General features: G+C 64.2%; 100 protein-coding genes and 5 pseudogenes (2 of these 105 running past the window's edge). 64 read left to right on the top strand and 41 right to left on the bottom strand.

Translation table 11 applies throughout. The annotated features are described in order from the left end of the window. From pstA to BMY68_RS15500, 4 genes are all read right to left on the bottom strand, one after another. A protein-coding gene (gene pstA, locus BMY68_RS15515; RefSeq protein WP_085532805.1) for a phosphate ABC transporter permease PstA crosses the window boundary here: on the bottom strand, positions 1–870 show its 5' portion. 801 nt of this gene lie to the left of the window's left edge; only the first 870 of its 1,671 coding nucleotides appear in the window; it begins with the start codon at positions 868–870; its stop codon lies off the left edge, out of view. 15 nt (positions 871–885) lie between these two features. Then, positions 886–3,171, bottom strand: coding sequence for an ABC transporter permease subunit (locus BMY68_RS15510; protein ID WP_009041368.1), 2,286 nt, complete (start codon positions 3,169–3,171; stop codon positions 886–888). 219 nt (positions 3,172–3,390) lie between these two features. Further along, on the bottom strand, positions 3,391–4,389 hold the full coding sequence (locus BMY68_RS15505; RefSeq protein ID WP_085532803.1) for a phosphate ABC transporter substrate-binding protein PstS family protein: 999 nt from the start codon (positions 4,387–4,389) through the stop codon (positions 3,391–3,393). Positions 4,390–4,641: 252 nt separating this feature from the next. Further along, positions 4,642–5,931 carry an MFS transporter gene (locus tag BMY68_RS15500; RefSeq protein WP_175534850.1) on the bottom strand — a complete coding sequence of 430 codons (1,290 nt, stop codon included), beginning with the start codon at positions 5,929–5,931 and terminating at the stop codon, positions 4,642–4,644. A gap of 397 nt (positions 5,932–6,328) precedes the next feature. Between BMY68_RS15500 and BMY68_RS15495 the strand changes: the two genes are divergently transcribed. Both BMY68_RS15495 and BMY68_RS15490 read left to right on the top strand, forming a co-directional pair. Next, on the top strand, positions 6,329–6,733 hold the full coding sequence (locus tag BMY68_RS15495) for an acyl-CoA thioesterase (RefSeq protein WP_003229628.1): 405 nt from the start codon (positions 6,329–6,331) through the stop codon (positions 6,731–6,733). A 72-nt stretch (positions 6,734–6,805) separates the two neighbouring features. Beyond that, positions 6,806–7,705 carry a D-hexose-6-phosphate mutarotase gene (locus BMY68_RS15490; RefSeq protein ID WP_085532799.1) on the top strand — a complete coding sequence of 300 codons (900 nt, stop codon included), beginning with the start codon at positions 6,806–6,808 and terminating at the stop codon, positions 7,703–7,705. Between the two features lie 7 nt (positions 7,706–7,712). Here BMY68_RS15490 and BMY68_RS15485 read toward each other — a convergent pair whose 3' ends face one another. The 5 genes from BMY68_RS15485 to BMY68_RS15465 form a co-directional block, all read right to left on the bottom strand. Beyond that, on the bottom strand, positions 7,713–8,249 hold the full coding sequence (locus BMY68_RS15485; RefSeq protein ID WP_085532797.1) for a DUF3299 domain-containing protein: 537 nt from the start codon (positions 8,247–8,249) through the stop codon (positions 7,713–7,715). A gap of 86 nt (positions 8,250–8,335) precedes the next feature. Further along, positions 8,336–8,581: a GlsB/YeaQ/YmgE family stress response membrane protein gene (locus BMY68_RS15480; RefSeq protein ID WP_007928514.1), complete on the bottom strand. Its 246-nt coding sequence runs from the start codon at positions 8,579–8,581 to the stop codon at positions 8,336–8,338. A gap of 107 nt (positions 8,582–8,688) precedes the next feature. After that, a complete protein-coding gene (locus BMY68_RS15475; protein WP_085532795.1) occupies positions 8,689–9,771 on the bottom strand; it encodes a 5-(carboxyamino)imidazole ribonucleotide synthase in 1,083 nt (360 codons plus the stop codon). Positions 9,772–9,782: 11 nt separating this feature from the next. Further along, entirely contained in the window at positions 9,783–10,274 is a 492-nt protein-coding gene (gene purE / locus BMY68_RS15470) for a 5-(carboxyamino)imidazole ribonucleotide mutase (RefSeq protein WP_007928512.1), read from the bottom strand. Between the two features lie 392 nt (positions 10,275–10,666). Continuing rightward, positions 10,667–11,584 carry a LysR substrate-binding domain-containing protein gene (locus tag BMY68_RS15465; protein ID WP_009041373.1) on the bottom strand — a complete coding sequence of 306 codons (918 nt, stop codon included), beginning with the start codon at positions 11,582–11,584 and terminating at the stop codon, positions 10,667–10,669. 181 nt (positions 11,585–11,765) lie between these two features. Here BMY68_RS15465 and aspA point away from each other — a divergent pair, with 181 nt between their 5' ends. The 28 genes from aspA to BMY68_RS15325 all read left to right on the top strand — a co-directional run bounded on the left by aspA (position 11,766) and on the right by BMY68_RS15325 (position 41,691). Continuing rightward, positions 11,766–13,190 carry an aspartate ammonia-lyase gene (gene aspA / locus BMY68_RS15460; RefSeq protein WP_007928510.1) on the top strand — a complete coding sequence of 475 codons (1,425 nt, stop codon included), beginning with the start codon at positions 11,766–11,768 and terminating at the stop codon, positions 13,188–13,190. A 402-nt stretch (positions 13,191–13,592) separates the two neighbouring features. Continuing rightward, positions 13,593–14,318, top strand: coding sequence for a hypothetical protein (locus BMY68_RS15455; protein ID WP_085532793.1), 726 nt, complete (start codon positions 13,593–13,595; stop codon positions 14,316–14,318). A gap of 76 nt (positions 14,319–14,394) precedes the next feature. After that, positions 14,395–15,054, top strand: coding sequence for a YcxB family protein (locus tag BMY68_RS15450; protein WP_085532791.1), 660 nt, complete (start codon positions 14,395–14,397; stop codon positions 15,052–15,054). Positions 15,055–15,435: 381 nt separating this feature from the next. Beyond that, entirely contained in the window at positions 15,436–16,272 is an 837-nt protein-coding gene (locus BMY68_RS15445) for an ABC transporter ATP-binding protein (RefSeq protein WP_239694102.1), read from the top strand. Between the two features lie 39 nt (positions 16,273–16,311). Continuing rightward, positions 16,312–17,301, top strand: a complete 990-nt coding sequence (locus BMY68_RS15440; RefSeq protein ID WP_085532787.1) for an ABC transporter substrate-binding protein — start codon at positions 16,312–16,314, stop codon at positions 17,299–17,301. Positions 17,302–17,329: 28 nt separating this feature from the next. Continuing rightward, positions 17,330–18,106 carry an ABC transporter permease gene (locus BMY68_RS15435; protein WP_007928506.1) on the top strand — a complete coding sequence of 259 codons (777 nt, stop codon included), beginning with the start codon at positions 17,330–17,332 and terminating at the stop codon, positions 18,104–18,106. Beyond that, positions 18,106–18,870 (top strand): SDR family oxidoreductase, encoded by a 765-nt coding sequence (locus tag BMY68_RS15430; RefSeq protein WP_085532785.1) that lies wholly within the window; start codon positions 18,106–18,108, stop codon positions 18,868–18,870. Before BMY68_RS15435 ends, BMY68_RS15430 begins: the two co-directional genes overlap by 1 nt. 13 nt (positions 18,871–18,883) lie before the next feature. Next, positions 18,884–19,423: a cupin domain-containing protein gene (locus tag BMY68_RS15425; protein WP_085532783.1), complete on the top strand. Its 540-nt coding sequence runs from the start codon at positions 18,884–18,886 to the stop codon at positions 19,421–19,423. Positions 19,424–19,427: 4 nt separating this feature from the next. After that, positions 19,428–20,306, top strand: coding sequence for an alpha/beta fold hydrolase (locus tag BMY68_RS15420; protein WP_085532781.1), 879 nt, complete (start codon positions 19,428–19,430; stop codon positions 20,304–20,306). Next, positions 20,303–21,136 carry an IclR family transcriptional regulator gene (locus BMY68_RS15415; protein WP_085532779.1) on the top strand — a complete coding sequence of 278 codons (834 nt, stop codon included), beginning with the start codon at positions 20,303–20,305 and terminating at the stop codon, positions 21,134–21,136. Before BMY68_RS15420 ends, BMY68_RS15415 begins: the two co-directional genes overlap by 4 nt. A 1-nt stretch (position 21,137) precedes the next feature. Beyond that, complete coding sequence (locus BMY68_RS15410) at positions 21,138–21,935, top strand: SDR family oxidoreductase (RefSeq protein WP_085532777.1); 798 nt, start codon at positions 21,138–21,140, stop codon at positions 21,933–21,935. Then, positions 21,928–23,610, top strand: a complete 1,683-nt coding sequence (locus tag BMY68_RS15405) for a thiamine pyrophosphate-binding protein (RefSeq protein WP_085533178.1) — start codon at positions 21,928–21,930, stop codon at positions 23,608–23,610. Before BMY68_RS15410 ends, BMY68_RS15405 begins: the two co-directional genes overlap by 8 nt. Before the next feature lie 10 nt (positions 23,611–23,620). Next, positions 23,621–24,424: an aspartate dehydrogenase gene (locus tag BMY68_RS15400; RefSeq protein ID WP_085532775.1), complete on the top strand. Its 804-nt coding sequence runs from the start codon at positions 23,621–23,623 to the stop codon at positions 24,422–24,424. 11 nt (positions 24,425–24,435) lie between these two features. Continuing rightward, positions 24,436–25,932: an aldehyde dehydrogenase gene (locus BMY68_RS15395; RefSeq protein WP_085532773.1), complete on the top strand. Its 1,497-nt coding sequence runs from the start codon at positions 24,436–24,438 to the stop codon at positions 25,930–25,932. Beyond that, entirely contained in the window at positions 25,929–26,894 is a 966-nt protein-coding gene (locus tag BMY68_RS15390; protein WP_085532771.1) for a VOC family protein, read from the top strand. The genes BMY68_RS15395 and BMY68_RS15390 overlap by 4 nt, the downstream gene beginning before the upstream one ends. Positions 26,895–26,907: 13 nt before the next feature. Beyond that, positions 26,908–28,050: an FAD-dependent monooxygenase gene (locus tag BMY68_RS15385; RefSeq protein ID WP_085532769.1), complete on the top strand. Its 1,143-nt coding sequence runs from the start codon at positions 26,908–26,910 to the stop codon at positions 28,048–28,050. Between the two features lie 2 nt (positions 28,051–28,052). After that, entirely contained in the window at positions 28,053–28,370 is a 318-nt protein-coding gene (locus BMY68_RS15380; RefSeq protein ID WP_085532767.1) for a hypothetical protein, read from the top strand. Between the two features lies 1 nt (position 28,371). Beyond that, positions 28,372–28,599, top strand: a complete 228-nt coding sequence (locus tag BMY68_RS15375) for a recombinase-like helix-turn-helix domain-containing protein (RefSeq protein ID WP_007928486.1) — start codon at positions 28,372–28,374, stop codon at positions 28,597–28,599. A 21-nt stretch (positions 28,600–28,620) separates the two neighbouring features. Continuing rightward, positions 28,621–29,655 (top strand): aromatic ring-hydroxylating oxygenase subunit alpha, encoded by a 1,035-nt coding sequence (locus tag BMY68_RS15370; RefSeq protein WP_085532765.1) that lies wholly within the window; start codon positions 28,621–28,623, stop codon positions 29,653–29,655. Beyond that, a complete protein-coding gene (locus BMY68_RS15365) occupies positions 29,652–30,098 on the top strand; it encodes a RidA family protein (protein ID WP_085532763.1) in 447 nt (148 codons plus the stop codon). The genes BMY68_RS15370 and BMY68_RS15365 overlap by 4 nt, the downstream gene beginning before the upstream one ends. Beyond that, positions 30,091–31,050, top strand: coding sequence for a PDR/VanB family oxidoreductase (locus BMY68_RS15360; protein ID WP_085532761.1), 960 nt, complete (start codon positions 30,091–30,093; stop codon positions 31,048–31,050). Before BMY68_RS15365 ends, BMY68_RS15360 begins: the two co-directional genes overlap by 8 nt. 895 nt (positions 31,051–31,945) lie before the next feature. Then, entirely contained in the window at positions 31,946–33,175 is a 1,230-nt protein-coding gene (locus BMY68_RS15355; protein ID WP_085532759.1) for a hypothetical protein, read from the top strand. Positions 33,176–33,652: 477 nt separating this feature from the next. Continuing rightward, positions 33,653–35,098 carry an alanine/glycine:cation symporter family protein gene (locus tag BMY68_RS15350; RefSeq protein WP_085532757.1) on the top strand — a complete coding sequence of 482 codons (1,446 nt, stop codon included), beginning with the start codon at positions 33,653–33,655 and terminating at the stop codon, positions 35,096–35,098. A 100-nt stretch (positions 35,099–35,198) separates the two neighbouring features. Beyond that, complete coding sequence (locus tag BMY68_RS15345) at positions 35,199–36,203, top strand: asparaginase (RefSeq protein ID WP_085532755.1); 1,005 nt, start codon at positions 35,199–35,201, stop codon at positions 36,201–36,203. A 196-nt stretch (positions 36,204–36,399) separates the two neighbouring features. After that, a complete protein-coding gene (locus tag BMY68_RS15340) occupies positions 36,400–37,392 on the top strand; it encodes an AraC family transcriptional regulator (RefSeq protein ID WP_085532753.1) in 993 nt (330 codons plus the stop codon). A 71-nt stretch (positions 37,393–37,463) separates the two neighbouring features. Further along, entirely contained in the window at positions 37,464–39,383 is a 1,920-nt protein-coding gene (locus BMY68_RS15335) for an ankyrin repeat domain-containing protein (protein ID WP_085532751.1), read from the top strand. 161 nt (positions 39,384–39,544) lie between these two features. Then, complete coding sequence (locus BMY68_RS15330) at positions 39,545–40,576, top strand: histone deacetylase family protein (RefSeq protein WP_085532749.1); 1,032 nt, start codon at positions 39,545–39,547, stop codon at positions 40,574–40,576. Positions 40,577–40,590: 14 nt separating this feature from the next. Then, complete coding sequence (locus tag BMY68_RS15325; protein ID WP_085532747.1) at positions 40,591–41,691, top strand: polyamine ABC transporter substrate-binding protein; 1,101 nt, start codon at positions 40,591–40,593, stop codon at positions 41,689–41,691. Positions 41,692–41,918: 227 nt separating this feature from the next. Here the strand turns inward: BMY68_RS15325 and BMY68_RS15320 are convergent, their stop codons facing one another. Together BMY68_RS15320 and BMY68_RS15315 are read right to left on the bottom strand one after the other, a co-directional pair. Further along, the gene (locus BMY68_RS15320) at positions 41,919–43,130 is read right to left on the bottom strand and encodes a YeeE/YedE family protein (RefSeq protein WP_085532745.1); all 1,212 of its coding nucleotides are present in this window, start codon (positions 43,128–43,130) and stop codon (positions 41,919–41,921) included. A 39-nt stretch (positions 43,131–43,169) separates the two neighbouring features. After that, positions 43,170–44,732: a MocR-like pyridoxine biosynthesis transcription factor PdxR gene (locus BMY68_RS15315; protein ID WP_085532743.1), complete on the bottom strand. Its 1,563-nt coding sequence runs from the start codon at positions 44,730–44,732 to the stop codon at positions 43,170–43,172. 120 nt (positions 44,733–44,852) lie between these two features. On the opposite strand from BMY68_RS15315, the gene BMY68_RS15310 reads away from it, so the two are divergent. Genes BMY68_RS15310 through BMY68_RS15300 form a run of 3 tightly spaced genes read left to right on the top strand, consistent with a single transcriptional unit; the run spans position 44,853 to position 46,621 of the window. Beyond that, positions 44,853–45,488 (top strand): FMN-binding negative transcriptional regulator, encoded by a 636-nt coding sequence (locus tag BMY68_RS15310; RefSeq protein ID WP_085532741.1) that lies wholly within the window; start codon positions 44,853–44,855, stop codon positions 45,486–45,488. Beyond that, positions 45,485–45,931 carry a GNAT family N-acetyltransferase gene (locus BMY68_RS15305; RefSeq protein WP_085532739.1) on the top strand — a complete coding sequence of 149 codons (447 nt, stop codon included), beginning with the start codon at positions 45,485–45,487 and terminating at the stop codon, positions 45,929–45,931. The genes BMY68_RS15310 and BMY68_RS15305 overlap by 4 nt, the downstream gene beginning before the upstream one ends. A gap of 18 nt (positions 45,932–45,949) precedes the next feature. Continuing rightward, complete coding sequence (locus BMY68_RS15300) at positions 45,950–46,621, top strand: GNAT family N-acetyltransferase (protein ID WP_085532737.1); 672 nt, start codon at positions 45,950–45,952, stop codon at positions 46,619–46,621. Positions 46,622–46,757: 136 nt separating this feature from the next. On the opposite strand, the gene BMY68_RS15295 is transcribed toward BMY68_RS15300, so the two are convergent. After that, positions 46,758–47,657 carry a homocysteine S-methyltransferase family protein gene (locus BMY68_RS15295; protein ID WP_085532735.1) on the bottom strand — a complete coding sequence of 300 codons (900 nt, stop codon included), beginning with the start codon at positions 47,655–47,657 and terminating at the stop codon, positions 46,758–46,760. A gap of 111 nt (positions 47,658–47,768) precedes the next feature. Between BMY68_RS15295 and BMY68_RS15290 the strand changes: the two genes are divergently transcribed. Then, positions 47,769–48,590 (top strand): ABC transporter substrate-binding protein, encoded by an 822-nt coding sequence (locus BMY68_RS15290; RefSeq protein WP_009041390.1) that lies wholly within the window; start codon positions 47,769–47,771, stop codon positions 48,588–48,590. Beyond that, a complete protein-coding gene (locus BMY68_RS15285; RefSeq protein ID WP_085532733.1) occupies positions 48,587–49,423 on the top strand; it encodes an amino acid ABC transporter permease in 837 nt (278 codons plus the stop codon). Before BMY68_RS15290 ends, BMY68_RS15285 begins: the two co-directional genes overlap by 4 nt. Before the next feature lie 90 nt (positions 49,424–49,513). Here BMY68_RS15285 and BMY68_RS15280 read toward each other — a convergent pair. From BMY68_RS15280 to BMY68_RS15265, 4 genes and pseudogenes are all read right to left on the bottom strand, one after another. Beyond that, a pseudogene (locus BMY68_RS15280) lies at positions 49,514–49,777 on the bottom strand (helix-turn-helix transcriptional regulator); the annotation flags it as partial. Further along, entirely contained in the window at positions 49,774–51,048 is a 1,275-nt protein-coding gene (locus tag BMY68_RS15275) for a type II toxin-antitoxin system HipA family toxin (protein ID WP_085532729.1), read from the bottom strand. The pseudogene BMY68_RS15280 and the gene BMY68_RS15275, both read right to left, overlap by 4 nt. 304 nt (positions 51,049–51,352) lie before the next feature. Continuing rightward, positions 51,353–53,161, bottom strand: a complete 1,809-nt coding sequence (gene oadA / locus BMY68_RS15270; RefSeq protein WP_009041393.1) for a sodium-extruding oxaloacetate decarboxylase subunit alpha — start codon at positions 53,159–53,161, stop codon at positions 51,353–51,355. Positions 53,162–53,172: 11 nt separating this feature from the next. Further along, the gene (locus tag BMY68_RS15265) at positions 53,173–54,588 is read right to left on the bottom strand and encodes an acetyl-CoA carboxylase biotin carboxylase subunit (protein WP_007927582.1); all 1,416 of its coding nucleotides are present in this window, start codon (positions 54,586–54,588) and stop codon (positions 53,173–53,175) included. Between the two features lie 190 nt (positions 54,589–54,778). Here BMY68_RS15265 and BMY68_RS15260 point away from each other — a divergent pair, with 190 nt between their 5' ends. Continuing rightward, positions 54,779–55,741: a LysR family transcriptional regulator gene (locus tag BMY68_RS15260; protein WP_028683627.1), complete on the top strand. Its 963-nt coding sequence runs from the start codon at positions 54,779–54,781 to the stop codon at positions 55,739–55,741. On the opposite strand, the gene BMY68_RS15255 is transcribed toward BMY68_RS15260, so the two are convergent. Both BMY68_RS15255 and BMY68_RS15250 read right to left on the bottom strand, forming a co-directional pair. After that, entirely contained in the window at positions 55,683–55,895 is a 213-nt protein-coding gene (locus tag BMY68_RS15255) for a PA3496 family putative envelope integrity protein (protein WP_007927592.1), read from the bottom strand. The genes BMY68_RS15260 and BMY68_RS15255 overlap by 59 nt on opposite strands. Before the next feature lie 122 nt (positions 55,896–56,017). After that, positions 56,018–57,751 (bottom strand): hypothetical protein, encoded by a 1,734-nt coding sequence (locus BMY68_RS15250; protein WP_085532728.1) that lies wholly within the window; start codon positions 57,749–57,751, stop codon positions 56,018–56,020. 135 nt (positions 57,752–57,886) lie between these two features. Between BMY68_RS15250 and BMY68_RS15245 the strand changes: the two genes are divergently transcribed. Then, positions 57,887–58,354 carry a hypothetical protein gene (locus BMY68_RS15245; protein ID WP_085532726.1) on the top strand — a complete coding sequence of 156 codons (468 nt, stop codon included), beginning with the start codon at positions 57,887–57,889 and terminating at the stop codon, positions 58,352–58,354. A gap of 31 nt (positions 58,355–58,385) precedes the next feature. Here BMY68_RS15245 and hexR read toward each other — a convergent pair whose 3' ends face one another. Beyond that, positions 58,386–59,252 carry a transcriptional regulator HexR gene (gene hexR / locus BMY68_RS15240; protein WP_007927594.1) on the bottom strand — a complete coding sequence of 289 codons (867 nt, stop codon included), beginning with the start codon at positions 59,250–59,252 and terminating at the stop codon, positions 58,386–58,388. Positions 59,253–59,490: 238 nt separating this feature from the next. Continuing rightward, the gene (locus tag BMY68_RS15235; RefSeq protein WP_085532724.1) at positions 59,491–62,355 is read right to left on the bottom strand and encodes a putative bifunctional diguanylate cyclase/phosphodiesterase; all 2,865 of its coding nucleotides are present in this window, start codon (positions 62,353–62,355) and stop codon (positions 59,491–59,493) included. Positions 62,356–62,601: 246 nt separating this feature from the next. On the opposite strand from BMY68_RS15235, the gene uvrD reads away from it, so the two are divergent. The 4 genes and pseudogenes from uvrD (at position 62,602) to BMY68_RS29905 (ending at position 67,343) form a co-directional block, all read left to right on the top strand. Then, on the top strand, positions 62,602–64,785 hold the full coding sequence (uvrD, locus tag BMY68_RS15230) for a DNA helicase II (RefSeq protein WP_009041397.1): 2,184 nt from the start codon (positions 62,602–62,604) through the stop codon (positions 64,783–64,785). Positions 64,786–65,006: 221 nt separating this feature from the next. Continuing rightward, entirely contained in the window at positions 65,007–65,885 is an 879-nt protein-coding gene (locus BMY68_RS15225) for a Tim44 domain-containing protein (RefSeq protein WP_085532722.1), read from the top strand. Between the two features lie 138 nt (positions 65,886–66,023). Then, positions 66,024–66,431 (top strand): SMI1/KNR4 family protein, encoded by a 408-nt coding sequence (locus BMY68_RS15220; protein ID WP_009041398.1) that lies wholly within the window; start codon positions 66,024–66,026, stop codon positions 66,429–66,431. 60 nt (positions 66,432–66,491) lie between these two features. Then, a pseudogene (locus BMY68_RS29905) lies at positions 66,492–67,343 on the top strand (alpha/beta hydrolase). On the opposite strand, the gene BMY68_RS15210 reads toward BMY68_RS29905, so the two are convergent. After that, entirely contained in the window at positions 67,340–69,103 is a 1,764-nt protein-coding gene (locus BMY68_RS15210; RefSeq protein WP_009041400.1) for a cation:proton antiporter, read from the bottom strand. The pseudogene BMY68_RS29905 and the gene BMY68_RS15210 overlap by 4 nt on opposite strands. 267 nt (positions 69,104–69,370) lie before the next feature. Here BMY68_RS15210 and BMY68_RS15205 point away from each other — a divergent pair, with 267 nt between their 5' ends. Further along, entirely contained in the window at positions 69,371–69,853 is a 483-nt protein-coding gene (locus BMY68_RS15205) for an acyl-CoA thioesterase (protein ID WP_007927601.1), read from the top strand. Positions 69,854–69,916: 63 nt separating this feature from the next. Here the strand turns inward: BMY68_RS15205 and pdxY are convergent, their stop codons facing one another. Beyond that, complete coding sequence (gene pdxY, locus BMY68_RS15200; protein WP_007927602.1) at positions 69,917–70,789, bottom strand: pyridoxal kinase PdxY; 873 nt, start codon at positions 70,787–70,789, stop codon at positions 69,917–69,919. A 116-nt stretch (positions 70,790–70,905) separates the two neighbouring features. Here pdxY and BMY68_RS15195 point away from each other — a divergent pair, with 116 nt between their 5' ends. Beyond that, a complete protein-coding gene (locus tag BMY68_RS15195) occupies positions 70,906–71,301 on the top strand; it encodes a DUF3301 domain-containing protein (RefSeq protein ID WP_007927603.1) in 396 nt (131 codons plus the stop codon). A 131-nt stretch (positions 71,302–71,432) separates the two neighbouring features. Here the strand turns inward: BMY68_RS15195 and BMY68_RS15190 are convergent, their stop codons facing one another. The 4 genes from BMY68_RS15190 to dksA all read right to left on the bottom strand — a co-directional run bounded on the left by BMY68_RS15190 (position 71,433) and on the right by dksA (position 74,906). Next, the gene (locus tag BMY68_RS15190; RefSeq protein WP_085532721.1) at positions 71,433–72,395 is read right to left on the bottom strand and encodes a CobW family GTP-binding protein; all 963 of its coding nucleotides are present in this window, start codon (positions 72,393–72,395) and stop codon (positions 71,433–71,435) included. A gap of 166 nt (positions 72,396–72,561) precedes the next feature. Continuing rightward, on the bottom strand, positions 72,562–73,260 hold the full coding sequence (locus BMY68_RS15185) for a DUF1826 domain-containing protein (protein ID WP_085532719.1): 699 nt from the start codon (positions 73,258–73,260) through the stop codon (positions 72,562–72,564). Continuing rightward, the gene (gene zigA / locus BMY68_RS15180; RefSeq protein WP_009041404.1) at positions 73,260–74,468 is read right to left on the bottom strand and encodes a zinc metallochaperone GTPase ZigA; all 1,209 of its coding nucleotides are present in this window, start codon (positions 74,466–74,468) and stop codon (positions 73,260–73,262) included. The genes BMY68_RS15185 and zigA overlap by 1 nt, the downstream gene beginning before the upstream one ends. A gap of 33 nt (positions 74,469–74,501) precedes the next feature. Further along, positions 74,502–74,906 carry an RNA polymerase-binding protein DksA gene (dksA, locus tag BMY68_RS15175; protein ID WP_009041405.1) on the bottom strand — a complete coding sequence of 135 codons (405 nt, stop codon included), beginning with the start codon at positions 74,904–74,906 and terminating at the stop codon, positions 74,502–74,504. A gap of 134 nt (positions 74,907–75,040) precedes the next feature. Between dksA and BMY68_RS15170 the strand changes: the two genes are divergently transcribed. Beyond that, positions 75,041–75,421: a glutamine synthetase gene (locus tag BMY68_RS15170; protein WP_085532717.1), complete on the top strand. Its 381-nt coding sequence runs from the start codon at positions 75,041–75,043 to the stop codon at positions 75,419–75,421. A 119-nt stretch (positions 75,422–75,540) separates the two neighbouring features. Here the strand turns inward: BMY68_RS15170 and BMY68_RS15165 are convergent, their stop codons facing one another. Next, positions 75,541–76,761: an N-acetylmuramoyl-L-alanine amidase gene (locus BMY68_RS15165; RefSeq protein WP_085532715.1), complete on the bottom strand. Its 1,221-nt coding sequence runs from the start codon at positions 76,759–76,761 to the stop codon at positions 75,541–75,543. A 129-nt stretch (positions 76,762–76,890) separates the two neighbouring features. Between BMY68_RS15165 and folE2 the strand changes: the two genes are divergently transcribed. From folE2 to thrS, 8 genes are read left to right on the top strand one after another with little or no spacing between them, the layout of a single operon-like run. Continuing rightward, positions 76,891–77,787, top strand: coding sequence for a GTP cyclohydrolase FolE2 (gene folE2, locus BMY68_RS15160; protein ID WP_085533176.1), 897 nt, complete (start codon positions 76,891–76,893; stop codon positions 77,785–77,787). Next, positions 77,784–78,452 carry a metal ABC transporter ATP-binding protein gene (locus tag BMY68_RS15155; RefSeq protein ID WP_085532713.1) on the top strand — a complete coding sequence of 223 codons (669 nt, stop codon included), beginning with the start codon at positions 77,784–77,786 and terminating at the stop codon, positions 78,450–78,452. The genes folE2 and BMY68_RS15155 overlap by 4 nt, the downstream gene beginning before the upstream one ends. Further along, positions 78,452–79,318 carry a metal ABC transporter permease gene (locus BMY68_RS15150; RefSeq protein WP_085532710.1) on the top strand — a complete coding sequence of 289 codons (867 nt, stop codon included), beginning with the start codon at positions 78,452–78,454 and terminating at the stop codon, positions 79,316–79,318. The genes BMY68_RS15155 and BMY68_RS15150 overlap by 1 nt, the downstream gene beginning before the upstream one ends. A gap of 11 nt (positions 79,319–79,329) precedes the next feature. Continuing rightward, positions 79,330–80,214 carry a metal ABC transporter substrate-binding protein gene (locus BMY68_RS15145; protein ID WP_085532708.1) on the top strand — a complete coding sequence of 295 codons (885 nt, stop codon included), beginning with the start codon at positions 79,330–79,332 and terminating at the stop codon, positions 80,212–80,214. Next, positions 80,211–80,648: a phosphoribosyl-AMP cyclohydrolase gene (gene hisI / locus BMY68_RS15140; protein ID WP_009041411.1), complete on the top strand. Its 438-nt coding sequence runs from the start codon at positions 80,211–80,213 to the stop codon at positions 80,646–80,648. Before BMY68_RS15145 ends, hisI begins: the two co-directional genes overlap by 4 nt. Then, positions 80,645–81,205, top strand: a complete 561-nt coding sequence (locus BMY68_RS15135; RefSeq protein WP_053263163.1) for a gamma carbonic anhydrase family protein — start codon at positions 80,645–80,647, stop codon at positions 81,203–81,205. Before hisI ends, BMY68_RS15135 begins: the two co-directional genes overlap by 4 nt. Before the next feature lie 2 nt (positions 81,206–81,207). Next, a complete protein-coding gene (locus BMY68_RS15130; RefSeq protein ID WP_085532707.1) occupies positions 81,208–82,545 on the top strand; it encodes a dihydroorotase in 1,338 nt (445 codons plus the stop codon). Positions 82,546–82,588: 43 nt separating this feature from the next. Next, positions 82,589–84,487 (top strand): threonine--tRNA ligase, encoded by a 1,899-nt coding sequence (thrS, locus tag BMY68_RS15125; RefSeq protein ID WP_085532705.1) that lies wholly within the window; start codon positions 82,589–82,591, stop codon positions 84,485–84,487. An 80-nt stretch (positions 84,488–84,567) separates the two neighbouring features. Here thrS and BMY68_RS15120 read toward each other — a convergent pair whose 3' ends face one another. Next, positions 84,568–85,089, bottom strand: coding sequence for a DUF3617 domain-containing protein (locus BMY68_RS15120; protein ID WP_007927620.1), 522 nt, complete (start codon positions 85,087–85,089; stop codon positions 84,568–84,570). Positions 85,090–85,311: 222 nt separating this feature from the next. Here BMY68_RS15120 and cls point away from each other — a divergent pair, with 222 nt between their 5' ends. Next, on the top strand, positions 85,312–86,751 hold the full coding sequence (gene cls / locus BMY68_RS15115; protein ID WP_085532703.1) for a cardiolipin synthase: 1,440 nt from the start codon (positions 85,312–85,314) through the stop codon (positions 86,749–86,751). 10 nt (positions 86,752–86,761) lie between these two features. Here the strand turns inward: cls and cfaB are convergent, their stop codons facing one another. From cfaB to BMY68_RS15090, 5 genes are all read right to left on the bottom strand, one after another. Next, on the bottom strand, positions 86,762–87,949 hold the full coding sequence (gene cfaB / locus BMY68_RS15110) for a C17 cyclopropane fatty acid synthase CfaB (protein ID WP_009041416.1): 1,188 nt from the start codon (positions 87,947–87,949) through the stop codon (positions 86,762–86,764). Positions 87,950–88,200: 251 nt separating this feature from the next. Beyond that, positions 88,201–90,105 (bottom strand): cation-translocating P-type ATPase, encoded by a 1,905-nt coding sequence (locus BMY68_RS15105; protein WP_085532701.1) that lies wholly within the window; start codon positions 90,103–90,105, stop codon positions 88,201–88,203. Next, on the bottom strand, positions 90,102–91,160 hold the full coding sequence (locus tag BMY68_RS15100; protein ID WP_085532699.1) for a protease modulator HflK: 1,059 nt from the start codon (positions 91,158–91,160) through the stop codon (positions 90,102–90,104). Before BMY68_RS15100 ends, BMY68_RS15105 begins: the two co-directional genes overlap by 4 nt. After that, on the bottom strand, positions 91,157–92,200 hold the full coding sequence (locus tag BMY68_RS15095; protein ID WP_007927627.1) for a protease modulator HflC: 1,044 nt from the start codon (positions 92,198–92,200) through the stop codon (positions 91,157–91,159). Before BMY68_RS15095 ends, BMY68_RS15100 begins: the two co-directional genes overlap by 4 nt. Then, complete coding sequence (locus BMY68_RS15090) at positions 92,197–94,164, bottom strand: protease modulator HflK (protein WP_085532697.1); 1,968 nt, start codon at positions 94,162–94,164, stop codon at positions 92,197–92,199. The genes BMY68_RS15095 and BMY68_RS15090 overlap by 4 nt, the downstream gene beginning before the upstream one ends. Positions 94,165–94,404: 240 nt before the next feature. Between BMY68_RS15090 and BMY68_RS15085 the strand changes: the two genes are divergently transcribed. The 6 genes and pseudogenes from BMY68_RS15085 (at position 94,405) to lpdA (ending at position 101,722) form a co-directional block, all read left to right on the top strand. Continuing rightward, the gene (locus tag BMY68_RS15085; protein WP_053263172.1) at positions 94,405–95,058 is read left to right on the top strand and encodes a CDP-alcohol phosphatidyltransferase family protein; all 654 of its coding nucleotides are present in this window, start codon (positions 94,405–94,407) and stop codon (positions 95,056–95,058) included. A gap of 10 nt (positions 95,059–95,068) precedes the next feature. Then, positions 95,069–96,826 (top strand): bifunctional alpha/beta hydrolase/class I SAM-dependent methyltransferase, encoded by a 1,758-nt coding sequence (locus BMY68_RS15080; RefSeq protein WP_085532695.1) that lies wholly within the window; start codon positions 95,069–95,071, stop codon positions 96,824–96,826. Next, a pseudogene (locus BMY68_RS15075) lies at positions 96,826–98,166 on the top strand (phosphatase PAP2/dual specificity phosphatase family protein); the annotation flags it as partial. The gene BMY68_RS15080 and the pseudogene BMY68_RS15075, both read left to right, overlap by 1 nt. A 459-nt stretch (positions 98,167–98,625) precedes the next feature. Next, positions 98,626–99,249: a lysophospholipid acyltransferase family protein gene (locus BMY68_RS15070; protein ID WP_062824171.1), complete on the top strand. Its 624-nt coding sequence runs from the start codon at positions 98,626–98,628 to the stop codon at positions 99,247–99,249. Between the two features lies 1 nt (position 99,250). Continuing rightward, positions 99,251–100,183, top strand: a complete 933-nt coding sequence (locus BMY68_RS15065) for a phosphatidate cytidylyltransferase (RefSeq protein ID WP_009041426.1) — start codon at positions 99,251–99,253, stop codon at positions 100,181–100,183. Positions 100,184–100,321: 138 nt separating this feature from the next. Further along, positions 100,322–101,722 (top strand): dihydrolipoyl dehydrogenase, encoded by a 1,401-nt coding sequence (lpdA, locus tag BMY68_RS15060; protein ID WP_085532693.1) that lies wholly within the window; start codon positions 100,322–100,324, stop codon positions 101,720–101,722. A gap of 141 nt (positions 101,723–101,863) precedes the next feature. Here the strand turns inward: lpdA and BMY68_RS15055 are convergent, their stop codons facing one another. Beyond that, a complete protein-coding gene (locus tag BMY68_RS15055; RefSeq protein WP_009041428.1) occupies positions 101,864–102,337 on the bottom strand; it encodes an Lrp/AsnC family transcriptional regulator in 474 nt (157 codons plus the stop codon). 145 nt (positions 102,338–102,482) lie between these two features. On the opposite strand from BMY68_RS15055, the gene BMY68_RS15050 reads away from it, so the two are divergent. Then, positions 102,483–103,109 (top strand): LysE family translocator, encoded by a 627-nt coding sequence (locus BMY68_RS15050; RefSeq protein ID WP_085532691.1) that lies wholly within the window; start codon positions 102,483–102,485, stop codon positions 103,107–103,109. 167 nt (positions 103,110–103,276) lie between these two features. Here the strand turns inward: BMY68_RS15050 and BMY68_RS15045 are convergent, their stop codons facing one another. The 5 genes and pseudogenes from BMY68_RS15045 to BMY68_RS15030 form a co-directional block, all read right to left on the bottom strand. Next, entirely contained in the window at positions 103,277–104,101 is an 825-nt protein-coding gene (locus BMY68_RS15045; protein WP_085533174.1) for a class I SAM-dependent methyltransferase, read from the bottom strand. Between the two features lie 60 nt (positions 104,102–104,161). After that, a pseudogene (locus tag BMY68_RS30125) lies at positions 104,162–104,251 on the bottom strand (hypothetical protein); the annotation flags it as partial. Continuing rightward, positions 104,248–105,135 (bottom strand): class I SAM-dependent methyltransferase, encoded by an 888-nt coding sequence (locus tag BMY68_RS15040; RefSeq protein WP_085532689.1) that lies wholly within the window; start codon positions 105,133–105,135, stop codon positions 104,248–104,250. The pseudogene BMY68_RS30125 and the gene BMY68_RS15040, both read right to left, overlap by 4 nt. Further along, a complete protein-coding gene (locus BMY68_RS15035) occupies positions 105,135–106,439 on the bottom strand; it encodes a glycosyltransferase (protein WP_085532687.1) in 1,305 nt (434 codons plus the stop codon). The genes BMY68_RS15040 and BMY68_RS15035 overlap by 1 nt, the downstream gene beginning before the upstream one ends. Next, positions 106,439–108,010: a glycosyltransferase gene (locus tag BMY68_RS15030; RefSeq protein WP_085532685.1), complete on the bottom strand. Its 1,572-nt coding sequence runs from the start codon at positions 108,008–108,010 to the stop codon at positions 106,439–106,441. Before BMY68_RS15030 ends, BMY68_RS15035 begins: the two co-directional genes overlap by 1 nt. Positions 108,011–108,438: 428 nt before the next feature. Here BMY68_RS15030 and BMY68_RS15025 point away from each other — a divergent pair, with 428 nt between their 5' ends. From BMY68_RS15025 to BMY68_RS15010, 4 genes are all read left to right on the top strand, one after another. After that, entirely contained in the window at positions 108,439–109,353 is a 915-nt protein-coding gene (locus BMY68_RS15025; protein ID WP_085532683.1) for a GDP-mannose 4,6-dehydratase, read from the top strand. Positions 109,354–109,532: 179 nt separating this feature from the next. Continuing rightward, complete coding sequence (locus BMY68_RS15020) at positions 109,533–110,330, top strand: ABC transporter permease (protein WP_085532681.1); 798 nt, start codon at positions 109,533–109,535, stop codon at positions 110,328–110,330. Next, positions 110,330–111,595, top strand: a complete 1,266-nt coding sequence (locus BMY68_RS15015; protein WP_085532679.1) for an ABC transporter ATP-binding protein — start codon at positions 110,330–110,332, stop codon at positions 111,593–111,595. The genes BMY68_RS15020 and BMY68_RS15015 overlap by 1 nt, the downstream gene beginning before the upstream one ends. Continuing rightward, the gene (locus BMY68_RS15010; protein ID WP_085532677.1) at positions 111,592–112,968 is read left to right on the top strand and encodes a glycosyltransferase family 4 protein; all 1,377 of its coding nucleotides are present in this window, start codon (positions 111,592–111,594) and stop codon (positions 112,966–112,968) included. Before BMY68_RS15015 ends, BMY68_RS15010 begins: the two co-directional genes overlap by 4 nt. A 187-nt stretch (positions 112,969–113,155) precedes the next feature. Here BMY68_RS15010 and BMY68_RS15005 read toward each other — a convergent pair. Together BMY68_RS15005 and BMY68_RS15000 are read right to left on the bottom strand one after the other, a co-directional pair. Continuing rightward, positions 113,156–114,028, bottom strand: a pseudogene (locus BMY68_RS15005) (pyridoxamine 5'-phosphate oxidase family protein); the annotation flags it as partial. Positions 114,029–114,093: 65 nt separating this feature from the next. After that, positions 114,094–114,522 carry the 3' portion of a glutathione S-transferase family protein gene (locus BMY68_RS15000; protein ID WP_085532674.1) on the bottom strand. 195 nt of this gene lie beyond the right edge of the window, so only the last 429 of its 624 coding nucleotides appear in the window; its start codon lies beyond the right edge, outside the window; its stop codon occupies positions 114,094–114,096.

Raw genomic sequence — 114,522 nt, 5'->3', positions numbered from 1 at the left:
GAACTCCCAGACCTTGCTGAAGTAGAAGCCCATCTTGGTCAGGGTGCCCATGGCGTTCGGCTGGTAGGCGTGCACCACCTTGCCCAGGCTGATCTCGATCTCTTTGCCGTTGGCGTCGCGGGCGGTGAGGCTGTCACGGTTGAACTGCGCGTGCAGGTCGCTCAGGCGGGCCTCGACGTCCTGGTAACGGGCGTTCAGCTCGGCGCGTTCGCTTTCCATGTCGGCCTGGGCGGCGGCATCGAGCTTGCCGTCCAATTCCAGCTTGCGACCGTGCAGGCGGATGCGCTCGAGACCGGCGTTGATCGCGCCGATGTCGACTTTCTCCAGGGTCTTGAGCTGGGCCGCCAGCTTGTTCACTCGCTCGATGCGCGCCTGCAGTTCCGGCCAGGCCGCTTCGCCTTCGGCGATGACCTTGCCATCCTGCTTGACGTTGACCAGATAGCCGTAGAAGTTGCCCCACTCGCGCCGCTCGATGGCCATCAGCTCCGGCGGCGTGGTCTGGTTGGTCAGCCAGTCGCCGACGATCCAGGTGAAGTCGTTGCCGTTCAGGTCACGGTTGCCGACCTTGATCAGCTCGCGGGTCATGAACTCGGGGCCTTCGTCCGGCACCGGCAGGCCGGCGCTCTTGAGGCGTGCCCGCGGCACTTCTTCTTTCTGCACCACTTCGCCAATGACCAGGTGGTTGGCCTGGCCCGGCACGTCGTAGTGGGCATGCACCAGGTCCGCCGGCCAGAAGTGGCCCAGACCGCGCACGGCGATCACCGCCAACAGGCCGATAGTCATGATGACCGCGATGGACACCGCGCCACCGCTGATCCAGACGCCCGGGGCGCCGCTCTTGAACCATCCATTCAGGGAGTTCTGTTTCACAGACTTCTACCTTTCTTAAAGCGACGAGTATTTCTTGCGCAGACGCTGACGGATCAGCTCGGCGAGGGTGTTCATGACGAAGGTGAACAGCAGCAGCACCAGCGCCGAGAGGAACAGCACGCGGTAGTGGCTGCCGCCGACTTCCGACTCCGGCATTTCCACCGCGACGTTGGCCGCCAGGGTGCGCAGGCCTTCGAACAGGTTCATTTCCATGACCGGGGTGTTGCCGGTGGCCATCAGCACGATCATGGTTTCGCCGACCGCGCGGCCCATGCCGATCATCAGCGCCGAGAAGATGCCCGGGCTGGCGGTGAGGATCACCACGCGGGTCATGGTCTGCCACGGGGTCGCGCCCAGAGCCAGGGAACCCAGGGTCAGGCCGCGCGGCACGCTGAACACGGCGTCTTCGGCAATCGAGTAGATGTTCGGGATCACCGCAAACCCCATGGCCAGGCCGACCACCAGGGCGTTGCGCTGGTCGTAGGTGATGCCCAGGTCATGGGAGATCCACATGCGCATGTCGCCGCCGAAGAACCAGTTCTCCATGAACGGGCTCATGTACAGCGAGAACCAGCCCACCAGAATGATCACCGGGATCAGGATCGCGCTTTCCCAGCCATCCGGCACCTTGAGGCGCACCGACTCAGGCAGGCGGCTGAAGACGAAACCGGCCACCAGGATGCCGATCGGCAGCAGCATCAGCAGGCTGAAGATGCCCGGCAGATGACCTTCGACGTAAGGCGCGAGGAACAGGCCGGCGAAGAAGCCGAGGATCACCGTCGGCATCGCTTCCATCAGCTCGATCACCGGCTTGACCTTGCGGCGCATGCCCGGAGCCATGAAGTAAGCGGTGTAGATCGCCGCGGCCACCGCCAGCGGGGCTGCCAGCAACATCGCGTAGAACGCTGCCTTCAACGTACCGAAGGTCAGCGGCGAAAGGCTCAGCTTGGGTTCGAAGTCGGTGTTGGCCGCGGTCGATTGCCAGACGTATTTAGGCTCGTCGTAGTTCTCGTACCAGACCTTGCTCCACAGCGCGCTCCAGGACACTTCCGGGTGCGGGTTGTCGAGCACCAGCGGTTGCAGCTTGCCGCCGGCTTCGACGATCACCCGGTTGGCCCGTGGCGACAGGCCGAACAGGCCTTCGCCCTCGACCACCTGGTCCACCAGCAGGGTGCGGTGCGCGGTGCTGTGGAACACGCCGAGCTTGCCCGAGGCGTCCAGGGCGACGAAGCCCTTGCGGCGCTCTTCGGCGGTGATTTCGATGATCGGCGTGGTGCCCATCTGGAAGGTACGGATCTGCTTCAGGCGCAGTTCGCCGTCCGGGTCGCGGGCCATGAACCACTGGGCCAGGCCGCCCTTGGAAGTGCCGATGATCAGCGAGATACCGCCCACCAGCTGGGTGCTGGCCGTCACTTCGGCATCGGCATCCTCCAGCAGTTTGTAGCGACCGTTGAGGCTCTTGTCGCGCAGGCTGAACACGTCGGCCTGGGCACGCCCGTTGATCACGTACAGCCACTGCTGGCGCGGGTCGATGTACATGGCCTTGACCGGTTCGGTCATCTGCGGCAGCTCGATGCGGTTCTGCTCGCTGGTGACCTCGCCGGTCATCATGTTTTCTTCGCGGGTCAGTTGCAGCACGTGCAGTTGCGCGCCGCTGGAACCGGCCACCACCAGCGCCGAATCGGTGGCGTTGAGGTTGACGTGCTCCAGCGCACCGCCCTGCTCGTTCAGCACGATCGGGGTTTCGCCATAAGGGTATTCGATGGCCGGCGAGATGGTTTTCTTGCCTTCCGGGTAGCTGACCTTATAGGTGTGACGGAACACCAGCGCCTGGCCGTTGGACAGGCCAACCACCACCAGCGGGCTGCCCGGCTGATCCTTGCCGATGGCGGTCACGGTGGTGCCGGCCGGAATCGGCAGGTCGACGCGGCGCAGCTCGGCACCGTTGTCGATGTCGAAGAACAGCGCCTGGCCCTTGTCGGAAACCCGCATACCGACCTGGTTCTGCTCTTCCAGGGAGAACATCAGCGGCTTGCCGGCGTCCTGCATCCAGGCTGGCGTCAGCGGGTCCTTGGCGGTCAGGTCGGCGCCCTGGAACAGGGGCAGCACGACATAGGCGAGGAAGAAGAAGATCAAGGTGATCGCGGCCAGCACGGCCAGACCGCCAACGAGGACGTACCAGCGGGTCAGGCGATCTTTCAGCGCGCGAATGCGGCGCTTGCGTTGCAGCTCAGGCGTATTGAAGTCAATGCGCTTGGGGGGAGAAGTCGGAGTCATGGTGGAGTTGGCCAGATCATTCATGCGCACACCCTAGCGATCCTGTATGACAGAAAGATGACAATGCAGTGACGCAACAAATCCGCCGCGGAGCAGAGCTGGCAGCGGATCGAAAATTGGGGGGTGTAGGAGCGAGTTTGCTCGCGATGGGAGCCGCCAGACACAGATGCTGCGTTGGCCTCGCCATCATGTCGCGAGCAAGCTCGCTCCTACAAGGTCCGGGACAGGCCCGGACCTAGGGTGTTACTTTTTTACGACTGCAGCGCCTTCCTGCAGGCCCAGGTCAGCCAGTGCCTTGGCGGCGACTTTGGCTGGCAGTGGGATGTAGCCGTCTTTCACTACCACTTCCTGGCCCTGTTTCGACAGAACCAGTTTCACGAACTCGGCTTCCAGCGGGGCCAGAGGCTTGTTCGGGGCCTTGTTGATGTACACGTACAGGAAGCGCGACAGCGGATACTTGCCGTTCAGGGCGTTTTCTTCGGTGTCTTCGATGAATTCGCTGCTGCCTTTCTTGGCCAGGGCCACGGTCTTCACGCTGGCGGTCTTGTAGCCGATGCCCGAGTAGCCGATGCCGTTCAGCGAGGAGCTGATGGACTGGACCACCGAAGCCGAACCAGGCTGTTCGTTGACGTTAGGCTTGTAGTCGCCTTTGCACAGGGCTTCTTCCTTGAAGTAGCCGTAGGTGCCGGATACCGAGTTACGACCGAACAGCTGGACCGGCTTGTTGGCCAGGTCGCCGGTCACGCCCAGGTCGCCCCAGGTCTTGACGTCGGCCTTGGCGCCGCACAGGCGGGTCGACGAGAAGATCGCGTCAACCTGTTCCATGGTCAGGTGCTGGATCGGGTTGTCCTTGTGCACGAACACGGCCAGGGCGTCCACGGCAACTGGGATAGCGGTTGGCTTGTAGCCGTACTTCTGCTCGAAGGCCGCCAGTTCGGTGTCCTTCATCTTGCGGCTCATCGGGCCCAGGTTGGAGGTGCCTTCGGTCAGCGCAGGTGGCGCGGTGGCGGAGCCAGCGGCCTGAATCTGGATGTTTACGTTCGGGTATTCTTTTTTGTAGTGCTCGGCCCACAAGGTCATGAGGTTGGCCAGGGTATCGGAGCCGACGCTGGACAGGTTGCCCGACACACCAGTGGTCTTGGTGTAGCTCGGGATAGCAGGGTCAACAGCGGCAACCGCGTGGGCAGTCGCAACGCCAGCAGCGACAAAAGTCATTGCCGCCATCAAACGCTTCAGTTTCATGCCTTACTCCTAGCAGATAGGGTGTGTTAAGTCGGGCCAAGTATCTGTAGGCCGTGTGAACACTCTATGGCTGAAATATGACAATTAGATGAAAGGCCAGCATTCGCGATGGAAGGCTGGCCTTTCTTTATAGAGCGTTTTGTAGCCGCTGCCGAAGGCTGCGATAGGGCCGCAGGCCCTTCTGCGCGCTGAAGATCGCCGCGCCCCTTCGGGTCGTTCGCAGCCTTCGGCAGCGGCTACAGGGTCACAGGATCAGCGATCCTTTTTCCACAGGTACAGGCCGACCAGGATCCCGATGCTGCAAATAATTGCAACATAATAGGCCGGGCCCATCGGGCTCTCCTTGAGCAGCGCGGTCACCACCATCGGCGTCAGGCCACCGAAGATCGCGTAGGCCAGGTTGTAGGAGAACGACAGGCCGCTGAAGCGCACCACCGCCGGGAAGGCCTTGACCATCACATAAGGCACCGCGCCGATGGTGCCCACCAGCAGGCCGGTCAGCGCGTACAGCGGGAACAGCCAGTCCGGGTGATCCAGCAGGCTGTGGTAGAAGGTCCAGGAAGTCGCCAACAGCAGCGCGCTGCCGAACACGAATACCCGGCCGGCGCCAAAACGGTCGGCCAGCGCGCCGGACGCCACGCAGCCCAGGCTCAGGAACACGATCGCCAGGCTGTTGGCCTGCAACGCGGTGGTCGGGGAGAAGTGATAGACCGTCTGCAGCACGGTCGGGGTCATCAGGATCACCACGATGATCCCGGCAGACAGCAGCCAGGTCAGCAGCATCGAGAGAATGATCGCGCTGCGGTGGTCGCGCAGCACTGCGCGCAGCGGCACTTCCTCGGCCAGGGCCTTGCGCAGCTGCAGCTCGGCGAACACCGGGGTTTCGTGCAGCCAGCGGCGCAGGTACACCGAGAACAGGCCGAACACGCCGCCGAGCAGGAACGGAATCCGCCAGGCGTAATCGGCGACTTCGGCCGGGGTATAGATGCTGTTGATCGCGGTGGCCACCAGCGAACCCAGGAGAATGCCGGCCGTCAGGCCCGAGGTCAGGGTGCCGCAGGCGTAGCCGATATGCCGCTGCGGCACATGCTCGGAAACGAACACCCAGGCGCCCGGTACTTCACCGCCGATGGCCGCGCCCTGGATCACCCGCATCAGCAGCAACAGGATCGGCGCCCACATGCCGATCTGCGCGTAGGTCGGCAGCAGGCCCATGATCAGGGTCGGCACCGCCATCATGAAAATGCTCAGGGTGAACATCTTCTTGCGCCCGAGCAGGTCGCCGAAGTGCGCCATGACGATCCCGCCCAGGGGCCGGGCCAGGTAGCCGGCGGCGAAGATGCCGAAGGTCTGCATCAGGCGCAGCCACTCGGGCATGTCCGCGGGGAAGAACAACTTGCCGACCACCGTGGCGAAGAACACGAAAATGATGAAGTCGTAGAACTCCAGCGCGCCGCCCAGGGCGGACAGCGACAGGGTCTTGTAGTCATTGCGGGTCAACGGACGAGCAGGTTGCGCGGGCTGCGCGACGCTCGAAGGCACAGTGGTCATGGCAAGGGCTTCTCTTATAGTCGGTTCTGGAAGCCGCAACAGCGCTGGTTGTGGCCTGGCAGGTTCGGCACGATAGCAAATTGTTCGAAAAAGCACATAGACGGGCACAATTGACAATCAAAATCAGAACCGGATGGTCGTCGCCGAGCCTGTCGACCGATATACTCGCAGGCATTGGAGCAACGCCGCCCCGGCAAGGGTTGCTGTGCGAAAACGCCGCTGGGCGCCCCAGGCGCCGACTGGGCCAGCCGGTTTCGCAGAGTTTCCCTTTAGTACGCCTTACGAAGAACGTGACGAACGTAGTATGTTCGGGCTGAATCGTTTTTCCTCAAGACGGCTATTCACCTGAAGTACCAATGAAGAGTCACGGGTCAGAGGCACCCCCGGCATGATAGAGCTCGAACAAGAAGATCCGATCCCGCAAGGCGACCTGGCCTTGCAAATCACCGCGCTTCCCCGCGAAACCAACGGCTTTGGCGATATTTTCGGTGGCTGGCTGGTGGCCCAGATGGACCTGGCGGGTACCGCCATGGCCAGTCGCGTGGCCGGCGGGCGTGTCGCCACGGTCGCCATCGACCGCATGGCATTCCTGGTTCCGGTCGCGGTCGGCGCGCAGCTTTCCTTTTATACCCAGACCCTGGAAATCGGTCGCAGCTCGATCCAGATGATGGTCGAGGTCTGGAGCGACGATCCGCTGTCCAGCGAATGGCGCAAGGTCACCGAGGCGGTGTTCGTGTTCGTTGCCATCGACGGCAGTGGCCGCACCCGCTCGGTTCCACCCAGGGCCCGTTAAATTCGGCGTGGGTTAAACCCGGCGGCTGTTACGTGGTCCATAGCAGCCCTGCTTTTGAACGAGAACAGCACCATGCCTACCCCTCACGTTGAAACGGTGAAACTGGATGAACTGAACTGCTGGCGCATCCGCCACGGTCAGGCCGAACTGCTGGTGGCCCAGCAAGGCGCGCACATCCTCAGCTATCAATTGGCCGGGCAACCGCCGCTGATCTGGCTCAACGACGAGGCCGTGTTCAAGACCGGCAAAAGCATCCGCGCCGGCGTTCCGGTGTGCTGGCCGTGGTTCGGCAATTTCGCGCGCAACCCGCAAAGCGTCCAGGCCATGCGCCAGGGCAGCGAGCCGGCCGGGGCCCACGGCCTGGTCCGCGCCACCGACTGGGAACTGCTGGGCATCCAGAGCGAAGGCGAAAGCCTGCTGGTGGAACTGCAACTGCCGATCCCCGAAGGCGGGCTGCCAGGCTGGCCGCACCAGGTCGAGCTGAAGCTGAGCATCCGCCTCGACGACCAACTGCACATCAACCTCACCAGCCACAACCTGGGCGACGACACGGTCACCATCAGCCAGGCGCTGCACAGCTACTTCGCGGTCAGCGATGTGCGCAAGGTGCATGTCGAAGGGTTGGACGGCCTGAATTACATCGAGACCCTGGATGACTGGAAGACTGCGCAACAGTCCGGCGACCTGCATTTCACCGGCGAGACCGACCGTATCTACCTCGACCCTCCGCCACAGCTGAGCATCGTCGACCCGACCTGGGAGCGACGCATCCAGCTGACCAGCAGCGGCTCGCGCTCGGCGGTGATCTGGAACCCGTGGATCGCCCGCGCCGAGCAGTTCAGCGACATGGCCGACGATGGCTGGCAACGCATGCTGTGCATCGAGACCGCCAACGTGATGGATGACGTGGTGACCCTGGCGCCGGGCGCCAGTCACACCCTGGGCGTGAGCGTTACCAGCGTAGCGCTGTAACGCCGTCTTACAGATCCGACTCCTGCACCACCCGCACTTTCTGCGCATCCAGCGCATAGGCCGCGTCGGCCAGGTCGTTGCTGACCGTCTCGATCTTCAGGTGGCCGGTCACCCACAGCGGCGTGTAGATATCGTCCAGCTTCACGCCCTTGGGGAAACGCACCAGCACCAGTTGATTGGGCGGCGGTGGCGGCACATGGATGCAGGCGCCCGGATAAGGCACGAGGAAAAACAGCGTGCTGCGCCCCTTGGCATCGGACTCCAGCGGCACCGGATAACCGCCGATGCGAATGTCCTTGCCGTTCATGGCCGGCACGGTCTTGGTCGAATACATCACCGCCGGCAACCCCTTGCTCTGCTTCAGGCCGCCCTTTGCGGTAAAGGTGCCATTGGCTTCGGGGGAGTTGTGATCGATTTCCGGCATTTGCTCGAGGGCTTTCTGGTCCGACTTGGGCATCAGTTCAAGCCAGTCGGTTTCCGGCAGTTCGCCGGCATGAGCCAGGCCCGGGCCCAGCAGAACAAGAGTCAACAGAAGACGGCGCATGGAGGAGCTCGGCAAGAAAGGGACAAGACAACGCCGGGCATTCTAGCCCTCTCTACCTGCGCAGCAGAGAGGGCTTTGTCGCTAAATCAGTTCTTTTTGACCAGGCCGTAGATCACCAGCAGCACGACCGCGCCAACCAGCGCGCCGATGAAGCCCGCGCCCTGACCCGCCTGGTAGATGCCCAGGGCCTGGCCGCCGTAGGTGGCTGCCAGCGAACCGCCGATACCGAGCAGGATGGTCATGATCCAGCCCATGCTGTCATCGCCCGGTTTCAGGAAGCGAGCCAGCAGGCCAACGATCAAGCCGATAAAGATGGTTCCAATAATTCCCATGGCATTTCCCTCTGTATGAGTTAGGTATGCCAAAGCCTAGCCAGCGCCTTGGCATCCTGCCATCAGAGAACGGCGGCCCCAATTGGTTCCACCGCGGCCTCAGGAAGTTATTCGGCGAGCAGCGCTTCGACCTTGAGGATCTGCGCCTCGAGGGTCGCCCTGTCCTTGCAGCGCAGGTTGGCGTGACCGACCTTGCGCCCGACCTTGAAGGCCTTGCCGTAGTGATGCAGGTGGCAATCGTCGATGGCGATGACTTTCTCCACCGCCGGCACTTCGCCGATGAAGTTGATCATCGCGCTCTCGCCGACCTTGGCGGTCGAACCCAGCGGCAGGCCGGCGACAGCCCGCAGGTGGTTTTCGAACTGGCTGCACTCGGCGCCTTCGGTGGTCCAGTGCCCGGAGTTGTGCACCCGTGGCGCGATCTCGTTGGCCTTGAGGCCACCGTCGACTTCAAAGAACTCGAACGCCATCACGCCGACGTAGTCCAGCTGCTTGAGCACGCGGCTGGAATAGTCTTCGGCCAGGGCCTGCAGCGGGTGATCGCTGCTGGCCACGGACAGCTTGAGGATCCCGCTGTGGTGAGTGTTGTGCACCAGCGGGTAGAAGCGGGTTTCGCCATCTCGGGCGCGCACGGCGATCAGCGAGACTTCGCCAGTGAACGGCACGAAGCCCTCCAGCAGGCACCCCACGCTGCCCAGCTCGGCGAAAGTGCCGACCACGTCTTCAGGGCTGCGCAAGACTTTCTGGCCCTTGCCGTCGTAACCCAGGGTGCGGGTTTTCAGCACGGCCGGCAGGCCGATGCTGGCCACGGCGGCCTCCAGGTCGGCTTGCGACTGGATGTCGGCGAACGCCGGCGTCGGAATCCCCAGGTCCTTGAACATGCTCTTCTCGAACCAGCGATCGCGGGCGATGCGCAGGGCTTCGGCGCTCGGATAGACCGGGACGAACTGCGACAGGAAGGCCACGGTTTCCGCCGGCACGCTTTCGAACTCGAAGGTCACCAGGTCCACTTCGTCAGCCAGCTGGCGCAGGTGATCCTGATCGCCATAATCGGCTCGCAGGTGTTCGCCCAGGGCAGCGGCACAGGCGTCCGGAGCCGGGTCGAGGAAAGCGAAGTTCATCCCCAGCGGAGTGCCCGCCAGAGCCAACATGCGACCCAGCTGGCCGCCACCGATTACACCGATCTTCATCGTCAAAAACCTCAGGCGATGCGTGGGTCTGGATTGTCCAGGACGCTGTCTGTCTGCTCAGCGCGGAATTTTTTCAGCACAGTATGAAATTGCGGATGCTTGGCGCCAAGGATGCTCGCCGACAGCAATGCGGCGTTGATCGCGCCGGCCTTACCGATGGCCAGGGTGGCGACCGGAATGCCCGCTGGCATCTGCACGATGGAGAGCAGCGAGTCGACGCCCGAGAGCATCGACGACTGCACCGGAACGCCCAGCACCGGCAGGTGGGTCTTGGCCGCGCACATGCCTGGCAGGTGGGCCGCGCCACCGGCACCGGCGATGATCACCTCGATGCCACGCGCTTCGGCATCGGTGGCGTACTGGAACAGCAGGTCCGGGGTGCGGTGGGCAGAGACCACTTTCACCTCGTAAGGGATGCCGAGCTTTTCCAGCATATCGGCGGTGTGGCTAAGGGTGGACCAATCGGACTTGGAGCCCATGATCACGCCAACCAATGCACTCATCGTCGTGCCTCTTCTCTCTGGGCGCCCGCGGGCGCGTCAAAAACAACAAGCCACGCAGAATGCGTGGCTTGAATGTACGAATTATGGCCGGACGAACCGGCCGAAGGCCGCGCAGTATACCGAAAAAGGTGAGTTAAACGCACTTTTGCCGACCATCTGTCATACACCATGTTTCAAGCGCAAAGCGGCGGTTTTATTGACTTCGGGGTCAGTCAGCATGGGCCAGGATCCTTGCCAGATTCCTGTAGCCGCTGCCGCAGGCTGCGATCGACGGCGAAGCCGACGCAAAGGGGGTATTCCCAATCCTTCAGACAGACCGCGTCGCCAGGTTTTTCGGCCCCTGCGACGGAGTGCCACCCAGAGCGAGCGCAGCCTTCGGCAGCGGCTACAGCTCAGGTGTTGCCTGTGCCCTGCGCCGCGCCGCCTTCGAGCTTGCGCCACAGCAGCCGGACGTTGGCCTTGCGCACCAGGGCGCAGCGGTACAGGCGGATCTCCAGCGGCACATGCCATTGCGCGCCGCCGCAGACCACCAGTTCGCCGCGGGCCAGTTCGGCACGCACGCTCAGGTGCGGCACCCAGGCAATCCCCAGGCCTTCCAGGGCCATGCTCTTGAGGCTGTCGGCCATGGCGGTTTCATAGACCGTGGTGAACCGCAGGTTGCGCTGGCGCAGCAGCTGGTTCACCGAACGCCCGAGAAACGCCCCGGCGCTGTACGCCAGCAGCGGCACGCTGGCCTCGCCTTCCAGGTCGAACAACGGCTTGCCGGCGGCATCCGCCGCGCACACCGGCAGCATCTCGGTCTGCCCCAGGTGCAGCGAAGGAAAGATTTCCGGGTCCATCTGCATGGCCGAGTCCGGGTCATAGAAGGCCAGCATCAGGTCGCAGCCGCCTTCGCGCAGGGCATGCACGGCGTCGCCGACGTTGGTCGCCACCAGCCGCGTCGCGATATTCAAGCCTTCGTTGCGCAGCTGGGCGATCCAGCGCGGGAAGAAACCCAGGGCCAGGGAGTGCGCCGCGGCGACCTGCATCACTTCGCCCTGCCCGCCTTCGAGGTGATGCAAGTGCCGCAACACTTCGCCCAGTTGCTCGACCACCGTGCGCGCGGTGACCAGGAACAGCTGCCCCGCCGCCGTCAGTTCGATCGGCGTGCGCGAGCGGTTGACCAGGGTCAGCCCCAGCGCCGCTTCCAGGCTGCGGATCCGCCGGCTGAAGGCCGGCTGGGTCACGAAGCGCCGTTCGGCGGCCTGCGAGAAGCTGCGGGTGGCGGCCAGGGCACTGAAGTCCTCGAGCCATTTGCTTTCCAGATTCATCACGTCCTCCCGGGGAACGCACCATTTTAGGTCACACGCTTGCCGCGCAAGCGGCGTCACACGGACATTATGCCGTTTATGCATAGGCCAGTGTTTAACAGCATTGGCCCAAATTTTCCCGCAGGCCTAGGATTCGCAGCGTTCCGGCACCGACCGGGTCCATATCGAGATGATTTCTATCATGTCCTCCGCTGCATCTTTCCGCACAGAAAAAGACCTGCTTGGCGTACTCGAAGTACCTGCTCAAGCGTATTACGGCATCCAGACCCTGCGAGCGGTGAACAACTTCCGCCTCTCCGGCGTTCCGATTTCGCACTACCCAAAACTGGTCGTGGCCCTGGCAATGGTCAAGCAGGCAGCTGCTGACGCCAACCGCGAGCTGGGTCACCTGAGCGAAGCCAAGCACGCTGCCATCAGCGAAGCCTGTGCCCGTCTGATCCGCGGCGACTTCCACGAAGAATTCGTGGTGGACATGATTCAAGGCGGCGCTGGCACTTCGACCAACATGAATGCCAACGAAGTCATCGCCAACATCGCGCTGGAGGCCATGGGCCACAGCAAGGGCGAATACCAGTACCTGCACCCGAACAACGACGTGAACATGGCGCAGTCGACCAACGACGCCTACCCGACCGCGATCCGCCTGGGTCTGCTGCTGGGCCACGACGCGCTGCTGGCCAGCCTCGACAGCCTGATCCAGTCGTTCGCCGCCAAGGGTGAAGAATTCAGCCACGTCCTGAAGATGGGCCGTACCCAACTGCAAGACGCCGTGCCGATGACCCTGGGCCAGGAGTTCCGCGCCTTCGCCACCACCCTGAGCGAAGACCTGGCCCGCCTGAAGACCCTGGCGCCGGAAGTGCTGACCGAAGTGAACCTGGGCGGTACCGCCATCGGGACCGGCATCAACGCCGACCCGCGTTACCAGGCCCTGGCCGTCCAGCGCCTGGCCACCATCAGCGGCCAGCCGCTGGTACCGGCCGCCGACCTGATCGAAGCCACCTCCGACATGGGCGCCTTCGTGCTGTTCTCCGGCATGCTCAAGCGCACCGCGGTCAAGCTGTCGAAGATCTGCAACGACCTGCGCCTGCTGTCCAGCGGCCCGCGTACCGGGATCAACGAGATCAACCTGCCAGCGCGCCAGCCAGGCAGCTCGATCATGCCCGGCAAGGTCAACCCGGTGATCCCGGAAGCGGTCAACCAGGTGGCGTTCCAGATCATCGGCAACGACCTGGCCCTGACCATCGCGGCCGAAGGCGGCCAACTGCAACTGAACGTGATGGAGCCGCTGATCGCCTTCAAGATCTTCGACTCGATCCGCCTGCTGCAACGCGCCATGGACATGCTGCGCGAGCACTGCATCACCGGCATCACCGCCAACGAGCAGCGCTGCCGCGAACTGGTCGAGCACTCGATCGGCCTGGTCACCGCGCTGAACCCGTACATCGGCTATGAAAACGCCACCCGTATCGCCCGCATCGCCCTGGAAAGCGGCCGCGGCGTACTGGAACTGGTGCGCGAAGAAGGCTTGCTCGACGACGCCATGCTCGCCGACATCCTGCGCCCGGAAAACATGATTGCCCCGCGTCTGGTCCCGCTCAAAGCCTGACCAACGCCCGCCCTGGCCACAGGGCACCGCTCACCAGGTCGAGGGACTAGACACCTCTCACCTTTTGAGGGCTTGGAGATTCTTCTCCAAGCCCTTTTTTTTGCCTGCCGTTCTCCCTCCCGACCTCCCGCCGACGCTCGTCCTTAAGATCGCCACGCCCGCTTCGCGGCCGATCGCAGCCTTCGGCAGCGGCTACACCATCGGTCCTGATCGAACATTGGCTCCGTAGCCGCTGCCGAGCCCGCGAGGCTGCGATCGCTCTGGGCGGCACTCCGTCGCAGAGGCCGCAAAAACCTGACAGCACAATCTGCCTGGCAAACCACTCGCTTTAAACAAGCACACTCCCGCGGCGCGGAGGATAATCGGCCCTCCGCCCAATCAGACACCGAGGCACCACCGTCGATGGACCCGACGCAAATCCAGGCGATACAACAACTGCGCAGCTTGATCCCCGTGGGCCTGCGCCATGCCCAAACCCTGCTGGCCCGCTGCGCGGGCAATCCCCAGCAAGCCGCCGAGCTCTACAAGTCCGAGCTGTTGCCGCTACTGATGGACAAGTCCGGCCTGCCTCCCGAGCAAGCCCGGGAATACCTGCACAACGCCGGCTACGACCTGAACCGTGCCCTGCACGCTATAGAAGAAGCACGCTTCACCCTGACCCAGCGCATCTTGCGCAAACATCACCGAGACAAGGGCCGGGCCCTGGACCTGATCGCCCAGGCCATCGAAACCGAGGAGCGGCTGCCGCGCCAGTACTGGCTGGCCTTCGAGCCGCTGGAACAACTGGCACCGGCACCGCGCTGCTTCATGGTGCTCCACGAGTGGCTGGCCTTTGAGGACTGGGAAGGCTTTGACAGTGCCCTGCACTTTCACCTGCCCCAGGTCATCGCCCAATTCAGGCACCTGCAACTGGACGCCCTGGCGGACACCCTGGAACAGGCCGATCAGCGACAGAAATACCTGAGGGCGAGCCATGCCGGGAGCGACAGCCCCACCGCGCTGGCCGCGCGGGTCAATCAGGACCCGCTCTTCAACAGCCACCAGGACGCCTACGACCGCTACCGAGCGCCGCTCGACGAGCGCCTGTTCGAGTGGGTGGAACAGCATGTACGGCAGTTTCCAGCCTGAACGGCGAGCCGCCGCGCGTTGCCCAAACCGCTAGACTGCCGCCCTCAACCGAACATGGACCTCGGAATCAGCCCCCATGGAACTGCAGTTCAGCATCACCCCCGCACACACCGAAACCAGGCTCGCCGAAAAGCTGCGGCAGGCAATGCTCAAGCATGATCAGCAGCAAGCGCGGTTCATGGGCAGCGTCGCCCATTGGCAGAGCCGCCTGCTCGGGCCCCTGCTGCTCGTCCTGTGCCTGGCCGGCGGCGCCCTGGCGATCTATTTCCCCGAGCGGCGCTTCACGCCAGAGAAGGTCGTCGCCCTGGCGCTGTTCGCGCTGGTCTTCATCCCGCTCTGGTGGCGCTATTGCGGGCGCTGGCTCCAGCATCTGCAAGCCCGTATCGCCGCCAAGCCTGCCAAGCCCCACCCACCGTTGCGCGGGCTGAACCAACGCTTGATCGAATCCAGGTTGCGCGCGCCCCTGAAGGCCGCCGAAGGCATTTATTGCCTGGCGTTCGACGACCGGGGCTTTACGTTGAGCAACGCCAAGGGCGGCAAGAGCACGCTGGCCTGGGAGCAGATCGCGCACCTGCGGGAAACGCCCGACTTCTACGCCGTGGCCTGCGCCGAGCTGGAACATAAGGGCCTGGCCTATCACATCGCCAAACACAGTGACCTCATGCAGCCCCAGGCATATCAACAAGGACTGCAACAGTTCTTGAGCAAATGCCCGGTCCTCCCCAAGCCGGCCTGATCCCGCCTGCCGATACTTTCCTTGAGGACTACCAATGTCCTCAAGGTCTCTTTCTTCCCTGATAAACCAATACCGCTTATTGGCTCTGTTTCATATACAAAACAAATAAGCGATTTATTGCGCTTTTTGCGTTACCTGAACAAGCACCGACTTCTTGCAACTTCCCAGGCTTTGCCCGGGCAGTGTGCAATTTCGTGCCAAATAAGAAACCATGTTTCATATATGGAACGTTTCATTTGCAACTAATTAACTACAACTCATTAATAAACAAGGACTTTTAAACTAAAACACCGCGTTATAAAGCACTGGCATTGTTCATGCACTAAACGGCGTATCACCTATAAAACAGACCAGAGTACCTTCCCAATGGCTGTAAAAGAGATGTACGCCGTCGCCCCTCAATGGAATAAGCCCGCTCCCAAGGAAGATCTGGAGCCGACTGAAATTGAATTTCGCAATGTCGGCAAATGTTTCCCGGCCAAGGGCCAATCCGTAGCGCCATTCGCTATTCGCGAGGTGAACTTCAAGATTCGCCGGGGTGAAGTGGTATCGATCATCGGCCCTTCCGGTTGTGGCAAGAGCACCATCCTCAATATGGGTTCCGGCCTGTATCGCCCCAGCGAAGGCGAAGTGTTCGTCAGCGGCGAGCCGGTGACCGGCCCGGTACGCCAGGTCGCCTTCATGTTGCAGAAAGACCTGCTGATGCCCTGGCGCAGCATCCGCCGCAACGTCGAGCTGGGGCTGGAGATCCAGGGCGTGCCCGCCGCGACCCGGCAGACCGTGGCCAACGACCTGCTCGAACGCTGCCACCTCAAGGGCTTCGCCGATCACTACCCGTTCCAGCTGTCCGGCGGCATGCGCCAGCGCGCGGCCCTGGCCCGGACCCTGGCCATCGACCCGCAGGTGCTATTCCTCGACGAGCCGTTTTCCGCCCTCGATGCCCAGACCAAGATGATCCTGCAACAGGACATGGCGCGGATGCTCTACGACGAAAAGAAGACCGCCCTGTTCATCACCCACGACCTGATCGAAGGCATCGCCATGTCCGACCGGTTGCTGGTCATGAGCGCCCGCCCCGGCACCATCATCGAAGAAATCAGCATCGACCTGCCGTTTCGCGACAACCCGCTGGAGCGCCGCAAGCTGCCGGAAATCGGCCCGCTGGTGGGCCGCCTGATGGAGTTGCTGCAAGTCGGCGCGGACACCGAACTGCATTGATCACCGCCCTCGCGGCCCCCAACCGATTCAGGAGTCCCCATGCTCAAGTCTCTGTTTCAACGTCTTTGCGCATTCAGCCTGGGCCTCGGCCTGGCCTGCACGGCCCAGGCCCGGACCGACGTCACCTACCTGCTGCCGGCACCGCCCAACTCACCGGCGTTCGCGCCCTGGATCATCGCCAAGGAGAAGGGTTACTACGCCGCCCAGGACCTCAACCTGACCTTTATCGCCGCCAAGGGCGGGGTCGACGTGGCCAAGCAGATCGGTGCCGGTAACGCCTTGCTCGGCGGCGCCATCGGCGACACGCCGATCGTGGTCCGGGCCAATGGTATTCCGGTGCGCGCCGTGGCGGTGCTGGGCTCCGGCGGGGTGACCATGATCGCCACCAACGCCAAGGAAAACATCGACTCCATCACCGACCTCAAGGGCAAGACCATGACGGTGATGTCCTATTCCGACACCACTTACTACGCCCTGCTCGCCTCGCTGCGCAAAGCCGGCCTGAGCAAGACCGACGTGAATATCCAGGCCGCCGGGCCGGCCGGGGTCTGGCAGCTGTTCTCGGCCGACAAGGCCCAGGCCATGGCCGGGGTGCCGGACTGGGTGGTCAACGCCGAAGAGGCCGGGGTGCGGATCAAGCTGATTCCCCAGGCGCAGATTTTCGAAAGCATGGCCCAGGCGATCCTCGCCTCCGACGACGCCATCAAGAACCAGCCCAAGGTCGTGCGCGGCGTGGTCCAGGCCACCCTGCAGGGCATGCGCGACATCATCCAGGACCCGCGCGCCGCCGCCGTGACCTTCGCCAAGGCCGTGCCGGCCTACGCCAGCAAGGAAGACTCGCTGGAGAAGGTCTTCAAGCTCTACGTCGAGCATGTCTACGCCAACCAGCGCGTGCTCGGGCACATCGATCCGCAGCGCCTGGACAAGGTCCGCCAGTTCTACGTCAGCGAAGGCATCGTCAGCCAGGAGCCCAAGCTCGAGGACCTGTTCACCAACCAATTCGTCGACAGCCCGGTCGCCGCGCAATGAGCCACCGGGCCAACAAGGTACGCACACGATGAAAAGCCTGAATAACTCCATGCTCGGCAGCGCCGCGCTGCTGGTCCTGTTCCTGGTGCTCTGGCAATGGGGCCCGGGCCTGCTCGGCATGCCCGAATTCGTCATGCCGCAACTGAGCCGCGTGGCCCAGGAAAGCCTGGTGATGTGGCACAGCGGCGGCCTGTTGCAACACACCCTGATCACCGCGCTGGAGATCATCGTCGGCTTCGGCCTCGGCGCCCTGCTGGGGGTGGTGATCGGCGTGTCCCTGGGCCTGTCGCCCGCCGCCGAAGCCATGTTGTCGCCCTACATCCTGGCCCTGCAGATCGCCCCGAAAGTGGCCTTCGCGCCGCTGTTTGTGATGTGGCTGGGCTACACCATCTACCCGAAGATCCTGATCGCCATCCTGATCGTGTTCTTCCCGGTAATGATCAACGTGCTCTCGGCGATCCGCACCGTCGATCCGGACATGATCAACCTGGTGCGCACCATGAACGCCAGCCGCTGGCAGATCTTCCGCCTGGTGGAGTTCCCCTCGGCCATGGCCGCGCTGTTCTCCGGCCTGCGCATCGCCTCGACCCTGGCGGTGATCGGCGTCACCGTCGGCGAGCTGGTCGGCGGCAACCAGGGCCTGGGCTTCCTGCTGGTGGATGCCGAGGGCCAGGGCAACACCGCCGGGGTGTTCGTCGCCATCGTCATGCTCACCCTGATCGGGGTGATCGCCTACGGCGCCGTGGTCTGGGCGGAAAAACGCGTCCTGCACTACATGCCCAAAGCCATGCTGAGCACCCAATAATGAACAGTCAGAATCTTCTGCTTGAAGGGCGCCGGGTGCTGGTCACCGGCGGCGCCCGTGGCCTGGGCTACGCCTTCGCCCAGGCCATCGGCCGGGCCGGTGCCCGGGTGGTGATCGCCGACGTGCTGCAAGAGCGCGTGCAGCAAACCGCCAGCGAACTGCGGGCCCAGGGCCTGGACGTCCAGGCCGTGACCCTCGACCTGGCCCAGCCGGCCTCCATCGACGCCTGCATCGCCGCCACCCTGGACCTGCTCGGCGGCCTCGACGGCCTGGTGAACAATGCCTCGATCACCAACTCCGGCGGCAAAGGCTGCGAAGAGCTGAGCATCGACACCTGGGACCAGGTGATGCAAGTCAATGTGCGCGGCACCTGGCTGATGACCACCGCCTGCCTGCCGGCCCTGCGCGCCAGCGGCCACGGCGCCATCGTCAACCTGGCCTCCGACACTCCGCTGTGGGGCGCGCCGAACCTGCTGGCCTACGTCGCCAGTAAGGGCGCGATCATTGCCATGACCCGCAGCCTGGCCCGCGAGCTAGGCGCCGACAACATCACGGTCAACGCCATCGCCCCCGGCCTGGTGCTGGTGGAGGCCACCGCCTACGTGCCCGAGGCACGCCACCGTTTGTACAACGACCAGCGGGCCATCCAGCGCCCGCAACTGCCCGAAGACGTCAGCGGCGCCGTGCTGTTCGCGCTGTCCGACCTTGCCCGCTTCATCACTGGACAAACCCTGCCGGTCAACGGCGGGTTCGTCATGCCTTGATCTGGAGACCGTCATGACCGATCTATCTGCCCAAAACGCCACCCCGAAAAGCTGGGACCGCCCTGCCGGCGCCAGCCTGGAAAGCTGGATGAACACGCGGATCGCCCGCTACCAGACACGCAAGTACGACTGGGACGCGCTGAAGTTCCAGGCCGACTACGACCCGAAATTCCGCCGCGCGCAAATGCGCTACATCGGCACCGGCGGCACCGGCGTCAGCAGTGACATGAACACCATTCCGTCGGAGCACTTCACGTTCTCCACCATGGTCATCCCGGCCGGCCACGAAGGCCCGCCGCACCTGCACATCGACGTCGAGGAAGTGTTCTTCGTCCTGCGCGGCAAGCTCAAGGTGGTGCTGGAAAAGGACGGCGAGCGCTTCGAGACCATCCTCACCGACCGCGACGTGATTTCCGTGCCGCCGGGCGTGTACCGCGAAGAAATCAATATCGGCGACGAAGACGCGCTGATGTGCGTGATGCTCGGCGCGAAAAAACCGATCACCCCGACCTATCCGCCAGAGCACCCTCTGGCCTCGATCAAGCGCGGATAAGTCCATGTTGCCAGGCCTCTCTCAACCCGTATCGACGGCGGACCTCCAGGCCCGACTGACCCGGGACTTTGCCCAGCGCCAGGTGACCGTGGCCGGCGGCCGGCAGGCCCTGCGCGAGTGCGGCGCGGGCCCGGCGATCGTGCTGCTGCACGGCATCGGTTCCGGGGCGGCGTCCTGGCTAGAGGTGGCCCGACAGCTGGCGCCCCAGGCCCGGGTCATCGCCTGGGACGCGCCCGGCTACGGCGATTCCAGCCCCCTGGAATCCCCCGCGCCCAAGGCCGAGCACTACGCCGCCCGCCTGGTGCAGATGCTCGATGCCCTGGACGTCGAGGAATGCGTGCTGGTGGGGCATTCCCTCGGCGCGCTGCCGGCCCTGGCCTTCGCTCGCAGTTCACAGGCGAGCCGGGTGAGTCGCCTGGTACTGATCAGCCCGGCCCGGGGTTATGGCGCGCCGGAACGCGGCGAGCAGCGCCAGCAGGTGCGCCGCCAGCGCCTGGAGAACCTGGAGCATCTGGGGATCGCCGGCCTGGCCGAGCAACGCAGCGCCCACATGCTCTCGCCCAACGCCGCGCCACAGGCCCTGGCCTGGGTGCGCTGGAACATGGCGCGGCTCAACTCCGCGGGTTATCGCCAGGCCATCGAGCTGCTGTGCGGCGACGACCTGCTGCGCCACGGCCAGCCCGGCATGCCCTGCGAAGTGCATTGCGGCGAGGCCGACCGCATCACCCCGGCCGAGACCTGCCTGACCCTGGCCAAGGCGCTGGGCGCCAGCTTCAACCTGATCGCCGACGCGGGCCATGCCAGCCCCATCGAACAACCGCTGGTGGTCGCGGGCCGCCTGGCCTTTGCCATCAAAGAATCCCTGACAGGTAGAACCCTATGAACGACTCCGATCCGCTGAAGGACGCTCAGGACAAATACATAGTGCCGGGCCTGGAGCGTGGCCTGTTGCTGCTCTGCGAGTTCAGCCGGCGCAACCGCACCCTGACCGCGCCGGAACTGGCCCGCCGCCTGGCCCTGCCGCGCTCGACCATCTTCCGCCTGCTCACCACCCTGGAAACCATGGGTTTCGTCACCCGCAGCGGCAACGAATACCGCCTCGGCATGTCGGTGCTGCGCCTGGGCTTCGAATACCTGGCGTCGCTGGAGCTGACCGAGCTCGGCCAGCCGCTGCTGGCGCACCTGTGCGACCGCCTCAACTACCCGAGCAACCTGGTGGTGCGCGACGGCCGCTCGATCGTCTACGTGGCCAAGGTCTCGCCGCCCTCGGTGTTCTCCAACGCGGTCAACGTCGGCACCCGCCTGCCGGCCCACGCCACGGTGCTGGGGCGCATCCTCCTGGAAGACCTGTCCCTGGCCGAACTGCGCGAGCTGTACCCCGAAGAGCATCTGGAGCAGTACTCCCACAGCACGCCGAAAACCGTGCTGGAGCTGTTCGACATGGTCCAGGCCGACCGTCAGCGCGGCTTTATCAGCGGCGAAGGTTTCTTCGAATCGGCGATCTCCACGGTGGCCGCGCCAGTGCGCGACCAGAGCGGGCGCATCGCCGCGGCCCTGGGCGTGACCATCCCCACCACGCAGATCGGCCACGTCAATTTCGAGGAACTGCTGTCGCAGGTACGCCGCAGCGCCGACGAGCTGTCGCGCCTGCTCAACTACAACGGCGTGGCCCACGACGGGCAACAGCGCGTGACCGCCTTGATGAGGGATTGAGATGAGCCTTTATCAACTGCAAGGTCGCACCGCGATCGTCACCGGCGGCTCCTCGGGCATCGGCCTGGCCTGCGTCGAACTGCTGCTGGAAGCCGGCGCCGCCGTGGCCTTCTGCGGACGCGACGGCGAGCGCCTGCGCAGCGCCGAAGCCGGCCTGCGCCAGCGCTTCCCCCAGGCCCGGATGCTGGCCCAGGTGTGCAACGTGCTCGACGCCGAATCGGTCAGCGCCTTCGCCCATGCCAGCCAGGCCGCGCTCGGCGAGGCCAGCGTGCTGATCAACAACGCCGGGCAAGGCCGGGTCTCGACCTTCGCCGACACCAGCGACGCCGCCTGGAGCGAAGAGCTGAACCTGAAATTCTTCTCGGTGATCCACCCGGTCCGTGCCTTCAAGGCCCAGCTGGAAAGCCAGCGCGAGGCCGCCATCGTCTGCGTCAACTCGCTGCTGGCCTGCCAGCCGGAACCGCACATGGTCGCCACCTCGGCCGCCCGCGCCGGGGTGATGAACCTGGTGCGCTCAATGGCCACCGAATTCGCCCCGCAGGGCATCCGGGTCAACGGCATCCTCATTGGCCTGGTGGAGTCCGGGCAATGGCGCCGGCGCTTCGAGGCCCGCGAAGAACGCGACCTCGACTGGGCGCAATGGACCGCCCGCCTGGCCCAACAAAAACACATTCCCTTGGGGCGCCTGGGCCTGCCGCTGGAAGCGGCCCGCGCGATCCTGTTCCTGGCCTCGCCTCTGTCGGCTTACACCACAGGCAGCCATATCGATGTATCCGGAGGCCTGTCCCGCCATGCGTAACGAAAACACTGTCACCGTGGGCGCTGCCATCACCGCCTTTCTCGAACAATGCGAGGTCAAGGCCGCGTTCGGCGTGATCTCGATCCACAACATGCCGATCCTCGATGCCTTCGCCGTGCGCGGCAATATCCGCTTCGTCATGGCCCGCGGCGAAGCCGGCGCCGCCAACATGGCCGACGCCTATGCCCGCACCACCGGCGGCCTCGGCGTGTGCCTGACCTCCACCGGCACCGCGGCCGGCAACGCCGCCGGCGCCATGGTCGAAGCACAGACCGCCGGCACGCCGCTGCTGCACATCACCGGGCAGATCGAAACGCCGTACCTGGACCAGGAACTGGCCTACATCCACGAAGCCCGCGACCAGCTGAACATGCTCAAGGCGGTGTCCAAGGCGGCGTTCCGCGTGCGCAGCGTCGAGACCGCCATCAGCACCCTGAAGCTGGCGGTGCAGACCGCCCTGACCGCGCCGACCGGCCCGGTGAGCGTGGAAATCCCGATCGACATCCAGTCGACCTTTATCCCGATGCCCACCGACCTGTCGCCGTTGCCGATCCCGGTCGCGGTGCCGGCGCCGGAAGCCCTCGACCTGGTCGCCGAACGCCTGGCCGGGGCCAAGCGTCCGCTGCTCTGGCTCGGCGGTGGCGCCCGGCATGCCGGGGCGCAGGTCAAGCGCCTGCTGGCCATGGGCGTGGGCGTCATCACCTCGACCCAGGGCCGCGGCGTGGTCAACGAAGACGACGAGCGTTGCCTCGGGGCCTTCTCGCAGAACAAGCGGGTCGAGCAGTTCCTGCAAACCTGCGACGCGCTGCTGATCGCCGGCTCGCGGCTGCGCAGCAACGAGACCTTCAAGTACGCCCTGAAGCTGCCGCAGAACACCCTGCGCATCGACGCCAACCCGGCCATCGAAGGCCGCAGCTACGCCAGCGAACTGTTTATCTGCGGCGACGCCGCGCTAGCCCTGGAAGGCCTGGCCGACCGCCTCGAGGGCCGCTTGCAGACCGACCCGAATTTCCTCGTCGAACTCAAGGCGGTCCGCGAGCAATCGCGCAGCCAGCTGGTGGCCGACCTGGGGCCGTACTCGGCGATGGTCGAACAGCTGCAGGCCAGCACCGGCCGCAACTTCTCCTGGGTGCGCGACGTGACCCTGTCCAACAGCATCTGGGGCAACCGCCTGCTGACCCTCTACCATCCGCGCGCCGGGGTCCACGCCCTCGGTGGCGGCATCGGCCAGGGCCTGGCGATGGGCATCGGCGCGGCCGTGGCCGCCGCCGAAACCGCGCCCGAGCGCAAGGTCTTCGCCCTGGCCGGCGACGGCGGTTTCATCCTCAACCTCGGTGAGCTGGCGACCCTGGTCCAGGAGCGCGCCAACCTGGTGATCCTGCTGATGAACGACCAGCGCTACGGGGTGATCCGCAATATCCAGGACGCGGTCTACGGCAGCCGCCATTGCTACGTCGACCTGCACACCCCGGACTACACCAAGCTCGCCGAGTCCCTGGGGCTGCGCCACGGCCTGGTCACCGACCTCAAGGACTTCGGCAAGGTGGTGGACAGCGCCCTGAGCCAGCCCGGCCCGTTCCTGCTGGAAGTCGACATGCTCAGCGTCGGCAACTTCGCCACCCAGTTCGCCGGCCCGCCCAACAGCGAAACCAAAGCCCAGAAGGCCACCGCCTGAGGATCGCGCCATGTTGCATATCACCATGATCGGCTGCGGCGCCATTGGCGTCGGCGTGCTCGAACTGCTGGAGCAGGACCCGCAGTTGTGCGTGGACTACGTTATCGCCTCCCAGGGTTCCGAAGCCCTGGTGCGCCAGCGCCTGGCCAGTTTCAAGCAGCCGCCGCAGGTACTCACCGCGCTGCCGGCCGACGCCCGTCCGGACCTGCTGGTGGAATGCGCCGGCCACCGCGCCATTGAAGAACACGTGCTGCCGGCCCTGGAGCGCGGCATCGCCTGCCTGATCGTCTCGGTCGGCGCACTGTCCGAAGTCGGCCTGGTGGAGCGCCTGGAAGCCGCCGCCGAACGCGGCCAGACCCGCATCGAACTGCTGCCCGGCGCCATCGGCGGCATCGATGCGCTGTCGGCGGCCAAGGTCGGCGGGCTGGACTCGGTCAATTACACCGGGCGCAAGCCGGCCCGTGCCTGGAAGAACACCCCCGGCGAGCAGGCCTGCGACCTCGACAGCATCAGCGAGGCCACGGTGATCTTCCAGGGCAGCGCCCGCGAAGCGGCGCGGCTGTACCCGAAGAACGCCAATGTCGCCGCCACCCTGTCGCTGGCCGGCATCGGCCTGGATCGCACCCAGGTGACGCTGATCGCCGACCCCCACAGCGACGAGAACGTCCACCACTTCGAAGCCCGTGGCGCCTTCGGCGGTTTCGAGTTGAGCCTGCGCGGCAAGCCGCTGCTGGCCAACCCCAAGACCTCGGCGCTGACCGTGTACAGCGTGGTCCGTGCCCTGGGCAACCACGCCCACGCGATATCCATTTAAGGAGCCGGTCGATGACCCTCGAACAGACTTTACCGATCTGCATCGCCGGCGAGTGGCGCCTGGGCCGCGGCGAGCGTTACGCCAGCCGCTACCCGGCCACCGGCGAAGCCGTGGCCTGGCTCAACGCCGCCGATTTGCAGGATGTCGAAGACGCCATCCAGGGCGCGCACCAGGCGTTCCTGCACAGCGGCTGGGCCCAGCGCAAACCCCACGAGCGGGCCGGCGTGCTGTACCGCATCGCCGAACTGATCCGTGAGCACGGCGAAGAGCTTGCGCAATTGCAGCGCCAGGACAACGGCAAGCCGATCAACGAGACCCGCGCCCTGGTGGCCAGCGCCGCCGGCACCTTCCAGTTCTTCGCCGCGGCCTGCGAAACCCTGGAAGAAACCATCACCCCGTCGCGCGGCGATTTCGTCAGCATGAGCGTGTATGAGCCGATGGGCGTGGTCGCTGCGATCACTCCGTGGAACTCGCCGATCGCCAGCGAGGCGCAGAAGGTCGCGCCGGCCCTGGCGGCGGGCAACGCGGTGGTGATCAAGCCAGCGGAAATCACCCCGCTGCTGGCCCTGCGCCTGGCGCGCCTGTGCGAAGAAGCCGGCCTGCCCAAGGGCCTGGTCAGCGTGCTGCCCGGCAAGGGTTCGCTGCTCGGCGACGCCCTGACCCGCCACCCGCTGGTCAAGCGCGTGTCGTTCACCGGTGGCACCCGCACCGGCAAGCACATCGCCCATATCGCCGCCGACAAGATGATGCCGGTGTCCCTGGAACTGGGCGGCAAGTCGCCGACCATCGTCCTCGACGACGCCGACCTCGACCACGCCGTGGCCGGGGTGCTGTACGGCATCTTCAGCTCCTCGGGCGAAGCCTGCATCGCCGGCTCCCGGCTGTTCGTCGCCCGCGCCTTGTACGAGACGTTCATGCAGCGCCTGGTGGCGGCCGCGGCCAACCTGCGGGTCGGCGACCCGGCGGACGAAAGCAGCCAGATGGGCCCGCTGATCAGCGCCAGCCATCGCGAATCGGTGGAGCGCTACGTGGCCCTCGGGCTGGCCGAGGGCGGGCGCCTGCGCCTCGGCGGGCAACGGCCGAGCGGTGCGCTCTACGACCAGGGTTACTACTACCCGCCGACCATCCTCGAAGGCCTGCACAACGGCCAGCAGGTGTGCCAGGAAGAAATCTTCGGCCCGGTGCTGGTGGCCATGCCCTTCGATGACGAAGCGCAACTGCTAGAGCAGGCCAACGACAGCCTGTACGCCCTCGCGGCCGGGATCTGGAGCCGCGACTACAAGCGCGCCTGGGCCCTGGGCCGGCGCCTGCAGGCCGGCACGGTGTGGATCAACACCTACAAGCAGTTCTCGATCTCCACGCCCTTCGGCGGCTGGCGCGACAGCGGCCTGGGCCGCGAAAAAGGCCGCCTGGGCATCCTGCAGTACATGGAACAGAAGAGCCTCTATTGGGGCATGAACGAACAGCCACTGGCCTGGGCCGGTGTGCCACGAGAGGTAGCGCTATGAGCGTGTTAGGCATCGATGAAGTCACCTATGGCGTCGAGGATCTGGACACCTGCGTGCGGTTTTTCAGCGACTGGGGCCTCAAGCAAGTCAGCGCGCAGCCCGATGAGGTGATCTTCGAAACCCTCAACGGCTGCCGCGTGGTACTCGCCGACCTGAACAAGCCGGGCCTGTCGCCCGCCATCGAGGCCGGCTCCACCGTGCGCGAAGTGGTCTGGGGCGTGGCCAGTACGGCGGACCTGGCGCTGTACCGCCAGCGCATCGCCCATGACCCGGGGTTCGTCGAGGCCGACGGGCGCATCGGTTGCACCGATCCCAACGGCCTGGCGATCCGCCTGCAAGTGACCCGCAAGCGCGAGATCGACATCGAGTGCAGCGGCCACAACACCTGGCAGACCAAGGGCCGGATCAACAAGGCGGCGCCGGTCTATGAACGCGCGACGCCGATCGAAGTCGGCCACGTGGTGTTTTTCGTCAAGGACGTGAACGCCTGCGAAGCCTTCTACCACGAGCGTTTCGGCTTCCAGGCCTCGGACCGTTACCCGGACCGCGGGGCGTTCTTGCGCACCGCCGAGGAAGGCGGCCACCACGACCTGTTCATGCTGCAACTGCCGGCGCCGCGGGCCGGGCTCAACCATGTGGCGTTCACCGTGCGCGACGTGCACGAAGTGTTCGGCGGCGGCATGCACATCTCCCGCAGCGGCTGGACCACCGAGATCGGCCCGGGGCGGCACCCGGTGTCTTCGGCGTTCTTCTGGTACTTCAAGAACCCCGCCGGGGCGCTGGTGGAGTACTACGCCGACGAAGACCAGCTGACCGGTGAATGGCAGCCACGCACCTTCGAACCGGGGCCCACGGTGTTCGCCGAATGGGCCATCGCCGGCGGCATCGACGGCCACACCCGGCGCCAGCAGAACGTCGAGGCGCCGCAAGGCAAATTCCTCACCGACAAACCGAAACCCTGAGCAGGAGTCGTCCATGTCTTCCCTGAACATTGCCATCGCCGGCGCCGGTATCGGCGGCCTGACTGCCGCCATCGCCCTGCACCGCGCCGGCCACCGGGTCACCGTGTTCGAACAGTCGAAAGCCTTCCTGCGGGTCGGCGCCGACATCAACCTCACGCCCAATGCGGTGCGCGCGCTGGATGGCCTGGGCATAGGCGCCGCGGTGCGCCTGCCGGCCGCCCGGCCGACCCATCGCATCAGCCGGATGTGGGACAGCGGCGAAGAAACCTCGCGCCTGGAAATGGCCGACGCCGCCGAGCGCAAATACGGCGCGCCGCAACTGACCATCCACCGCGCCGACCTGCTGGCGGCCCTGGCCGAAGTGTTCCCGCCGGAGCAGGTGCAATTCGCCAAGCGCGCCGAGCGGGTTGAGCAAGACGCCGACGGCATCGCGCTGCACTTCAGGGACGGCAGCCAGCATCGCTGCGATGTACTGATCGGCGCCGACGGTATCCACTCGGTGGTGCGCAACGCGCTGTTCGGCGAAGAACATCCGCGCTTCACCGGGGTGGTGGCCTACCGCGCGGTGGTGCCGGCCGAGCTTGTGGCCCAGGTGCCGAACATCCAGGCCTTCACCAAATGGTGGGGCCCCAACCCGCAGAGCCAGATCGTCACCTTCCCGCTGAACCAGGGTAAGGACATCTTCATCTTCGCCACCACCGCCCAGGACAGCTGGCACGAGGAGTCCTGGACCAGCGCCGGCGACGCCGAGGAGCTGCGCAGCCACTACCGGGCGTTCCACCCGGACGCACGCGCCCTGCTCGACGCCTGCACCGATGTGCTCAAGACCGCGCTGTACGAGCGCGATCCGCTGCCGTTCTGGTCCAGGGGCGCGATCACCCTGCTGGGCGACGCCTGCCACCCGATGATGCCGTTCATGGCCCAGGGCGCCGGCCAGGCCATCGAGGACGCGGTGGTGCTCGCCCGCTACCTGCACGACCTCGACAGCCCGGCGTCGGTCGCCGCGGCCTTGCAGGCCTACCAGCAGGCGCGCCTGGCGCGCACCAGCCAGATCCAGATCGGCTCGCGGGGCAACCAGTGGCTCAAGGACGGCGGCAACGCCGACTGGGTCTACGGCTATGACGCCTGGGCCGTGCCCACCGACAGCGCGGCCTGAACATGAGCGAGACATTGCTGGTGACCGTGCTGCTCAAGCACGACCAATCGAAGAACCTGGAAGACATCCAGCGCCACATGAAGCAGCAGGACTGGTGGGAACGCTTCCCCCCGCAAGGCGTCGAGCTGGTGTCGTGGACCGTGGCCATGGGCCTGGGCCAGATCGTCACCCTGCGCTTGCCGCCGAGCCTGCTGCCGGCCCTCAACGTCGAGCTCGAACGCTCGGCCTGGGGCGTGTTCGGCACTGAGGTTTTCCCGACATACGACTTTATCCCGGTGCGCGAAACGATCCGCGAACGGGTACGCAACGGAGGTCAATGACATGAACACCCACGAACGATTCCTCGAACCCCATCAGGCGCGCAAGCGGCCCAACACCCAGTTCGAAGAGCTGCTGGGCGATTCCATCGAGCGCGCTTTCGGCAATGGCGTGAGCGAGCTGCCGGCGCTGCTCGCCCACCTCAACCTGGCCGGGCCGCCCTGCCCGCTGACCAGCGGCGAGTGGACCGAGGATGCCTATAAAACCCTGATGGCCCGGCTGGGCGAATGACCCGGCGCAAGGAATAACAAGATGAATACGCAACTGACCGTCGACCCTGTTGAAAATCACCTGGCCAATGGCCTCAAGGACCTCTGGTTCCCGGTATTGCCGTCGGACCTGCTGGGCGAGAAACCGGTATCGGTGCGTCGCCTGGGCTACAAGATCGCCCTGTGGCGCGACAACGATGGCAGCGTCCACGCCCTGGAAGACCATTGCCCCCATCGCGGCGCGCCACTGTCCCAGGGGCCGGTGCTGGGCGATCGCTTGCAATGCCCTTACCACGGCGTCGAAGTGCGCTGCGACGGCACCGTGACCAAGGTGCCCGGCAGCCCTGGCTGCAAGCTCGAAGGCAGCCGGCCGACGCGGATGTTCCACACCCGCGAAGCCGCCGGCGCGATCTTCCTGTTCAACGCCACCGACCCGCACTTGGAAACCCCGCCGGAACTGGTGCTGCCGGAGCAGCTGACTTCCCCCGAGTGGAGCAGCTTCGTCTGCTACACCGAGTGGAAAGGCGATTACCGCTACGTGCTCGACAACGTCATGGACCCGATGCACGGCACCTACCTGCACAAGATGTCGCACTCGATGAGCGAAGGTGAAGCCACCGCCAGGTTCATCACCCGCGACACCGACAACGGCTTCTTCTTCGAGAAGGAAGGCCAGCGCGGGGTGAACTTCGACTGGACCGAGTTTATGGACAACGGCTGTCACTGGTTGCGCCTGGAAATTCCCTACCCGAAAACCGGCGGCCCGGGCGGCAACTTCACCATCATCGGCAGCTACACCCCGAGCAGCCGCTCGCTGGCGGCGGTGTTCCACTGGCGTTGCCGACCGCTGACCGGCTGGCAGCGCGACACCTGGCGCTTCCTCTACAAGAACCGCCTGGAAGCACGGCACTGGGCGGTGCTGGAGCAGGACCGGGTGCTGCTGGAGTTCATGGAGCCGGACGCCAACCAGCGCGAAAACCTCTACCAGCACGACCTGGGCGTGGTGCGGCTGCGGCGCTACCTGAAGAACGCCGCCAAGGCCCAGCTCGAACTGATCGAAGCGAAGCAGCTGCCATGAACCAGGCCGTGCACCGGGTTCGCAGCGCAGCCGTGGCCGAGCCGGCCGGCGCCAGTTGGTCCAATGCCCTGGTGATCGGCCGCGAGGTGCTGCTGTCCGGCATGACCGCGCACCCCGCCAGCCGCGAGGCCGCGCAAGCCGGCGCGGCGCTGGATGGCTACGCCCAGACCCTGCTGGTGCTGGGCAAGATCCAGGCATTGGTGGAAGCCGCCGGCGGCCATATCGGCAATATCTGTCGGCTGACGGTGTACCTCACCGACATCGCCGACAAGGAGCAGGTGGGCCGCGCCCGGCGCGATTTCTTTGCCGGGCAGGCGCTGTTCCCGACCTCCACCCTGGTGGCGGTCAGCGCACTGGTGTTTCCCGAACTACGGGTCGAGATCGAGGCCGGCGCCCGGCTCGATGTCGATCTGCGTACCGTCATAGAGGTGAACGATGTCTAAACCCTCCCTCCTCACCGCGCGCGTCCACACCCTGCGCTACGAAGCCGAAGGCATCATCAGTGTCGAGCTGCGGCCCCTGGGCGATACGGTGTTCCCGCCGTTCGACGCCGGCTCGCACATCGACCTGCACCTGGCCAACGGCCTGGTGCGCAGTTACTCGCTGCTCAACTCGCCCAGCGACCAGGGCCGTTACGTGGTCGGCATCCTGCGCGACCGCAACAGCCGCGGCGGCTCGGAGTACGTGCACAGCCAGCTGCGGGTCGGCATGCACCTGTCGATCGCCGCGCCGCGCAACAACTTCGAACTGGAGCCGAGCGCCAGCCACAGTGTGCTGGTGGCCGGCGGCATCGGCATCACCCCGATCTACTGCATGTTCCGCCAGCTGCTGGCCCTGGGAAAATCCGCCGAGCTGATCTACTGCGCCCGCTCGCGCCAGGAGGCCGCGCTGGTGGAAGAGCTGAGCGGGCTCAAGGCCCGGGTGATCTACCACTTCAACGACGAGAAAGGCGCGCCGCCGGACCTCGCCGCCTACCTCGCCGGCCAGCCGGCGGACACACATTTCTACTGCTGCGGCCCAACGCCGATGCTCGATGCCTTCGAAGCCACCTGCGAACGCCTGGGTTATCCCCATGCCCACATCGAGCGCTTCGCCGCCGCCGAGTTGCCACCCAGCGCAGACGCCCAGAGCAGTTACAGCGTCGAGCTGAAAAAGTCCGGCAAGACCCTGTCCGTGGAGCCCGGCCTGAGCCTGCTGGATGTGCTGCTCGAAGCCGGCTGCGACATCGACCACAGCTGTCGCGAAGGGGTCTGCGGCTCCTGTGAAACGCGGGTGGTGGAAGGCGAGATCGACCACCGCGACGGCGTGCTGACCAAGGCCGAACGGGCAGCCAACCGATCGATGATGGTCTGCGTTTCCGGCTGCAAGAGCCGGCGCCTGGTGCTGGATCTCTAGCGCGCTATGTAATTGCTACGTAACGGTTACGTAATTACTACGTAATCGTTGCGAGGCAAAGGCTGTACGGCTGTTACATACCGCCAAAACCGCTGAAAGGCTGCAAAACGACCGCTGTAGCCGCTGCCGAGCTGGCGAGGCTGCGATCGGGTGCGCAGCAGCCGCAAAACCTGCCAACCGCAATTCAATTGATACCCCGCAGCGCCCGGCTTGTGGCCCCTGCGGTGCCGTTCGCAGCCTCGCGGGGCTCGGCAGCGGCTACAGAATCCAGGTGCCCGCCGAAGGCCCACAATGGCAGCCCCAACCGCTGAAAAGCTGCAAACGGGGTTGTTGTTCGATCGGGTGCGCAGCAGCCGCAAAACCTGCCAACCGCAATTCAATTGATACCCCGCAGCGCCCGGCTTGCGGCCCCTGCGGTGCCGTTCGCAGCCTCGCGGGCTCGGCAGCGGCTACAGGCAATGATTTCGGCCTTTTTTAGGCTCGCGGTTTATGGCGAAAAATGAACTTTCGCTGCAACCGACAGGCATCTGATTGTTCACCAGTAAAACAAACTTCCTGCCCGCTTATTTAACAGCGTGCAATAAAGACGCACCTATAACGCGCAACTTTGTTACCCACTTTCCCTGCTGTTCCACCGGCTGCACAAGAGCCTGTGTTTCCCATATAAACAATTGTTTTCAATCAACTTTTCATAAAAATCCAAGATGCCGGTCGCCTGGCACAGTTCCTGCTCTACCCCTGTAAATCCACGGGCCAAACGGCGTTCCGCCGATAAAACAACAATAGCCAGCACTTAATCCGGCAAGACCCACTCCCTCCACAGTTGCCTTATCAGGCAAGCGGGTAAGTGTTGCCGATCGTCAAGTAGCGCCGAGCATTAAAGGTGAGGTCAAAAATGAAACGTCATGTCTTATGTGCAGGATTGATGGTAGTCAGTTGCGCAAGTTTCGCCGTCGAACCCATTCCTTCCGCCGCCGTGCGGGCCAACGCCGCCAACAAGCCTTTTCCGCATATCTCCTGGCGCAGTGACGACGGCGACAGCAGCCTGGATATCGGCGGCGCACTGCGCACCAATTACCGCGACGAACATTGGGACACCACCGAGAATAACGGCCGGTTCCTGTTCGACACCTTCCGCCTGGATGTGCAGGCCACCTACAAGAACCTCTACAGCGATATCGGCTACTGGTTCCAGGACGACGGCAAGCGCTCCATCGACCGTGGCTTCGTCGGCTACCGGCTCAACGCCAACTCCAGCCTGCAACTGGGGGCGCCGTTCAAGCCCTTCGGCCTGGAGCCCTATCCGCAGTTCGGCTGGAGTTATCACATCCCGTTTTTCATGGGGTATGGGGTGAGCGCCGGCTCGGGCCTCAAATACACCTACAAAGATCAGGACTGGGACGTGCAGCTCGGCTACTTCCCGCGCATGCTGCCCACGGATATTCGCTACTCGCCGGAAGTCGGGCGTTACGCCGACCTCGATAACAACGCCATCGCCTTTACCCAGTCGCGCCAGGACAACGAGAAGCGCAACCAATTCAACGCCCGTGTGGCGCGGACCTTCAACAGCGATGGCTGGAAGACCGAGATCGGCGCCTCGCTGGCCACCGCCCAGCTCTACAACGCCACCACCAGGGACGATGGCGACTACTGGGCCGCGGGCGTGCACGCGGTCATCAGCAAGGGGCCGTGGACCGTCACCACCCAGGGCATCCGCTACGAGTTCGATCCCCAGAACCCGGCCGGCGTCAGCCAGGATTCGGTGCTGATGGGCGGCAACGGCCTGACGCCGGCGTACCTGATCGCCTCCAAGGCCACCATCGCCTCGTTCAACGTCGGCTACGACATCTACACGCCCAAGCTCGGGCAATTGAAGAAGATCAAGCTGTACAACGACTACAGCCGGATGATGAAAGACCGGAGCGGCTGGGACGACTCGCAGATGTACACCGTGGGCGCGCAGTTCCTGGCCATGCCGATCATGGCCTGGGTCGACCTGACCTGGGCCCGGAACGCCAACCCCTACGGCGGCGCGGAGAACGGCAGCGGCTTCACCAGCACCAGCTCGGTGGGCAGCAACCAGTGGTACTACCGGACCAACGTCAATATCGGCTACTACTTCTGAGGCCCGCGGCCGGTCGACACTCCTGTGCAAACGCAAAGGTGTCGCCGGCATCCTGAGCGACGGGATCATCTTCCGTAGGAGCGGCCGGTCGACGCTCGATTGCTCGCGATAGCCGCAAAGCGGCGCTCCACCCGCCCCACCGCGTGATCGTCGAGCGCCACCTGCGCGCCTGCACAAGCGCGCCGAGGCGCTCGCGCAAGAACCGATTCAGCCCCTTTCCCCGCCTGCCGTTCCTCGGCTCGACGCGCTACATGCAGACGGCGGGCGCGCGCACCGGTATAGTGCGCCCCCTCTTCACGTGGGCGGCCGTCGGTAACGAGGCTCAACCTCACGGGAAACCCGAACTAATAACAACCCGCGAATTGGAACCGGGACGAACACTCGGCCCACCTGTCGTGCTGTCTGCGCGACGGTGTGTAACTCGATGTTTCGGACCGCCCAGCTTCTGCCTTTACAAAAAACAGCGAGGAATACTTCATGCTCGAAGTCATCAACGACTTCCTCTCAGGGAAAGTACTGATCGTGCTCATTGTCGGGCTCGGCAGCTACTTCACGATCCGCTCGCGTTTCGTTCAATTGCGCCACTTCTTCCACATGTTCGCGGTGTTCCGCGACAGCCTCAAAGGCAGCGCCGGGCAGCTCAGCTCGTTCCAGGCCCTGATGCTCAGCCTCGCCGGCCGCGTCGGTGCAGGCAACATCGCCGGTGTCGGCATCGCCGTGACCCTCGGTGGTCCGGGTGCGGTGTTCTGGATGTGGGTGACCGCACTGGTCGGCATGTCCAGCAGCTTCTTCGAATGTACCCTGGCCCAGGTCTACAAGCGCGCCGATGGCGACGGCCTGTACCGTGGAGGTCCGGCCTACTACATCCAGCACGGCCTGAAGCTCAAAGGCATGGCGGTGGTGTTCTCGATCCTGCTGCTGGTCACCTACGGCTTCGCCTTCATCGGCCTGCAGTCCTACACCGTGACCCACTCGCTGCAGAACGCCTTTGCCTTCGACCCACAACACACCGGTATCGTCCTGGCGGTGCTGCTGGCCATCACCTTCATCGGCGGCATCAAGCGCATCGCCTCGGTGTCCGACCTGCTGGTACCGATCAAGACTCTGGCCTATATCGGCGTGACCCTGTACGTGATCGGCACCCAGATCGAACACGTCCCAGCCATGCTGGAAACCATCTTCAAGAGCGCCTTCGGTCTCGACCCGGCCTTCGGCGGCTTGCTCGGCAGCGCCATCGTCATGGGCGTGAAGCGTGGCGTGTTCGCCAACGAAGCGGGCCTGGGCAGCGCGCCGAACGTCGCCGCCGTGGCCGCCGTGAAGCACCCGGGCGCCCAAGGCGTGGTCCAGGCTTTCAGCGTGTTCCTCGACACCTTCGTGATCTGCACCTGCACCGCGCTGCTGATCCTGCTGTCGGGCTTCTACACCCCGGGCTTCGAAGGTGACGGCATCGTCCTGACCCAGAACTCGCTGGCCGCCGTGGTCGGTGACTGGGGCCGCATGTTCGTCAGCGTCGCGCTGTCGCTGTTCGTCTTCACCTGCATCCTCTACAACTACTACCTGGGCGAGAACAGCCTGCAGTTCCTCACCCGCAACCGCACTGCGCTGATGACTTTCCGCGGCCTGGTGCTGGCGCTGGTGGTCTGGGGTTCGATGCAGGACCTGTCGACCGTGTTCGCCTTCGCCGACATCACCATGACCTGCCTGGCCTTCGTCAACCTGGTGGCCCTGGCCATGCTGTTCAAGGTTGGCCTGCGTGTGATGCGCGACTACGACGAGCAGCGCCGCGCCGGCGTCAGCCAGCCAGTGTTCGACTCCAGCAAATTTACCGATCTGGACCTGGACCTGAAGGCCTGGCCGACCAGCCCGTCGGTTGCTGCCGAGGCCGACGTTCAGCCGCAAGGCATTCCCGCAGCGCAACGCTGATCGGGTAAAAAACCGGGCGCATGTCTTGCGCCCGGCGTGACACAAGCGGCGGTCAGCTTCATGCTCGACCGCACGCTGTCATCGTTCCGGAGACTCCTCAATGAATGCCAACACCTATCCTGCCGCGCAGAACGTCATGGTGCTCTACACCGGCGGCACCATCGGCATGCAGGCCAGCGCCCACGGCCTGGCCCCGGCCTCGGGTTTCGAGGCGCGGATGCGCGACTACCTGCACAGCCAGCCCGAGCTGGTGGTGCCCGACTGGCGCTTTCGCGAGATGGCGCCGCTGATCGACAGCGCCAACATGACCCCCGCCTACTGGCAGCGCCTGCGCGAAGCCGTGGTCGATGCGGTCGACGTGCAGGGCTGCGACAGCGTGCTGATCCTGCACGGCACCGACACCCTGGCCTACAGCGCCGCGGCCATGAGCTTCCAGCTGCTGGGCCTGCCCGCCCGCGTGGTGTTCACCGGCTCGATGCTGCCGGCCGGGGTGACCGACAGCGATGCCTGGGAAAACCTCGGCGGCGCCCTGGTCGCCCTCGGCCAGGGCCTGGCGCCGGGCGTGCACCTGTACTTCCACGGTGAACTGCTGGCACCGACCCGCTGCGCGAAGATCCGCAGCTTCGGCCGTCATCCGTTCGCGGCATTGCAGCGCCAGGGCGGCGGAGCCAAGGCGACCTCGATTCCGCCGCAATTGGATTACCGCCAGGGCAAGCAACTGGCCAGGGTCGGCGTCTTGCCGCTGGTGCCGGGCATCGCCGCCGAACAACTCGACGCCCTGCTGGGCAGCGGCATCCAGGCGCTGGTGCTGGAGTGCTTCGGCAGCGGCACCGGGCCGAGCGATAACCCGCAGTTCCTGGCCAGCCTGCAACACGCCCGGGACCAGGGCATCGTGGTCGTGGCCATCACCCAATGCCATGAAGGCGGCGTGGAGCTGGACATCTACGAGGCCGGCAGCCGCCTGCGCGGCGTCGGCGTGCTGTCCGGCGGCGGCATGACCCGCGAAGCGGCGTTCGGCAAACTCAACGCCCTGCTCGGCGCCGGCCTGGACAGCGCCGAAGTGCGGCGCCTGGTGGAGCTGGACCTGTGCGGCGAGCTGAGCTGACAGCGCGTCATCGTTCACCGTCATCGCGAGCAAGCTCGCTCCTACAGAAGCTCCACAGTCCCTTGTAGGAGCGAGCTTGCTCGCGATAGCTGCAAAGCGGCGATCCAGCCGCCGCCCCACACCAGCGTTGGAATTTGGTTGCGGGCGCGGCATACAAATTGCTCCGTTTTCAGCATCCCCCGGGCTGGAAACGGACATGCTGCATTCCCACCTCACCACCCTCAACGCCGTCTCGCTGGTGCTCAACACCTTCAAGGACCAAGGGCTGCCCAGTGACGCGCTGCTGGCCGGCAGCGGCATCAACGCCGCCGACCTGAGCCGCGCCGACACCCGCATCACCACCAACCAGGAAATGCTGGTGTGCGCCAACGCCGTGGCCCTGCAACGGGATATCGGCCTGGAGCTGGGCCGGCGCATGCACGTCTCCAGCTACGGCATGCTCGGTTATGCCCTGCTCACCAGTGCCACCTTAGGTGACGCTTTGCGCCTGGCGCTGCGTTATCCGGCGCTGTTGGGAACACTTTTCGAGCTGAGCCTGGAGGCGGACGGCGAGCTGATCTGGCTGACCGCCGCGGATTACCGCGAAAACCCGGCGCTGGCGACCTTCAATATCGAGTTCTGCCTGGTGTCGTTGAAGGTCATCTGCGACGACCTGCTGGGCCATCCGCTGCCCTTGCGCGGCGCCCGCTTCGACTACCCCGCCCCCGATTACCAGCGCCGCTATGCCGAGCGCTTCGACTGCCCGCTGCAATTCGATGCAGCCTGCAATGCCTTCGCCTTCGACCGACGCTGGCTCGAACAGCCGCTGCCCCTGGCGGACGCCATCACCCACCAGGCCATGGCCGAACGCTGCCGCAAGCAGAACACCGAGTTCACCGGGCGCCAGGCCTGGCTCGGGCGCATCCGCCAGCTGCTGGCGGCGCAACTGGACGCCGCGCCGGGCCTGGAAGGCCTGGCCGAACAGATGAACTGCTCGGCCCGCACCCTGCGCCGACACCTCAAGGACCTGGGTTGCAGCTATCAGGAACTGCTCGACGAGCTGCGTTTCGAGCGCGCCAAGCAGATGCTCTGCGAGGACGACCTGCCGATCTACCGCATTGCCGAAGCCCTGGGCTTCAGCGAAACCGCGAGCTTCCGCCATGCCTTCGTGCGCTGGAGCGGCGTCGCCCCAAGCCAGTTCCGGCCCTGACACAAACCCCGGCATAAAACCGCCGATTGCATTACATTGCCGGCCTTTCATACCGGCAAGGGACTGCAAACGTGAACTTCTTTACAGGCATCGTTGCCAGGCACATCCGCTTTTGCGCGAACGGCCTGGCGCTGCTGATGCTCGCCATCGCCCCCGCCGTCCAGGCATTCGACCTGGACCTGGCCAAGATCAAATGGTGGCAAGTCTCCCGCGGTATCGTCCTGGACGAACCGGAAACCGCCACCCTGCAGATCAAGCCGTTCCCCCTGCCAGGCCTCGAGCAGCTTCCGGCGCGGATCGTGCTCAGCCAGTACCGCGGGCTGTTTTATCTCAACGCCTACCAGGACGCGCAGTACCAGCAGCGCATCTACAAGTCGCCGCCCTTGCCGCTGTTCAGCCCCGAGGAACTGCGGGCCTGCGTCTCGCCGGACGACCCGATCCAGGTCTCGGACAACTGGCCGCCGAGCAATCAACTCGAAGTCGGGCTGAGCCTGACGCCCTTGAGCTTCAACTGCATCAGCCCGGACTGGCAGCTCAGCCAGCGTTATCTGCTGATCGACCAGCGCTATCCGCAGCAGCCGATGCTGGCCGTCAGTCACCGCCGCGACCTGACCCAGATGGACTTCACCCCATTGCAACCGATCGGTAGCGAGATCGAGCAACAGTGGTTGTACGCCCTGCAGCGCTTTCCTGCATGGTTCCGGCCCTTCAGCAGTGGCACGGGCCCGATCACCTTCAATGCCTATTCTCCACCGGCCACGGCGGACGACGCCTGGACCCAGTTCCGCGAACTCCACGAACAACTGCGCAAAGCCAAGGACAAAGGGCCAGGCCTTCGCCAGGTGGAAGACTTCTTCGCCGCCCATGACTTTCGCACCATGGCCCAGGACCGCAGCGAATACCCGGGCCTGCTCAACGACATCGCCTACTGGACCAGCGAGGCCGGCCAGCTGAAAACCGCCCGCCCCTGGCTGTTGGAGGTGTTGCGCCGGGAACCCGGGCGCATGCCGACCTACCTCAACCTGGCCGACCTGGACTGGGCCCAGTTCGAACAACGGCCGCTGGACAACATCCACCAGGGCCGCGCCATCGAACGCTATCGGCTGTATTGCGGCATGCGCCTGCAACGCCAGTTGAGCGTGCCGCCGCGCGTATTGCAGCGCCTGGGCCTGAAATCCGCCAACCCGCAGGCGTGCCAGGGCTTCTGGCCGCTGGTGGCCGCCGTGGATGCTGGCGACGCGGCTGAGGTCCGGCGCTTGCTGGCCAGCGGCGTCAGTGGCGAAGTCATGGCCGATGACGGGCGCAGCGCCCTGCTGCACGCCCTGGACGCGCCAAACCTGGAGATCGCCCGACTGCTGCTGGCCCACGGCGCCCATACCCGCGGCCAGTACAAATGGACCACCCTGGCCCTGCTGGCCATGGAGCGCGACCTCAAGGACAGCCCCGACCTGAACCAAGGCGGGCGCCTGAAGTTCCTGCTGGAAGCCGGCGTCGCCATCGACGAGCAAAACAGCCGAGGCTACACCCCGCTGATGCAACTGGCCGAGCAGAAGCGCAACCTCGAAGGCTTCACCTGGCTGCTGCAACACCCACAGAACCTCGAACTGCGCACCGTGGATGACAACGAAACCGCACTGTACCGAGCGTTCTGGGGAAACAACTACGCGGCCATGAGGCAGCTGATCGAAGCCGGTGCCAATCTCAACCTGAACTACGGTCGTGGCACCTGCTCCAACCAACAACCCGGCGGCCAGAGCCTGCTGACGTTCGTCGCCGACAAGACCTCCGCCGACGACAAGTCCCCCACTGTCAGCCAGCAGGAGACCCTGGACATGTTCACCCTGCTGCTGGAGAAAGGCGCCGATCCGAATGCCGGCCAGCGCTGCGAGAAAAACGGCCGCGCCCTGCTGCTGGGTATCCTCGCCCGGAAAAAACGCGAGGACATGCTCCAGGTGCTGCAGCGCTTCGATCAAGCGCCGCCCGCAAGCTGACCCCGCTGGCGCCCCGCAAGGGGGCGCCGTGCTGTTTCAAGGGGCGAATTGCGGACACAGGTTTTGGCCATATCGATCCCCTTTTGGCCGCTCCTGCCGTTCTCCAAAAGCCCCGGCGCCGCAAGACTGTGAGCACCGAACCAGCCTGCGGAGAACAACAAATGCTGACGATCTACTCGGACGATCACCACCTGCACCACGGCCGCTGCGAACTGATCGACGGGCAACTGATGCCCTGCTTCGAAATGCCGTCGCGCGCCGACCACGTGCTGGACCGCGTGAAGTATCGCAACCTGGGTCCGGTCGAGGCGCCCAGGGACTTCGGCCTGGGGCCGATCGAACGCATCCACAGCCGCGCCTATCTGGACTTCTTCAAGGGCGCCTGGGAGCGCTGGGCGGCCCAGGGCATCGACGGCGACCTGCTGCCCTACACCTGGCCGGCGCGCACCCTGCGCAGCGTGATCCCCACCAGCCTGCACGGCCAGCTCGGCTACTACAGCTTCGACGGCGGCGCGCCGATCACCGCCGGCACCTGGCAGGCGGCCTACAGCGCCGCGCAAGTCGCCCTGACCGCCCAGGCGGTAATCCAGCGCGGCGCGCGCAGTGCCTTCGCCCTGTGCCGTCCGCCGGGACACCACGCCGCTGGCGACCTGATGGGCGGCTACTGCTACCTGAACAACGCGGCCATCGCCGCCCAGGCGTTCCTCGACCAGGGCCACAAGAAGGTCGCGATCCTCGACGTCGACTACCACCATGGCAACGGCACCCAGTCGATTTTCTATGAGCGCAGCGACGTGCTGTTCACCTCGATCCACGGCCACCCGGAAGCCGAATTCCCGTTCTTCCTGGGTTATGCGGACGAGCTCGGCGAAGGTGCCGGCGAGGGCTTCAACTTCAACTACCCGCTGCCCGCCGGCAGCGGCTGGGACAGCTGGAGCGCGGCGCTGGAACAGGCCTGCGAGGAAATCCGCCGTTATGGCGCCGACATAGTGGTGGTATCGCTGGGCGTGGACACCTTCAAGGACGACCCGATCTCACAGTTCAAGCTCGACAGCCCGGACTACCTGGCCATGGGGCAACGCATTGCCGCCCTGGGCACGCCGACGCTGTTCGTCATGGAAGGCGGCTACGCGGTGGAAGAGATCGGCATCAATGCCGTCAACGTTCTCGAAGGCTTTCAAAACGCCCAGTGAAGGAAACCCGCCACATGAACAGGCTCAAAAGCTACCTCTTGCCCGCGCTCTGCGCGGTGCTGCTGGGCGGTGCCGCACAGGCTGAAGAGCGCACCCTGCGCGTCTACAACTGGTTCGACTACATCACCCCCAAGGCCCTGGAAGACTTCAAGGCCGAGAACAGCCAGGTCAAGCTGATCTACGACATCTTCGACACCAACGAGGCGCTGGAGGCCAAGCTGCTGACCGGCAACTCCGGCTACGACGTGGTGGTGCCGTCCAACGTGTTCCTCGCCAAGCAGATCGAAGCCGGGGTGTTCCAGCCGCTGGACCGCAGCAAGCTGCCGAACTGGAACCATCTCGATCCCAAGCTGATGCAGCTGATCGAGGCCAACGACCCGGGCAACCAATTTGCCGTGCCCTACATGTACGGCACCATCCTGATCGGCTTCAACCCAGCCAAGGTCAAGGCCGCCCTCGGCGAGAACGCGCCGGTGGACAGCTGGGACCTGATCTTCAAGGAAGAGAACATCAGCAAGCTCAAGCAGTGCGGCGTGGCCCTGCTCGACTCGCCGTCGGAGATCCTGCCGCTGGCCCTGCAGCACCTGGGCCTGGACCCCAACAGCAAGCAGCCGGCGGACTACGCCAAGGCCGAAGCACTGCTGCTGAAGATCCGCCCCTACGTCACCTACTTCCACTCGTCCAAGTACATGGCCGACATCGCCAATGGCGACATCTGCGTGGCGGTGGGGTATTCCGGCAGCTTCTCCCAGGCCGCCAACCGCGCCAAGGAAGCCAAGAACGGTGTGGTGGTAGACATGCGCCTGCCCAAGGAAGGGGCGCCGATCTGGTTCGACATGCTGGCGATTCCCAAAGGTGCGAAGAACCCGGACGACGCCTACACCTTCATCAACTACCTGCTGCAACCCAAGGTGATCGCCCCGGTCAGCGACTTCGTCGGCTACCCGAACCCGAACAAGGACGCCACCGAGCAGGTCGATCCGTCGATCCGCAACAACCCCAACCTGTACCCGACCGACGCGGCGATGAGCACGCTGTACACCTTGCGGCCGCTACCACGGGACGCGGAACGGGCGCGGACCCGGGCCTGGACCAAGATCAAGGCCGGGACCTGATTACCCGGCGTCCGTAGGAGCGGCCGCTCGAACGCTCGATTGCCCGTGGCTGGCAGAGCGCCGCTGCGCGGCTTTCGCGAGCAAGCTTCGCTCCTACGGAGGAATGCGTGCTTCTGTAGGAGCGAAGCTTGCTCGCGATGAACGATAACGCGGTGCAACCGATACACCGCGGCGTCCCTATCGCGGGCGAGTCGGATCGCCGCCCTCTCGCTCCTACAGAAGATGTTTCAACACCCCGTCAGCCCTTGCGGCTGACGCTCCTCGGCAAAGAACCACGGCCGCAGGCGCACGCCCACGCCGTTGCCGATAAAGGCCGCCACCAGCCACAGCCAGCCGTGCAGGCTGCCGGAGGCGATGCCGCTGAAATAGGCGCCGATGTTACAGCCGTAGGCCAGGCGCGAACCGTAGCCCAGCAGCAAACCACCGATCACCGCCGCCACCAGCGAGCGCGGGGGAATCTTCAGGCTTGGCGCAAAACGTCCGGCCAGGCCCGCCGCCAGCAAGGCGCCGAAGACGATGCCGATATCCATCACGCTGGTGATGTCCTGCCACACCGGCGCGGCCAGGGCCTTGGCGTTCGCCGCGCCCTGCCAGAACACCCAGCTGCCGACATCCACCCCCAGCCCGCTGGCGACCTTGGCGCCCCACAGGGCAAACGCCGAGGTGATGCCCCAGGGCCGTCCGGCCAGGGCCAGGGTAGCGAAGTTCAACAAGGCCAGGGCGACCGCGCCCCACACCAGCGGCCAGGGCCCGCGCAGCAGGCGGCGCCAGCCCTGGTGCGCGCTGTCGACCGGCGCTTCCAGCGTGCCGTGGCGGCTCTTCTCCAGGCGTACCGTAACCAGGGCGATCAAGGCGAACAGACCGAGGCTGAGCCCCAATGCCGGCGCCACGCCGAAGCGCTGCACGATGGACACCGGCGGCAGCGACGGCAAGGCGAACCACCAGTCCACATGGTGCGTGGCGATCAGCGAACCGCAGATGAAAAACAGCAGGGTCACCAGCATCCGCGCGTTGCCGCCACCCACGGTGAACAGCGTGCCGGACGCGCAACCGCCGCCCAGCTGCATGCCGATGCCGAAGATGAACGCACCGACAATCACCGAGACGCCGGCCGGCGCCACCAGCCCCGTGACCGGCGAACCGAACAGGCTGCCCGCGCCCAGGGCCGGGAAGAACAGCAGCACCGCCAGCGCCAGCATGACCATCTGCGCCCGCAGGCCGGCGCCGCGACGATCGCGGATAAACACCCGCCAGGCCGAAGTGAAACCGAAGGCCGCGTGATACAGGGTCAGGCCCAGGGCCGCGCCCAGCAGCAACAGCCACACCTGGCGCGAGCCGACCTGGGCCTGCAGGAATACAGCGCCGGCCAGCAGCACGATCAAAGCGAACAAGGGCGCACCGAACTTGCGTTCGGGCGCCGCGGAAAGAGTCAGGCTCATAAGGGTTCTCGATAAAGACAATGGCCGCGAGTATAGCCATCACACGCCCCAGGCCCGACGCAGCCGCTCCAGGGCGCAGGCGATAGCGGCTTCGGGCACCGCGGCAAAGCCCAGTACCAGCCCGGCGCGCCGGTCCTGCGGCAGCGGCGAATCCGGCAGCCAGTAGTGGCTCAGGCCATTGATCTCCACATCCACGGCCGCGGCCTGCGCCACCAGTTCGCGCTCCCGGGCCAGGCTGTCCACCGGGATCGTCAGGTGCAGGCCCGCCGCCACGTTCGGCACCTTGCCCACCCCGGGGATATCCACAGGCCAGCCAGCCAGCAAGGCATTGCGCCGGCTCAAGGCGGCGCGGCGCATGCGCCGGATATGCCGCTGAAAATGCCCGGCGGCCATGAATTCGGCCATCACTGCCTGGGTGCTGACCTCGGAATGGCGCACATCCAGCGCCCGGCGCTGGGCGAAGGGTTGCACCAGCGCCGGCGGCAACACCAGGTAACCCAGGCGCAAGGCCGGGAACGCGACCTTGCCGAAGGTGCCGACGTACAGCACCCGGCCCTGCCGGTCCAGGGCCGCCAAGGGTGCCAGCGGCGCCCCGCTGTAGCGGTACTCGCCGTCATAGTCGTCCTCGACGATCCAGCCATTGCTGCGCTCGGCCCAGGCCAGCAGTTCCAGGCGCCGGGCCAGGCTCAGGGTGACCCCGGTGGGGTACTGATGGGACGGCGTGACATAGGCCAGCCGGCAATCGCTCAGGGCCGCCAGCGCCCCGCAGTCGAAGCCCTCGTTATCCACCGCCACCCCGTGCAGGCGCGCGCCGGCAATCGCGAAGGCATGCCCCGCCGCCCGATAGCCGGGGTTTTCCACAGCCACGCCGTCGCCAGGGTTCACCAGCAACTGTGCACAAAGGCTTATGCCCTGTTGTGCACCGCTGGTGATCACAATTTGTTCAGCGCTGCATTGCATGCCGCGCGAACTGCGCAGGTAGGCCGCGATCAATCCGCGCAGGCGCTCCTCGCCGGCCGAATCGCCATAACACAGCTGGCCCAGATCCGGTTTGCGCCAGAAAGCCGCATTCAGCTTGGCCCAGACCTCGAACGGAAACAGATCGAAGGCCGGAATCCCCACCCGAAAAGCCCGTGGCGGACCGCTTTGCGGAGTCGCCAGATGATGCTGTTCGACCCTTTGCAAAGCCTCGCTGTGGATAACTTTACTGGATGTAATCCCAGGTAAAACCGGGGATTTTGTGGATAACCCTGTGGGTAAGCCTGGTGATAACCCTGTGGATACTTTTGTGGGTAAATTTTTTGCGGCCTTTTTGATCGGCAGCCGGCTCTCGGGCAATTGCGCCACATAGGTGCCGTCGCCCACCCGCCCTTCGATAAAACCTTCGGCGTACAGCTGGTCGTAGGCGCGCACCACGCTGTTGCGGGAAATCTCCAGGGCCGCCGCCAGGTCGCGGCTGGCCGGCAGCCGAGTGCCGCTGGCCAGCCGGCCGTCCAGCACCCGCTGGCGCAGCGCCTGGTACAGCTGGCGGCTGAGCCCCTGGCCGCGGTCCAGCTCGATACCGGCGGGGTTGAAGGAAAGCGGCAATGTCGGGCTGTTCATGGACTCCCTCCGGCCGGCTGAATGGACCCGCCAATGGACCTATAAAAATGACTGAAGATGGCTCTTACAACAGACCAATAGCCTGCCTAGGATGCAGCCATTCGCCAAGGATATTTTTCCATGTACCTACCCCGCGCTTTCGCCGAAGAAGACCTGCCCACCCTGCACCAGCTGATCGGGGAAACCCGCCTTGCCACCCTGGTGACCTACGGGGAGCGCGGCCTGCAGGCCAACCACCTGCCGCTGTCGTTCGCCCCGGACCAGGGCCCGTACGGCACCCTCTACGGCCACCTGGCCAGGGCCAACCCGCAATGGCAGGAACTGGCCAACGGCGCCGAGGCGCTGCTGATCTTCCAGGGCGCCGAAGCCTACGTCAGCCCGTCGCTGTACCCGAGCAAGGCCGAGCACGGCAAAGTGGTGCCGACCTGGAACTACGTGAGCGTGCATGCCTACGGCGTGGCCGAGGTGTTCCACGATCCGCAGCGCATCCGCGAAGTGGTCAGCGCCCTGACCGACCAGCATGAAGCCGGCCGCGCCAGCCCCTGGAAATTCGAGGACGCTCCCGCCGAGTTCATGGACAGCATGCTGCGCGCCATCGTCGGCTTCGCTCTGCCGATCCAGCGCCTGGAGGGCAAGCGCAAACTCAGCCAGAACCGCACCGCCGCCGACATCGCCGGCGTACGCGAAGGGTTGGCCACCAGCGCCGATCCCCATGACCAGAGCATTTCCCAACTGATGCGCCAGGAGCAGCCATGAGCCAGATCCGAATTCGTCCCGTCACCGCCGCTGACCACGCAGCCTGGCTGCCGCTGTGGCAGGCCTACCTGCGTTTCTACGAGACCGAGCTGGCCGACGCGGTCACCCGCAGCACCTGGCAGCGCTTCCTCGATCCCGCCGAACCGACCCACGCTGCCCTGGCCTGGGACGGCGAGCAGGCGGTGGGCATGGTGCATTTCATCTACCATCGCTCCAACTGGAGCATCGAGAACTCCTGCTACCTGCAGGACTTGCTGGTGGTCCCGGAGCAACGCGGCACCGGCGTCGGTCGCCAACTGATCGAATTCGTCTACGCCACCGCCAAGGCCGACGGCTGCTGCAAGGTCCACTGGCTGACCCACGAAACCAACGCCACCGCCATCCAGCTCTACGAGCGGATCGCCGAACGCCCGGGTTTCATTCAATTTCGCAAAGCCCTTTAAGCGTTCAAGGAGATTCCTATGCCAACCTCACTCGCCGATTGGAAAGGCGTACCGCCGCCGTCGACCACCCTGCTCGAAGGGCGCTTCATCCGCCTGGAAAAACTCGACCCGGCGCGCCACGCCGACGACCTGTGGCACGCCTTCCAGGGCCCGGGCGCCGACCCCAAACTGTGGGATTACCTGCCCTACGGGCCCTTTACCGAGCGCAGCGCTTTCAATGACTGGCTGAACAACCACGCGGCCAACAGCGACCCGTATTTCTTCAGCGTGGTCGACCGGGCCAGCGGCCAGGTGCAGGGCCTGCTCAGCCTGATGTCGATCGTCCCGGCCCAGGGCCGCATCGAGATCGGCCACGTCACCTTCGGCGCGCCCATGCAACGCTCGCCCAAGAGCACGGAGGCGGTGTACCTGCTGGCCAAGGAAGCCTTCGCCCTCGGTTATCGCCGCCTGGAGTGGAAATGCAACAACGCCAACGCCCGTTCGCGTTATGCGGCCGAGCGCCTGGGTTTCAGTTTCGAAGGGGTGTTCCGCCAGCACATGGTGGTCAAGGGCCAGAACCGCGATACCGCCTGGTATTCGATCCTCGATTCCGAGTGGCCGAAGGTCGGCGCCGGGTTCGAGCGCTGGTTGAGCGAGGACAACCAGAGCGGCTCGGGGCAGTTGAAAGGGTTGGCGGAGTGCCGAGGGTAAGCCGGTGTAGCCTGCGATAGGCCCCCAGGCTCTCCGGCGGTCGCTGGATCCCCGCGAGCGTGCCGCTCGATCGCAGCCTTCGGCAGCGGCTACATAGAGCATCGAGCGTCGCCGGGATATCAAGGAGTCGCCCGGTTTAGGCCAGCTGCTGCGCCAGCACCGCAATGTGCTCCGGCCCGATACCGCAGCAACCGCCCAGGTGGCTGGCGCCGCGTTGCCGCCAGTCGGCCGCCCATTGCAGGTAACCCGGCGGATCGAGGTCGTCGCGCAGCGGGTCGAGGCCATCGTTGGCCGTGGCTTCTTTCGGTTGCGGCGGGAAGGCGTTGGCGTAGGCGCCGATATGGATCTTCACCCCCAGCCGCTCGAAGGTTGCCCGCGCCGCGTCGATCGCCGCGCCTATCACTTCCGGCTGGCTGCAATTGAACAATAGGGTTTCCACCCCCAGCTCCGCGGCCACCGCCGCCGCGTCCGCCACCGGCTCGCCGGAGCGCAGGCGTGGCACCTGGTCTGGGTTCTCATCGTGCAAGGTGAACGATAGCCAGAAGGGTTTGCCGTCCTTGGGCAGGCCGGCATGGATCGCCCGCGCCTCGACCGTGGAGCTCTGGGTTTCCGCCAGCCACAGGTCGACATGCGGGGCCAGGCCGTTGACCAGCGGCGCCAGCAACTCGGCGGCGCGATCGGCCTCGAACAGGTCCGGGCGATAGGAGCCGAACAGCGGCGGCAACGAACCGGCGACCCGCACCGGTTTGCCGGAAGCCTGTACCGCGCGCCGCGCCAGTTCGCCGGCCAAGGCCGCCAGCGCCTGGCCTTTGGCGGCAAAACGCGCTTCGCCGATGTGGAACGGCACCACCGCGTAGCTGTTGCTGGTGATGACGTTGGCACCGCTCTCGATATAAGCCGCATGCACCGCTTCCACTGCCTGCGGTGCTTCGCTCAGGGCCAGCGCCGACCACTCGGGCTGCCTGAAGGGCGCCCCGCGGCGTTGCAGTTCACGACCCATGCCGCCATCCAGAATTACCCTGCTTTCTGCGCCCATATGCTTTTTTCTCATATGCTTATGAAAATAACTCACTACCTGAGTCGTTCTTATAACTATTTAATACGCACCGTTCAGTTAATAACAACCTTTTTTCTGCCCGGGATTCCAATGAAATTCAAACCGCTGCTGGCCCTGGGCCTGACGATTCTCGCTGCCTCCAGCCAGGCTTTTGCCGGCGCCACCCTGGACCGTATCGAACAGAAAAAAGAGTTGGTCGGCGTGCTGATGGAAAGCTACCCGCCCTTCTCCTTCCTCAACGATCAGAACCAGCTCGATGGCTTCGACGTCGACGTGGCCAAGGCCGTGGCCGACAAACTGGGGGTGAAGCTGCGCCTGGAAACGCCGTCCTGGGACGTGATCTCCGCCGGCCGCTGGAGCGGGCGCTACGACATCTGCATCTGCTCCATGACCCCGAGCAAGGCCCGCGCCGAAGTCTTCGACTTTCCGGTGCAGTACTACGCCTCGCCGGCGGTGATCGTGGTCAATGCCAAGGACCAGCGCATCCACGGCGCCAAGGACCTGAGCGACAAGAAGGTCGGCCTGACCAGCGCGTCCAGCTACGAGAGCTACCTGAACAAGAACCTGGTGATCGAAGGCGCTGAAGACACCCGGTTGCAGTACCCGTTCGACAACGTGCAGATCGCCCCGTACGACACCGACAACGTGGCCTTCCAGGACCTCGGCCTGGGCGCTGGCGTACGCCTGGATGCGATCCTCACCAACCTGGTAACGGCCCAGCCGCGCCTGGCCCAGGACCCGCGCTTCAAGCTCGCCGGCGAGCCGCTGTACGCCGAACCCAACTCGGTGGCCATCGAGAAAGGCGACGCCCAGTGGCATGCCAAGGTCCGTGAAGTGTTCGCCCAGCTGAAGCAGGACGGCACCCTGAGCAAGCTCTCACAGAAATGGATCGGCGCCGACATCAGCCAATGACTTCTCTTTCGCAACCGCCCCGGCCACCGCAAGCGCTGGCCGGGCCACGGGTCAAACGCCTCTTCGGTTTCCGCGCCCGCCTGTACCTGACCTGGGCGGTGCTGTTCGGCCTGTTCGCCAGTTTCTTCCTGAGCTTCGACCTGAAGTTCTCGATCATCCTCGACAAGCTGCCCAACCTGCTCGGCATCACCCTGGCCCCCAACGGGTTTCTGCAAGGCGCGGCGCTGACCCTGTTCCTCTGCCTCTGCTCGATCGTGCTGTCGTCGCTGCTGGGCTTCGTCACCGCGCTGGCCCGGTTATCGAAAAGCGCCGTGGCCTTTGGCATCGCCAGCTTCTACGCCTCGTTCTTTCGCGGCACGCCGCTGCTGATCCAGATCCTGCTGATCTACCTCGGCCTGCCGCAACTGGGCGTGGTGCCGGGCGCCATTGCCGCGGGGATCATCGCCCTGTCGCTGAACTACGGCGCCTACCTCAGCGAGATCTTCCGCGCCGGCATCCTCGGCGTGCCCCACGGCCAACGCCAGGCGGCCCTGGCCCTGGGCATGAGTGACAGCGTGATCTTCTGGCAGGTGACCCTGCCCCAGGCCATGCGCACCATCATCCCGCCGGCCACCAACCAGTTCATCTCGATGCTCAAGGACTCGTCGCTGATCTCGGTGATGGGCGTCTGGGAAGTGATGTTCCTGGCCCAGTCCTACGGCCGCTCCAGCTACCGCTACATCGAAATGCTCAGCACCGCGGCGATCATCTACTGGCTGCTGTCGATCGGCCTGGAACTGATCCAGGCGCGGATGGAAAGGCATTACGGCAAGGCCTACGCCAAGCGCGACTGAGGCTCAGTGGGGTGCCGAGGGCTCGGGCGTACCCGGGCCCTTTTCCAGGCGCTCGAGATCATTGAGCAGCGAGCGGGCGCGACTGGTTTTCTGCACGACCAGCACCCCCATCTGCAAACCGAAGGGCTTGAACACCGCATTCAACGACTTGAGGGTCGGGTTGCCGTCACCATGTTCGATATGGATCAGGGTGCGCAGGGAAATCCGGCACATCCTGGCGAACTGGCTCTGATGCAGCCCCGTGACTTCGCTGCGCAGGCGCCTGACCGCATCGCCAAGTGGCAAGCGGCCGGCCGCCAGCTCCTGCTGGATGTTGTCGATCAGCGCGCCGCGTTCTTCTAGGGTCGTACTCATCGCAGTCCCCACTCCTGCAGGCGTCGGTCCAAGTGGCGCAAGTGAATGCGCGGATGATTCAGGGTGGCGTCGGGCAAGCCGCTGGCATGCAACAGGTCCGGCAAGGCCCGCAGCCGTTCGGCATCCTCCCGCAGGCGCGTCAGGGCGGCTTCGGGGTCGAGCAGCGGCTTCAGGCTCGCGCATACCAGGCGCCAGTCCACGTCACCCGCCACTTCCATGCGCCCGGGCCATTTGATGGTCCGGGTAATGCCCTCATCGTCCATGACCGTGGGTGCCAGATCGTAGATCGGCGCCAGTTGCACCCGACTGTCGGTGCGGATGATCGAAAGATTGCGTCCATGGTTGTCCGAGTTGCCGAGGATCTTGTTGAGCAGGTCCCGGCGCAGGTAATCCGCCACCAGTTCGGGGATCGCCGATTCCTGGCCCGTGGCTCGCCACAGTTCGGCGAGGATCCCCAGCACCTCGGTGTGCCGCATGCCCTGGCCATGGCCCACCAGCCCCGCCAGGGAATAGATCGACTCCACCGCCAGGCGCTCCACCCCCGTCGGCGTTACCCGACGGTCGAAGCGCTGCATCCACAGGCTGGGCCTGGGTCCTTCTTCCAGGGCCAGGCCCTCGGCCGGCAGCGTATCGATGCCCAACTGTTGCAGCGCCCGGTAATAGTGGAATTCGCTCCTGAGGATGTCGCCGTCATTCTGCGTGGCCGGGTTGCGGGGAAACTTCACCCACCAGTGGCACGCCGCCGAGGCGTCGTCGAGCAGCGCATCGGGGTACAGCAGGCCCTCGCGATTTTGAGCCAGCAGCAGCTTGGGCGCTTCGCCGCCGATGCTCGCCGTACCGCCGAACGCCGCGCCCTGCTCGTGGGCGTACTCGAGAAAGCGATTATCGAGGGCGATCACCTGGTCCCGGGAAAACCCCAGCGCCGGACGCCTGCGCAACCCCGCCAGCGACTCCTTGATCCGCAGGTTGCCGATGGGCGCCGCGGTGGACCGACTCAAGAGGAACAACTCGACGCCCATGCCGTCCGGCCGCTCGTGGCCAATCTGGTGCAGCAGGAAGCGCCCGGTCGCTGCCGCCGGGGCAAGGTCATAGAGAAAGGCCGGGGCTCGTTCTTCCCGCCACGATTCCCAGCCCAATGGGATCTGTGCACTGACCGACCTGGCCAGCGGGCTGGCGACGGCCTCCAGGTTATCCACCAGGTACTGCTGGACATAACCAAAACGGCAGGGGCTGGCGAAGCCCTCTTCGGGCCTGTCGAAGGTCAGGGTCATGGCGTCGCTCCATACCCCTGCGCAGTAGAGCTGCAAAGTCAGCCGAAGCACTTTGTTACCTGCATTTTAGTACACTTTAAATGAGCCATAAGGCAATCAAGTGCATTGTAATGCAGATATATAAAATTCAGAACGAAATAAGTGCATTAAAATACATTCACATGATGCTCGCTCCAGCCTGGAAATATCCCTCAGCCGCCTGTAGCGGCACGCGCATCGCTCCCCGCCGCCCCCGGGCAACAGGCAAAAAAAAGGGAGGCCGTAGCCCCCCCGAGGTAAACAGTTACCGATGAAGGATTGAAAATCAGCCTTCGATCTCGATCAGGATTTCGCCCGGATTGACCCGGTCGCCCTTGGCCACGTGGATGGCGGTGACCTTGCCGGCGATGGCCGCCTGGACTTCGGTTTCCATCTTCATGGCTTCGGTGATCAGCACCGCCTGGCCGGCCTTGACGGTGTCGCCTTCCTTGACCAGCACGTCGACGATGTTGCCCGGCATGGTGGTGCTGACGTGGCCCGGCGCGCTGGCCTGCTTGCGCTTGCTGCTGCCACCGCCGACGAACTCGTTGAGCGGCTCGAACACCACTTCTTCCGGCATGCCGTCGATGGACAGGTAGAAGTGGCGCTTGCCTTCGGCCTTCACGCCGACGCCGGTGATGTCGACGCGGTAGGTCTCGCCGTGCACGTCGATGACGAACTCGGTCGGTACGCCTTCGCCGCCGGCCGAGCTCACGCCGCCCGCCTCCGGAATCGGCAGCAGCACTTCCGGGGTCAGGGTGCCGGCTTCGCGCTCTTCGAGGAACTTGCGCCCGATGTCCGGGAACATGGCGTAGGTCAGCACGTCTTCTTCGGATTTGGCCAGGGCGCCGATGTCATTGCGCAGCTTGGTCATTTCCGGCTTCAGCAGGTCGGCCGGGCGCACGTCGATCACTTCTTCGCTGCCGATGGCCTGGCGCCGCAGCTTCTCGTCCACCTCGCCCGGTGCCTTGCCGTAGCCGCCTTGCAGGTACAGCTTCACTTCGTTGGTGATGGTCTTGTAGCGCTCGCCGGCCAGCACGTTGAAGAACGCCTGGGTGCCGACGATCTGCGAAGTCGGGGTCACCAGCGGCGGGTAGCCGAGGTCGTGACGCACCCGCGGGATCTCCGCCAGCACTTCGTTCATGCGGTTCAGGGCGCCCTGCTCCTTGAGCTGGTTGGCCAGGTTGGAAATCATCCCGCCCGGCACCTGGTTGACCTGCACCCGGGTGTCGACCGCGGTGAATTCGCTTTCGAACTGATGGTACTTCTTGCGCACGGCATAGAAGTACAGGCCGATCTCCTGCAGCAGTTCCAGGTCCAGGCCGGTGTCGAATTCGCTGCCTTTAAGGGCGGCGACCATCGACTCGGTGCCCGGGTGGCTGGTGCCCCAGGCGAAGCTGGAGATCGCGGTGTCGATATGGTCGGCGCCGTTCTCGATAGCCTTGAGCTGGCACATCGCGGCCAGACCGGCGGTGTCGTGGGAGTGGACGAACACCGGCAGCGATTGCTCGGCCTTCAGCGCCTTGACCAGTTCGCCAGTGGCGTAAGGGGTCAGCAGGCCGGCCATGTCCTTGATCGCCACGGAGTCGCAACCCATGGATTCCATCTGCTTGGCCTGGGCCACGAACGCCTCGATGGTGTGCACCGGGCTGGTGGTGTAGGCAATGGTGCCCTGGGCGTGCTTGCCGGCGGCTTTCACCGCTTCGATGGCCACCCGCAGGTTACGCACGTCGTTCATGGCGTCGAAGATGCGGAACACGTCTATGCCGTTGACCGCCGCCTTGGCGACGAAGGCCTTGACCACGTCGTCGCTGTAATGGCGGTAGCCCAGCAGGTTCTGCCCGCGCAGGAGCATTTGCAGGCGGGTGTTGGGCAGCGCGGCGCGCAGTTTGCGCAGACGCTCCCACGGGTCTTCCTTGAGGAAGCGCACGCAGGCGTCGAAGGTCGCGCCGCCCCAGACTTCCAGCGACCAGTAGCCGACTTTGTCGAGCTTGTCGCAGATCGGCAGCATGTCTTCGGTGCGCATGCGGGTCGCCAGCAGCGATTGGTGGGCGTCGCGCAGGATGGTGTCGGTAACGAAAATCTTCTTGCTCATTGTTCTTTTCCTCACAGGCCTGCGTGGGCGGCGATGGCGGCGGCGATGGCCAGGGCCAGCTCTTCGGGTTTGCGCTTGATCGAGTAGTTGGTCAGCTCAGGGTGGCTTTCCACAAAACTGGTGTTGAACTGGCCGCTACGGAATTCCGGGTTACGCAGGATTTCCTGGTAATAGGCGGCAGTGGTCTTGACCCCTTGCAGACGCATGTCGTCCAGGGCGCGCAAGCCACGGTCCATCGCTTCTTCCCAGGTCAGGGCCCAGACCACCAGCTTCAGGCACATGGAGTCGTAGAACGGCGGAATGGTGTAGCCGGTGTAGATCGCCGTGTCGGTCCGCACGCCGGGGCCGCCGGGCGCGTAGTAACGGGTGATCTTGCCGAAGCTCGGCAGGAAGTTGTTCTTCGGGTCTTCGGCGTTGATCCGGAACTGCAGGGCGAAACCACGGTGGTGGATGTCTTCCTGCTTCACCGACAGCGGCAGGCCGGAAGCGATGCGGATCTGCTCGCGAACGATGTCGATGCCGGTGATTTCTTCGGTGATGGTGTGTTCCACCTGCACCCGGGTGTTCATCTCCATGAAGTACACCTCGCCGTCGGCGAGCAGGAACTCCACGGTACCGGCGTTCTCGTAGCCCACGGCCTTGGCCGCGCGCACCGACAGGTCGCCGATGTAGGCGCGCTGTTCCGGGGTCAGTTGCGGGCTGGGGGCGATCTCGATCAGCTTCTGGTTGCGGCGCTGGATCGAGCAGTCGCGCTCGAACAGGTGCACCACGTTGCCAAAGCTGTCGCCGAGGATCTGCGCCTCGATGTGCTTGGGATTGACGATGCACTTTTCCAGGAACACTTCGGCGGAACCGAACGCCTTGGTCGCCTCGGAAATCACCCGTGGAAACGCCTGTTCCAGTTCGTCGCGGCTGTTGCAGCGGCGAATGCCGCGGCCGCCGCCGCCGGAAGTGGCCTTGAGCATCACCGGGTAACCGATGCGATCGCCTTCGCTCAGGGCTTCATGGATATCGGCGACGTTGCCTTCAGTGCCTGGGGTGACCGGCACGCCTGCCTTGATCATGCTGCGGCGGGCTTCGGTCTTGTCGCCCATGCGGCGAATCACTTCAGCCGATGGGCCGATGAATTTGATCCCTCGTTCGGCGCAGATGTCCGCCAGCTCGGCGTTTTCCGAAAGGAAGCCGTAGCCGGGGTGCAGCGCGTCGCAGCCGGTTTCCACGGCCAGATTCACCAGCTTGCGTGGGTTCAGGTAGCCGGCCAGGGGTTCGGCACCGATGCTGTGGGCTTCATCCGCGCGTTTCACATGCAGGGCATGGCGATCGGCGTCGGAGAAGATCGCGACCGAGCGAATGCCCATCTCGGCGCAGGCACGCACGATTCGTACGGCAATCTCACCACGGTTGGCGATCAGGATCTTTTTTATCACTTGGAGGTACCCTTGAGCCGTTGGAACAAAAGACCCGCTAGACCGGGTCGGCGCGTGACCAAATGTTTCAAGCCAGTCGCAGGCCCACACTATTCCTGTCGATGAATTAACAAAAATCAATAATTATTGGGTCGCTCATAAGCAAAGACTTATAGTTGATCCGACAGCCCTCGGCGCGAGACCTTAGATAATGCGTAAGTCCTTGATGCGTATGACATTACGCCAATTGCAGATTTTCAATGAGGTCTGCGATCTGCGCTCCTACAGCCGGGCGGCCGACGAAATGTCCCTGACCCAACCCGCCGTCAGCCTGCAGATTCGCCAGCTGGAGGAGCTGATCGGCCAGCCCCTGTTCGATTACGTCGGCAAGAAGCTCTATATGACCGAGGCCGCCGAGGCGCTGCAGCGGGCCAGCCGCGACATCTTCGGGCGCCTGGAAAACCTCGACATGCAACTGTCGGACATGCAGGGCTCCTTGCAGGGCCAGTTGAAACTGGCGGTGGAATCCAGCGCCAAGTACTTCGTGCCGCACCTGTTCGCCGCCTTCAAGCGCCAGCACCCGGAGGTCAACCTACAACTGACGGTGGTCAATCGGGGCCAGGTGATCCGCCGCCTCTCGGACAACCGCGACGACCTGGTGATCATGTCCATGGTCCCGCAGGACATGGGCCTGGAATTCCTGCCGTTCCTCAATAACCCGATCGTCGCCGTGGCGCCGCCCGACCATCCGCTGTGCCACCTCGGGCCGCTGCGCCTGCAGGACCTGGAACCCTACAACCTGCTGGTGCGCGAACAGGGTTCGGGCACGCGCCTGGCCTGCGAGGAGTATTTCAAGGAAAAACGCGTGCACTTCACCCAGACCCTGGAAGTGTCGTCGGCCGAGGCTCAGCGCGAGTGTGTGCTGGCGGGTCTGGGCGTGGCGCTGTTGACGCGCCACGCCCTGAACCTTGAGTTGGCGACCGGGGGACTCGTCGAGTTGCCGGTCGAAGAGCTGCCGTTGTATCGCAGCTGGTGCCTGGTGCAGGCCAAGGCAAAACGCCTGTCACCGGTAGCGCATGCGTTCCTGGGGTTTATCCGCAGCGAACGGGTGCAGATCAGCGGGCTTGTTGAACGTTTTGACGGGAAGCTGCCGAGGCTGCCTGCCAGTAATTGACGGCGTCCAGCTCTGGGTAGTCATTGATTTCCTGCTGCAGACGGCGCAGCTCACAGCGATGTTCGATCGCGCGGCGAAATTCCATGCGGCGCTGGTCTTCCTGTTGACGACGGGTCTTGACTGCGCTGCTGCTCTCTTCGTAAGGCCGGGCCATTTCGAGTCTCCCAATGCGAGTACGGGAGCTTCAAGATGCGCCACCTCGATGACAGTTGTACGTCACTGGGGTAACAGAACGATGAAGCTTGCGGCGCTCGATGGACGGCTGCCCGGCAATGCTCAACGGACCTGCTGCGAGTCATGCCGGTAACGATCCGGGCTCAAGGCCTTCAAGATGACTTTCTTCTGGGCATCCGACAACTCATGATACGAACGCAAGTGCGGGTTCAGCCGAAAGTACAGCTTGAGGCCACCGAACAGTGTTTGCGCGTACAGGATTTCATCCCGCAAGACTTCATAAGGCGTCGCGGTATGCATACTCAGCACCGAGCGCCCCCGGTCCTTGCCCTTGATCGCCTTGCAGATCAGCTTCCTGAACTGAGCTTCATCGCTTTTTGGCGCCAACAACTGAAAAAACACCCCCATAAACCCGTTGAGCTTTTTCAAGGGGTTGCAAAGTCTCTCTAGGGGAATTCGCAGCTCGAACATATCGATGTTGAACTCCCTGATTGAGAAAAATACCGCCCGCACCGGAGCTGGCCAGTCAGGCTGCGGACGCCACTGGGTGAAAACCGTAGGCAGCGCCACACGCAGTTCATTGACCTGTAGCTCCGATTCGATCCTGTAGTTGATCAGCGGGTTCTGGTATCCGTGTGGCAAAGGCTTTTCCTGCATCACCTCCAAGGCAATGGCATAGGACGCGGCATAGAACACCACATGCCCCAGCTGTTGTTTTTCCGAGTACGACAAGACCTTCCTGTATAGCTCCAGGGACTGGGCCGTCTCGCCCGCCTCCAGCGCCATGAGAGCACGGAGTTGCAGCGCAAAGGGCTCGAACAGCTGGTAATCCGGATGCTGCTCCAGCACAGAGAACGCCTGCTTGATCGCTGCGGGATCCCGGGGCTCTTCCTCGGTAGCCAGGACAAGTTGCTCCAGAGGCTCGAACTCCCCCACTGATCTGGCGGCGATTTGCTGTGAAAAATTAGTGAATATGTGCTCAAGGTGAGGATTCTCACTGGCATCCGGCAGACGGGAAGCAATGAAACCATCGAACAGCCTGATATGCGCAGCCAGCAGTCGATCCGGTTCCCGGCGCCCACAGACAGCATCGTAATGATGACGAAAACACTCTATTAGGGTGGCCTTCGAGCCCATCCGGGCGGCGCTGTACATCGCCGAAAAACGACTGAGCGCGGTCGCTGCCATATAAGCGCAACGAATGGTGTCTAACAGCTCCTGCTGTTTTGTTGCAGTCAACTTGCTGGATGAAATCTCCACTCTGAGGCCTTCGAGTTCGGTATTTATCGTGGAGATTTTCTTATGAGATCTATCGCTGACCTTATCCAGGGCATAGAAAAAATCCGGGGGCTCTACGGTTTTTGGAACCAGGCTTTTTACGTAGCTCTTTACCGAGGAGGCCTGCATATCGGTGGTCTCGTGGCTGACCAGCAGCGCCTCGAAATGATGAAGAGTCGTTCGAGCAGAGAACTTGCCTTTCAAGCGATGCACAAGTACGGCCAGCTGCGGCAGGGCCCAGCTATCCAGGAACTGGGCTATTCCAACCTCATGACTCTGGTAAGTGATGATCGGGCGTGATCTCAATATCGAGAAAACATGCTCGTATTGCCCCAGGTAACTCTCGAGCGCATCAGCAAGCGCCTTGTCTTCATCCGTCAGGTACCTGAGCAAATCCTGCAGCAATCCCTGCTTCACTCCATTTGACTCCCTGAAGAACAGCTTCTGTTTGCTCTCATAGGACCTGAGCCCGGAAAAGCCATCGGCAACAGCGGTGACCAAGCCCGCTCCCTGACACAACACCTCGAAGACCCTCGAGAACGGTGGAATCCTGACCATCGACTGTTCCTCCTTGAAAAATGGACATCGCCTCCTCGTATTTCCGGTGAACCGGAAAACGCCCGCTCCCTATTATGACCGTCGCAACACCCTGCTGGACAAACCAATCCCTATTCCCTTTTGGAGAGCACTACCATGGCCACACCTGAACATGAAAAAGCCCCCGGCGAGGCACCTACCGGACAACCCACGACTTTCAGCCTGGGGAAAGGCCACGCCCTGGCCGCCCTCAGCGCCAATCAAGACCTGGAGCCGGCTCCTGAAGCGCCTGCCGCCCCCGATGAGATCGACGAAACCATGGATGAGATCGTCGAGCAGCAGGATCTCCTGGAAAGGATCCATGCCAACCTGAGCGAAAAACAGCGGCGCATCGATGACCTGTCGGACGATGACACCTGCTACGAAGGCTATGGCGAGGAACTGGTACGGCTTGAGGAAGCCAGCGAGCAATTGCTGGCTGCGCAGAGGCTGCTGGACTTCAAGCCGGACAACGCGGCCCTGAGCCGGGCGCGCTGCCTCAGCGAAGACGCGGCGGGCACCCTGATGGAAGTGAAGCCGGACGACCTCGATGACCAGGATCAGGACGACGCCGCGCTGCCCTAGCCCGGATGATCACCCAGGCGCTGCCGGCAGCTCAGTCGTCGAGCGCCTTCACCGACTTGGGCGACAGGCGCAGGCTGCGAAGGCTGCGCTTGACGCTCTTGAGGTGGTTGACCAGGCTCGGGCCGCGGGCCATGGCCACGCCCATCGCCAGCACGTCGATCACCACCAGGTGGGCGATACGCGAGGTCAGCGGGGTGTAGATCTCGGTGTCTTCGTGCACATCGATCGCCAGGTTGACCGTCGACAGCTCGGCCAGCGGCGTCTGGCTCGGGCACAGGGTAATCAGCGAGGCGCCGCTTTCACGCACCAGGTTGGCGGTGATCAGCAGGTCCTTGGAACGCCCGGACTGGGAAATGCAGATCGCCACGTCGGTGGGCTTGAGGGTCACCGCCGACATCGCCTGCATATGCGGGTCGGAATAGGCCGCCGCGGTCAGCAGCAGGCGGAAGAATTTGTGCTGGGCGTCCGCCGCCACCGCGCCCGAGGCGCCGAAGCCGTAGAACTCCACGCGCTGGGCCTGGGACATGAGGGTCACAGCCCGTTGCAACTCCACTGGATCGAGCTTCTCGCGAACCTCCATCAGGGTGTGCAGGGTGGTGTCGAAGATTTTCAGGCTGTAGTCGGCGACCGAGTCGTCTTCATGAATCGCGAACTGGCCGAAGCTCGCCCCGGCGGCCAGGCTCTGGGCCAGCTTGAGCTTCAGGTCCTGGAATCCCGAGCAGCCGATGGCGCGGCAGAAGCGCACGATGGTCGGCTCGCTGATACCCACGCTGTGGGCCAGGTCGGCCATGGAACTGTGCATCACAGCCGCAGGGTCGAGCAGCACATGATCGGCGACCTTGAGCTCCGACTTGCGCAAGAGATGGCGTGATTGGGCAATGTGCTGCAACAGATTCAAAGGGCTGGACTCATTGTTATGGGGCAGACGCCCAAGGATGTAGCAATTTTGTAGTTATACTACATGAATTCGCTTTTTGCCTGCTCAATGCGTAACTGAATCACCTTTGCGCCCCACTGTTTTTAGCCTTGCCTGCTCTTTGTAGCTGCTGGAGCCGGGCAGCCGGTATTCGTAAAAACTTCAGATATTCCTGGCCTTTTGCGGCCGCTGCGCAGCCGATCGCAGCCTGCGGCAGCGGCTACAGGGCCTCGGCCCGCAATAGCGCCGCAAGCCCCTCGGCTTCCACCGGCCGGCTGATCAGGTAGCCCTGCACCTCATCGCATTTCTGCTCCTTGAGAAATGCCAGCTGCCCCGGATGCTCCACCCCTTCGGCTACCACCTTCAGCGACAGCCCGTGGGCCATGGCGATGATCGCCCGGGTGATCGCCGCGTCGGCGCCGCCTTCGCTCAGGCCGCGGATGAACGCCTGGTCGATCTTCACGTAGTCCACCGGAATCCGCTTGAGGTAGCTCAGCGAGGAATAACCGGTGCCGAAGTCGTCGATGGCCAGCTTCACCCCCAGGTCACGCAGTTGCTGGAAGGTGGAAACGATGTGTTCGACGCTGTCGAGCAGATGGCTTTCGGTCAGCTCCAGCTCGAGGAAATGCGGCGCCAGCCCGGTCTCTTCCAGCACGCTGCGCACCTGGCTGACCAGCTTGCCCTGGCGCAGTTGATGCACCGACAGGTTCACCGAGACCCGAATCGCCGGCAGCCCCTGGCGCTGCCACTCACAGGCTTGCCAGCAGGCCTGGCGCAAGACGAATTCGCCGATCGGGCCGATCAACCCGATCTCTTCCGCCAGGCCGATAAAGTCTCCCGGCGGTACCCGCCCCAGCTCGGGATGATCCCAGCGCACCAGGGCTTCGGCGGCGTTCAGGCGGCCGGTGGCGAGGCACAGTTTCGGCTGGTAGAACACCTTCAGTTGGCGCTCCTCGACCGCCTTGCGCAGCTGGTTCTCCAGCTGCAGGCGCTCCAGGGTGCTGGCTTGCAGGCTGGCGGTGAAGAACTGGAAGTTGTTGCCGCCCAGGTGCTTGGCGTGTTGCATGGCGATGTTCGACTGGCTGATCAGCGCCGGAATTTCCCGCGCGCTGTCAGGCAACATGCTGATGCCCATGGAAGCGCTGACCACCAGCTCATGGCCTTCCACGGTGATCGGCAAGCGCAGCTTCGCCGACAAGCGGGTGGCCACCCGGGTCAGGCTCGACAGGCTGCCGTAGGCATCGAACAGCACCGCGAACTCATCGCCGGACAAGCGGGCAATGGTGTCGGCTTCCGGCAGCGCGTTGACCAGCCGCCGCGCCATTTTCTGCAACAGCTGGTCGGCAATGTCGTGGCCCAGGCTGTCGTTGAGCAGCTTGAAACGGTCCAGGTTGATATGCACCAGGGCCAGGCTGCGGCCGCCCTGGCGCATCCGTTGGTGGGCTTCGCGCAAGCGTTCGCGAAACAGCGAACGGTTGGCCAGGCCGGTGAGTTCGTCGTAGTGGGTCAGGTAGCGCATGCGCTCTTCGGATTCGCGCCGCGCCGACAGATCGGCGAAGAAGCCCACAATATGGCTGACCTTTCCCCGCGTATCGCGCACCACGTTCAATTGCAGCCACTGCGGGTACAGCTCGCCGTTCTTGCGCGCCTCCACCAGTTCGCCCTGCCAGCTGCCGTGCTGTTCGAGGGCTTGATGAATCACCGGAAAGTGCCGCCGTGCGTCGCGGCTGCACGGCAGGTCGACCACATTGCGCCCGAGCATGTCCTCGATCTGGTAACCGGTAACCCGGCTGAACGCCTGATTGACCGCCAGCAGCACGTAATCGGGGTCGAGGATGACGATGCCCTCGCTGGCCGCCTCGAACACCATCGCCGCCAGGCGGCGCTGCTCTTCCTGTTGCTTGCTGGCGCTGATATCGCGCCGGGTGCCGACCATGCGCAGCACCCGCCCGCCTGGGCCGCGCTCCACAGCGCGGCCACGATCCTCGATCCAGACCCAGCGGCCATCGGCATGCCGCACGCGATATTCCACCAGGTAATCCTCGGTGCGCCCCTTCAGGTGCTCCACCAGCGCGCGCTTGAGCAGCGGCAGGTCCTCGGGGTGCAGCAGCGGCTTGAGGTGGCTGAGCATCGCCCGCACGAACTCCGGCTCCAGGCCGAACAGCTCCTTGATATGGCTGTGATGGACCTCGTCGGTCTGCAGGTTCCAGTCCCACAGCCCCAGCTGGCTGGCCTTGAGGGCCAGGGCCAGGCGCGCTTCGCTCTTGCTCAGGGCCTGGTTGGCCGCGTCCAGCTCGAGGCTGCGCTGGGCCACCCGGCTTTCCAGGCCGACCTGGGCCTCGCGCAATTGCTCTTCGGCGCGGCGGCGCTGCTCGATTTCCCGCAGCAGCTCGCTATTGAGCTGTTCGCTACGGCTCTGCGCCTGTTGCAGATGTTCGATCAGGGCCTGGTTCTGGAAACGCCGCAGCAAGCCCATCTGGATCAGGCGGTTGACCTGCCAGGCCACCACGCTCAGCGACACCAGCAGGATCAACCCCAGCCAGCCCCAGCCACGCTGCTGCTCGTCGCCACCCCAGAACAGGTAACCGATCGCCGGTAGCAAACAAGGCAAGGTAAAGGACAGGAAAGCCGGCAGGCTGACCGCGTAGGCCACGCTGGCCGAGAGGATCGCCGCGCCGATCAGGCCGAAGACCCAGGCCTGTTGCAGGAAATTGTCGGTGGGCATCAGGGCGATACCGGCGCAGGCCAGGGTCAGGCCGCTGACGGCGGAGCCGAGCAGGAACATGCGGCGCCAGACCGGCTGCGCCTGGCGGCTGGGAATCGCCGAGTCGAACGCTGCCACCTGGATCACCCGCAGGGCGACCAGGGCCAGCAACCAGACCATCCACACGCTGACCAGCCAATAACGCTCGGGGCTCCACAGCAACCAAGCGCAGACCAGGCCGTTGAGCAGCATGAACAGGGTGGGCAACAGGGAGCCCTGATAAAGCAGGCGCGTGCGCTCTACCGCCATCTCCATGGCGTATTGCTTGCGAATAACCCGAGGCTCCACGAAGGGTCCGGACGGGCCAGTGCTGAGTGTCATAGGCAGTGTTCTTATAATGATTGAGCCCGAAACGTCGCCGGAGCATACACAAGCAACCGTCCGGACCAAACTGCCTGGAATCATAAAATCGGCAAATCCGCGCGAGCGCCGATCCCTGCGAAATTCCTCCAGCCAAGCCCGGCCAACGGCTGCAGCCCGTGACCGACCGGTCGTCCCCGGCGTTCTTTTATCGGCTAAACCAAAGCTTGGTTTGCCCGGTGTGCGCCAGCCCCCTAGAATGCCCCGATGCGCGATGATCTCTCCCTTCTGCTGAACTCCCTCAACGATGCCCAACGCCAGGCCGTAGCCGCCTCCTTGGGTCGTCAGTTGGTCCTGGCCGGTGCTGGCTCCGGTAAAACCCGAGTGCTGGTGCACCGTATCGCCTGGTTGATCCAGGTCGAGAACGCCTCGCCCCACTCCATCCTGTCGGTGACCTTCACCAACAAGGCCGCTGCCGAGATGCGCCAGCGCATCGAGCAGTTGATGGGTATCAACCCGGCCGGCATGTGGGTCGGTACCTTCCACGGCCTGGCGCACCGCCTGCTGCGGGCGCACTGGCAAGAGGCCGGCCTGAGCCAGACCTTCCAGATCCTCGACAGCGACGACCAGCAACGCCTGGTCAAGCGGGTGATCCGCGACCTCGGCCTGGACGAGCAGCGCTGGCCGGCCCGGCAGGCCCAGTGGTTCATCAACGGGCAGAAGGACGAAGGCCTGCGCCCGCAACACATTCAAGCCAGCGGCGACCTGTTCCTGGCCACCATGCGCGGCATCTACGAAGCCTACGAGGCCGCCTGCCAGCGCGCCGGGGTCATCGACTTCTCCGAGCTGCTGCTGCGTGCCCTGGACCTGTGGCGCGACCACCCGGGCCTGCTGGCGCACTACCAGAAGCGTTTCCGCCACGTGCTGGTGGACGAATTCCAGGACACCAACGCCGTGCAGTACGCCTGGTTGCGCCTGCTGGCCAAGGGCGGTGACAGCCTGATGGTGGTGGGCGACGACGACCAGTCGATCTACGGCTGGCGCGGCGCGAAGATCGAGAACATCCACCAGTACTCCGAAGACTTCCCAGACACCGAAGTGATCCGCCTGGAGCAGAACTACCGCTCCACCGCCGGCATCCTCAAGGCCGCCAACGCCCTGATCGCCAATAACACCGGGCGCCTGGGCAAGGAGTTGTGGACCGACGGCGGCGAAGGCGAAGCGATCAACCTGTACGCCGCCTTCAACGAACACGATGAAGCGCGCTACGTGGTGGAAACCATCGAAAGCGCCCTGAAGACCGGCCTGGCCCGCAGCGATATCGCCATCCTCTATCGCTCCAACGCCCAGTCGCGGGTGCTGGAAGAGGCCTTGCTGCGCGAGCGCATTCCGTACCGCATCTACGGCGGCCAGCGCTTCTTCGAACGCGCCGAAATCAAGAACGCCATGGCCTACATGCGCCTGCTGGAAGGTCGCGGCAACGACGCGGCCCTGGAGCGGGTGATCAACGTGCCGACCCGCGGCATTGGCGAAAAGACCGTCGAAGCGATTCGCGAACACGCGCGCCACAGCCATGTGTCGATGTGGGAAGCGATGCGCCAGCTGGTGGCCAATAAAGGTGTGACCGGACGCGCCGCCGGCGCCCTGGGCGCCTTTATGGAGTTGATCGAGCACCTGGCGACCGTGACCGCCGAGATGCCATTGCACCTAATGACCCAGACCGTTATCGAGCAATCCGGCCTGATCGCCTACCACGAAGCGGAAAAAGGCGAGAAAGGCCAGGCCCGGGTAGAAAACCTCGAGGAACTGGTCAGCGCCGCGCGCAACTTCGAACATACCGAAGAAGACCAGGAACTGACGCCGCTGGCGGCCTTCCTCGGCCACGCTTCGCTGGAAGCCGGCGACACCCAGGCCGACGAGCACGAAGACAGCATCCAGCTGATGACCCTGCACAGCGCCAAGGGCCTGGAATTCCCTTACGTGTTCCTGGTGGGCATGGAAGAAGGCCTGTTCCCGCACAAGATGAGCCTGGAAGAACCCGGCCGCCTTGAAGAAGAACGCCGCCTGGCCTACGTCGGCATCACCCGGGCGATGCAGAACCTGGTGATGACCTACGCCGAAACCCGACGCCTGTACGGGAGCGAGACCTACAACAAGGTGTCGCGTTTCGTACGGGAAGTACCGAAGGGGCTGATCCAGGAAGTGCGCCTGTCCAACAGCGTCAGCCGTCCGTTCGGCGGCGGCCAGTCGCAGAGCACCAGCAGCCTGTTCGGCGGCAGCGAGATCCCGGACACCGGCCTCAGCCTCGGCCAGGCGGTGCGCCACTCGGTATTCGGCGACGGCGTGATCCTCAACTTCGAAGGTGCCGGCGCCCAGGCCCGGGTCCAGGTGAACTTCAGCGAAGGCAGCAAGTGGCTGATGCTCGGCTACGCCAAGCTCGAAGCCATCTGATGCCTTGACCTCCTTTGCCCCGCGGCATGGGGCGAAGTCGGGCTGACAGGCCACTGAACCTTTGCATCCGCCCAACGGACAAACCTGTACAGGGCCCACTTGCCTCGACCCAAGCTGAACCGCGGCTGTCAGGCAAAAGCCCGAAACACTCTGCCGCTAGCCAGTGACACTTCACCTGTGCAACATGGCGCGCGTGCCATCCACAAATGGGAATTCCCTTTATGAAACGTTTTCTTAGCATCGCCATGGCGTTGTGCATCGGCCTGACGATGAGCCTCGACGCCAACGCCAAGCGCTTCGGTGGCGGCAAAAGCGCTGGCGCCGCGCCGACCCACCAGACCAGCCAGATGGCTCCGTCCTCTTCCGGCATGGGTTCCACTGGCGCGACCGCCGGCGCTGCCGGTGCCGCGGGCGCTGCCACCAAGGCCAGCGGCGCCTCGCGCTGGCTCGGCCCATTGGCCGGTATCGCCGCAGGCGGCCTGCTGGCCTCCATGTTCATGGGCGACGGCTTCCAGGGCATGCAGATCTTCGACATCCTGATCATGGCGGTCATCGCCTTCCTGGTCTTCCGCTTTATTGCCGCCCGTCGTCGCAAGCAGCAGGAGCAGTACGCTCCAGCCGGCCACGCACCGATGCAGCGTGAAGCCTTCGAGCCAAAACCTGCCTCCGGTTCGATCTTCGGTGGTTCGGCTGCACCTGCCGCCGCGGCCCGTCCGGTAATCAACGCGCCAGCCTGGTTCAACGAAGAGCGTTTCGTCGAAGCCGCGCGCAACCACTTCCAGTCCCTGCAGCAACACTGGGACGCCAACGAAATGGACAAGATCGCCGAGTTCGTGACCCCGCAGATGCTGCAATTCCTGAAGCAGGAACGTGCCGATCTGGGCGACGGCTTCCAGTCGACCTACATCGACAACCTCAATGTGCAGCTTGAAGGCGTCGACGACCGCGCCGACAAGACCATCGCGACCCTGACCTTCACCGGCGTGTCGAAAACCTCGCGTTTCGACCAGGGTGAAGTGTTCAGCGAAAGCTGGAACATGGAGCGCGCCCAGGGCGAAAATCAGCCTTGGCTGGTTGCAGGTATCCGCCAGAACGGCTGATTCTCTCCAGTGTCACATCGGTAATCGCAAAACCCCGGCTCAGGTCGGGGTTTTGCATTTCACGATTGCACTTATAGCGAGCTACTGTATAAACCGCCGTCTATTAAACCGCGCCATAGAGCTAAGAGGACCCAGGCCGTGGAAGAAGTCATCGAGCAACTCCGTGAAGCAAACGAACCGGTACCCGTTCCTCTGGAACTGCCGGATGAAGACCTGCTGGTGGAAATCGAAGAACAGCTGTTCATCAATATCCCCTTCGTCTTCAAAGAGTTCCTGTTGACCGTGAGCGATGTCGTCTACGGCAGCCTGGAGCCGGTCACCGTGACCGACCCGCAATCCCACACCTACCTGCCGGAAGTGGCCGCTACCGCCTGGGACATGGGCGTGCCGCGCGAGCTGATCCCGATCTGCCAGGACGGTGACAACTACTACTGCGTCGAGGAAGACGGCACCGTGGTGCTGTGGTCCGGCGAAGAAGAGTTGATCACCGAAGAATCCTGGGAATCGGTGTGGCACTGGGCGCGGGACGTCTGGCTGGAAAGCTGATCGGCCTTGCGCGGTTTCGCCCCGCGGGCGCAGGCGCATGGATCGACTGCCACCCGTTGCATGACGTTCACAAGCGGTCGCGCCACCCGGTCGATCGCCGCATTGACACTACTCGCCAGCAGCCTGCTGGCGGGTTGTCAGTCGCCCATGGCTCAGTTGCAAAGCCTGAGCACGCAGTACAGCCATCAGGTCGAAGTCCTGCCCACTTCACCCTTCCCGCTCGCCAGCAGCCTGCCCCTGCGCTTACCCAAACAACCCCGCCTGCGCGTCTACCTTGAAGGCGACGGCCATGCCTGGGCGACAGCCCGCCAACCCAGCCTCGACCCCAGCCCGCAGCACCTGCTGATGGCGCAACTGGCGCTGAGCGATCCGCGTCCCAGCGTCTATCTGGCCCGCCCCTGCCAATTCGTCAGCGCGGCCGACTGTACGGCGGCGATCTGGACCGACCAGCGCTTTTCCCCGGCGGTACTGCGCAGCCTCGACCAGGCCCTCGACCGCCTCAAGCAGCGTTATGGCAATCAGGATTTCGAGCTGATCGGCTATTCCGGTGGCGCGGCACTGGCCCTGTTGCTGGCCGCGTAGCGAGACGATATTGCCCAGGTGCAAACCCTGGCCGGCAATCTGAGCCCCCGGTTATGGATCGGTGCGCTGGGGCTGAGCCCGCTGCACGGCTCCCTCGAGCCGCTGGACCAGGCACCCAAGCTGGCCCTGGTGGCGCAACGGCATTTGCTCGGCCAGGCCGACCGCAGCGTACCTGCCAGCCTCTACCCCGCCTATCGGCAGGCACTGGGGACGCAAGCCTTCTGCGTACAATCCGTCAGCCTGTCCGGGGTCACCCACGACCAGGGCTGGGTCGAAGCCTGGCGACACTGGCGCGACCAACCGCTGAGTTGTGCATCACCGGGCAATTAGTGCCCATTGTCTTCCTTGTGGTTATCCAGGGTATCCAGCAAGGCCACCTGCATGCGGGTGTGCACGCGGATGAACCAGCGCCACAGCAGCGCGGCCACCGCCGCCGTCACCACCGCGATCAGCACCAGCAGCTCGGTGGTCGGCAGGATGCTCGAAGACAGCGCCGCCAGCAGCAGGAAGATCACCAGCAGCGACAGCACCGGAATCACCTCGGCGATCACCCGGCGCACGCGCTGGGTGTGACGCCCGGCCATTTCCGGCTTCACCCCCATCTCCGCCAGCAGCATCGACAGGGCCTTGAGCTTGCGATAGGCGGCGATCAGGAACGGCAGCGACAGCAGCAGCGCCCCACCCCAGATCAGCGCCTTCTGCCAGCTCGGATCACTGATCCAGTCCTGCAGGTATTCGCCGATGCGCGCGGCGAAATAACCGCCGGAGAAGAAGATCGCCACCACCAGCGCCAAATTGACCCCGACCTGCAACAGGATCCGCCGGATCATCGACGCCAGCAGCGCCCCCTCGCCATGGGGCTGGATACTGCGCAGCCATTCGCCGTACATGCCCAGCACCCGGCTCAGGCGGGTCGGCATCACGGCGGCGAGCTTCAGCGACAGCGGGTCGGCGGCGCGGATCAGGTAAGGCGTGAGCAAGGTGGTAATGGCCGACACGGCGACCGCCACCGGGTAGAGAAAGTCGCTGGTGACCTGCAGGGTCATGCCCAGCGCCGCGATGATGAAGGAGAACTCGCCGATCTGTGACAGGCCCATGCCGACCCGCAGCGAGGTGCGGCCATCGTTGCCGGCAATAAAGGCGCCCAGGCCGCAGGACAGCATCTTGCCCAGCACCACGGCGACGGTGATCACCGCGATCGGCCAGGCGTACTGCAGGAGGATCTGCGGGTCGATCATCAGGCCGATGGCGACGAAGAAGATGGCGCTGAACATGTCGCGAACCGGCTCGATCAGGCGCTCGATCTTCAGCAATTGCCGCGACTCGGCCATGATCGCGCCAATCAGGAAGGCGCCGAGCACCATGCTGTACTCCAGCTTGACCACCAGCAGGCAGAAGCCGAAGCACAGCCCCAGCACGGTGATCAGCAGCATCTCGTTGCTTTCGAACCTGGCGACGTAGGCCAGCAATCGCGGGACCAGCAGGATACCGATGACCAGGGCGACGATCATGAACAGCGAGAGCTTGCCGACGGTGGAGAACACTTCCCCGGAACTGACAGTGCCGCTGACCGCGATGCTCGAGAGCAAGGCGATGATGCCGATGCCGAGGATGTCTTCGACGATCAGCACGCCGAAGATCAGCTGGGCGAAGCGCTGGTTCTTCATCTTCAGGTCGTTGAGCGCCTTGACGATGATGGTGGTCGAGGAAATCGCCAGGATCGCGCCGAGGAACAGCGAGTCCATGGTGTTCCAGCCGAACCAGCGGCCGATCTCGTAGCCGATCCAGATCATCAGCACAATTTCCATGAACGCCGCGATAAAGGCCGTGGCGCCGACCTTGAACAGCTTGCGCAGGCTGAACTCCAGGCCCAGGCAGAACATCAGGAAAATCACCCCCAGCTCGGCCAGGGTCTTGATCGTGTCTTCGTCGTGGATCAGGCCGAACGGCGGGGTGTGCGGGCCGATGATGAAGCCGGCGACGATATAGCCGAGGACCACCGGCTGCTTGAGCCGGTGGAAGAGAATGGTCACCACGCCTGCGACCAGCATGATCACTGCCAGGTCCTGAATAAAGCTGATGGCATGCATGGCGTGGGGCTCCTTGGGGTCCGTGTTCTTGCGGGCGGCGCGGGGGCGTTGCGCAGCCGGCCGGCCAGCGGGAAAAGCCCTTGGGACGGGCTTTTGAAGGTTAACATCGCGACTTGTGCCAGAAAGGCGGTGCAATATATGGAAACAGATAGATCGCCGCGTGACGGCGATCGCGGGCGCAGCGTCCCGTTATCGATGGTTTGAAACGCTGACCAAGCACCCGCAGAGGTGCGCCCCGCAACCCCTGCCTTAACCCGTGAGTGTGCTATGGAACCCGGAAACGCCCAGCTGTCGATGACGGTATTGATGACCCCTGACATGGCCAACTTCTCAGGCAATGTCCACGGCGGCACCCTGCTCAAGTACCTCGATGAAGTCGCCTACGCCTGCGCCAGCCGTTATGCCGGCCGTTATGTGGTGACCCTGTCAGTGGACCAGGTGATCTTCCGCGAGCCGATCCACGTCGGCGAACTGGTGACCTTCCTGGCCTCGGTCAACTACACCGGCAACACCTCGATGGAGGTCGGTATCAAGGTGGTCACCGAGAACATCCGCGAGCGCTCGGTGCGCCATACCAACAGTTGCTTCTTCACCATGGTGGCCGTGGACGACCAGCGCAAACCCGCCGCCGTGCCGCCACTGCAACCGCAAACCAGCGAAGACAAGCGCCGCTTCATGCAGGCCCAGCAACGCCGGCAGATCCGCCAGGAGCTGGAAAAGCGCTATCAGGAAATCAAGGCCGACGCCTGATCGTCCGAGACAGGCTCGCTTCTGTCGAGCGAGCCTGTTGGCGATAAGCCCCCCAGGCAACCGTTACAGCTCGATCGGCACCGCCTCGAACCGCACCCGTGGATGGGTGATCCGGTCCTGGGCCCGTATCAGTTGCAGTTCGTAACTGGCGCAGGCCTGGGTTTCCAGCAGCACTTCATGCACCGCCGCGGCGGTGAACTCGAACGCCGCCACCAGGCTGTCGCCCAGCAGCACCCGGGCCAGGAACAGGCCCGAAGTCAGGTCGCCCACACCCACCGGCTGACGCGGGAATGCCAGCAGCGGACGACGCAGGTGCCAGCTGCCTTCGGCGGTCACCAGCAACATCTCGAAGCCGTCCGGCAGCTTGCCCGGGTAATCCAGATGCTTGACCAGCACCGCTTTCGGGCCACGCGCCAACAGCGCCCGTGCCATGGCCAGGCAGTCGAACAGCGACTGCGGCTTGCGCCCGGCGAAGCTGTCCAGTTCCAGCTGGTTAGGGCAGAGGAAATCCGCCACGGCCGCCGCCTCTTCCAGCAGGAAGTCGCTGACCTCCTGGGGCACGCTGCAACCCTTTTCCGGGTGGCCCATCACCGGGTCGCACAGGTACAGGGCCTTGGGGTTGGTCGCCTTGATCCGCGCCACGCCGCCAAGGATCGCCCGCCCCTGCGCCGCGCTGCCCAGGTAGCCGGACAGCACCGCGTCGCAGTTGCCCAGTTCGCCGATGGCGGCAATGCCTTCCACCAGCTCCGGGATCTGGTGCGGCGACAGCACCTCGCCGGCCCACTGGCCGTATTGCGTGTGGTTGGAGAACTGCACCGTATTGAGCGGCCAGACATTCACCCCGACCCGCTGCATGGGAAACACCGCGGCGCTGTTGCCGGCATGGCCGAAGACCACATGGGACTGGATCGCAAGCAGATGAGGCGTACGTTTCATTCGGGTCATTCCGTAAAACGATTGAAATTCGAGCCGCGCAGTATGCGACTAAACGCAACCTGTACGACAGACCGAAGACGCAGTTAAGCTGGTGCGACTTCGTTGGAGCGCACCTCATGCTGACCCTTGGAAACATTTTCGTGCTGATGCTGCTGGCGACCGGCGCCGCCTGGCTATGGCACAACCACGGCCTGCGCGAGCGGGCGCTGGAGAGGGTCAAGCAGCATTGCGCGCGACTCGATATCGAGCTGCTGGACGGCAACGTGGCGTTGAAGCGCATCGGTTTCGTCAGGGACGCCAGTGGTCGCCGGCGCCTGGCCCGGATCTACACTTTCGAATTCACCGTCACCGGCGAAACCCGCCATGCGGGGACCATCACCCAGTTCGGCGCCCACAGCGCGCAGATCGAGCTGGCGCCCTACCCGATTGCAACGCCCGCGCCGCCACCCGTGCCGACACACAGCGCCGAAGTGATCGAACTGAGCCAATGGCGCGAAGGGCGCAGCAAGTAGCACCGGAGCGCCTGGATCACCTGTAGGAGCGAAGCTTGCTCGCGATAGCCGCGAAGCGGCGATTTTTCCTGGCAAAACGCGTCATCGTTGACAATTTTTTCGCTCCTACAGAAGCATCGGACCGCGTTGGGCTATTGGCAGCACTTGGCCAACGACTGTTGCAGGGCGGCCACGTCCTGCGGCTCGCTGAAGATCAGCTCGATACGTGAATCGCGGCGCCATTCGCTGGCTTGCCAGTGCGGCGCGGCGTTATCCAGGGCGTTGCCCGAGACCCAGCCATCGGCACCATGGACCACCAGCTTGGCCCGACGCCAATCAAGGCTCGCCAGCCATTGCTCGAGGCACCGAACATCGAACACCCGGCTCGGGTGCCAGCGCCAACCAATGCTCCAGCCGCCCTCCTGGGCCTGGCTCAGGCAGATGGGCTGGGCCGGATCAGTCCAGATCGCCGGCAGCTGTGCCAATCCCTTGGGTACTTCGAAGGCCTCGATGGCAGCCCCCGCGCGAGCCTCCACGCCAGGCAAACGCTCCAGCGCCAAGGTCCCGCGGGTAGTCCAGAGCAGCGGACAGGCCGGCAACTGCTCGAGAATGCCCTGACGCTGCGCCGCGTCGAGCCCTTCGTCCTTGTTCAGCAGCAACAGGCCGGCGCTGGACAGTGCTTCCTGTTGGGCCTGCGGCAGCGGCTTGCCGGCCGCCAGCGCCTGGGCATCGAGGACCAGCACGCAAGGTTGCACAGCCAGGACCTTTTGCCAGGGCGCCTCGCGCAATTGCTGGAGCAGCTGCGCCGGGTGCCCCAGGCCGGAAGGCTCGATAAACAGACGGTCGGGCCGGGCCTTGCGCAGCAGGCGCCCCAGGCCCACCTGGAACGGCGCGCCGTTGACACAGCACAGGCAGCCGCCGGCCACCTCGCCCAGGGCGATACCGTCCTCGTCCCGGGCCAGCAGCGCCGCGTCCAGGCCGATCTGGCCGAACTCGTTGATCAGCACCGCCCAGCGCTCATTGGCCGGACGCTGCGCCAACAGGTGCTGGATCAGGCTGGTCTTGCCCGCGCCGAGGGGGCCGGCGATGACGTGGGTGGGGATGTTGTGCAGCATGGGGGAACGCTCGGAAAGGAGGTGATTGATCCTACGCGCTAAGCCGCGGCAGCGAAATTCCCGTAGCCGCTGCCGCAGGCTGCGATAAGACGCGCAGCGCCTTCCGAGGGCCTCAAGAGCACGTCTCCTGCGGAGCCGATCGCAGCCTGCGGCAGCGGCTACAGGGTCAGCCGAGCCAGTCCAGGGTGAGGATCAGCCGGCGCTCGCCGGGGGCCGGTTGCGGCGAGCGGTGGATCAGGCCGAAGCCCTCGTTGCCCAGCCATTTCTCGCCCTTGAACAGGGCCACCTCGCCGCTGGCCATCTGCTGGATCAGCGCGGCATCCGTAGGTTCGGCCTCGGCCTGGCCCAGTTGCCGACGGTCCATCGCGCCCTCGCGCAACCATTGGCTGCCGGCGCCGGCATAAGTGGTGATCAGCCGCACCGGCACATGGTCGACATGAAAGCGCGGGCACATGGCCTTATCCAGCACCCGCAGGCGCAGGCCGACGCGCTTGGCGCCCAGCAGGCAGGCAAAGGCGCTGACCAGCCAGGCGACATCGGCGATAAAGCCATCGTAGCCCTGCAGATCGCTGAAGCCAGAAGCCAGGCCGCGCAGGTTCGGCTCGGCGTCCTCGGTGTCGAATTCCAGCGACAGCGACTCGGCCAGCGGCTCGTTCAGCGACAGCAGCAAGGCGCCGAAATCGGCGATATGCGCCGGCAACTGGCGCTGCCACAGGGCCAGGTTGACCTCGTCGTCCAGCGCCTCGGCCAGGACGATAGGGGCCGGGCCGCAAGCCTCGCGGCGTATCGGCTTGTGCAGGGTTGGCCGCAGGAGCGGCTTCGCAAGCAGGTTCGCTCCCACAGGGGACAGTGGTTGGTAGAGCATCAGGCGGCGGCCTCTTCATGCCAGGGGCCGAACGGGTCGCGCATCAGGCGCCAGCCCTCCGCGCCCAAGGCCATTTCGTCGTCCGTCAGCAGGCAATCGTCGAGCTCGGCGGTGAGCCGGGCGAAGTCGATGTTCTGGCCGATGAACACCAGTTCCTGGCGGCAGTCGCCGGTGGCGGCGGTCCAGTTCTGCATGATCGCCGCGGTGCTTTCCGCATCCTGCGGCCAGTGCTGCTTCGGCACGAAACGCCACCAGCGTCCGGCGAAACCATGACGCATCAGCCCCCCCGCCTGGGACCAGCTGCCGGCCTCCTGGTGCTTGCTGGCGAGCCAGAAAAAGCCCTTGGAACGCAGCAGTTTGCCGTTGCTCCAGGGGCGGTTGATGAAATCGAAAAAGCGCTGTGGATGGAAAGGTCGCCGCGCCCGATAGGCGCTGGAGGCAATACCGTATTCTTCGGTTTCTGGCACGTGCTCGCCGCGCAGCTCCTGCAACCAGCCCGGCGCCTGGGCAGCGCGCTCGAAGTCGAAACGACCGGTGTTGAGGATCTTCGCCAGCGGCACTTCGCCCATCACCATGGGGATGATTTCCGCCTGGGAATTGAGGCGTTCGAGGATGGCGATCAGTTCCTGGCGCTCGTCGCTGCCGATCAGGTCGATCTTGCTGATCAGGATCACGTCGGCGAACTCGATCTGCTCGATCAACAGATCGGTGATCGAACGCTCATCTTCCTCGCCCAGGGTTTCGCCGCGGGACGCCAGGCTTTCCGCGGCCTGGTAATCGAGCAGGAAGTTCATGCCGTCGACCACGGTGACCATGGTGTCCAGGCGCGCGATATCGGCCAGGCTCTGCCCCGCTTCGTCGCGAAAAGTGAAAGTCTCGGCCACCGGCAGCGGCTCGGAGATGCCGGTGGATTCGATCAGCAGGTAATCGAAACGCCCGTCCCTGGCCAGTTTGCCGACCTCTTCCAGCAGGTCTTCGCGCAGGGTGCAGCAGATGCAGCCGTTGCTCATTTCGACCAGTTTTTCTTCGGCGCGGTTAAGGCTGACATCGCGCTGCACTTCGCTGCCGTCGATGTTGATTTCGCTCATGTCGTTGACAATCACCGCCACCCGCAGGTTGTCGCGGTTGCGCAGAACGTAGTTGAGCAGCGTGCTTTTGCCGGCGCCGAGAAAGCCGGACAGCACGGTAACGGGAAGACGGTCGGTCATCAGGTGATCCTCATCGGGGGCTGGGTGGCTGGGTCAGATCGCCCGTTGATGGCGTTCGCGCAGCTCTTGGCGTTCTTTGGCTTCGATACACAGGGTGGCGGTGGGCCGCAGCAGCAGGCGCCTGAGGCCAATGGCCTCGCCGGTTTCGCGGCACCAGCCGTACTCGCCACGGGCCAGGCGTTCGAGGGCTTCGTCGATCTTGTCCAGCAGCTTCTTTTCCCGCTCCAGCAGGCGCAGTTGCCACTGACGCTGCTCTTCAGCGCTGCCGATATCGGCGGGGTCGCTGTGGGGTTCCTGCTCGCGCAACATCTCGAACTCGCCGTCGATGCGCTCTTGCAGCTCGACGCGCTGGGCCAGCAGCAGTTCACGGAAATAGGCCTGCTGGACGTCGTTCATGTAGTCCGCCTCGGGCTGGGCGAGAAGTTGCGCTTCGGTCATCGGGCGTTCAGTCATGGTGGGTCACGGATCAGGCTTTATTTAATGTTATATTATAACAATACAAATAAGCCAACCCTCTCTTGCCGCCCGCGACGAAGGGCGGGATGCTTGAGCGTCCCCAGCCGAGAAACCCCATGCGCCACGCCTTGAAATACACGCTGCTGAGCCTGTCCCTGCTGGCCGCGGATACCGCCATCGCGCAAGTCCCCAGCGCCCTGGCCACCTGCACCCGCAGCGCCAACCTGCTGGCCTGCGTGGATGCCGAAGGCAACGCCTACAGCGTCGCGGCCGCGGGCAGTACTACTTATCTGCGGGGTTTCGAGGTCGCCGGCAAACGTTATTGGGCGCAGACCAACAGCCGTTACGGCCAACTGACCTTCTTTACCGGCCTGGCCTCCGACGGCGAGGCCTGGGTCGGCTACAGCCAGCGCGTCGGCTGGACCACCCGCAACCGTTTTTCCAGCTCCGGCGGCAGCAGCGGCAAGTTCACTTGCAGCCGGATCACTGGCTGCTAAGCAGAGTATTTTGTAGGAGCGAGGCTTACCCGCGATGGACGCTTACGCGGTATAGCTGATACACCGCAGCGTCTTCATCGCACGCAAGCTGTGCTCCTACAGAAGAAGGCTGGGCCGCGTCAGGCCTGGGCTTTTTTCTGTTCCTGCAACCAGGCCATGTAGCTGTTCACCGGCGGGTTCTTCTGGAAGTAGCTCTGCAAGCCCGCGAATAGCCCATCGGCAATCGCCTGCTGGTGCCGCGCGGTGACCAGGCGCTGGCTGTCGCGGCTGTTGGAGATGAAGCCGGTCTCCACCAGGATCGAGGGCACGTCGGGGGACTTGAGCACCGCGAAACCGGCCTGTTCCACGCGCTTCTGATGCAGGGTGGTGATGCCCGCTAGGCTGCCCAATACGGTGCCGCCCAACTGCAGGCTGGCGGCAATGGTCGCGTTCATCGACATGTCGAGAATCACCCCGGCGAGCATCGGGTCCTTGTCTTTCAGGTTGAGCAGGCTGGTGGCGCCCAGCAGGTCGGCGCCGTTTTCCCGCTGCGCCATGAAGCGTGCGGTGGCTGACGTCGCACCACCTTCCGACAGCGCGTAAACCGAAGCCCCGGACGCCGTCAGGCGTGGCGCCGCATCGGCATGCACCGAGATAAACATGTCGGCCTTGTGCTTGCGGGCGATCTCCACCCGCTTGCGCAGCGGCACGAAGAAATCGTCGTTGCGCACCAGCTTCACATCGAAGCCCTTCTCACGCTTCAACCGCTTGGCCAGCAGCTGGGCGATCGCCAGCACCACATCCTTCTCCCGTTCGCCACGGGCGCCGACCGCCCCCGGGTCCTTGCCGCCGTGACCCGGGTCGACCACCACGATGATGTCGCGCTTGGGATGCGCCCGGTCCACCGGTGTTTCACGCGGCAAAGCAGGAGCGGCGATCGCCGCGATCTGCTGCGGGGCACGGCTGGCATTGCTCAGGTCGAGCACCAGGCGGTGGCCCTGGCCGTCCTGGGGCGGCAGCAAAAAGCTATCGAGCCGCAGCGGTTCGGCGAGGTCGAGGACGATCCGCGTATCGCCCTGGCCAAAGTGCCCGGAACGGATCGAGCGAATCGGCGTGTTGGCCAGGGCCAGTTGGCTGAAATCGCCACTGAGCTGCGCGCCGCGAAGGTCGATGATCAGCCGCTCCGGCGCGCTGAGAGTGAAGGTCTTGTACTGCACCGGCCCACTCAGATCGAGCACCAGGCGCAGCTTGTCGGCCGAGTTCCATAACCGCAGGTTGCGAATCTGGGTGGCGGATACCCCCAAAGGCAGAACCAAGGCCGCGCTGGCCAACAGCAGGTTGAGCAACTGACGTCTGTGCATGACTTACACCGCAGATTGAGGAGCATCCGTACTCGAAAGGCTTGGTGAAAAAACGTTCAGGAAAAAGGTTTCTTCGATCGCATTGTTATAATATAACATGGCGAATTGTTTCCAACGATGGACCTGCTCATGAATGCGCTGACTCTGCCGGATATCGCCGCGCAGGCCGCACGCCAGGCCCTGCCCCTTGAGTGGGTGGGCATGTGTGGCATTGCCTTACCTGTGTTGTTTGATGGCCAGCGGATTGGCGCAACAGCGGATGCCGGCGTCAGCCTCGACGACGGCGAAGCTCGCGGCATTCACATGTCGCGCCTGTATCTGGCGCTGGAAATGCTCGAACAGGAAAACCTCACCCCGGCCCTGATGCGCCAGGTACTGCAACGTTTTCTCGACAGCCACGACGGTCTGTCCAGCAGTGCCTACCTGCGAATTCATGCCGATCTGCTACTGAAACGCCCGGCCTTGATCAGCCCGTTGGCCGGCTGGAAAACCTATCCGGTGAGCATCGAAGCGCACCTGAAAAACGCAATGTTCCACGTGGAACTAAAAATCGAGGTGCCTTATTCCTCGACGTGCCCTTGTTCAGCCGCGCTTTCCAGGCAGCTGATCCAGCAGCAATTCATCGATGATTTCGCCAACCGGGCGCTGCACCATGAAGACATCCTGACCTGGCTCGGCTCCTCGAAAGGCATAGTCGCCACGCCCCACAGCCAGCGCAGCACCGCGCAATTGCAGTTGCGCCTGGATGACTTTCTCGATGAGTTGCCGTTGATGGCGGCGATCAACGACGCCGAAGCCGCCCTCGGCACCGCCGTGCAAACCGCGGTGAAACGCGCCGATGAACAAGCCTTCGCCCTGGCCAACGGGCAAAACCTGATGTTCTGCGAAGACGCCGCGCGCCGCCTGAACCTCGCCTTGCAACGTTCGCCAGGCATCTGCGCCTTCCAGGTGCGCGTGGTGCACGCCGAAAGCCTGCACGCCCATGACGCCGTGGCCGAGAGCCGCTGGAACTGGGAGCTCGCATGATCAGCCTGCAATCGCTGCGTTGGGGCGCGCCCGGCCAGCCGCTGACACCAGCACTCGATCTTGAGCTGGAGCCCGGCAGCCTGACCGCCATCATCGGCGCCAACGGCTCGGGTAAAAGCAGCTTGCTGAAAGTTATCGCCGGCCTGCAAAAGCCCTTGGCCGGGAATATCAAGTTGCAGGTCCCGCGCCGTGGCGGCCTGTCCTTTCTGCCACAGCAGCAGTACCTCGACCGGCAGTTCCCCATCACCCTGCAGGAACTGGTGGCCGCCGGTTTCTGGGGCGATCGGCAAAGCGCGCAACAGCGTGCCGAACGCTTGCAACAGGTGCTCGAAGACTGGTGCCTGAGCGGCCTGGAACAACGCCCGCTGATGGCCTTGTCCGGCGGCGAATTGCAACGCGCCCTACTCGCCCGCCTGAGCCTCGCCGATGCCCCGCTGTTGCTGCTGGACGAACCCCACGCCGCCCTGGACGAACTGGGCCAGGCCCTGTTGTGGAAACACATCCACAGCTGGCATCAGCAAGGTCGCACGCAAATCGTGGTCTGCCATGACCTCGCCGCCGTGCGCCAGCACATCCCCCAGACCCTGCTGATCAAAGCCAGCGGTTGCCTGTTCGGCAGCAGCGAGGAACTGATCGTCCAGCCCATTCAGATGCAGGTGGCCTGATGCTCGCCGCCGCCCAGCTTTGGCAGCCCTTTCACGAGTTCGTGTTCATGCGCCGGGCATTGCTCGGCGGCCTGGCGCTGGCATGCAGCACCGCACCGTTGGGAGTGTTCCTGATCCTGCGGCGCATGAGCCTGATCGGCGACGCCGTGGCCCACGGCATCCTCCCCGGCGCGGCGCTGGGCTTCTGGTTCGCCGGGTTGAGCCTGCCGGCACTGACGCTCGGCGGTCTTGGCGCCGGACTCGGCATGGCCGGCCTCGCTGCCTGGATTACCCGGCGCACCGGCTTGCGCGAGGACGCCAGCCTGGCCGCGATCTACCCGATTTCCCTGGCCAGCGGTGTGCTGATTCTCGGCCTCGCCGGCAAACGCCTGGACCTGCTGCACCTGCTGTTCGGCTCGGCCCTGGCGGTGGACGGGCCGACCCTGGAGGGCATGCTCTGGGTCTCCGGGTTCAGCCTGCTGGCCATGGCGCTGATCTACAAAGCGTTGCTGCTGGACACCCTCGACCCGCTGTTCCTCAACAGCGTCAGCCGCCTCGGCCCCCTCGCCCACGGCCTGTTCCTGACCCTGGTGGTGCTGAACCTGGTGATCGGTTTCCAGGCCATCGGCGCCTTGATGGTGGTCGGCCTGATGATGCTGCCGGCCGCCGCCTCGCGCTTCTGGAGTCGCCGCCTGCCGGTGCTGATCGGCATCGCCGCGGTGCTCGGTTGCCTCTCGGTGTGGCTCGGCCTGTTGCTGTCGTTCCACTACTCGCTGCCCAGCGGCCCGGCCATCGTCCTGGTGGCGGGCGGCCTGTACCTGCTGTCCGTGGTGTTCGGTCCGGTGCACGGTCTGCTGCGCCGCCCGCCTTTGCTCACATCCCCATGAGGTGTTCCCCGATGCGTGCCCTACTCGTGCTCTTCAGTCTGTTGCTGCCGTTGTTGCTGTCGCCCGCCCAGGCTGCGGACAAACTCGCCGTGGTCACCAGCTTCAGCATCCTCGCCGACATCACCCGACAGGTCGGCGGCGAGCACATCCAGATCACCGACATGGTCGGCCCGGACGCCGACGCCCACACCTACGAACCGACACCGGACGATGCCAAGGCCCTGCTCAAGGCCCGGCTGATCATCAAGAACGGCCTGGGTTTCGAGCCCTGGCTGGATCGCCTGGTGGCCAGCACCGGCACCCGGGCCACGGTGATCACCGCCAGTCGAGGGGTGATCCCGCGCTCGCTGGATGAGGACGGCGAGACCGTGCCCGACCCGCATGCCTGGCACAACCTGGCGAACGCCGAACTCTACGTGGGCAACATCACCAAGGCGCTGGTCGCCGCCGACCCGGCGAACAAAGCTGATTACGAACGCAACAGCCAGGCCTACCTGAAACGGATCTACGCGCTGCTGGCCGAAGCCAAGGCCAAGTTCGGCGCGCTGCCGCCGGGCAATCGCAAGATCGTCACCTCCCACGACGCCTTCGGTTACCTGGGGCAGGCCTATGGCATCGACTTCATGGCCCCGCAAGGCCTGTCCACCGAGCGCGAACCCTCGGCCGCCGAAGTCGCGGCGCTGATCACCCAGATCCGCAACGCCAGGGTCAAGGCGGTGTTCATGGAGAACATCAAGGACGCGCGCCTGCTCAAGCAGATCGCCGACGAAAGCGGCGCCCACATCGGCGGCACCCTGTACTCCGACGCCCTCGCCGCCAAGGGGCCAGCCAGCACTTTCACCGGGTTGTTCGAATACAACCTGAACACCCTGTACGACGCCCTGAGCCAGCCATGAACAAGCGCCCTCCACTGTCGATGCTCGATCTGGAAAGTGCGCCCCTGGGCAGCGTTTGGCCGCTCACCGGAGTGCTCGATGCGCTGCCGTGGAACGCCGACGGCCTGATCGCCGCCATCGCCCAACAGCACGACAGCGGCGAGGTGCTGATGCTGGCCTGGATGAACCGCAAGGCGCTGGCCGAGACCCTGGCCAGCGGGCAGGTCTGCTACTGGTCGCGCTCGCGCCGGCAACTGTGGCGCAAGGGCGAAAGCTCGGGGCATCGCCAGCGTCTGCTCGAAGCGCGCCTGGACTGCGACGGCGACGCCGTCCTGCTGCTGGTGGACCAGCAAGGCCCGGCCTGCCACACCGGGCGCCCCAACTGTTTCTACAACGCCATTCGCGACGGCGCGGTGCAGGTCATCAGCGCGCCGCTACAGGAAACCCCAGCATGATTCGCAAGAACCCCTCCGGCGATCTGCCGGTCATCGCCGAGTCGGCCTATGTCGACAAGACCGCCATCATCTGCGGCAAGGTGGTGATCGGCGAGAACGTATTCGTCGGCCCCTACGCGGTGATCCGCGCCGACGAAGTCAACGAGCAAGGCGCCATGGACCCGATCGTCATCGGCGCCAATTCGAACATCCAGGACGGCGTGGTGATCCATTCCAAATCCGGCGCGGCGGTGACCATCGGCGAGTTCACCTCCATCGCCCACCGCTCCATCGTCCATGGCCCGTGCACGGTCGGCGACCGGGTCTTCATCGGCTTCAACAGCGTGCTGTTCAACTGCGCGGTCGGCAACGGCAGCGTGGTGCGACACAACTCGGTGGTCGATGGCCGCGACCTACCGCAAGGCTTCTACGTGCCCTCCACCACCCGCATCGGGCCCAATACCGACCTCTCGCAGTTCCCGCCGGTCAGCGTCAGCGCCTCGGAGTTTTCCGAAGATGTGGCGCGCACCAACGTCGATCTGGTGCGCGGTTACAAAGCCCTGCAGAACGAGTTCTGAACATGCACAGCGTGCTGATTCGCAACGCCCGGCTGGTCAATGAAGGACGCGAGTTCGACGCCGACCTGCTGGTGGACCATGGGCGCATCGTCAAGATCGCCAGCAGCATCGAAGGCGAGAATGCCCGCACCGAGATCGATGCCCAGGGCCAGTGGCTGCTGCCGGGCATGATCGACGACCAGGTGCATTTCCGCGATCCCGGCGCGCCGGAGAAAGGCAGCTTCCACAGCGAGTCGCGGGCGGCCGTGGCGGGGGGCATCACCAGTTTCATGGACATGCCCAACACCCAGCCCGCAACCCTGACCCTGGCCGCGCTGGAGGACAAGAAACGCCGGGCGGCGATCCACTCGGTGGCCAACTATGGCTTTCACTTCGGCGTCAGCCGCGACAACCTCGACACCATCGCCGCCCTCGATCCGTGCCTGGTGGCCGGGGTCAAAGTGTTCATGGGCGCCTCCACCGGCAACATGCTGGTGGACGATCCGCAGGTCCTGGAGCGGTTGTTCGCCGAGGTGCCGACCATTCTCCTGGCGCACTGCGAACACACGCCCAGCATCCAGGCCAACGAGCGGCGCATGCAGGCGCGTTTCGGCGAAGCGATTCCCGCCGTGGCCCACTCCCTGATCCGCGATGCCGAAGCCTGCTATCGCTCCTCGTCGCTGGCCGTGGATCTGGCCAGGCGTCACGGCACTCGCCTGCATGTCTTGCACCTGACCACTGCCCGCGAACTGGAACTGTTCGAAGACCAGCCCCTGGCGCAAAAGCGCATCACCGCCGAAGTCTGCCTGCACCACCTGCTGTTCGACGATCGTGATTACGCGCGCCTCAAGCACCTGATCAAATGCAACCCGGCGATCAAGACCCGCGCCGACCGCGACGCCCTGCGCCAGGCCTTGCTCGGCAACCGCCTGGATGTGATCGGCAGCGATCACGCGCCGCACACCTGGGTACAGAAACAGCTGCCCTACCGCCAGGCGCCTGCCGGGCTGCCGCTGGTGCAACACGCCCTGCCTGCCCTGCTGGAACTGGTGGCCGACGGCGTGCTGCCCATCACCACCCTGGTGGAGAAAACCAGCCACCGGGTCGCCGACCTGTTCGCCATTCCCGATCGCGGCTACCTGCGCGAAGGCTACTGGGCCGACCTGGTATTGATCAGGCCCGAGCCCGAGGGCCTCGCCGTGGCCCGGCAACCGATCCTCGCCCAGTGCGGCTGGACGCCCTTCGCCGAACGGCATTTCCGGCACAGCGTCGACACCACCCTGGTATCGGGGCAACTGGCCTGGCACGCCGGGCGCCTGTACGACAACTGCCAGGGCCTGCCGCTGCGTTTTACCCGCTGATCCCTTCCCTGAACCCCTCCCCTGGAACACCAAGGAACACCCGATGATTCACATCACCCTGCCCGACGGCTCACAACGTGAGTACGACCAGCCGCTTTCCGTGTACGAGGTGGCCGCGAGCATCGGCCTCGGCCTGGCCAGGGCGGCCGTCGCCGGCCGGGTGAACGATCGACTGGTGGATTGCTCCTTTATGCTCGAGGGTGATGCCCGGGTCAGCATCGTCACCGCCCGCGAGCCCGAGGGCCTGGAGATCCTGCGTCACTCCTGCGCGCATCTGCTGGCCATGGCGGTGAAGGAATTGTACCCCTCGGCCCAGGTCACTATCGGCCCGGTGATCGAGGACGGCTTCTTTTACGACTTCGCCTACGAACGGCCCTTTACCCCCGACGACCTGCAGCGCATCGAAGCGCGCATGACCCGCCTGGCCGCGACCAACCATGCGGTGCGCCGGCGCGAGCTGAGCCGTGACGACGCCCTGGAATACTTCGCCAGCCTGGGCGAGCACTACAAGGCCGAGCTGATCCACGACATCCCACAGGACCAGGTGCTGTCGCTGTACCGCCAGGGCGATTTCGAAGACCTGTGCCGAGGCCCCCACGTGCCATTCACTGGCATCCTCCAGGCGTTCAAGCTGACCAAGGTCGCCGGCGCCTACTGGCGCGGCGACGCCAGGAACGCCCCGCTGCAACGGATCTACGGCACCTGCTGGGCCACCCAGAAAGATCTCAAGGATTACCTGACCCGCCTGGAAGAAGCCGGCAAACGCGACCACCGCAAGCTCGGGCAACAACTGGACCTGTTCCACTTCGACGACTGCGCGCCGGGCTCGGTGTTCTGGCATGCCAAGGGCTGGACCCTGTTCCAGCAACTGATCGGCTACATGCGCCGGCGCCAGGACCAGGCCGGCTATCAGGAAGTGAACACCCCGGACGTGATGGATCGCAGCCTCTGGGAAACCTCCGGGCACTGGCAGAACTACCGCGACCATATGTTCAGCACCACCACCGAAGACCAGCGGGTGTTCGCCCTCAAGCCGATGAACTGCCCCGGCGCGGTGTCGATCTTCAGCCGCGGCCTGAAAAGCTACCGCGACCTGCCGCTGCGCATCGCCGAGTTCGGCAAGGTGCATCGCTACGAACCCTCCGGCGCGTTGCACGGGTTGCTGCGGGTGCGCCACTTCACCCAGGACGACGCGCACATCTTCTGCACCCCGGCGCAGATGCAGGCGGAATGCGCGAGCACCATCGCCCTGGTCTTCGACATCTATCGCGACTTCGGCTTCCACGACGTCGCGGTCAAGCTCTCCACCCGGCCGGCCCATCGCATCGGCAGCGACGCGCTGTGGGACCAGCTGGAAGGCGCCTTGTCCGGCGCCCTGGAAACGATGGCGATCGACTACCGGATCAACCCCGGCGAAGGCGCGTTCTACGGCCCGAAACTGGAGTTCGTGCTGCGCGACGCCATCGGCCGCGACTGGCAATGCGGCACCCTGCAGGTCGATCTCAACCTGCCGGAACGTTTCGATATCAGCTACATCGACGAGCACGGCGAACGCCAGCGCCCGGTGATGCTGCATCGCGCGCTGTTCGGTTCCCTGGAGCGTTTTATCGGCATCCTCATCGAGCATTACAGCGGCGCCCTGCCCTGCTGGTTGGCGCCGCGGCAGGCGGTGGTGATCAACATCAGCGAAGGCCAGGCGGACTATGCCCGGTCGGTGGCCGACAGCCTGTCGCGCCAGGGCCTGCGAGCCAGCGCCGACCTGCGCAACGAGAAGATCAGCTACAAAATCCGCGAGCACAGCCTGCAAAAGGTGCCGTACCTGCTGGTGGTGGGCGACAAGGAAAAGGACGGGGGATTTGTCAGCTTGCGCAGCCGCAATGGCGAGGACCTGGGGCGGTGGGCGGTGAGCGAGGTGATGGAGCGCTTGCGGTCGCAGTTGTAGCGACGGACGCCATCGCGAGCAAGCTCGCGCCTACAGGTTTAATGCGATCCCCTGTAGGAGCGAGCTTGCTCGCGATGCTCTTAGGCTCTTGGCTTGACCGTCCCGCAATCCTGCCCCAGCCACACCGCGCGGGTGTCCATGCTGCCCTTCTGCTGGAAGCCGGTGGCATTGAAGGTGCCAATGACGTTGGTGGTGAACTCACGATCGCTGAGGAATTTCGCCACGCCCGAGCCCTGGGCTTTCGGGCAGCTGAAGCGGAACTTCCACTGGTTGGAGGTGCGGTCGGTGACCTCCTGGCGGCAACCCGATTGCGGGTCCTGTAGCGGGATGGTGTCGGACTTCACCTGCTCCGGCGTCAGGCACACGCGGATGCCCTTGCCGCCCATGGTCACGCCCTGCTTCTCCAACTGCGCCCGTTGCTCGGGCGTCAGCTGTTGTTGCAACTGACCGAGAATCAACGACAGGTCCGGCAGGCTCTGGTCATCGACTTTCATGTTGCTGGTGGTCAGTTCCCACAGGCCCGGTTGCAGCATCTGGGCCTGCGCGGCCAGCGGAAGCGAGACAACGGCGGCCATGGCCAAACCCAGTAGACGAAGCTTCATCGAATGACTCCTAGACAGTAGTGGCCGTTAGACGCCAGAAATGCAGCGGCGTTGCATGGCGAATTAATTAGCGACAATCATGCTCGAACATGGTCTGTTAGGGTCTGCAACGAAGAGTTGGCGAGCAAGGCCGCGCCTGTTTGCACGTAGCGCCGAAGGCGCCCGGCGCGCCGCTTTTCATACGGACCCCAGCATTGAATCTTCAGGAGCAAGGCTGTCCCCATGGATTATTTTGGCCCACATATTTTTGGCTATCTGATTGCCACCCTGCACTTTCTCGGCCTGATCGCCGCCATCCACGCCGTGCTGACCGTCAGGACCGCCCAAGGCTCCATCGCCTGGGCCCTGTCGCTATTGTTCATGCCGTACCTGACCCTTATCCCTTATCTGGTGTTCGGCCGCAGCACCTTCGATGCCTATATCAAGGCCCGGCGCCAGGCCAACCTGGAGATGCGCAAGGCGATCAACGAGCTGAACTGGCGCCCCTGGATCGAGGAGGCCCTGAGCGCCCGCGCCTCCGCCGCCTACACCTCACTGCGGGCCATGCCCAAGCTGGGCCGCATGCCCTGCCTGGCCAGCAACCATGTACAACTGCTGGTCAACGGCGATGCCACCTTCGCCGCAATTTTCGCGGCCATCGAACGCGCCCGCACAGCAGTGCTGATCCAGTTCTTCATCATCCACGACGACGATCTTGGCCGACGCCTGCAAAACCTGCTGCTGAAAAAGGTCAGCGAAGGCGTGGCGATCCACCTGCTCTACGACCGCATCGGCAGCCATTCCCTGCCCCACTCCTATGTGCAGCCACTGCGCGATGCCGGCATCCAGGTGCATGCCTTCGCCACCCGCAGCGGCTGGCTCAACCGCTTCCAGGTCAACTTCCGCAACCACCGCAAGATTGTGGTGGTGGATGGCCTGCTGGGGTTTGTCGGCGGGCATAACGTGGGCGACGAATACCTGGGAAAAAAACCGCCTCTGGCGCCCTGGCGCGATACCCATGTTTCGGTCAGCGGTCCGGTGGTGGCCTGCCTGCAGGAATCCTTCGCCGAAGACTGGTTCTGGGCCTCGCGGCAATTGCCGCCGCTGATCCTGCCGGACACCTACCCCGACGACGGCGTGCTGTGCCAGGTGCTGGCCAGCGGCCCGGCGGACCCTTATGAAACCTGCTCGCTGTTCTTCGTCGAAGCCATCCACGCGGCGACCGAACGGGTGTGGATCACCAGCCCCTATTTCGTTCCCGACGAAGCCGTGTTCGCCGCCTTGCGCCTGGCCGCCCTGCGCGGGGTGGATGTGCGGATCCTGCTGCCGTCGCGCGCGGACCACCGGATCGTCTACGCGGCGTCCAGCCTGTACGCCTTCGAAGCCGTACGCGCCGGGGTGCGGGTGTTCCGTTACCAGCCGGGTTTCCTGCACCAGAAAGTGGTGCTGATCGACAGCGAAATCAGCGCGATCGGCAGCGCCAACCTGGACAACCGCTCGTTCCGCCTGAATTTCGAGGTGATGTTGCTGACCGTGGACGAAGCCTTCGCCAGGGAGGTGGAACAGATGCTCAACCTCGACTTCGAGCGTTCCCGCGAAATCGCCAAAGAAGAAAGCCGGGAAACCCACCGCCTGCAACAGCTTGGCATGCGGGTGGCCCGGCTTATTTCACCGATTCTTTAGCGTCGGTGTTTCACGAGTAATACAGGTCGTCGCGAGTCCAGGGCAGCTCATGACTGCCATCAGCGTGAGCCTTGACCGCGAGAATCTGGTGCAGGTTGATCCAGCCACGGGCGAAGGCATAGGCACAGCCGGCCAGGTACAAGCGCCAGATGCGCAAGGCCTGTTCCGGCACCAGCCGGGAGGCGGCTTCCAGGTTGTCTTCCAGGCGCTCGCTCCAGTGGTCCAGGGTACGGGCGTAATGCAGGCGCAGGCTTTCCACGTCGACGATCTCCAGCCCCGCTTCGCTGATCTCGGCCGAAATCATCGCCAGGTGCGGCAGCTCGCCGTTGGGGAACACATACTTCTCGATGAAGTCGCCGGCTCCACGGCCCACGGGACGTCCATCGGTATGCTTGGCGGTGATCCCGTGGTTCATCACCAGGCCGCCTTCGCGCACCGCGCCGAACAGTGTCTTGCAGTACTGCGCCAGGTTGGCGTGGCCCACGTGCTCGAACATGCCGACGCTCACCACCTTGTCGAAGCGGCCGTCCTGGGGCAGGTCGCGGTAGTCCAGCAGTTGCAGTTCCACCAGGTCCTGCAAGCCTTCGGCGGCCACCCGCTCCCTGGCCAGCGCCAGCTGTTCCTTGCTCAGGGTGATACCGAAGACCTTGGCCCCGAATTCTCGCGCCGCATACCGCGCCAGCCCGCCCCAGCCGCAACCGACATCCAGCAGGTATTCGCCGGGCTGCAAGCGCAACTTGCGGCACAGGTGGCGAAACTTGGCCTGTTGGGCCTGTTCCAGGCTTTCACTGCCGGTCTCGAAATAGGCGCAGGAATAGGCCATGTCGCTGTCGAGCCACAGCTGGTAGAAGTCGTTGGAAAGGTCGTAGTGGTAGGAGATGGCGGCCGCATCGGTGGCCTTGTCGTGCAGGGAACGTACCGGCAGCACTTCTTCCTCGCCGTCCAGCAGTGCCTGGCTCAGTTCATCGCAAACCCGGATGACTTCGCTGATAGAGCCTTCCAGCTCAAGTTTGCCCTCGACGAACGCCGCCCCCAGCGCGTCGAGAGTGGGATGGGCGAGCTGGGTGACCAGTTGCGGGTCCTTGACCACAATAGTAACGCTGGGCGCCGGCCCCAGGTTGAACTCATGGCCATCCCAGAGTCGCAGGCGTAGCGGTAGTTGCAGATTCTGTAAGGCCGGTGGAAGTTGCGCGAGCATGGATAATCCCCCTTGTTTCAGACGTCTGAGTGAGGTTAGACCATACTGAAAAATTAGCAGGCTATCGATCTGATAGCTGAAATTCATCAGTGCCGGCAGTGCCACAATCCCTGCTGAACAGCCAGCCGACCGTCCCGGAAGCTGGGTCCTCTTCACAGATGACCGCCAAGCGGGCGCACAGTTCGACCTAGTTTAATTCTAGCTCCAGACGCTCAAACCCGCGCTTTCCAACCGACTCTTCAAGCCCGCCCCTACAGCTTCAACAACGGCTCCTGGAAACGCAGCAAGCGCCCGGCATTGCCCAGCACCAGCAAGGTGCTGAGGTTATGCAGCAGCGCCGCGATCATCGCCCCCGCCGCGCCAAGCCAGCCGAACGCGGCAAAGGCGACGATGGCCAGGGTCCAGCCCAGGCCGATGATCACATTGACCTGCAGGGTCTGGCGGCACTGGCGGCTCAGGCGCACACAGGTGCCGAGGCGCCGCAGGTCGCTGCCGATCAGCACGATATCGGCCGACGCCAGGGCAATGTCCGCCCCGCCCGCGCCCATGGCCACGCCGACCACGCCAGCCTTGAGCGCCAGGGAATCGTTGATCCCGTCGCCCACCACCATCGGCCGGAAACCGCTGTCGATTTCCCCCAGCACGCGCTTGAGTTTGTCTTCCGGCAACGCCTGGGCCTCGACATCGCCGATGCCGACATCCCGCGCCAGGCTGTCGGCCACGCTCTGGCGGTCGCCGGTCAGCAGCAGCTGGCGGCCCAGCCCCAGTTCGCGCAGCTCGTCGAGGGCAAAACGCGCTTCCGGCTTGACGCTGTCGGCCAGCAACAGCCAGGCGAGAAATTCGCCGTTCAACGCCAACCCGGCAATCGGTCCGTCATGTTCGGGCACCGCCGTGGTGGCGATGCCGAGCTGGCCGAACAACTCGGGGCGCCCCAGGGCGGCCTCGCCCTGTTCGGTCTGCGCCACCACGCCCAGCCCCTGGCGCTCGCGAATATCCGACAGCACCAGGAAATGCTCCTGGGCCACCAGGCCGGCCAGCGCGCGGCTGACCGGGTGGCTGCTGGCCGAACCGAGGCTCGCCGCCAGGTTCAGCAAGGCCTGGCGATCTTCCCGCGGGCTGTCGATCGATTGCAGGCGCAAGGTGCCGAAGGTCAGGGTGCCGGTCTTGTCCACCACCAGCGAGGTCAGGTCCGCCAGTTCCTCGAGGAACGCCGAGCTGCGAATCAGGATGCCGTGCCGCGCCGCCACGGCGATCCCGGCAATCGCCGTGGCCGGCGCGGACAACACCAGGGCACAGGGACAGGCCGCCACCAGCACCGCGAGCATCGCCTGGGCATCGTGGGTGATGAACCAGGTCACCGCCGCCAGCAACAACACCAGCACCATGTAGCTGCCAGCGTAACGTTCGAGCAAACGGGTGATCGGCGGCTTGGAACGCTCGGCGCTTTGCATCAGCGCGATGACCTTGCCCAGGGTCGATTCGTGGCCGGTGCGGGTCACTTCCAGGCGCAACAGGCCGTCGAGGTTGATCGCCCCGCCGAACACCTGCATGCCGACATCGGCCTCCAGCGGCACCGACTCGCCAGTGATCGGCGCAGTGTCGAGGCTGGCCTGTCCGGACAGCACCAAACCATCGGCGGGCACCCGGTCGCCGGCGCGCACTTCGACGATATCGCCGGCCTTGAGCGTGGCGTTGTCCACTTCCAGAATGCTGCCGTCGGCCTGCACTCGTCGCGCATGGCTGCGGGTCAAGCGGCCCAGGGCATGAATGGCTTCCTGGGAGCCGATGACGCTGCGCTCTTCCAGCACGTGGCCGAAGATCATGATGATCGGCAACAGCGCCGCGGTCAGCAGGTCGCCCGTGGCCCAGGCGCCGAGCATGGCCAGGGCGATCAACTGGTCGGTGATGCCATGCAGGCTCGGGTAGCGCAGGCTGTACCAGGCCGAACGCATCACCGGCAGCGCCACCAGCAACGAGGCGAACCCCAGCAGCAACTGGCTGACGCCGGTCTGCTCCGGGGCCAGCCAGCGCCAGACCAGGCCCAGGCCGAGCAGCCCCAACGCGAGCATGGCCAGGGTCAGCTGGCGCGCGGCGCTGCGTTGTTCGGCAGAGGTGAGCATGCTCGCCGGCGCGGCGGCATGGGTGTGAACAGTCATGGTTGGGCTCCCTGAATGATCAGGCGGGAATCGTCTTTGGGGTTGACCGTGGTCACCGAGCCGGCCTGCCCAAGGATCTTCGGCAAGCGCTCACGGTAGATACGCAGGAGCATTTCCGGGTCGGTGCCATTACGTTGCGCCTGGGCCAGACCCTGGATGGTCGCGGTATCGGCCTGGGCCTTGGCCAGGCGTTCACCGGCCTGGGCGTGCGCCACCTGCAAGGTGCGGTCGGCCTGTTCGTTGGCGGTTTGCGTGAGCTTTTCGGCTTCGGTGCGGGCGTTGGCCACCGCCTTGTCGGCCTGCTGGCTGGCGGTCAGCACCGCATTGAAGGCGCTGACCGCCGGCCCCGGCAAACTGGACTGGACGTCGACCCGAGTCACTTCGATGCCGATCCCCTGCCCGGTCGCCGCCAGATCCGCCAGCCGCTGGTTGATGCCTTGCACCAGATCACCGCGCAGCCGTTCGCGACGCTCGGCGGCCTGGTTGTCGGCCCCGATCAGTTCCGGACGCGCCACCAGAATGGTGTCCAGATCGCGGGCGGCGGTCAGGGCCAGGGCACTGCGGGTCACCAGTCGATCCAGCGCCGGCAACACATGCTCGTCCTGCAATACAAAGGCATAAGGCTCGGTGACCTTGTAGAACACCCGCACATCCAGCTGCACCACCCCGGCGTCGCCGGTCAGCAGATAACCGGAACCGGCCAGGGCATCGCTCAGCGGTACGGCGAAACTGGCCACCTTGTCACCCTTTAAGGCCGCATCGGAACGCAACAGGCTTTCCACCCGGCGTTCGATCACCCGGTCTGCGGCGGGCAACAGCACCACTTGTTCGAACGGCTGCGGCCAGGCCAGTAACAAGCCGGCGTTCTGGATGCGATCCAGGGCACCAAAATGCAGGACCACCGCGCGATTCTGTGGATCGATCTGCCGCACATTGGAAAACGCCCAGGCCAGGGCTGCCAGCACGGTCACCGCATACAGGGCGAGAAACGCCAGGCGACCGGCCTGAATCCATGGGCTGCCCAGTTCATGTGTTCCACGTGGAACCAAACTCATGGTTGCGACCCGGCGGCTTTATTGCCGAGGGTCGGCGGCCCGTCCACCAGCACCCGGAATGGCGCGGCATCGGTGCGCAGAATCAGCTTGGTGCCTGGGGTTACCACAGTGCCCAAGGTGTCCAGCGAACGCAGCAGGTTGTACAGCTGCGGCGAACCGGCGTAGGCGCGGCCGTAGATCTCCGCCGCCTGCACCCGCGATTGCGCTTCGATGTCCGCGGCTTTCACCGTGGCATCAGCCTGGACGATGCGCGCATCGCGCTCGGCGGCGGAACGGATTTGCGCCGCTTCGCGCTTGCCGATGGCCGTGCGTTCAGTGGCGATGGTTTCACGCTCGGCGCGCATGCGGTCGACGGTGGCGGTCAGGGTCACCGAGGGCAGGGTCAGGCGTTCCACGCCGACTTGCAGCACGCGCACACCATAAGTACTCAACAACTGCTGTTCGATCTGTTTGCGCAATTGGGCTTCGAAGTCGGCGATGCGCACCTTGCTGGCATCGGTGTTCACCAGATTGGCCAGGTCGAAACTACTGGCGGTGGTTTCCAGGGCCGAGCCGACAAAGGTACGAATTTGCCGCGCCGCTTCGTCCGGCTGGTTCTGCACCGCGCGCATAAAGCGCTTCACGTTGTCCGCATCGCCCTGCACCTGCCACGCCACATAGGCCTGGACGATGATGCGCAGACCGTCGCGGGTGCCGACATCCTGCAAACCGCTGGAGGTGGTGCGCAGGCGCAGGTCCACCGGGATCGCCGCCTCGAACGGTGCCGGCCAGCGCCAGCCGAGGCCCGGCTCCAGCAACACCCGCGCCGGGTTGCCGAAACGGGTAATCACCGTGGCTTCGCCGGAGCGCACTTGCACCAGGCTTGCCGCGGCGACGGCGAACAACACCAGCAACAGCGCCCAGGCCATGCGCCGCCAGGGAAACGGCCCCGCCTCTTCCGGCGCGCCGTGGTGGTGATGATGGTGTCCGTGATGATGGCCGCCGTGGCCGTGATCGTGGCCGGCGTGATCCTGATGATCGTGGGAATGGGACTGGCTCAATGGATGGCTCCTGGCTGAGCGGTGTTACCCGGTACCGAAGGCTCGGTCGGCAAAATGAATGTACGCAGGTCGAGGGTCGGTGCGTTGGCGCCGCCCAGGCGATGATCGAGCACCAGCAACTTGGCGTTGCGCAGGCCCTGGCTCAGCTGGCTCAAATACTGCTCCAGCACGAATGCCTGGCCGGCGCTGGCATAGGCCTTTTGCTCGGCGCTGAACCGCAGGTCGGCCGCTTGCGCCGTGGCCTGCACTTCATGGGCCGTGGCCTGGGCCTGATCGCGGGCGATGCTGGCCTGCAATTGCGCCTGGTTGGTCTGCTCGCTGGCCGCGCCACGCTCGCGGGAGATCAGCGCCTGGGCGCCGATCTGCGCGGCCTGGACGCCGTGATAAGCATTGGCGGCGCCGGCCGGCGGGTGAATGGCCTCGACCACGGTGGCGAGGATCTCCACCCCGCTGTCGAGTTTCTCCAGGTCGGCCTGCACCGCGCGGCCGATATCCTCGGCCAGGTTGGTACGGTCTTCGCCCAGCAGGCCGTCGAGGGTACGCGAGGCGAAGTCGTGGACCAGGATGCGGCTGGCGGTGCTGCGGATCAGCATCGGGATGTCGGCGCTGTTGTAAGTCGCCGCCAGGGCCGCCTGATCGCTCAGGCCGATGCGATAGACGAAGCGCACGTCCATATTGACGATCTGGAAGCTCTGCTTGTCGGCAGCGCCGCTGGCAATCACCTGGGACTTGTCGTTGACATGGCTGGCGTCCCACAAGCGGTTGGCCACCAGTGGGGGCGGCCCTTCGGCGGAGGCCGGTTCGATCACATTGGGCGCTTCGCCGACGCTGGTGGCCAACTCGTGCACCACGCCGTTCTCGACACTCAGCACCCGGCCCAGCGGCCACGGCAAGCCCGCATGCAAACCTGGGCCAAAGACCGCCACCGGCTTGCCGAAACGCTCGTAGATGCCCCGCCCCTGCAACGGCACTTCATGCAGGCCAGTGAGCAGCCAGCCCACCCCGAGCACCACCAGCAGCACCGGCAGGAACGCGCGGCGCATATAAGTGAAGGCCCAGATCTGCCGCAGGTCGATGCCGAAGCGGTTGTGCAATTCGTGCTGCAAGGCCAGCAAGGGTTGCGGCGGCCAGCGCAACAGGTCGGCGACCACGCTGTGGGCCAGCATGCGCGGCTCCAGTTGCGCGCGACGCGGGCTGAACAACGACAGCACCGCGCGCAGCAGGAACTCCAGGGCCACAAGGGCCGGCAACACGCCGAGCAACACGCCCAGGCGCACGGGCCAGAGCGCCGTGTCGCTGCTGAACAACAGGCACAGCGCCGCCAGCACCAGGCTGATGATCGCCACTCGCGCCAACTGCGCCAGCGCCGCGGCTTCCGGCCATTCGCCGGGGTGTTCCTGGCTCAGTTGGCGCTCGAACACCAGCAAGCCGAAGGCCAGCAACAGCGCCAGCACCGCGCCGACATTGCCCGCAAGGCCCAGGGTCGCGGCGGGCAGGCCGAGGTTCCACGCCTGCTCGATCACCAACAGCACCAGCAAGGCCCAACCGCCCAGCCACAAGGTCGGCGCGCCGATCTGCGCCAACAAACTGGACCAACGCCGGCTGATGCCCTCCAGCAGCCGCTCGTACCAGCCGTCGTCGGGTAGCGGTTCATCCGCAACCGGCTCCGGGCTCGGCGCCACCTCCGGCGCCCGCAACGCGCGCGCGCGCCAGGCACTGACCCAGCCCGCCGCCTGCAGGCCGCCGACCAGCACCAGCAAGGCCGCGGCCAGATTGACCAGCAACGCCGGCCATAAGGATTGCGGGGCAAACAGGCCGACGAAAAACGCCAACACCAGCCCCACCCCGGCCAGCCCCGCCAGCCCGATGCCCCAACGCTTCAGACGGCGTTCGTGAAAGGCCGCCCGCTGAAACCTCGGCAAGGCTTCGACCCCCGCCCCTTCAGTCTCAAGATCGACTTGCATAGCACCCCAACGCTGGTCGTTAACCCATTCCGGCCTGTGGATAACTCTCCAGCAGGCCGCTGTATTTGTCACAAATCGTTACGATATAACGATAGTAGTGAAATTTTCGTCCCTTACCTATGCCTTTATTTGCCATGGGCGCGTCACAAACCCAGGGAAAACCGCTGCTGTGCTGATGCCAGCCCGCGAGATCTGGGGCCATAATCCGTGGCCCACTTTGTGACAAGGAAACGTCCAGCCATGCTCTCCATCTACCAGCTCAAACCGCGCTTCCAGAACCTGCTGCGGCCATGGGTCCAGCGCCTGTACGAGAACGGCACCACGGCCAACCAGATCACCGTGCTGGCGGGAGTGATTTCGGTGCTGGTGGGCGCCCTGATCGCCAGCTTCGCCAGCCACCTCTGGCTGTTTATCCTGATCCCGCTGTGGATGATCCTGCGCATGGCGCTGAACGCTATCGACGGCATGCTGGCCCGGGAATTCGGCCAGCAATCGCGCCTGGGCGCCTACCTCAACGAATTGTGCGACGTGATTGCCGACAGTGCGCTGATCCTGCCCTTCGCACTGATTGCCGGCGTCAGCCTGCCGCTGGTCCTGTTGGTCACGCTGCTGGCGCTGTTCAGCGAATACGCCGGCGTGCTGGGGCCGATGATCGGCGCCTCGCGCCGCTACGACGGGCCCATGGGCAAGAGCGACCGGGCGTTCGTGCTCGGCGTGCTGGCCACCGGCATCGCCCTGGGCTGGCTGAGCGCCGCCTGGATCAACGGCGTGCTGGCGCTGGTCGCCGCGTTGTTGGTCTACACCTTGATCAACCGGGTTCGCCAGGGCCTGCTCGACGTACAACAGCAAGACACCCAACGACAAGAAGTCCAGCAAAACGCCCCCTCGGAATAAGGAAGTTGCCATGCGCGAAGCTCTCCACCAGACCTTCACCACCCACGACGGCATCGAGCTGTTCTACCGCCACTGGCCGGCCACCGCCGCCCCTTCGGACGCCCCGCGCCAGGCCGTGCTGCTGTTCCACCGCGGCCATGAACACTCCGCGCGCATCGCCCATCTGGTGGACGAACTGGACCTGCCGGCCTTCGATTTCTTCGCCTGGGATGCCCGCGGCCACGGCCAGTCGCCCGGCGCCCGTGGCGACAGCCCGAGCTTCGCCACCAGCGTGCGCGACGTGCAGACCTTCTGCGATCACCTGCGGGCCAGCCACGGCATCGACGAAGAACACATGGCCGTGGTGGCCCAAAGCGTCGGCGCAGTAATTGCCGCCACCTGGGTCCACGATTACGCGCCGCGCATCCGCGCCCTGGTGCTGGCGTCGCCGGCGTTCAAGGTCAAGCTCTACGTGCCTTTCGCCCGCCCGGGCCTGGCGCTGATGCGGCGTTTTCGCGGCAACTTTTTCGTCAACAGCTACGTCAAGGCGCGCTTCCTCAGCCACGACCCGGCGCGCGTGGCCTCCTATGACAGCGACCCGCTGATCACCAAGGCGATCTCGGTGAACGTGCTGCTGGGCCTGTACGAAGCCGCCGAACGGGTGGTGGCCGATGCCCAGGCGATCCAGGTGCCGACCCAGTTGCTGATTTCCGGCGCCGACTTCGTCGTCCATCGCCGGCCCCAGGAGCAGTTCTTCGAGCGCCTGGGCAGCCTGCACAAGGAAAAACACATCCTGCCGGGCTTCTTCCACGACACCCTCGGCGAGAAGGCCCGGGCCCCGGCCGTCGCCAGCGCCCGGCGCTTCATCCTGCAGAACTTCGCGCGACCGCTGAACCGCCCGGCCCTGCTCGACGCCGACCGCCTGGGCCTGACTTGCGCCGAGTCCGAGGCGCTGGCGGCGCCCCTGCCGCACAACTCCCTGCGTGACCTGTACTGGCGCATGACCCGCGCCAGCATGCGCCTGGGCAGCCAGCTCTCGGCCGGGGTCAAACTGGGTTTCGACACCGGTTTCGACTCCGGCAGCACCCTGGACTACGTGTACCGCAACCAAGCGACCGGCACCTCGGCCCTGGGCCGGATGATCGACCGCAACTACCTGGACTCCATCGGCTGGCGCGGCATTCGCCAACGCAAGCTGCATGTGGAAGAACTGCTGCGCCTGGCCATGGAAAAACTGCGCGCCGAGCAGCGCGAAGTGCGCATCGTCGACATCGCCGCCGGCCACGGGCGCTACATTCTCGAAGCCTTGCAGGGGGTCAGCCCGCTGCCGGAGTCGATCCTGCTGCGCGACTACAGCGACATCAACGTGCGCGACGGCAGCGCGTTGATCGCCGAGAAAGGCCTGGGCGAGATTGCCCGTTTCGTCAAAGCCGACGCCTTCGACCGCGACGATCTCGCGGCCCTGGCGCCCAAACCGACGCTGGCGGTGGTCTCCGGTCTGTACGAGCTGTTCGCCGACAACCAGATGGTCAGCGATTCCCTGGCGGGCCTGGCCGCCGCCGTGGAGCCTGGCGGTTACCTGGTCTACACCGGGCAACCCTGGCACCCGCAGCTGGAGCTGATCGCCCGCGCCCTGACCAGCCACCGCGCGGGCCAGGCCTGGGTCATGCGTCGCCGGACCCAAGCCGAGATGGACCAACTGGTGGAAGCCGCGGGGTTCCGCCGGATCACCCTGCGCGTCGATCAGTGGGGCATTTTCAGCGTGTCGCTGGCGCAGCGGGTGCAATGATGACGGTCGCCGCGACATACACCCGCGAGCCCGGCCTGCTGAAACCCGCGGTGCTCTGGCTGTTGCTGCTGGCGCCACTGTTTTTCGGCACTTACGGCTTCGCCACCTGGGTCACCGCGCAACGCGCCGAGGTCGGCAGCCTGGTGTTCGACTGGGAGCGGCAGATGCCGTTCTGGGCCTGGAGCATCGTGCCCTACTGGTCGATCGACCTGCTGTACGGCTTTTCCCTGCTGTTGCCCACCAACCGCGAAGAGCTCAAGCGCCACGCCCTGCGGCTGCTGACCGCGCAAGTCATCGCCGTCAGTTGCTTCTTGCTCTGGCCGCTGCGTTTCACCTTCCAGCGCCCGGAACTGGATGGCCTGTTCGGCTGGCTGTTCGACGTGCTGGCCGGCTTCGACAAGCCGTTCAATCAGGCGCCGTCACTGCACATCGCGCTGCTGGTGGTGCTGTGGGTCTGCTACGCGCGGCATGTCCAGGGCGCCTGGCGCTGGCTGGTGCACGGCTGGTTCGCGCTGATCGGCGTGTCGGTGCTGACCACTTATCAACACCACTTTATCGACGTGCCCACAGGCGCCCTGGCCGGCTGGCTGTGCGTCTGGCTGTGGCCGCTGGACCGCCCCGGCATGCTGCACAACCTGCGTCTGGCCCGCGACCGCCAGCGCTGGCGCCTGGCGTTGTTCTATGCCGTGGGCGCCGCGGCGCTTGCCATCCCGGCCTTCGTCTGCGGCGGGGCCTGGCTGTGGCTGCTATGGCCGGCGGTGTCCCTGCTGCTGGTTGCGCTGAACTATGGGCTGTTCGACGCCAAGGGTTTCCAGAAGGGCGCGGACGGCCGCCTGGGCAACGCCACGCGCTGGCTGCTGGCGCCTTATCTGGCGGCGGCCTGGATCAATTCCCGGCTGTGGACACGCCAGCATCCACAGCCCGACGAGGTTGTGGATAACGTCTGGCTGGGGCGCATCCCGACCCCGGGCGAGCTGCAGGACAGCCCGTTCAGCGCGGTGCTCGACCTGTGCGCCGAGCTGTCCGTGGATGGCCGCCACCTGGCCTATCGCTGCGTGCCGGTGCTCGACCTGACCGCGCCCACCACCGCGCAATGCCGCGAGGCCGCGCAAGCCATCGAAAGCCTGCGCGAACACGCGCCGCTGCTGGTCTGCTGCGCCCTGGGTTATTCGCGCAGCGCCACTGCCGTGGCCGCGTGGCTGTTGTACACAGGCCGCGCCGCCAGCGTCGATGCGGCCATCGTGCAGATCCGTCGCGCACGTCCGCAGATCGTCCTGCAACCCGCGCATCGCCGGGCCCTGGAGCCTTTATCCACAGCCCTGGGGAGCGCCCATGGCCACTGTGATATGGAACTGCATGCGGTGGCCAGCCTGTTGCGCCGCGGGCATTCGCTGGACCTGTTATCCACAGGCCTGAGCCTGCTCGGCGCCCTGCTCGGCTTCGGTCAGTGGTTGCTCGGCGTGTCCACCCCCTGGGCCATCGTCTTGAGCGTCGCCCTGCTGGTCCTGGGCTTGCTGCAAAAGTACTGGGCGCTGCGGGTGGCCTTCGATGCCGAGCTGTTTCAGCGGGTGGCGGACAGCCCGCTGCCGCTGGCCGAGCACAGCGTCGCCCTGGACCAGGCGCTGAGCGCCCTCGGCCTGCAACCGGCGAATGCCGGCGGCCGCCCGTGGCAACAACGCAGCCAGGGCGCCCTCAACCTGTTGCGTCGCCAGGCCTGGCTGCTGGCGGCGCAAGTACTGCTGACACTGGGCTTCATCCTGGCCAGCCCCTGGCTGGCCATCGCCGGATAAGGAATTCTCATGCTCGAACCCCTGGTCGCCACCCTCATCACCTCCGCCGCCCGCACCATCACCGGGGCGCGCAGCCTGTGGCTCGGCTGCGGGCCGCAGGCGGTGCAACGCATCTACTTCGCCAACCACAGCAGCCATGGCGACTTCGTGCTGCTCTGGGCCTCGCTGCCGCCCGCGCTGCGCAAGGTGACGCGGCCGGTGGCCGGCGCCGATTACTGGCAGACCCGCCCACTGCGCCGCTACATCATCAACCGCGTGTTCAATGGCGTGCTGATCGACCGCGAGCGCAAGGAGCCTGTGGATAACCCCTTGCAGCCGATGCTCGACGCCCTGGCCAACGGCGATTCGCTGATCATCTTCCCCGAAGGCACGCGCAACCTGGAGGAGGAAGGCCTGCTGCCGTTCAAGAGCGGCCTCTACCACCTGGCGAAAAGTTACCCACAGGCCCAGGTAATTCCAGTGTGGATCGCCAACCTCAACCGCGTGATGCCCAAGGGCCGTTTCCTGCCCCTGCCGCTGTTATGCACCACCAGCTTCGGCGCGCCGCTGTCCCTCGAGGACGGCGAAAGCAAAGAGCACTTCCTCGAACGCAGCCGCGCAGCGCTGCTGGCCATGGCCCCGGAGCATTCTTGAGATGGATAGGCAAACCCTGATGTTGTTCGGCGGGATCGGCGCTGTACTGGTGCTGGCCTCGCTGATCGGTTTTCTGCTCAAGCTGCGCAGCCGTGGCGCGCCGAGCTCGGTGATCGACAACCTCAACGCGCGCATCAACGCCTGGTGGGTGATGGTGCTGGTGATCGGCGTCGCCTTCTGGCTTGGCACCAGCGCAGTGATCCTGCTGTTCTACGCGGTGTCCTTCTACGCCCTGCGCGAGTTCCTGACCCTGATGCCGACCCGGCGCAGCGACTACCCGGCGCTGGTGGCGGCGTTCTACCTGGCCCTGCCGGTGCAATACCTGCTGATCTACTTCGACTGGTACGGGCTGTTCTCGATCTTCATCCCGGTCTATGTGTTCCTGCTGCTGCCGATCCTCGCGTCCCTGGGCGGCGACAGCACGCACTTCCTGGAACGTGCCTCCAAGGTCCAGTGGGGGCTGATGATCGCGGTGTTCTGCGTGTCGTTCGTCCCGGCGCTGCTGACCCTGGACATCGCCGGCTACGAAGGGCGCAACCTGCTGCTGATCGCCTACCTGGTGATCGTGGTGCAGATGTCGGACGTGTTGCAGTACGTCTGTGGAAAACTCTTCGGCAAACGCAAGATCGCCCCGCGGCTGTCGCCATCCAAGACCGTGGAAGGTTTTGTTGGCGGCATCCTGCTGGCCTCGCTGATCGGCGGCGCGCTGTGGTGGATCACCCCGTTCACTATCTGGCAGTCGTTCCTGATCGCCCTGCTGATCAACCTGCTGGGCTTCGCCGGCGGCATCGTCATGTCGGCGATCAAGCGCGACCGCGGGGTGAAGGACTGGGGCCACATGATCGAAGGCCACGGCGGCATGCTCGACCGCCTGGACTCGGTGTGTTTCGCCGCGCCGATCTTCTTCCACCTCGTGCGCTACTGGTGGACCTGAACACCCCCGCCCCGGTTCTTCTGTAGGAAGACGCAATTGCGTGCTTGACCGGGGTTGTTTTGCGCGCTCATATTACGGCCATAATTTTTTGCTCGACTACCTTTAAAGCCTTCTTTTTCCGATTGCAGGAGAACAGCCATGAGCAGCTACGACGTCGTCATCCTCGGTGGGGGTCCCGGTGGCTACAACGCCGCCATTCGCGCCGGCCAGCTGGGCCTCAAGGCCGCCTGCGTCGAAGGTCGCGCCACCCTCGGCGGCACCTGCCTGAACGTCGGCTGCATGCCCTCCAAGGCTTTGCTGCACGCCTCGGAGCTATACGACGCGGCCATGGGCAAGGAATTCGCCGAACTGGGCATCGAGGTCAAGCCCAGCCTCAACCTGGCCCAGATGATGAAGCAGAAGGACGACAGCGTGGCCGGCCTGACCAAGGGCATCGAGTTCCTGTTTCGCAAGAACAAGGTCGACTGGATCAAGGGCTGGGGCCATATCGACGGCCCGGGCCAGGTCACGGTGACCGACAGCGCCGGCGGCAAGACCCGGTTGCAGGCGAAGGACATCGTGATCGCCACCGGCTCCGAGCCGACGCCACTGCCCGGGGTGGAGATCGACAACCGGCGCATCCTCGACTCCACCGGCGCGCTGTCCCTCGGCGAAGTGCCCCGGCACCTGGTGGTGATCGGCGCCGGGGTGATCGGCCTGGAGCTGGGTTCGGTCTGGCGGCGTCTGGGAGCCCAGGTGACCGTGGTCGAGTACCTGGACCGCATCTGTCCCGGGGTCGATGGCGAAACCGGCAAGACCCTGCAACGGGCCCTGGCCAAGCAGGGGATCGCCTTCAAGCTCGGCACCAAGGTCAGCAGCGCCAGCACCTCGGCCAACGGCGTGCAGTTGAGTATCGAGCCGGCAGCGGGCGGCACCGCGGAGCTGCTGGAAGCCGACTACGTGCTGGTAGCCATCGGGCGCCGGCCTTATACCCAGGGCCTGGGGTTGGAGAACGTCGGCCTGAGCGCTGACCCGCGCGGTATGCTCGCCAACCGCCAGCACCGCACCGAGGCTCCCGGCGTGTGGGTGATTGGCGACGTCACGTCCGGGCCGATGCTCGCCCACAAGGCCGAGGACGAGGCCATGGCCTGCATCGAGCAGATCGTCGGCAAGGCCGGCGAAGTGAACTACAACCTGATCCCCAGTGTGATCTACACCAAACCGGAGCTGGCCAGCGTCGGCAAGACCGAAGAGCAGCTCAAGGCCGAGGGCCGGGCCTACAAGGCCGGCAAGTTCCCTTTCACGGCCAACAGCCGGGCCAAGATCAACCACGAGACCGAAGGTTTCGCCAAGGTCCTGGCGGACGCGCAGACCGATGAAATCCTCGGCGTGCATTTAGTAGGACCGAGCGTCAGCGAAATGATCGGCGAGTACTGCGTGGCCATGGAGTTTTCCGCCTCGGCCGAAGACATCGCCCTGACCTGCCACCCGCACCCGACCCGCTCCGAGGCGTTGCGCCAGGCAGCGATGGATGTCGAGGGGATGGCGACGCAGATGTAGAGCCCGGTCCCGCCCCTGTAGCCGCTGCCGCAGGCTCGGGCCGCGTTCGGACGATAAGGCCGAAGGCCTTCAGCGATCTTCAGATCCTGCGCGCCCTTCGGTCGCGATCGCAGCCTTCGGCAGCGGCTACAGATGATCGCGTCAGGCCGGTAAATGCCCCAGCGGCAACGCGCCCGGGGTTTTCACCGTGTGGATCGCGAAGTTGCTGCGGATATCGCTGACGCCCGGCAGTTTCAGCAGGCTGCCGGTGAGAAAACGGTCGTAGGCGCGCAGGTCCGGCACCACCACCTGCAGCAGGAAGTCCGACTCGCCGGACACCAGAAACGCCGAAAGCACCTCCGGCAGCGCCGTCACCGCCCGGTGGAAGGCTTCGGAATGCTCGTCGGTGTGCCGCTCGACCTTGACCCCGACGAACACCGTCAGCCCCAGGCCCACTTCATCGCGATCGAGGTTGGCCTGGTAGCCGCGAATCACCCCGGCTTCTTCCAGCATCCGTACCCGGCGCAGGCAGGGTGAAGGAGACAGGCCGATCTCCTCCGCCAGTTGCACGTTGCTCAGGCGACCGTCGCGCTGCAGGGCGGCGAGAATCTTGCGGTCGTAGGCGTCCAGTTTCATTTTTGGCATTTTCCGATAGTTACTCCATGTTCAGGTGGAAGATTATGCCAATTTCCGCGTGCATGCTGGCTGACTACGCAAGCACCTGCCCTGCCCTTCGGCCCTAGACTCTACCTACCGAGTCGACAACGAAAGGGGTGGCAAGGTGGCGCAACTGTGGATGTTTTTCCTGGCATTGGCGGTGGTCTATCTGCTGCCCGGCCCCGACATGATCCTCCTGCTGCAAACCGGCGCCCGCCAGGGCAAGGGCCTGGCGCTGGCCACCGCGGTGGGCCTGGCGATCGCCCGGGGCTGCCATGTGGCGCTGGCGGCATTGGGCCTGGCCACCCTGTTCAAGGCCGCGCCCTGGACCTTCGAGGTGGTGCGCCTGGGCGGGGCCACCTACCTGTTGTGGCTCGGTGTGCAATGCCTGCGGGCCAACCTGCTGCCCTGCCTGCAGGACGGCCAGGCCGCGAGCGCACTGCGCTGGCGTGGAGCGATCCGCCGCGGCCTGCTGACCAACCTGCTCAACCCCAAGGCGCTGCTGTTCTGCTCGGTGCTGCTGCCCCAGTTCATCGACCCGCAGGCCGGCCCCGTGGCCGCGCAGTTCGCCAGCCTCGGCCTGCTGCTGGTACTGGTGGGGTTACTGTTCGACAGCGCCTACGCCCTGGCCGGCGCCTGGATCGGCCGCTGGCTGGCGCACAACCGCGCCGCCCAGCGGGTCCAGCAATGGCTGTTCGGCAGCCTGCTGATCGGCTTCGCCGTGCGCCTGACTTTCGTGCAACAGGCCTGAGGCTCTGTAGCCGCTGCCGCAGGCTCGGGCCGCGTTCGGACGATCGCGACCGAAGGGCGCGCAAGGCCGAAAGATCGCTGAAGGCCTGCGGCCTTATCGCAGCCTGCGGCAGCGGCTACAAAAGCTTGCGTCCTGCCTCATTCACGTGGGCAATAGCCCGCGCCGGTTCAGGCCGGCTTGCGGGCAATGATGACCTGGCTCTTGGCGACCACGGCGTCCAGCGCGTGCTTGATCTGCACCCCGCGCGGCGAGTTGAGGATGGTCTGCCAGGTGTTCGCCCATTGGTCGAGCAACGGGTGGTCGGGGTTGCTGAATTCGACCTTGGCTTCCCAGAACAGCAGCATCCACATCGACCAGTAGAAGCCGTACTGGCTATGGCTCAGCACCTCCAGCCCGGCGTCGCCGACCATCTGCTTGAACTGCTCTTCGCTGATGATGCGGATATGGTTGGGCTTCTGGAAATACTCCGGCGCGGCGATGTCCTTTTGCAGGTCCTCGGAGCTCGGGTGCGGCACGCTCAGCAGGTACAGCGCGCCCGGCTGGCCGACCCGCACCAGCTCGCAGAGAAACTGCGCCGGATCGTCCACATGCTCGATGACCTCGGTGGACACCACGCGGCTGGCGGTGCCATCGGCAATCGGCAGCGGGTTGCAGTCGGTGACATGGCATTCCACGCCGCGGGCCGGCGTATCGCTCAGACGCTGGCGCGTCGCCTCGACCTTGGCCGCGTCAATGTCGGCAATGATGATCTTCGCCCCGCGCATCGCGCAGTAATGCACGTTACCGCCGTCACCACAGCCAACGTCCAGCAGGGTGTCCTCGGCCGTCACCGGAAAGCCGGTGAACAGCTCGCCGTTTTCCTGGTTGAACCAGCCGCTGAGCATGGCGTCCTGCAGGCCAAGCATGTACGGATCGACCTTGGCCGGCGACAGTGCGTCGGGCGTCACGGCCGCAGGAGCGCTCGCCGTGAGTTTTTTCAGAAGGCTCAGCATGAAGTGACTCCAGTGGAAGGAACGGGGGAACGGGATGCCCAACCAGGCGAGCCCGTCGCGAAACAGATTGCCTTGCAGATGATGGAACACCACGCCCAGCACCGCGATGCCCCGCAGCAGCTCGATGTCCATGATCCGCTTGTCGTTCAAGACAGCTCAGCCACGGCGCCGGGCAGCGGCTTGCGGGCGATGATGACCTGGCTTTTCGGCATGAAGCCATCGAGCACCTGTTTGATCGCCAGCCCGTCGGGTTGCGCCAGCAGCTCCTCCCAGGTCCGCGCCCAGCCTTCCATCAGCGCCGGGTACGGCGCCTGGATGCGGTCGCGCACGGCGCCCGGCGGCTCGCGTCCGGCGGCCCGTTCGCTGGCCCAGAAAAAGATCATGCCCATGACCCAGAAAAAGCCCGTGGCCTGCCGATGTTCGATGACCAGCCCGGCGTCCTCGATCATCTGGCCAAAGCCTTCGCGGGAAAAGATCTGCACATGGTTCGGCGCGCGGTAGTAGCCGGGCGGCGCGATGCCCTTCTGCAAATGCTCGCCCACCGGGTCCGGAACGCTGATCAGGTACTGCGCGCCGGGACGGCCCATGCGCACCAGCTCGGCGAGGAACGGCTCGGGCTGTTCGATGTGCTCCAGCACTTCCATGCACACCACTTTGCTCGCGCAGCCCTGGGCCAGCGGCAACGGCAGGCTGTTGCTGACCAGCCCCAGGGCGGGCACGTCCGATTGCTCGGCGACTTGCCGGGCCAGGTCGCGCACCTTGTCGAACTCGCTGTCGGTGAAAATCACCGAAGCGCCCTGGCGCATGGCGAACAGCGTCGCCACGCCCTCGCCGCAGCCGACATCGAGCAGGGTGTCTTCGGCGCTGATGGCAAAGCCCTTGAGCAGCTCGCCGGTTTCGGAACGGAACCAGCCATCGAGCATGGCGTCGCGCAAGCCGCAATCGCGGGGAGAAACCGCAGGCCTGGGCGCTTCGGCCAGCAGCGGCGCAGGCAACGGCGCGCCCCTGCGCAAACGCCGCAGAAACGCCCGCATCACGCGGGAAGCCCGGGGGTCGCAGACGCCTTGCGCCGCTCCAGCACCTGCTGGAAGAACTCGCCCAGGCGCTGTTCGGCCGTGGCCTGGCTACAGAAGCGCCGCAGGCTTTCGACCGCATGGCTCGACATGCGCGCATAACGCTCGGGGTCCTGCAGGGCAACGTCGTAGCTGGCACGATAGGCCGAGCACAATGAATCCCAATTGGTGATGTAGCGCAGGGTCCGGTAGGCGGCCCGCGGATCGTGAGGCCAGGCGGTCAACTCGTCGGTGGAGTCGACGATGAAGGTGTTGTCGTGGTCGATGTAGTCGGCCATTGCGGTGTTGCACGGCGCCACCGCCGGCTTGCCGCAGGACATGAACTCCATCAGCGGCAGGCACTGCCCTTCGCCGAACGAGGAATTGACCACATAGCGGGTGGCCTCCACCAGCCGCTCGTAGTCCGGGTCGGACAAAAAGCCGTGGATCAGCACGATCCGGCACTGGTAGGACTGGTTCTTGTAGAGGTGGTGCAGCATGTCAGCCAGCGCGTTGCCGATATCGTGGTGGGTCAGTTTCAGCACCAGGGTGGCGTCGGCACAGTCGCGAAAGGTGGTGCAGAACGCACTGATCATGTCCTGCCAGTTCTTGCGCCCGTCGTAGGGGTTGAACACCGAGGTGTAGACCACCCCGTCGAGCAGCAGCTGGCAGTCGCGGGCCGTGGCATCGAGCGCCAGCGGCATATCTTCGCGCAGTGTGCCCGGGCCGTAGGCACTCAGGTCGAGGGTCCGGCTGTCGAGCAACAGTCCGTGCAGGTTGAGGGTCACCCGGGACGCCCGTGGCTGCTTGCCCAGTTGCTCGCCACGGCGGGCGAAGCGATCCCAGACCGGGGCCGGGATCGCGCAGATCGGGTAGTCCTCGCCCATCACCTCGCGCACCGCTCGCACGGTAAAGCTGGAGTGGGTGATCGCCGCGCCCGCGGTGCCCAGGACCAGCCGCCAGTCATGGCGCGGCTCGCCCTGCCAGCTTTCGGTGGGAATGGTGCTGAACTCCCAGGCGAACACCGGGATGGTCGGGCAGGCGTAATGGTTGGGCGTGCGATGGGGCGGCGAGAACGACAGGAAGATGCACGCCTCGCCGCGGCTCTGGCAGTCGAAATACAGGCGGTCCACCAGTTCGTCGGGGTTGCTGACCTCCAGCACCTGGCCCAGGCGTTCCAGCACCGGCCGGAACTCCTTGAGCACGAAGTAGTAGCTGTATTCGGGACGGCCCAGGTTCTGCTGGATGTTGCTCTTGTTGGTTTCCGAATGGATGAGGATCAGCATCAGGCGTTACCCGCCACGGCCAGGGAGGATGCGCCATCAGCCTCGGTCAGCGGGGTCAGGGCGAAGAACTCCCGCAGGCGCCCCTGGACGCTGGCGAAGCTGCTGTACTCCTGCATGCGCCGGGCCGCGGCCAGGGACATCGACTGGTACCCCGCGGGGTTTTCCTTGGCCATGCGGTAACTGTCCTGGTAAGCGTTTTTCAACGAGCCCCAATCCGGGCGGTGACGCAAGGTACGGAACAGGATGCGCGAGTCCTGCGGCCAGATCGCCGGCTCCTGGCTGGACTTGACGACAAAGGCCACCTCCTCGTCGATGTAATCGAGCATGGCCGTGTGCAGCGGCGCGATCACCGGTTTGCCGCAGGCCATGAACTCCATCAGCGGCAGGCACAGGCCTTCGCACCGCGAGGCGTTGACGTAGAAACTGGCCGCGCCGTACAGCCGGGCGAACTGCTCGTCGTCCAGATAGCCGTGCATGGCCACCACCCGGCAGCTGAACGGAGACAGCTGCGACAGCAGGGTCAGCATTTCGACGTAATAGGTCGACAGGTCGTTCTGGGTCATCTTCAACACCAGGGTGGCGTCTTCGGTGTCGCGCATCGCCCAGCAGAACGCGGTAATCAGTTGATGCCAGTTCTTGCGGCCGTCGTCGGGGTTGAACACGCTGACATAGACCACGCCATCGACCTGGAACTCCACCTGCTGGTCGGTGGCCGGAAGGACAGCCTGGGGGTGTTCATCTTTGGGCTCTGGGGTCGAAATATTAGGATGCTGGCTTGCCCGTGATAAGCGTATGGCATTGGGCAAAAGATCTCTAATCACTGCCCTATACCATTCACGTAAATAGTGCTTGGTGATGAAGACTTGCCGCCTTGGCGTGGCACGAGCAACTTCCCGGGCCCACTCACCCAGATAACGCTTGCTTGAAAACAGTCGGCGCTTCCAGGACGGCAGCACGGCCTGAGGAGCCACCTCCGATGACATGCTTTCGTTACCGGAGATGGGCGCAATCAAACCATCAGCAGAAAGTCCCAGCAGCCAGCTGTCGATGATGCAGCCCGTAAACTGCATGGCAACGCTGGGGTTTACCGGTACATGGGAGGGTTGGCTACGAACATCAGCAAATTTTTCCCACAAGGGAGTGGGCAAAACCAGTACCGGGAAATCTTCGCCTAACGCGCGACGCACAGCCTGTGCGGTATGAGTGGACAAAGTGATGACCCGACCATGACGAGCCAGTGTATGGCTCCAGTCCTGCTGCGAGTCAGCATCCCAATGCTCATCAGGGATCGTATCGTACTCCCAGGCGACCACACAGAGCGTAGGACAAGCCAGATCAGTTGGGGTTTTCTGGGGAGGTGCGAATGAAATGAACAGGCTTTCTTCACCTTCAGAGCGCAGTTCCTGATAGAGCCTGTCGACTTCTTCAGTCGATTGCACCACATGAACCCGACCGAGGCTTTCAAGTACAGGCCGATACGCCTTGAGCACGAAGTAATAGCTGTATTCGGGACGACCGAGGCTGTGCTTGATGGAGCTATCGTTGACGTCCGAGTAAAGAATGAAATTCATGGCATCTCACGATGAAACAGCCATCCCGGCCATTTCACACTACGACAGTAGAATCGATGAGTAACCCGGCTTCTACAGGGCCCATCAATCGATCCCATACCGTCTACGTTCTTGTTCTATTGGTCAGTTTCGCGTGGCCAGAAACAACCATGCTGAATATCTGGGCAGTCGATGCGAGGGCATTCTAAACACATCCCTCAGGGATTCGGGAAGAGCCACCAAGATTTTTCCGAGCTCCAATAGCGAGAACTTACCGGTCACGATAGGACCTGTTGAAATTGCTTTGAAATTGGCACAGATTGATAGCCACATAACTACAAAAATAACTTCGCCAACCGGCTGTATCTGGCAGCTTTCAGAAAATCTGCTTTCTTCAATATGGAAAGGTATCGAGATTTTGTCGAAGTTACCGTGCAAGGGGTCGTCGCTTGAAGAAACGTCTATTCGCAACGGGTCTGACCGGATTCGTGGGACGTCACATCCAATCCCGCTTGAGCAAGCCTGACTCAAAGTGGGATCTGTTACCTGCTGCCTCAACCTACGATCTGTCAGATCCCTCCAGCCTTGAAGGCTTATGGCCAGAATTGCCGGACGCAGTAATCCACTTGGCCGGACAGACCTTCATACCCGAAGCATTTCGCAATCCAGCCAGGACCTTCCAGATCAACCTACAGGGTACGCTCAGCCTGCTACAGGCCCTCAAATCGCGTGGTTTTTCCGGTACGTTTATCTACGTCAGCTCAGGCGATGTCTATGGCCAAGTGAGCGAGAACGCCTTACCCATCGACGAACACCAGCCGCCCTCTCCGCGCAACCCTTATGCGGTCAGCAAACTCTCGACCGAGTTCCTGTGTCTCCAATGGGGCATGACTGAAAAATGGCCGGTCATGGTTGCAAGATCGTTCAATCACATAGGTGCCGGGCAAAAGGAAAGCTTTGTCATCGCCAGTGCAGCACGCCAGATCTCCAGGATCAAACAAGCCCTACAAGCGCCCATACTTGAAGTGGGAGATATCGACGTAACCCGTGACTTTCTCGATGTCAGTGATGTCGTGGCAGCTTACCTAGCGCTGCTGGAGAAAGGCTCACCGGGTCAGATATACAACGTCTGCTCAGGCAAAGAACACAGCATCCGCGAGCTGATAGAACAACTCGCAGACCTCGCACAGATCGAGATGAAACTGTATCAGGACCCCACCCTCCTACGCCCAACTGAACAACGTCGCGTCTGTGGCAACTACACAAAGCTGCAGCAAGCCACCGGATGGACGCCTGAAGTCACGACCAAACAATCCTTGCAGGCAATTCTCGCCGACTGGGATACACGGGTACTACAAGAATGACAAAGAGTGGGCTGAACAAAGGAGTCTCTGCACAAGATGACCATCCCCCGAGCAGGCATCAACCAATCATCCACATTGCTATCGGCTGCGAAAGTCGCCAAACGAACCAAAGATTTGTCGATCTGGTGATCAACAATGATCTTTTCAACTTCAAAGGTCATTAAATCGGGGCGCTCTGAATGCTGATCAATCTGTATCGCTCACTATGGAGCTATCGCAGTTTCATTTTGGGTAGCGTCAAGCGCGAATTTCAATCTCGCTATCGTAATTCATTGCTCGGCGCTTTATGGACCGTGCTCAACCCTCTATCAATGATTGTTGTATACACCGTGATCTTCTCGCAGGTCATGCATGCCCGCCTCCCAGGAATGAATGACAACCTGGCCTACAGTGTCTATCTCTGCGCAGGCCTACTAACTTGGGGGCTTTTCTCAGAAATAACTTTGCGTAGCCAAAGCATGTTTCTGGAGCATGCCAACCTACTAAAAAAGATCAGCTTTCCGCGCATCTGCCTACCGGTAATCGTGCTTTTAAATGCTGCTATCAACTTCGCGATTATTCTCGGTCTATTTCTAGCATTTCTTCTGATCACCGGACGGTTACCTGGTATGGCATTATTGGCGTTGGTGCCATTACTTATATTGCAAGTCATGCTCTCGGCAGGTTTAGGAATGATTCTTGGAGTACTGAATGTATTTTTCCGCGATGTCGGACAATTCTTCGGTATCTGGTTGCAGTTCTGGTTCTGGCTAACGCCAATCGTTTATCCCATATCTATTCTACCCCCACCGATACAACGTCTTTGGGAGCTCAACCCGCTGACAGCATTGATGACGAGTTATCAAAATCTGTTTCTCTACAACCAATGGCCAGTCTGGAGTTCACTGATACCGATGCTGGTGATCGGACTGTTGTTCTGTGTCATGGGACTGAGGCTATTTCGCCAGCGTATCGGTGAAATAGTGGACGAACTCTGATGGGGCATATACGTGTCACAGGGCTAGGCAAGGCCTACAAACAATATCCGAACCGCTGGAGCCGTCTGTTGGAATGGATAGTTCCATTTTCCATACGCCGCCACCAGTTGCACTGGGTCCTGCAAGGCGTCGACTTCGAGATTCAGCCAGGTCAAGCCGTCGGTATCGTTGGAGTCAATGGTGCCGGCAAAAGCACCTTGTTGAAGATGATCACCGGCACTACCCAACCAAGCTGCGGCGAGATCCACCTGCAGGGTCAAATAGCGGCCCTGCTCGAACTGGGTATGGGGTTCCACCCAGACTTCACTGGACGCCAGAACGCGTTCATGGCGGGACAACTGCTGGGAATGCAAGTAGAGGACATAGAAGCACTGATGCCGGAAATCGAACGTTTTGCCGAAATCGGTGAAGCTATCGACCAGCCAGTGCGAACCTACTCAAGCGGCATGCAGATGCGCCTGGCCTTCAGTGTTGCTACTGCGCGTCGACCGGACATTCTGATTGTCGATGAAGCGCTGTCCGTGGGCGATGCGTATTTCCAACACAAGAGCTTCGACCGGATCCGCAGCTTTCGTCGAGATGGCACAACACTGCTGATTGTTTCTCATGACCGGTCTGCAATCCAGTCGATCTGCGACACTGCAATATTGCTGGAGCACGGCCGTATGGCCATGCACGGTAAGCCGGAAGCAGTAATGGATTACTACAACGCCATGTTGGCCGAACGCGAAGGCCAAACAGTGCGTCAAGAGATGCTGGCCAACGGTCAGGTGCAAACCATCTCAGGTACAGGTGAAGCCAGGATTCTAAGCATACGTCTGCTGGACGAGCGTCAGCGCTCCGTGGAAGTGGTCGAGGTCGGCCAGCCAGTGGTATTGGAAGTTCAGGTAGAAGTACACCAAGACATCGAACGTCTGGTGTTGGGGTTCATGATCAAAGATCGACTTGGCCAACCCATGTACGGCATCAATACCCACCGACTGGAACAGGCACTGACCGACTTAAGCCGCGGCGAAAAAATCACCTTCCACTTTGCATTTATCATGCGCCTGGGCAAAGGCAACTATTCCATAGCCTTGAGTCTGTCGCGCCTGGATTCACACCTAGACCGCAATTTTGAATGGCGTGATTACGGCCTTGTATTCCATGTCATTAACAACCGCCAGGAAGACTTTGTCGGTTGCTCCTGGCTGCAAGCACAAACCAGCATCACCCGCTCAGTAACAACGCCCACAGAATTGATAAGACAGCAGGACGCGCCATGACCCGATTGCTAATTGAATGCAGTTACGTGTTCGACCACCACGATGCCAACTCTGGTATTCAGCGAGTTGTGCGTAATGTCATTCGGGAGTTGCCAGACGCTAATAGTTCGCGGGAATGCATCCCCGTGGCGATGCTTGATGGCAAGCTATACCGGGTACTGAGTCTGAAACCATTGAAAACTAGCTTCTGGAGCCTGACAAGTTTAAAAACGCGCCTGGAAAAGATGTCGAACTCCTTCTGGATACGTCATCAGTCCTTGGAGCGCCATACGCCTTTCACCCAATCACACTTCACCCGCCGCGTACTCTATGTTATCTGCCGACTTATGGCCCTGGCCTGTTTCAGCATTCCAATACGCTTATGCGACCGTTTTCGAAAAAAAACAGAGAGCCCTCAACGATGCATCCCATTGCAACATCTACCTGGTGACCAGTTAATTCTGTTGGATTCGTCTTGGCATGCCAACTTTTTCCCCTTGGCAGAGCAGCTCAAACGGGATGGCGTGGGTATTGTCTCGGTCATCTATGACCTGATCCCCCTGACTCACCCGCAGTTTTGCGACGCAGGGCTGGTCCGAGTGTTCAACCACTGGTTCGACTGGATAGCCCGCACCGCCGATGGCTACATCGCCATTTCCGCGACCATACGTGATCAGGTTCGCGAAGAGATGCTCCGCCGGGTCGGACGCACTCAGGTGGCACAGCGCTGGTTCGACTATTTCCACCTGGGTTCGGAACTGGATCAGTGCAGCGAAAACTCGCGGATAGATACAAATCTGGTTCAGTTGTTCAAGGGGCAGGCGCCGGTTTTTTTGATGGTCAGTACCATCGAGCCACGTAAAAATCACGGGTTCTTGCTCGATGCCTTCGAGCGCGTCTGGGCCAGCGGTTCCCAGGCCCGCTTGTGTATCGCCGGACGCATTGGCTGGAAGTGCGAAGCCTTGATCGAGCGAATCCGTCGGCACCCGGAGTTGAATCGGCGCCTGTTCATGTTCAATACCCTGGATGACAACAGCCTGGAATACGCCTATTCCAAGGCCACGGCGCTGGTGTTCCCATCCTATGTCGAAGGCTTCGGGTTGCCCTTGGTGGAGGCCATGCAACGCGGTTTGCCCGCCATGGGCAGCGACATCCCGGTATTTCGCGAAATCGGCGGTGAGTTCATGGCGTATTTCGATCTGAACGATCCGCAAAACCTCGCTGACCTTGTCATCCAGCAGGAAACCAGCGGTGTATTCCCTGCGGCCCGCCATGTAGATGAATGGCGCTGGCTGGGTTGGCGTGAAGCCAGCAACCAACTGGTCGAGCGTATTGTGTTCCAAAGGAACCGCTCCTCGTCCGTTATGGAGACACACGAGGCGAATAGCCCTTAACGCCAGCATTCTCCAAGCCCCCGGTACCCGCATCGCCAGTATGTGGTGGAGCTGGCATAGCCCCAAGTTAATAAACAAGGTCTTGAGCTATCAACGTTTCATGGCCGGGGATGGTGCCCCGAATGGCCGGCTGATGCTATGCAGGATTATTCCCGACAGGCACCTTGGCTGCGGCACATGTCAAACACCAATGCAAGGCCAGCGCCGCGGGCCGGCGCACCAGTTGCTCGACCTCGAAGCGCCACAGGCGCTCGGCGCCCGGGAAGGTGGCGATCTGCGGGTCGTCGAGCACGACTTCAGTGCGGCCGCTGAGCTGCAGCAGGTCGCCGCGGCTGAAGTCGATGAACAGCAGGCCGGCGCGGGGGTTGAGCAGCAGGTTGCCCAGGGTGTTGAAGTGCAGGTTGCCGGCGAAATCCGGAATGCTCAGGCGGTTGCCCTCGACCCGCACGAAACCGGCCGGGCCGCCGCGGTGGGAAACATCGACCCAGAGCCGTCCATCGAGCTCCACGTAACTGGCGACGAAAAACGTATCGGCGTCCCGGATCATCGCCCTCGCCGCTTCATCCAGCGCATCCAGGCGTTGCACCGGCCAGTGCGTGGCCAGCGGCACCGACTCGAACTGACGCAGCTGGATGTAGCGCGGGCAATTGCCGAAGGACTGTTCGACCCCCAGGGCAAAACCGCTGTCGTCCAGCTGGACGATCCGACCGTTGAGGCGGTTGCGCCGCCGGGTGTGCAGCTCGATGCCCAGCAGGCCGATGGCCGCGCCCGGCGTCAGCTGGGCGGGGTCTTCGGCGGTGGGCAGGCTGTCGAGCCTTAGCCGCCCGGGGGTTGGCGAGTGGGCGAAACCGATAGCCCCTTCGAGCACGCTGGCCCAGGGGTTGCCCTGGTTATCCACAGCCCCGAGCAGCATGAACGGCAGCTGTTGATAAAACTGCCGGTGCTGGTCGGGCATCTCGCTGCGGATCACCTTGCGCCCGACGACGTCCATGCGCTCGGCAACGCCAGCCTGGGCTTGCAGGCGGGTTTCGCCTGCATGCCAGGGGGATTCGATGTTCATGATGGGTCTCCCCTGCGTCGATGACGCAGCAGTCAGCAGGCCCGGAGGGTGCCGGGCCGCCAGATTCAGGCGCTTTGCAGGCCCACCGCGGTGCGCGGCATGCCGACGAAGCCAGGCAAGGCTTCGATGCGCGCCAGCCAGGCGCGGACCTGTGGATAATCCGCCAGCGACACATTGCCCTCGGGGGCGTGGGCGATGTAGCTGTAGCCGGCGATATCGGCGATGGTCGGTTCGCTGCCCGCCAGGTAAGGGCTGGCCGTCAGTTCCTGCTCGACCACCTTGAGCAGCGCATGGGAGCGGGTGATGGCCTCCTCGGCGTTGCGCTGGGCGCCGAATACGGTGATCAGCCGCGCCACCGCCGGGCCGAACGCAATCGGCCCCGCCGCCACCGACAACCAGCGCTGGACTCGCGCCGCGCCAACCGGATCGCTGGGCAACCAACGGCCCTGGCCGTACTTCTGCGCCAGATACACCAGGATCGCGTTGGAGTCGGC

It is taken from the genome of Pseudomonas sp. NFACC41-3, from assembly GCF_900109505.1.
Taxonomy (GTDB): domain Bacteria; phylum Pseudomonadota; class Gammaproteobacteria; order Pseudomonadales; family Pseudomonadaceae; genus Aquipseudomonas; species Aquipseudomonas chlororaphis.
Note: the sequence above shows the minus strand (reverse complement) of the source record. Positions and strands in the feature narration are given on the sequence as shown.

Bases quoted from the DNA above. Each gene is read 5' to 3' on its own strand.
- BMY68_RS15510 (WP_009041368.1), bottom strand. From the start codon at position 3,171: ATGAATGATCTGGCCAACTCCACCATGACTCCGACTTCTCCCCCCAAG.
- BMY68_RS15505 (WP_085532803.1), bottom strand. From the start codon at position 4,389: ATGAAACTGAAGCGTTTGATGGCGGCAATGACTTTTGTCGCTGCTGGC.
- BMY68_RS15495 (WP_003229628.1), top strand. From the start codon at position 6,329: ATGATAGAGCTCGAACAAGAAGATCCGATCCCGCAAGGCGACCTGGCC.
- BMY68_RS15490 (WP_085532799.1), top strand. From the start codon at position 6,806: ATGCCTACCCCTCACGTTGAAACGGTGAAACTGGATGAACTGAACTGC.
- BMY68_RS15485 (WP_085532797.1), bottom strand. From the start codon at position 8,249: ATGCGCCGTCTTCTGTTGACTCTTGTTCTGCTGGGCCCGGGCCTGGCT.
- BMY68_RS15480 (WP_007928514.1), bottom strand. From the start codon at position 8,581: ATGGGAATTATTGGAACCATCTTTATCGGCTTGATCGTTGGCCTGCTG.
- BMY68_RS15475 (WP_085532795.1), bottom strand. From the start codon at position 9,771: ATGAAGATCGGTGTAATCGGTGGCGGCCAGCTGGGTCGCATGTTGGCT.
- purE (WP_007928512.1), bottom strand. From the start codon at position 10,274: ATGAGTGCATTGGTTGGCGTGATCATGGGCTCCAAGTCCGATTGGTCC.
- BMY68_RS15465 (WP_009041373.1), bottom strand. From the start codon at position 11,584: ATGAATCTGGAAAGCAAATGGCTCGAGGACTTCAGTGCCCTGGCCGCC.
- aspA (WP_007928510.1), top strand. From the start codon at position 11,766: ATGTCCTCCGCTGCATCTTTCCGCACAGAAAAAGACCTGCTTGGCGTA.
- BMY68_RS15455 (WP_085532793.1), top strand. From the start codon at position 13,593: ATGGACCCGACGCAAATCCAGGCGATACAACAACTGCGCAGCTTGATC.
- BMY68_RS15450 (WP_085532791.1), top strand. From the start codon at position 14,395: ATGGAACTGCAGTTCAGCATCACCCCCGCACACACCGAAACCAGGCTC.
- BMY68_RS15445 (WP_239694102.1), top strand. From the start codon at position 15,436: ATGTACGCCGTCGCCCCTCAATGGAATAAGCCCGCTCCCAAGGAAGAT.
- BMY68_RS15440 (WP_085532787.1), top strand. From the start codon at position 16,312: ATGCTCAAGTCTCTGTTTCAACGTCTTTGCGCATTCAGCCTGGGCCTC.
- BMY68_RS15435 (WP_007928506.1), top strand. From the start codon at position 17,330: ATGAAAAGCCTGAATAACTCCATGCTCGGCAGCGCCGCGCTGCTGGTC.
- BMY68_RS15430 (WP_085532785.1), top strand. From the start codon at position 18,106: ATGAACAGTCAGAATCTTCTGCTTGAAGGGCGCCGGGTGCTGGTCACC.
- BMY68_RS15425 (WP_085532783.1), top strand. From the start codon at position 18,884: ATGACCGATCTATCTGCCCAAAACGCCACCCCGAAAAGCTGGGACCGC.
- BMY68_RS15420 (WP_085532781.1), top strand. From the start codon at position 19,428: ATGTTGCCAGGCCTCTCTCAACCCGTATCGACGGCGGACCTCCAGGCC.
- BMY68_RS15415 (WP_085532779.1), top strand. From the start codon at position 20,303: ATGAACGACTCCGATCCGCTGAAGGACGCTCAGGACAAATACATAGTG.
- BMY68_RS15410 (WP_085532777.1), top strand. From the start codon at position 21,138: ATGAGCCTTTATCAACTGCAAGGTCGCACCGCGATCGTCACCGGCGGC.
- BMY68_RS15405 (WP_085533178.1), top strand. From the start codon at position 21,928: ATGCGTAACGAAAACACTGTCACCGTGGGCGCTGCCATCACCGCCTTT.
- BMY68_RS15400 (WP_085532775.1), top strand. From the start codon at position 23,621: ATGTTGCATATCACCATGATCGGCTGCGGCGCCATTGGCGTCGGCGTG.
- BMY68_RS15395 (WP_085532773.1), top strand. From the start codon at position 24,436: ATGACCCTCGAACAGACTTTACCGATCTGCATCGCCGGCGAGTGGCGC.
- BMY68_RS15390 (WP_085532771.1), top strand. From the start codon at position 25,929: ATGAGCGTGTTAGGCATCGATGAAGTCACCTATGGCGTCGAGGATCTG.
- BMY68_RS15385 (WP_085532769.1), top strand. From the start codon at position 26,908: ATGTCTTCCCTGAACATTGCCATCGCCGGCGCCGGTATCGGCGGCCTG.
- BMY68_RS15380 (WP_085532767.1), top strand. From the start codon at position 28,053: ATGAGCGAGACATTGCTGGTGACCGTGCTGCTCAAGCACGACCAATCG.
- BMY68_RS15375 (WP_007928486.1), top strand. From the start codon at position 28,372: ATGAACACCCACGAACGATTCCTCGAACCCCATCAGGCGCGCAAGCGG.
- BMY68_RS15370 (WP_085532765.1), top strand. From the start codon at position 28,621: ATGAATACGCAACTGACCGTCGACCCTGTTGAAAATCACCTGGCCAAT.
- BMY68_RS15365 (WP_085532763.1), top strand. From the start codon at position 29,652: ATGAACCAGGCCGTGCACCGGGTTCGCAGCGCAGCCGTGGCCGAGCCG.
- BMY68_RS15360 (WP_085532761.1), top strand. From the start codon at position 30,091: ATGTCTAAACCCTCCCTCCTCACCGCGCGCGTCCACACCCTGCGCTAC.
- BMY68_RS15355 (WP_085532759.1), top strand. From the start codon at position 31,946: ATGAAACGTCATGTCTTATGTGCAGGATTGATGGTAGTCAGTTGCGCA.
- BMY68_RS15350 (WP_085532757.1), top strand. From the start codon at position 33,653: ATGCTCGAAGTCATCAACGACTTCCTCTCAGGGAAAGTACTGATCGTG.
- BMY68_RS15345 (WP_085532755.1), top strand. From the start codon at position 35,199: ATGAATGCCAACACCTATCCTGCCGCGCAGAACGTCATGGTGCTCTAC.
- BMY68_RS15340 (WP_085532753.1), top strand. From the start codon at position 36,400: ATGCTGCATTCCCACCTCACCACCCTCAACGCCGTCTCGCTGGTGCTC.
- BMY68_RS15330 (WP_085532749.1), top strand. From the start codon at position 39,545: ATGCTGACGATCTACTCGGACGATCACCACCTGCACCACGGCCGCTGC.
- BMY68_RS15325 (WP_085532747.1), top strand. From the start codon at position 40,591: ATGAACAGGCTCAAAAGCTACCTCTTGCCCGCGCTCTGCGCGGTGCTG.
- BMY68_RS15320 (WP_085532745.1), bottom strand. From the start codon at position 43,130: ATGAGCCTGACTCTTTCCGCGGCGCCCGAACGCAAGTTCGGTGCGCCC.
- BMY68_RS15315 (WP_085532743.1), bottom strand. From the start codon at position 44,732: ATGAACAGCCCGACATTGCCGCTTTCCTTCAACCCCGCCGGTATCGAG.
- BMY68_RS15310 (WP_085532741.1), top strand. From the start codon at position 44,853: ATGTACCTACCCCGCGCTTTCGCCGAAGAAGACCTGCCCACCCTGCAC.
- BMY68_RS15305 (WP_085532739.1), top strand. From the start codon at position 45,485: ATGAGCCAGATCCGAATTCGTCCCGTCACCGCCGCTGACCACGCAGCC.
- BMY68_RS15300 (WP_085532737.1), top strand. From the start codon at position 45,950: ATGCCAACCTCACTCGCCGATTGGAAAGGCGTACCGCCGCCGTCGACC.
- BMY68_RS15295 (WP_085532735.1), bottom strand. From the start codon at position 47,657: ATGGGCGCAGAAAGCAGGGTAATTCTGGATGGCGGCATGGGTCGTGAA.
- BMY68_RS15290 (WP_009041390.1), top strand. From the start codon at position 47,769: ATGAAATTCAAACCGCTGCTGGCCCTGGGCCTGACGATTCTCGCTGCC.
- BMY68_RS15285 (WP_085532733.1), top strand. From the start codon at position 48,587: ATGACTTCTCTTTCGCAACCGCCCCGGCCACCGCAAGCGCTGGCCGGG.
- BMY68_RS15275 (WP_085532729.1), bottom strand. From the start codon at position 51,048: ATGACCCTGACCTTCGACAGGCCCGAAGAGGGCTTCGCCAGCCCCTGC.
- oadA (WP_009041393.1), bottom strand. From the start codon at position 53,161: ATGAGCAAGAAGATTTTCGTTACCGACACCATCCTGCGCGACGCCCAC.
- BMY68_RS15260 (WP_028683627.1), top strand. From the start codon at position 54,779: ATGCGTAAGTCCTTGATGCGTATGACATTACGCCAATTGCAGATTTTC.
- BMY68_RS15255 (WP_007927592.1), bottom strand. From the start codon at position 55,895: ATGGCCCGGCCTTACGAAGAGAGCAGCAGCGCAGTCAAGACCCGTCGT.
- BMY68_RS15250 (WP_085532728.1), bottom strand. From the start codon at position 57,751: ATGGTCAGGATTCCACCGTTCTCGAGGGTCTTCGAGGTGTTGTGTCAG.
- BMY68_RS15245 (WP_085532726.1), top strand. From the start codon at position 57,887: ATGGCCACACCTGAACATGAAAAAGCCCCCGGCGAGGCACCTACCGGA.
- BMY68_RS15235 (WP_085532724.1), bottom strand. From the start codon at position 62,355: ATGACACTCAGCACTGGCCCGTCCGGACCCTTCGTGGAGCCTCGGGTT.
- uvrD (WP_009041397.1), top strand. From the start codon at position 62,602: ATGCGCGATGATCTCTCCCTTCTGCTGAACTCCCTCAACGATGCCCAA.
- BMY68_RS15225 (WP_085532722.1), top strand. From the start codon at position 65,007: ATGAAACGTTTTCTTAGCATCGCCATGGCGTTGTGCATCGGCCTGACG.
- BMY68_RS15210 (WP_009041400.1), bottom strand. From the start codon at position 69,103: ATGCATGCCATCAGCTTTATTCAGGACCTGGCAGTGATCATGCTGGTC.
- BMY68_RS15205 (WP_007927601.1), top strand. From the start codon at position 69,371: ATGGAACCCGGAAACGCCCAGCTGTCGATGACGGTATTGATGACCCCT.
- pdxY (WP_007927602.1), bottom strand. From the start codon at position 70,789: ATGAAACGTACGCCTCATCTGCTTGCGATCCAGTCCCATGTGGTCTTC.
- BMY68_RS15195 (WP_007927603.1), top strand. From the start codon at position 70,906: ATGCTGACCCTTGGAAACATTTTCGTGCTGATGCTGCTGGCGACCGGC.
- BMY68_RS15190 (WP_085532721.1), bottom strand. From the start codon at position 72,395: ATGCTGCACAACATCCCCACCCACGTCATCGCCGGCCCCCTCGGCGCG.
- BMY68_RS15185 (WP_085532719.1), bottom strand. From the start codon at position 73,260: ATGCTCTACCAACCACTGTCCCCTGTGGGAGCGAACCTGCTTGCGAAG.
- zigA (WP_009041404.1), bottom strand. From the start codon at position 74,468: ATGACCGACCGTCTTCCCGTTACCGTGCTGTCCGGCTTTCTCGGCGCC.
- dksA (WP_009041405.1), bottom strand. From the start codon at position 74,906: ATGACCGAAGCGCAACTTCTCGCCCAGCCCGAGGCGGACTACATGAAC.
- BMY68_RS15170 (WP_085532717.1), top strand. From the start codon at position 75,041: ATGCGCCACGCCTTGAAATACACGCTGCTGAGCCTGTCCCTGCTGGCC.
- BMY68_RS15165 (WP_085532715.1), bottom strand. From the start codon at position 76,761: ATGCACAGACGTCAGTTGCTCAACCTGCTGTTGGCCAGCGCGGCCTTG.
- folE2 (WP_085533176.1), top strand. From the start codon at position 76,891: ATGAATGCGCTGACTCTGCCGGATATCGCCGCGCAGGCCGCACGCCAG.
- BMY68_RS15155 (WP_085532713.1), top strand. From the start codon at position 77,784: ATGATCAGCCTGCAATCGCTGCGTTGGGGCGCGCCCGGCCAGCCGCTG.
- BMY68_RS15150 (WP_085532710.1), top strand. From the start codon at position 78,452: ATGCTCGCCGCCGCCCAGCTTTGGCAGCCCTTTCACGAGTTCGTGTTC.
- BMY68_RS15145 (WP_085532708.1), top strand. From the start codon at position 79,330: ATGCGTGCCCTACTCGTGCTCTTCAGTCTGTTGCTGCCGTTGTTGCTG.
- hisI (WP_009041411.1), top strand. From the start codon at position 80,211: ATGAACAAGCGCCCTCCACTGTCGATGCTCGATCTGGAAAGTGCGCCC.
- BMY68_RS15135 (WP_053263163.1), top strand. From the start codon at position 80,645: ATGATTCGCAAGAACCCCTCCGGCGATCTGCCGGTCATCGCCGAGTCG.
- BMY68_RS15130 (WP_085532707.1), top strand. From the start codon at position 81,208: ATGCACAGCGTGCTGATTCGCAACGCCCGGCTGGTCAATGAAGGACGC.
- thrS (WP_085532705.1), top strand. From the start codon at position 82,589: ATGATTCACATCACCCTGCCCGACGGCTCACAACGTGAGTACGACCAG.
- BMY68_RS15120 (WP_007927620.1), bottom strand. From the start codon at position 85,089: ATGAAGCTTCGTCTACTGGGTTTGGCCATGGCCGCCGTTGTCTCGCTT.
- cls (WP_085532703.1), top strand. From the start codon at position 85,312: ATGGATTATTTTGGCCCACATATTTTTGGCTATCTGATTGCCACCCTG.
- cfaB (WP_009041416.1), bottom strand. From the start codon at position 87,949: ATGCTCGCGCAACTTCCACCGGCCTTACAGAATCTGCAACTACCGCTA.
- BMY68_RS15105 (WP_085532701.1), bottom strand. From the start codon at position 90,105: ATGACTGTTCACACCCATGCCGCCGCGCCGGCGAGCATGCTCACCTCT.
- BMY68_RS15100 (WP_085532699.1), bottom strand. From the start codon at position 91,160: ATGAGTTTGGTTCCACGTGGAACACATGAACTGGGCAGCCCATGGATT.
- BMY68_RS15090 (WP_085532697.1), bottom strand. From the start codon at position 94,164: ATGCAAGTCGATCTTGAGACTGAAGGGGCGGGGGTCGAAGCCTTGCCG.
- BMY68_RS15085 (WP_053263172.1), top strand. From the start codon at position 94,405: ATGCTCTCCATCTACCAGCTCAAACCGCGCTTCCAGAACCTGCTGCGG.
- BMY68_RS15080 (WP_085532695.1), top strand. From the start codon at position 95,069: ATGCGCGAAGCTCTCCACCAGACCTTCACCACCCACGACGGCATCGAG.
- BMY68_RS15070 (WP_062824171.1), top strand. From the start codon at position 98,626: ATGCTCGAACCCCTGGTCGCCACCCTCATCACCTCCGCCGCCCGCACC.
- BMY68_RS15065 (WP_009041426.1), top strand. From the start codon at position 99,251: ATGGATAGGCAAACCCTGATGTTGTTCGGCGGGATCGGCGCTGTACTG.
- lpdA (WP_085532693.1), top strand. From the start codon at position 100,322: ATGAGCAGCTACGACGTCGTCATCCTCGGTGGGGGTCCCGGTGGCTAC.
- BMY68_RS15055 (WP_009041428.1), bottom strand. From the start codon at position 102,337: ATGAAACTGGACGCCTACGACCGCAAGATTCTCGCCGCCCTGCAGCGC.
- BMY68_RS15045 (WP_085533174.1), bottom strand. From the start codon at position 104,101: ATGCTGAGCCTTCTGAAAAAACTCACGGCGAGCGCTCCTGCGGCCGTG.
- BMY68_RS15040 (WP_085532689.1), bottom strand. From the start codon at position 105,135: ATGCGGGCGTTTCTGCGGCGTTTGCGCAGGGGCGCGCCGTTGCCTGCG.
- BMY68_RS15035 (WP_085532687.1), bottom strand. From the start codon at position 106,439: ATGCTGATCCTCATCCATTCGGAAACCAACAAGAGCAACATCCAGCAG.
- BMY68_RS15030 (WP_085532685.1), bottom strand. From the start codon at position 108,010: ATGAATTTCATTCTTTACTCGGACGTCAACGATAGCTCCATCAAGCAC.
- BMY68_RS15020 (WP_085532681.1), top strand. From the start codon at position 109,533: ATGCTGATCAATCTGTATCGCTCACTATGGAGCTATCGCAGTTTCATT.
- BMY68_RS15015 (WP_085532679.1), top strand. From the start codon at position 110,330: ATGGGGCATATACGTGTCACAGGGCTAGGCAAGGCCTACAAACAATAT.
- BMY68_RS15010 (WP_085532677.1), top strand. From the start codon at position 111,592: ATGACCCGATTGCTAATTGAATGCAGTTACGTGTTCGACCACCACGAT.